This is a genomic window from Rhodococcus koreensis, assembly GCF_017068375.1.
GTDB lineage: Bacteria > Actinomycetota > Actinomycetes > Mycobacteriales > Mycobacteriaceae > Rhodococcus_F > Rhodococcus_F koreensis.
The window spans coordinates 7,973,289-8,088,198 of sequence record NZ_CP070609.1 but is presented as its reverse complement, the minus strand read 5'-3'; the positions used below and the strand labels follow the sequence as shown (position 1 = coordinate 8,088,198).

At 68.2% G+C, this 114,910-nt stretch carries 110 protein-coding genes and 1 pseudogene (1 of these 111 running past the window's edge); 41 read left to right on the top strand and 70 right to left on the bottom strand.

Annotation, left to right across the window (positions count from 1 at the left end; translation table 11 throughout):
* Positions 1–224 precede the first annotated feature (224 nt).
* A complete protein-coding gene (locus tag JWS14_RS36755; protein WP_206015379.1) occupies positions 225–1,397 on the top strand; it encodes a YihY/virulence factor BrkB family protein in 1,173 nt (390 codons plus the stop codon).
* On the opposite strand, the gene JWS14_RS36750 is transcribed toward JWS14_RS36755, so the two are convergent.
* A complete protein-coding gene (locus JWS14_RS36750; protein ID WP_005240826.1) occupies positions 1,370–1,606 on the bottom strand; it encodes a DUF3039 domain-containing protein in 237 nt (78 codons plus the stop codon). The two genes, JWS14_RS36755 and JWS14_RS36750, sit on opposite strands and share 28 nt — an antisense overlap.
* A gap of 77 nt (positions 1,607–1,683) precedes the next feature.
* Between JWS14_RS36750 and JWS14_RS36745 the strand changes: the two genes are divergently transcribed.
* From JWS14_RS36745 to JWS14_RS36735, 3 genes are all read left to right on the top strand, one after another.
* On the top strand, positions 1,684–2,043 hold the full coding sequence (locus JWS14_RS36745; protein ID WP_072942357.1) for a DUF3099 domain-containing protein: 360 nt from the start codon (positions 1,684–1,686) through the stop codon (positions 2,041–2,043).
* Positions 2,044–2,073: 30 nt separating this feature from the next.
* Positions 2,074–3,552: a DUF7782 domain-containing protein gene (locus tag JWS14_RS36740; RefSeq protein WP_206015378.1), complete on the top strand. Its 1,479-nt coding sequence runs from the start codon at positions 2,074–2,076 to the stop codon at positions 3,550–3,552.
* A 166-nt stretch (positions 3,553–3,718) separates the two neighbouring features.
* Complete coding sequence (locus JWS14_RS36735; RefSeq protein ID WP_206015377.1) at positions 3,719–4,690, top strand: sigma-70 family RNA polymerase sigma factor; 972 nt, start codon at positions 3,719–3,721, stop codon at positions 4,688–4,690.
* A 101-nt stretch (positions 4,691–4,791) separates the two neighbouring features.
* Here JWS14_RS36735 and JWS14_RS36730 read toward each other — a convergent pair whose 3' ends face one another.
* Positions 4,792–7,551, bottom strand: a complete 2,760-nt coding sequence (locus JWS14_RS36730; protein ID WP_206015376.1) for a bifunctional acetate--CoA ligase family protein/GNAT family N-acetyltransferase — start codon at positions 7,549–7,551, stop codon at positions 4,792–4,794.
* Complete coding sequence (locus JWS14_RS36725; RefSeq protein ID WP_072942360.1) at positions 7,544–8,815, bottom strand: acetoin utilization protein AcuC; 1,272 nt, start codon at positions 8,813–8,815, stop codon at positions 7,544–7,546. The genes JWS14_RS36730 and JWS14_RS36725 overlap by 8 nt, the downstream gene beginning before the upstream one ends.
* Positions 8,816–8,948: 133 nt before the next feature.
* On the opposite strand from JWS14_RS36725, the gene JWS14_RS36720 reads away from it, so the two are divergent.
* Both JWS14_RS36720 and galE read left to right on the top strand, forming a co-directional pair.
* A complete protein-coding gene (locus JWS14_RS36720) occupies positions 8,949–9,641 on the top strand; it encodes an iron-dependent transcriptional repressor DtxR (RefSeq protein WP_015890477.1) in 693 nt (230 codons plus the stop codon).
* A 3-nt stretch (positions 9,642–9,644) separates the two neighbouring features.
* The gene (gene galE / locus JWS14_RS36715) at positions 9,645–10,637 is read left to right on the top strand and encodes a UDP-glucose 4-epimerase GalE (protein ID WP_072942361.1); all 993 of its coding nucleotides are present in this window, start codon (positions 9,645–9,647) and stop codon (positions 10,635–10,637) included.
* Between the two features lie 7 nt (positions 10,638–10,644).
* Here the strand turns inward: galE and JWS14_RS36710 are convergent, their stop codons facing one another.
* From JWS14_RS36710 to JWS14_RS36700, 3 genes are all read right to left on the bottom strand, one after another.
* Entirely contained in the window at positions 10,645–11,793 is a 1,149-nt protein-coding gene (locus JWS14_RS36710) for a DUF4192 domain-containing protein (protein WP_206015375.1), read from the bottom strand.
* A gap of 160 nt (positions 11,794–11,953) precedes the next feature.
* Positions 11,954–12,619, bottom strand: coding sequence for a DUF5642 family protein (locus tag JWS14_RS36705; protein WP_206016257.1), 666 nt, complete (start codon positions 12,617–12,619; stop codon positions 11,954–11,956).
* Positions 12,620–12,737: 118 nt separating this feature from the next.
* Positions 12,738–13,364 carry an MBL fold metallo-hydrolase gene (locus JWS14_RS36700; protein WP_095860678.1) on the bottom strand — a complete coding sequence of 209 codons (627 nt, stop codon included), beginning with the start codon at positions 13,362–13,364 and terminating at the stop codon, positions 12,738–12,740.
* 286 nt (positions 13,365–13,650) lie between these two features.
* On the opposite strand from JWS14_RS36700, the gene JWS14_RS36695 reads away from it, so the two are divergent.
* The 3 genes from JWS14_RS36695 to JWS14_RS36685 all read left to right on the top strand — a co-directional run bounded on the left by JWS14_RS36695 (position 13,651) and on the right by JWS14_RS36685 (position 18,348).
* A complete protein-coding gene (locus JWS14_RS36695) occupies positions 13,651–14,619 on the top strand; it encodes a proteasome assembly chaperone family protein (RefSeq protein WP_095860679.1) in 969 nt (322 codons plus the stop codon).
* Between the two features lie 146 nt (positions 14,620–14,765).
* The gene (locus tag JWS14_RS36690; protein WP_206015374.1) at positions 14,766–15,803 is read left to right on the top strand and encodes an alpha/beta fold hydrolase; all 1,038 of its coding nucleotides are present in this window, start codon (positions 14,766–14,768) and stop codon (positions 15,801–15,803) included.
* A 40-nt stretch (positions 15,804–15,843) separates the two neighbouring features.
* Positions 15,844–18,348 carry a DEAD/DEAH box helicase gene (locus tag JWS14_RS36685; protein WP_072942366.1) on the top strand — a complete coding sequence of 835 codons (2,505 nt, stop codon included), beginning with the start codon at positions 15,844–15,846 and terminating at the stop codon, positions 18,346–18,348.
* A gap of 3 nt (positions 18,349–18,351) precedes the next feature.
* Here the strand turns inward: JWS14_RS36685 and JWS14_RS36680 are convergent, their stop codons facing one another.
* Positions 18,352–18,756, bottom strand: coding sequence for a DUF5997 family protein (locus JWS14_RS36680; protein ID WP_072942367.1), 405 nt, complete (start codon positions 18,754–18,756; stop codon positions 18,352–18,354).
* Positions 18,757–18,814: 58 nt separating this feature from the next.
* Between JWS14_RS36680 and JWS14_RS36675 the strand changes: the two genes are divergently transcribed.
* The gene (locus tag JWS14_RS36675) at positions 18,815–19,579 is read left to right on the top strand and encodes a LysR family substrate-binding domain-containing protein (RefSeq protein ID WP_206015373.1); all 765 of its coding nucleotides are present in this window, start codon (positions 18,815–18,817) and stop codon (positions 19,577–19,579) included.
* A gap of 13 nt (positions 19,580–19,592) precedes the next feature.
* Here JWS14_RS36675 and JWS14_RS36670 read toward each other — a convergent pair whose 3' ends face one another.
* A complete protein-coding gene (locus JWS14_RS36670) occupies positions 19,593–20,516 on the bottom strand; it encodes a hydrogen peroxide-inducible genes activator (RefSeq protein ID WP_072942370.1) in 924 nt (307 codons plus the stop codon).
* 88 nt (positions 20,517–20,604) lie between these two features.
* Between JWS14_RS36670 and JWS14_RS36665 the strand changes: the two genes are divergently transcribed.
* On the top strand, positions 20,605–21,285 hold the full coding sequence (locus tag JWS14_RS36665) for a PhzF family phenazine biosynthesis protein (RefSeq protein ID WP_072942372.1): 681 nt from the start codon (positions 20,605–20,607) through the stop codon (positions 21,283–21,285).
* On the opposite strand, the gene JWS14_RS36660 is transcribed toward JWS14_RS36665, so the two are convergent.
* Complete coding sequence (locus JWS14_RS36660; protein ID WP_095860683.1) at positions 21,271–21,987, bottom strand: C40 family peptidase; 717 nt, start codon at positions 21,985–21,987, stop codon at positions 21,271–21,273. The two genes, JWS14_RS36665 and JWS14_RS36660, sit on opposite strands and share 15 nt — an antisense overlap.
* An 18-nt stretch (positions 21,988–22,005) precedes the next feature.
* Between JWS14_RS36660 and JWS14_RS36655 the strand changes: the two genes are divergently transcribed.
* Positions 22,006–22,308 (top strand): hypothetical protein, encoded by a 303-nt coding sequence (locus tag JWS14_RS36655; RefSeq protein WP_072942376.1) that lies wholly within the window; start codon positions 22,006–22,008, stop codon positions 22,306–22,308.
* Here JWS14_RS36655 and JWS14_RS36650 read toward each other — a convergent pair.
* Complete coding sequence (locus JWS14_RS36650) at positions 22,272–23,504, bottom strand: aminotransferase family protein (protein WP_206016256.1); 1,233 nt, start codon at positions 23,502–23,504, stop codon at positions 22,272–22,274. The genes JWS14_RS36655 and JWS14_RS36650 overlap by 37 nt on opposite strands.
* Before the next feature lie 62 nt (positions 23,505–23,566).
* The gene (locus JWS14_RS36645; protein ID WP_072942379.1) at positions 23,567–24,931 is read right to left on the bottom strand and encodes an MFS transporter; all 1,365 of its coding nucleotides are present in this window, start codon (positions 24,929–24,931) and stop codon (positions 23,567–23,569) included.
* Positions 24,932–25,074: 143 nt separating this feature from the next.
* On the opposite strand from JWS14_RS36645, the gene JWS14_RS36640 reads away from it, so the two are divergent.
* Positions 25,075–25,458, top strand: a complete 384-nt coding sequence (locus JWS14_RS36640) for a VOC family protein (protein ID WP_072942381.1) — start codon at positions 25,075–25,077, stop codon at positions 25,456–25,458.
* Here JWS14_RS36640 and JWS14_RS36635 read toward each other — a convergent pair.
* Positions 25,420–26,499, bottom strand: a complete 1,080-nt coding sequence (locus JWS14_RS36635; protein ID WP_072942461.1) for an alpha/beta fold hydrolase — start codon at positions 26,497–26,499, stop codon at positions 25,420–25,422. The genes JWS14_RS36640 and JWS14_RS36635 overlap by 39 nt on opposite strands.
* 97 nt (positions 26,500–26,596) lie before the next feature.
* The gene (locus JWS14_RS36630) at positions 26,597–27,241 is read right to left on the bottom strand and encodes a Pr6Pr family membrane protein (RefSeq protein WP_072942382.1); all 645 of its coding nucleotides are present in this window, start codon (positions 27,239–27,241) and stop codon (positions 26,597–26,599) included.
* A 70-nt stretch (positions 27,242–27,311) separates the two neighbouring features.
* On the opposite strand from JWS14_RS36630, the gene hrpA reads away from it, so the two are divergent.
* Positions 27,312–31,199, top strand: coding sequence for an ATP-dependent RNA helicase HrpA (gene hrpA / locus JWS14_RS36625; protein WP_206015372.1), 3,888 nt, complete (start codon positions 27,312–27,314; stop codon positions 31,197–31,199).
* Positions 31,200–31,237: 38 nt separating this feature from the next.
* Here the strand turns inward: hrpA and nrdR are convergent, their stop codons facing one another.
* Complete coding sequence (nrdR, locus tag JWS14_RS36620; protein WP_015890458.1) at positions 31,238–31,702, bottom strand: transcriptional regulator NrdR; 465 nt, start codon at positions 31,700–31,702, stop codon at positions 31,238–31,240.
* A 180-nt stretch (positions 31,703–31,882) separates the two neighbouring features.
* Positions 31,883–32,380 (bottom strand): LysM peptidoglycan-binding domain-containing protein, encoded by a 498-nt coding sequence (locus tag JWS14_RS36615; RefSeq protein WP_206015371.1) that lies wholly within the window; start codon positions 32,378–32,380, stop codon positions 31,883–31,885.
* A gap of 344 nt (positions 32,381–32,724) precedes the next feature.
* Between JWS14_RS36615 and lexA the strand changes: the two genes are divergently transcribed.
* A complete protein-coding gene (gene lexA / locus JWS14_RS36610; RefSeq protein WP_072942388.1) occupies positions 32,725–33,456 on the top strand; it encodes a transcriptional repressor LexA in 732 nt (243 codons plus the stop codon).
* Positions 33,457–33,574: 118 nt separating this feature from the next.
* Here lexA and JWS14_RS36605 read toward each other — a convergent pair whose 3' ends face one another.
* Together JWS14_RS36605 and JWS14_RS36600 are read right to left on the bottom strand one after the other, a co-directional pair.
* The gene (locus JWS14_RS36605; protein ID WP_206015370.1) at positions 33,575–34,717 is read right to left on the bottom strand and encodes an acyl-CoA dehydrogenase family protein; all 1,143 of its coding nucleotides are present in this window, start codon (positions 34,715–34,717) and stop codon (positions 33,575–33,577) included.
* Positions 34,718–34,844: 127 nt separating this feature from the next.
* Positions 34,845–36,173 (bottom strand): uracil-xanthine permease family protein, encoded by a 1,329-nt coding sequence (locus tag JWS14_RS36600; RefSeq protein ID WP_241031563.1) that lies wholly within the window; start codon positions 36,171–36,173, stop codon positions 34,845–34,847.
* A gap of 273 nt (positions 36,174–36,446) precedes the next feature.
* On the opposite strand from JWS14_RS36600, the gene JWS14_RS36595 reads away from it, so the two are divergent.
* A complete protein-coding gene (locus tag JWS14_RS36595; protein WP_206015369.1) occupies positions 36,447–37,703 on the top strand; it encodes an acyl-CoA dehydrogenase family protein in 1,257 nt (418 codons plus the stop codon).
* 67 nt (positions 37,704–37,770) lie between these two features.
* On the opposite strand, the gene ptsP is transcribed toward JWS14_RS36595, so the two are convergent.
* The gene (gene ptsP / locus JWS14_RS36590; protein WP_206015368.1) at positions 37,771–39,441 is read right to left on the bottom strand and encodes a phosphoenolpyruvate--protein phosphotransferase; all 1,671 of its coding nucleotides are present in this window, start codon (positions 39,439–39,441) and stop codon (positions 37,771–37,773) included.
* A gap of 197 nt (positions 39,442–39,638) precedes the next feature.
* On the opposite strand from ptsP, the gene JWS14_RS36585 reads away from it, so the two are divergent.
* The 4 genes from JWS14_RS36585 to JWS14_RS36570 are packed head-to-tail and all read left to right on the top strand — an operon-like array spanning position 39,639 to position 43,820.
* Positions 39,639–40,406: a DeoR/GlpR family DNA-binding transcription regulator gene (locus JWS14_RS36585; RefSeq protein ID WP_072942464.1), complete on the top strand. Its 768-nt coding sequence runs from the start codon at positions 39,639–39,641 to the stop codon at positions 40,404–40,406.
* The gene (gene pfkB / locus JWS14_RS36580) at positions 40,403–41,383 is read left to right on the top strand and encodes a 1-phosphofructokinase (RefSeq protein WP_072942393.1); all 981 of its coding nucleotides are present in this window, start codon (positions 40,403–40,405) and stop codon (positions 41,381–41,383) included. The genes JWS14_RS36585 and pfkB overlap by 4 nt, the downstream gene beginning before the upstream one ends.
* Before the next feature lie 16 nt (positions 41,384–41,399).
* Entirely contained in the window at positions 41,400–43,505 is a 2,106-nt protein-coding gene (locus JWS14_RS36575; RefSeq protein ID WP_072942395.1) for a PTS fructose transporter subunit IIABC, read from the top strand.
* Positions 43,506–43,562: 57 nt separating this feature from the next.
* A complete protein-coding gene (locus JWS14_RS36570; protein ID WP_005240765.1) occupies positions 43,563–43,820 on the top strand; it encodes an HPr family phosphocarrier protein in 258 nt (85 codons plus the stop codon).
* Between the two features lie 15 nt (positions 43,821–43,835).
* On the opposite strand, the gene JWS14_RS36565 is transcribed toward JWS14_RS36570, so the two are convergent.
* The 7 genes from JWS14_RS36565 to JWS14_RS36535 form a co-directional block, all read right to left on the bottom strand.
* Positions 43,836–45,158 carry an alpha/beta hydrolase gene (locus JWS14_RS36565; protein WP_095860690.1) on the bottom strand — a complete coding sequence of 441 codons (1,323 nt, stop codon included), beginning with the start codon at positions 45,156–45,158 and terminating at the stop codon, positions 43,836–43,838.
* Positions 45,159–45,227: 69 nt separating this feature from the next.
* The gene (locus JWS14_RS36560) at positions 45,228–46,343 is read right to left on the bottom strand and encodes a hypothetical protein (protein ID WP_206015367.1); all 1,116 of its coding nucleotides are present in this window, start codon (positions 46,341–46,343) and stop codon (positions 45,228–45,230) included.
* The gene (gene hflX / locus JWS14_RS36555) at positions 46,336–47,790 is read right to left on the bottom strand and encodes a GTPase HflX (protein ID WP_072942400.1); all 1,455 of its coding nucleotides are present in this window, start codon (positions 47,788–47,790) and stop codon (positions 46,336–46,338) included. Before hflX ends, JWS14_RS36560 begins: the two co-directional genes overlap by 8 nt.
* 58 nt (positions 47,791–47,848) lie before the next feature.
* On the bottom strand, positions 47,849–48,718 hold the full coding sequence (gene dapF / locus JWS14_RS36550; RefSeq protein WP_206015366.1) for a diaminopimelate epimerase: 870 nt from the start codon (positions 48,716–48,718) through the stop codon (positions 47,849–47,851).
* A 108-nt stretch (positions 48,719–48,826) separates the two neighbouring features.
* Entirely contained in the window at positions 48,827–49,675 is an 849-nt protein-coding gene (locus tag JWS14_RS36545) for a TrmH family RNA methyltransferase (RefSeq protein WP_206015365.1), read from the bottom strand.
* The gene (gene miaA / locus JWS14_RS36540; RefSeq protein WP_206015364.1) at positions 49,672–50,601 is read right to left on the bottom strand and encodes a tRNA (adenosine(37)-N6)-dimethylallyltransferase MiaA; all 930 of its coding nucleotides are present in this window, start codon (positions 50,599–50,601) and stop codon (positions 49,672–49,674) included. Before miaA ends, JWS14_RS36545 begins: the two co-directional genes overlap by 4 nt.
* Positions 50,598–51,314, bottom strand: a complete 717-nt coding sequence (locus tag JWS14_RS36535; RefSeq protein WP_095860691.1) for a class III extradiol dioxygenase subunit B-like domain-containing protein — start codon at positions 51,312–51,314, stop codon at positions 50,598–50,600. Before JWS14_RS36535 ends, miaA begins: the two co-directional genes overlap by 4 nt.
* Positions 51,315–51,517: 203 nt before the next feature.
* On the opposite strand from JWS14_RS36535, the gene JWS14_RS36530 reads away from it, so the two are divergent.
* Entirely contained in the window at positions 51,518–52,903 is a 1,386-nt protein-coding gene (locus JWS14_RS36530) for a DUF349 domain-containing protein (RefSeq protein WP_206015363.1), read from the top strand.
* Between the two features lie 6 nt (positions 52,904–52,909).
* On the opposite strand, the gene JWS14_RS36525 is transcribed toward JWS14_RS36530, so the two are convergent.
* Both JWS14_RS36525 and miaB read right to left on the bottom strand, forming a co-directional pair.
* Positions 52,910–53,509, bottom strand: coding sequence for an Rv2732c family membrane protein (locus tag JWS14_RS36525; RefSeq protein ID WP_072942409.1), 600 nt, complete (start codon positions 53,507–53,509; stop codon positions 52,910–52,912).
* The gene (miaB, locus tag JWS14_RS36520; protein ID WP_072942411.1) at positions 53,506–55,023 is read right to left on the bottom strand and encodes a tRNA (N6-isopentenyl adenosine(37)-C2)-methylthiotransferase MiaB; all 1,518 of its coding nucleotides are present in this window, start codon (positions 55,021–55,023) and stop codon (positions 53,506–53,508) included. Before miaB ends, JWS14_RS36525 begins: the two co-directional genes overlap by 4 nt.
* 209 nt (positions 55,024–55,232) lie before the next feature.
* Between miaB and gluA the strand changes: the two genes are divergently transcribed.
* The 4 genes from gluA (at position 55,233) to JWS14_RS36500 (ending at position 58,545) form a co-directional block, all read left to right on the top strand.
* Positions 55,233–55,961 (top strand): glutamate ABC transporter ATP-binding protein GluA, encoded by a 729-nt coding sequence (gene gluA / locus JWS14_RS36515; RefSeq protein ID WP_083395905.1) that lies wholly within the window; start codon positions 55,233–55,235, stop codon positions 55,959–55,961.
* Positions 55,962–56,042: 81 nt separating this feature from the next.
* Complete coding sequence (locus JWS14_RS36510; RefSeq protein ID WP_072942415.1) at positions 56,043–56,876, top strand: glutamate ABC transporter substrate-binding protein; 834 nt, start codon at positions 56,043–56,045, stop codon at positions 56,874–56,876.
* A 92-nt stretch (positions 56,877–56,968) separates the two neighbouring features.
* Positions 56,969–57,649, top strand: a complete 681-nt coding sequence (locus tag JWS14_RS36505) for an amino acid ABC transporter permease (RefSeq protein WP_072942416.1) — start codon at positions 56,969–56,971, stop codon at positions 57,647–57,649.
* Positions 57,646–58,545 carry an amino acid ABC transporter permease gene (locus tag JWS14_RS36500; RefSeq protein WP_072942418.1) on the top strand — a complete coding sequence of 300 codons (900 nt, stop codon included), beginning with the start codon at positions 57,646–57,648 and terminating at the stop codon, positions 58,543–58,545. The genes JWS14_RS36505 and JWS14_RS36500 overlap by 4 nt, the downstream gene beginning before the upstream one ends.
* Before the next feature lie 115 nt (positions 58,546–58,660).
* On the opposite strand, the gene recX is transcribed toward JWS14_RS36500, so the two are convergent.
* The 13 genes from recX to pgsA all read right to left on the bottom strand — a co-directional run bounded on the left by recX (position 58,661) and on the right by pgsA (position 68,776).
* Entirely contained in the window at positions 58,661–59,176 is a 516-nt protein-coding gene (gene recX, locus JWS14_RS36495) for a recombination regulator RecX (RefSeq protein ID WP_206015362.1), read from the bottom strand.
* Between the two features lie 9 nt (positions 59,177–59,185).
* Positions 59,186–60,229: a recombinase RecA gene (recA, locus tag JWS14_RS36490; protein WP_005240749.1), complete on the bottom strand. Its 1,044-nt coding sequence runs from the start codon at positions 60,227–60,229 to the stop codon at positions 59,186–59,188.
* A gap of 144 nt (positions 60,230–60,373) precedes the next feature.
* Entirely contained in the window at positions 60,374–60,568 is a 195-nt protein-coding gene (locus tag JWS14_RS36485) for a DUF3046 domain-containing protein (protein WP_015890433.1), read from the bottom strand.
* A gap of 33 nt (positions 60,569–60,601) precedes the next feature.
* Positions 60,602–61,750 (bottom strand): glycosyltransferase, encoded by a 1,149-nt coding sequence (locus tag JWS14_RS36480; protein ID WP_206015361.1) that lies wholly within the window; start codon positions 61,748–61,750, stop codon positions 60,602–60,604.
* Positions 61,751–61,777: 27 nt separating this feature from the next.
* The gene (locus tag JWS14_RS36475) at positions 61,778–63,322 is read right to left on the bottom strand and encodes a glycerol-3-phosphate dehydrogenase/oxidase (protein ID WP_206015360.1); all 1,545 of its coding nucleotides are present in this window, start codon (positions 63,320–63,322) and stop codon (positions 61,778–61,780) included.
* On the bottom strand, positions 63,319–63,951 hold the full coding sequence (locus JWS14_RS36470; protein WP_206015359.1) for a TetR/AcrR family transcriptional regulator: 633 nt from the start codon (positions 63,949–63,951) through the stop codon (positions 63,319–63,321). The genes JWS14_RS36475 and JWS14_RS36470 overlap by 4 nt, the downstream gene beginning before the upstream one ends.
* A gap of 277 nt (positions 63,952–64,228) precedes the next feature.
* The gene (locus JWS14_RS36465; RefSeq protein WP_072942424.1) at positions 64,229–64,945 is read right to left on the bottom strand and encodes a PIG-L deacetylase family protein; all 717 of its coding nucleotides are present in this window, start codon (positions 64,943–64,945) and stop codon (positions 64,229–64,231) included.
* A gap of 16 nt (positions 64,946–64,961) precedes the next feature.
* Positions 64,962–65,138, bottom strand: coding sequence for a hypothetical protein (locus tag JWS14_RS36460; RefSeq protein ID WP_007296377.1), 177 nt, complete (start codon positions 65,136–65,138; stop codon positions 64,962–64,964).
* 187 nt (positions 65,139–65,325) lie between these two features.
* A complete protein-coding gene (gene pspM / locus JWS14_RS36455; RefSeq protein ID WP_241031562.1) occupies positions 65,326–66,156 on the bottom strand; it encodes a phage shock envelope stress response protein PspM in 831 nt (276 codons plus the stop codon).
* Positions 66,157–66,173: 17 nt separating this feature from the next.
* Positions 66,174–67,004 carry a PspA/IM30 family protein gene (locus JWS14_RS36450; protein ID WP_072942426.1) on the bottom strand — a complete coding sequence of 277 codons (831 nt, stop codon included), beginning with the start codon at positions 67,002–67,004 and terminating at the stop codon, positions 66,174–66,176.
* A gap of 154 nt (positions 67,005–67,158) precedes the next feature.
* Positions 67,159–67,545, bottom strand: a complete 387-nt coding sequence (locus JWS14_RS36445; RefSeq protein ID WP_072942427.1) for a helix-turn-helix domain-containing protein — start codon at positions 67,543–67,545, stop codon at positions 67,159–67,161.
* Between the two features lie 71 nt (positions 67,546–67,616).
* Positions 67,617–68,117 (bottom strand): CinA family protein, encoded by a 501-nt coding sequence (locus JWS14_RS36440; protein WP_072942428.1) that lies wholly within the window; start codon positions 68,115–68,117, stop codon positions 67,617–67,619.
* Complete coding sequence (pgsA, locus tag JWS14_RS36435; RefSeq protein WP_072942429.1) at positions 68,114–68,776, bottom strand: CDP-diacylglycerol--glycerol-3-phosphate 3-phosphatidyltransferase; 663 nt, start codon at positions 68,774–68,776, stop codon at positions 68,114–68,116. Before pgsA ends, JWS14_RS36440 begins: the two co-directional genes overlap by 4 nt.
* A 117-nt stretch (positions 68,777–68,893) precedes the next feature.
* Between pgsA and JWS14_RS36430 the strand changes: the two genes are divergently transcribed.
* Positions 68,894–69,418, top strand: coding sequence for an amino-acid N-acetyltransferase (locus JWS14_RS36430; RefSeq protein WP_072942430.1), 525 nt, complete (start codon positions 68,894–68,896; stop codon positions 69,416–69,418).
* A gap of 73 nt (positions 69,419–69,491) precedes the next feature.
* Complete coding sequence (locus JWS14_RS36425) at positions 69,492–69,776, top strand: YciI family protein (protein ID WP_206015358.1); 285 nt, start codon at positions 69,492–69,494, stop codon at positions 69,774–69,776.
* A 42-nt stretch (positions 69,777–69,818) separates the two neighbouring features.
* Here the strand turns inward: JWS14_RS36425 and JWS14_RS36420 are convergent, their stop codons facing one another.
* The 6 genes from JWS14_RS36420 to thyX form a co-directional block, all read right to left on the bottom strand.
* On the bottom strand, positions 69,819–70,802 hold the full coding sequence (locus JWS14_RS36420; protein ID WP_072942466.1) for a TerC family protein: 984 nt from the start codon (positions 70,800–70,802) through the stop codon (positions 69,819–69,821).
* Positions 70,803–71,011: 209 nt separating this feature from the next.
* Entirely contained in the window at positions 71,012–73,585 is a 2,574-nt protein-coding gene (locus tag JWS14_RS36415) for a DNA translocase FtsK (RefSeq protein WP_206015357.1), read from the bottom strand.
* Positions 73,586–73,665: 80 nt separating this feature from the next.
* Complete coding sequence (locus JWS14_RS36410) at positions 73,666–74,289, bottom strand: TIGR03085 family metal-binding protein (protein WP_072942433.1); 624 nt, start codon at positions 74,287–74,289, stop codon at positions 73,666–73,668.
* A gap of 25 nt (positions 74,290–74,314) precedes the next feature.
* Positions 74,315–76,312: a ribonuclease J gene (locus tag JWS14_RS36405; RefSeq protein ID WP_275957900.1), complete on the bottom strand. Its 1,998-nt coding sequence runs from the start codon at positions 76,310–76,312 to the stop codon at positions 74,315–74,317.
* Entirely contained in the window at positions 76,309–77,217 is a 909-nt protein-coding gene (gene dapA / locus JWS14_RS36400) for a 4-hydroxy-tetrahydrodipicolinate synthase (protein ID WP_015890417.1), read from the bottom strand. Before dapA (JWS14_RS36400) ends, JWS14_RS36405 begins: the two co-directional genes overlap by 4 nt.
* 43 nt (positions 77,218–77,260) lie before the next feature.
* Positions 77,261–78,013, bottom strand: a complete 753-nt coding sequence (gene thyX / locus JWS14_RS36395) for an FAD-dependent thymidylate synthase (RefSeq protein ID WP_072937969.1) — start codon at positions 78,011–78,013, stop codon at positions 77,261–77,263.
* Between the two features lie 155 nt (positions 78,014–78,168).
* Here thyX and JWS14_RS36390 point away from each other — a divergent pair, with 155 nt between their 5' ends.
* Together JWS14_RS36390 and JWS14_RS36385 are read left to right on the top strand one after the other, a co-directional pair.
* Positions 78,169–78,645, top strand: coding sequence for a toxin-antitoxin system HicB family antitoxin (locus JWS14_RS36390; protein WP_206015356.1), 477 nt, complete (start codon positions 78,169–78,171; stop codon positions 78,643–78,645).
* 102 nt (positions 78,646–78,747) lie between these two features.
* Positions 78,748–79,182: an SRPBCC family protein gene (locus JWS14_RS36385; RefSeq protein WP_015890414.1), complete on the top strand. Its 435-nt coding sequence runs from the start codon at positions 78,748–78,750 to the stop codon at positions 79,180–79,182.
* A 22-nt stretch (positions 79,183–79,204) separates the two neighbouring features.
* On the opposite strand, the gene JWS14_RS36380 is transcribed toward JWS14_RS36385, so the two are convergent.
* The 5 genes from JWS14_RS36380 to JWS14_RS36360 all read right to left on the bottom strand — a co-directional run bounded on the left by JWS14_RS36380 (position 79,205) and on the right by JWS14_RS36360 (position 82,927).
* Positions 79,205–80,437 carry a winged helix-turn-helix domain-containing protein gene (locus tag JWS14_RS36380; RefSeq protein ID WP_072937966.1) on the bottom strand — a complete coding sequence of 411 codons (1,233 nt, stop codon included), beginning with the start codon at positions 80,435–80,437 and terminating at the stop codon, positions 79,205–79,207.
* A 46-nt stretch (positions 80,438–80,483) separates the two neighbouring features.
* Positions 80,484–80,942: a flavodoxin family protein gene (locus tag JWS14_RS36375; protein WP_072937964.1), complete on the bottom strand. Its 459-nt coding sequence runs from the start codon at positions 80,940–80,942 to the stop codon at positions 80,484–80,486.
* Positions 80,943–80,971: 29 nt separating this feature from the next.
* On the bottom strand, positions 80,972–81,451 hold the full coding sequence (locus JWS14_RS36370; RefSeq protein ID WP_072937963.1) for a hypothetical protein: 480 nt from the start codon (positions 81,449–81,451) through the stop codon (positions 80,972–80,974).
* Positions 81,448–82,206: a 4-hydroxy-tetrahydrodipicolinate reductase gene (gene dapB / locus JWS14_RS36365; RefSeq protein WP_072937961.1), complete on the bottom strand. Its 759-nt coding sequence runs from the start codon at positions 82,204–82,206 to the stop codon at positions 81,448–81,450. Before dapB ends, JWS14_RS36370 begins: the two co-directional genes overlap by 4 nt.
* A 103-nt stretch (positions 82,207–82,309) precedes the next feature.
* Entirely contained in the window at positions 82,310–82,927 is a 618-nt protein-coding gene (locus JWS14_RS36360) for a TIGR03086 family metal-binding protein (RefSeq protein ID WP_206015355.1), read from the bottom strand.
* A gap of 90 nt (positions 82,928–83,017) precedes the next feature.
* Between JWS14_RS36360 and JWS14_RS36355 the strand changes: the two genes are divergently transcribed.
* Complete coding sequence (locus JWS14_RS36355) at positions 83,018–83,503, top strand: MarR family winged helix-turn-helix transcriptional regulator (protein WP_206015354.1); 486 nt, start codon at positions 83,018–83,020, stop codon at positions 83,501–83,503.
* A 15-nt stretch (positions 83,504–83,518) separates the two neighbouring features.
* Here the strand turns inward: JWS14_RS36355 and JWS14_RS36350 are convergent, their stop codons facing one another.
* From JWS14_RS36350 to JWS14_RS36320, 7 genes are all read right to left on the bottom strand, one after another.
* Positions 83,519–84,625, bottom strand: coding sequence for an alcohol dehydrogenase catalytic domain-containing protein (locus JWS14_RS36350; protein ID WP_206015353.1), 1,107 nt, complete (start codon positions 84,623–84,625; stop codon positions 83,519–83,521).
* Positions 84,626–84,661: 36 nt separating this feature from the next.
* Positions 84,662–86,008 (bottom strand): M16 family metallopeptidase, encoded by a 1,347-nt coding sequence (locus JWS14_RS36345; protein WP_206015352.1) that lies wholly within the window; start codon positions 86,006–86,008, stop codon positions 84,662–84,664.
* A gap of 73 nt (positions 86,009–86,081) precedes the next feature.
* Positions 86,082–86,813 (bottom strand): respiratory nitrate reductase subunit gamma, encoded by a 732-nt coding sequence (gene narI, locus JWS14_RS36340; protein ID WP_206015351.1) that lies wholly within the window; start codon positions 86,811–86,813, stop codon positions 86,082–86,084.
* 1 nt (position 86,814) lies between these two features.
* A complete protein-coding gene (gene narJ / locus JWS14_RS36335; RefSeq protein ID WP_072937950.1) occupies positions 86,815–87,468 on the bottom strand; it encodes a nitrate reductase molybdenum cofactor assembly chaperone in 654 nt (217 codons plus the stop codon).
* Positions 87,465–89,123, bottom strand: coding sequence for a nitrate reductase subunit beta (gene narH, locus JWS14_RS36330; protein WP_206015350.1), 1,659 nt, complete (start codon positions 89,121–89,123; stop codon positions 87,465–87,467). Before narH ends, narJ begins: the two co-directional genes overlap by 4 nt.
* The gene (locus JWS14_RS36325) at positions 89,123–92,809 is read right to left on the bottom strand and encodes a nitrate reductase subunit alpha (RefSeq protein ID WP_206015349.1); all 3,687 of its coding nucleotides are present in this window, start codon (positions 92,807–92,809) and stop codon (positions 89,123–89,125) included. Before JWS14_RS36325 ends, narH begins: the two co-directional genes overlap by 1 nt.
* 162 nt (positions 92,810–92,971) lie before the next feature.
* Positions 92,972–93,643: a HemK2/MTQ2 family protein methyltransferase gene (locus JWS14_RS36320; protein ID WP_206015348.1), complete on the bottom strand. Its 672-nt coding sequence runs from the start codon at positions 93,641–93,643 to the stop codon at positions 92,972–92,974.
* A 142-nt stretch (positions 93,644–93,785) separates the two neighbouring features.
* On the opposite strand from JWS14_RS36320, the gene JWS14_RS36315 reads away from it, so the two are divergent.
* On the top strand, positions 93,786–94,181 hold the full coding sequence (locus tag JWS14_RS36315) for an SRPBCC family protein (RefSeq protein ID WP_206015347.1): 396 nt from the start codon (positions 93,786–93,788) through the stop codon (positions 94,179–94,181).
* On the opposite strand, the gene JWS14_RS36310 is transcribed toward JWS14_RS36315, so the two are convergent.
* From JWS14_RS36310 to JWS14_RS36290, 5 genes are read right to left on the bottom strand one after another with little or no spacing between them, the layout of a single operon-like run.
* Positions 94,178–94,732: a DinB family protein gene (locus JWS14_RS36310; RefSeq protein ID WP_206015346.1), complete on the bottom strand. Its 555-nt coding sequence runs from the start codon at positions 94,730–94,732 to the stop codon at positions 94,178–94,180. The two genes, JWS14_RS36315 and JWS14_RS36310, sit on opposite strands and share 4 nt — an antisense overlap.
* 53 nt (positions 94,733–94,785) lie before the next feature.
* The gene (locus JWS14_RS36305; protein ID WP_167372116.1) at positions 94,786–94,932 is read right to left on the bottom strand and encodes a hypothetical protein; all 147 of its coding nucleotides are present in this window, start codon (positions 94,930–94,932) and stop codon (positions 94,786–94,788) included.
* 35 nt (positions 94,933–94,967) lie between these two features.
* The gene (locus JWS14_RS36300) at positions 94,968–95,264 is read right to left on the bottom strand and encodes an MTH1187 family thiamine-binding protein (protein WP_072937944.1); all 297 of its coding nucleotides are present in this window, start codon (positions 95,262–95,264) and stop codon (positions 94,968–94,970) included.
* Positions 95,265–95,321: 57 nt separating this feature from the next.
* A complete protein-coding gene (locus JWS14_RS36295; RefSeq protein ID WP_072937943.1) occupies positions 95,322–96,512 on the bottom strand; it encodes a hemerythrin domain-containing protein in 1,191 nt (396 codons plus the stop codon).
* Positions 96,513–96,541: 29 nt separating this feature from the next.
* Entirely contained in the window at positions 96,542–97,201 is a 660-nt protein-coding gene (locus tag JWS14_RS36290) for a TetR/AcrR family transcriptional regulator (RefSeq protein WP_095860708.1), read from the bottom strand.
* 109 nt (positions 97,202–97,310) lie between these two features.
* On the opposite strand from JWS14_RS36290, the gene JWS14_RS36285 reads away from it, so the two are divergent.
* From JWS14_RS36285 to JWS14_RS36260, 6 genes are all read left to right on the top strand, one after another.
* Positions 97,311–97,991, top strand: a complete 681-nt coding sequence (locus JWS14_RS36285) for an FAD-dependent oxidoreductase (RefSeq protein WP_206015345.1) — start codon at positions 97,311–97,313, stop codon at positions 97,989–97,991.
* Positions 97,992–98,121: 130 nt separating this feature from the next.
* Positions 98,122–98,319, top strand: coding sequence for an FAD-dependent monooxygenase (locus JWS14_RS36280; RefSeq protein ID WP_206015344.1), 198 nt, complete (start codon positions 98,122–98,124; stop codon positions 98,317–98,319).
* A 308-nt stretch (positions 98,320–98,627) separates the two neighbouring features.
* Entirely contained in the window at positions 98,628–98,822 is a 195-nt protein-coding gene (locus tag JWS14_RS36275; protein ID WP_206015343.1) for a hypothetical protein, read from the top strand.
* Positions 98,823–99,300: 478 nt separating this feature from the next.
* The gene (locus JWS14_RS36270) at positions 99,301–100,713 is read left to right on the top strand and encodes a WS/DGAT/MGAT family O-acyltransferase (RefSeq protein ID WP_072937939.1); all 1,413 of its coding nucleotides are present in this window, start codon (positions 99,301–99,303) and stop codon (positions 100,711–100,713) included.
* Positions 100,714–101,250: 537 nt separating this feature from the next.
* Positions 101,251–101,619, top strand: coding sequence for a histone-like nucleoid-structuring protein Lsr2 (locus JWS14_RS36265; protein WP_072937937.1), 369 nt, complete (start codon positions 101,251–101,253; stop codon positions 101,617–101,619).
* 1,310 nt (positions 101,620–102,929) lie between these two features.
* Positions 102,930–105,098: an RNA degradosome polyphosphate kinase gene (locus JWS14_RS36260; protein WP_420855152.1), complete on the top strand. Its 2,169-nt coding sequence runs from the start codon at positions 102,930–102,932 to the stop codon at positions 105,096–105,098.
* Positions 105,099–105,119: 21 nt separating this feature from the next.
* Here JWS14_RS36260 and JWS14_RS36255 read toward each other — a convergent pair whose 3' ends face one another.
* The 4 genes from JWS14_RS36255 to JWS14_RS36240 form a co-directional block, all read right to left on the bottom strand.
* Positions 105,120–105,296: a hypothetical protein gene (locus tag JWS14_RS36255; protein WP_206015341.1), complete on the bottom strand. Its 177-nt coding sequence runs from the start codon at positions 105,294–105,296 to the stop codon at positions 105,120–105,122.
* A 61-nt stretch (positions 105,297–105,357) separates the two neighbouring features.
* Positions 105,358–105,636, bottom strand: coding sequence for a hypothetical protein (locus JWS14_RS36250; RefSeq protein WP_072938009.1), 279 nt, complete (start codon positions 105,634–105,636; stop codon positions 105,358–105,360).
* 329 nt (positions 105,637–105,965) lie between these two features.
* Complete coding sequence (dapA, locus tag JWS14_RS36245) at positions 105,966–106,871, bottom strand: 4-hydroxy-tetrahydrodipicolinate synthase (RefSeq protein WP_206015340.1); 906 nt, start codon at positions 106,869–106,871, stop codon at positions 105,966–105,968.
* Between the two features lie 153 nt (positions 106,872–107,024).
* Positions 107,025–108,965, bottom strand: a complete 1,941-nt coding sequence (locus tag JWS14_RS36240) for a potassium transporter Kup (protein ID WP_420855127.1) — start codon at positions 108,963–108,965, stop codon at positions 107,025–107,027.
* A 255-nt stretch (positions 108,966–109,220) separates the two neighbouring features.
* Between JWS14_RS36240 and JWS14_RS36235 the strand changes: the two genes are divergently transcribed.
* Together JWS14_RS36235 and JWS14_RS36230 are read left to right on the top strand one after the other, a co-directional pair.
* Positions 109,221–110,408, top strand: coding sequence for a type III PLP-dependent enzyme domain-containing protein (locus tag JWS14_RS36235; RefSeq protein ID WP_206015338.1), 1,188 nt, complete (start codon positions 109,221–109,223; stop codon positions 110,406–110,408).
* Between the two features lie 197 nt (positions 110,409–110,605).
* Positions 110,606–111,949 carry an NAD-dependent succinate-semialdehyde dehydrogenase gene (locus JWS14_RS36230; RefSeq protein ID WP_206015337.1) on the top strand — a complete coding sequence of 448 codons (1,344 nt, stop codon included), beginning with the start codon at positions 110,606–110,608 and terminating at the stop codon, positions 111,947–111,949.
* Positions 111,950–112,043: 94 nt separating this feature from the next.
* On the opposite strand, the gene JWS14_RS51855 is transcribed toward JWS14_RS36230, so the two are convergent.
* Both JWS14_RS51855 and JWS14_RS36220 read right to left on the bottom strand, forming a co-directional pair.
* A complete protein-coding gene (locus tag JWS14_RS51855) occupies positions 112,044–112,244 on the bottom strand; it encodes a helix-turn-helix domain-containing protein (RefSeq protein WP_420855151.1) in 201 nt (66 codons plus the stop codon).
* Between the two features lie 183 nt (positions 112,245–112,427).
* The gene (locus tag JWS14_RS36220; protein ID WP_206015335.1) at positions 112,428–113,324 is read right to left on the bottom strand and encodes an alpha/beta fold hydrolase; all 897 of its coding nucleotides are present in this window, start codon (positions 113,322–113,324) and stop codon (positions 112,428–112,430) included.
* 309 nt (positions 113,325–113,633) lie between these two features.
* Between JWS14_RS36220 and JWS14_RS36215 the strand changes: the two genes are divergently transcribed.
* Together JWS14_RS36215 and JWS14_RS51530 are read left to right on the top strand one after the other, a co-directional pair.
* Positions 113,634–114,047, top strand: a complete 414-nt coding sequence (locus JWS14_RS36215; protein ID WP_206015334.1) for a (R)-mandelonitrile lyase — start codon at positions 113,634–113,636, stop codon at positions 114,045–114,047.
* 104 nt (positions 114,048–114,151) lie between these two features.
* Positions 114,152–114,841 (top strand): annotated as a pseudogene (locus JWS14_RS51530) (class I SAM-dependent methyltransferase); the annotation flags it as partial.
* Positions 114,842–114,880: 39 nt separating this feature from the next.
* Here JWS14_RS51530 and JWS14_RS36205 read toward each other — a convergent pair.
* Positions 114,881–114,910, bottom strand: partial view of a hypothetical protein gene (locus JWS14_RS36205; protein ID WP_206015333.1) — the 3' portion only. It continues 177 nt past the right edge of the window; only the last 30 of its 207 coding nucleotides appear in the window; its start codon lies off the right edge, out of view — the gene reads right to left on this strand; the stop codon is at positions 114,881–114,883.

Below are 114,910 nucleotides of genomic sequence, written 5' to 3'. Positions count from 1 at the left end.
CAGCACTCACGGGCTGCCCTCCGCTGGCATGGCACTGTTTGCTCGCACTCCTCGGTATCGATCGACACATCCGGTCCAGACCCGAAGGCGCTGTCCGTCAAGGAGCCTAGCGCCCGGATCCGACGCGAACCGCATTCGCGAGTTCCGATACTGACAGATTTGTCGCGACACGAGGACAGCAGCGGTGGGCAACCGGGCGTGTCGTCAGGGATGCTGGAAACATCATGACCGAAACACCCTCGACAACACCGCAGAGTGGCGGTGATCCACCCCGGTCCGGGTGGCATCCGCTACGTCGCGCACTGAGCGTGATCGGTCGCACAGCGAGCAAGGCGTGGGACGATTCGATCTTCGGGAAGGCGGCCACGGCGGCCTTCTGGCAGACACTGTCGCTGCCCCCGCTCCTGCTCGGACTCCTCGGCATGCTCGGCTACGTCGGCGGGTGGTTCGGACCCGACACGGTCGACATCATCCAGTCGAAGATCATCAACTTCAGCGGGACCGTGTTCAGCGACAGCGTCGTCGAACAGATCATCCGCCCGACGGTCGGGGACGTCCTCCAACGGGGACGTCCCGAGATCGTGTCCCTGAGTTTCCTGCTGTCCCTCTGGGCGGGCTCGTCGGCCATCTCCACGTTCGTGGACTCGATCGTCGAGGCCCACGGCCAGCAGGAGGCGCGGCACCCCGTGTGGCAGCGCCTGTTCGCGCTGCTGCTCTACGTGATGTTCCTGATTCTCGCCGTGTTCACCCTGCCGCTGGTCGCGCTGGGGCCCACACTCGTCGGGAGGGTGCTCCCGGAGGCGTGGCGCACGATCGGGACGGAGATCGTCGACACGTTCTACTACCCCGGCGTGGGACTGCTGCTCATCGTCGGCCTGACGACGCTGTACAAGGTGGCGCTCCCCCGGTCGCTGCCCTGGCACCGGCTGCTCGGCGGCGCGCTCGTCGCGGGAGTGTTCTTCCTCGGCGCGAGCACCTGCCTGCGCCGCTACCTCTCGTGGGTGGCGGGAACCGGGTACACGTACGGGGCGCTGGCCACGCCGATCGCGTTCCTTCTGTTCACGTTCTTCCTGGGTTTCGCGGTGGTGCTCGGCGCCGAGTTCAACGCCACCGTGCAGGAGTTCTGGCCTGCCAGGGCGACCCGCATCGACCAGATGCGGGACTGGATCGCCGCGCAGGCCGAGAGTTCACCGTCGGCGGGTCCGGTGACCAGCCTCACACGCCGCATCGCCACCGGGCCGATCAAGGTCGTCGGCGACCGCAACCGTCCCGATCCGGCCGGGCAAGGGTCCGGGAACGACGAAAAGCCCGACGGCCCGGTACGAGAATCTCCCGAGCCACCGGGTGTGCGGCGAGCGCCGGCGAAGCCTCAGTCGCCCTTGCGCAATCCTTCGTAGATCTTCTTGCAGTCGGGGCAGACCGGCGATCCCGGCTTCGCGGATTTCGTCACCGGAAACACCTCGCCGCACAACGCGACGACGTGAGTGCCCATGACGGCGCTCTCCGCGATCTTGTTCTTCTTCACGTAATGGAAGAACTTGGGAGTGTCGTCATCGGTCGACTCGTCGGTGGTGACGTCGGGCCGTTCCTTGGTTTGAGTGCTCACCCCTCAATAATGCCGCAACCGGCCAGTGATCCCACCCCCCGTGTGCATTTGCCGCCCGACAGTGGAACAGTGGAGACATGGCACGAAGTGCAGGGTTCGGTGGGTCCCACGACGCCGGCTCACCGAGTAATCCGGTTCTCATCACCGAGGCAGCGCGATCCATCGAGGATCAACACCGTGCCCGTGTCCGCAAGTACCTGCTCATCATGTCGTTCCGGTTCCCGGCGCTGATCTTCGCGGCGGTGGCGTACGGCATCTGGGAGAACCCGTGGATCTCGATGGCGATCATCGGCGTGTCGATCCCGCTGCCGTGGATCGCGGTCCTCATCGCGAACGACCGGCCGCCGCGCACCAAGGACGAGCCCAGCCGGTACGACCACCGCGACTCGCCGTCCACGGCCCTTCCCGCGCCGCCGCACCACACGATCGAGGGCTGACGCCGTCGGGCGTCCTGCAACAATGCACGGGTGAACCGTGACGAACTGCTGTCGATCTGCCCATCTCTGCGTGCGGCCCTCCTCCGCAATCGGTACGACACGGACACCCTGCTCGATGCGCTCGGCCCCGAGGTCCACGCGGCGTTGAGCCGCAACGAACCGGTCCCGGTGCGCCGGGCCAGCGCGTCCTGCGGCGAACTCGGCACCCTGATCCGCCTGTTCCTGCTCACCGACGACTGTCCCGCCGGCGAGGTGGCCGAAGCGCTGGCCCCCCTCGCGGTCGACGACGCCCTCGCCGCAGGCCTGCTCGAATCCGAGGGCGACGTCGTCCGGGCCGCCCTCGACCTGCGGCCGCTGGACATCGGCGGCGGCAACCGCTGGGTGCTCTCCGACCTCGACGGCTCCCTCCGCCCCCGCGAGACGCCCGTCGACCACGTCATCGGCGTCGGGCACGCGTCGCTGTCGCTGCTGCAGGCCACCCCGACCGCACCGGTCGGGACGTTGCTCGACATCGGGACCGGGTGCGGCATCCAGGCCCTGCACGGCGCGTCCTACGCCGACGCGATCACGGCGACGGATCTGAACGTCCGGGCGGTGGACCTGGCGGCCGTCACGGCGGCGCTCAACGAGCAGGAGGTGGAACTGCTCGCCGGGTCGTGGTTCGAGCCGGTCGAGGGCCGCACGTTCGATCAGGTCGTGGCCAATCCGCCGTTCGTCGTGAGCCGCGCCACGGTGGGCCACACCTACCGCGACTCCGGCCTCGACCTCGACGGCGCGAGTGAACTGATGATCTCCCGCGTGGCCGACTACCTCGCGCCCGGCGGCACGGCGGCGCTGCTGGCGTCGTGGATCCACGTCGAGGGCGAGGACTGGCGTGCCCGGGTGGCGTCCTGGCTGCCGGCCCACGGGATCGACGCGTGGGTGGTGCAGCGGGACGTCGCGGACCCGGCCCTGTACGTCGGCACCTGGATGCGGGACGGCGGCCTCGACACCCGCGACCCGGCCACTGCCACGATCGCCGGGGACTGGCTGGACCACCTCGCGAGCGCGGACGTGGAGGGGGTCGGTTTCGGGTTCGTCTACCTGCGCCGGACCGACGCACCCACCGATCTGATGGCGGAAGACCTCACCCACGGCTTCACCGATCCGCTCGGCGCGGAGGCGCTCGCGTACTTCGATCGGGTGGCGTGGCTGCGCGACCACGACGTGCTCACCGCCCGGTTCCGCGTCGAGGAGAGCACCGCCCTGGAGCGGGTGTTCCTGCCCGGCGACGAGGGATGGACGCAGGTGGTCGCCCGGTTGCACCGGGGAAACGGCCCGGCGTGGCAGCACGAGGTCGACGATCTCGTCGCCTCGCTCGTCGCGGGCATGCGCGGCGACGGCCTCGTACTGGGCGAACTGATCGAACTCCTCGCCGCCGCGCACGGGGTCGACGCGGAAGAACTCGCGCAGTCGGCGGTGCCGCTCGTGCACGCCCTCGTCCGGCACGGACTGGTGCTCCCCGCGTAGCCGCCGGGTTCCCGATCCGTCCCCCTTATACGTGTTCTCAGCAACTTCTCAGGACCGAATCGAGGAACCCGCAGGTCACAGCCTCTTCGTAAATTACCGGCCGGGAACTTTCCCGGGCCGTCGGTGCGTTGATCCATATGAGACACCACCGATGAGGAGGCAAGTCATGACAAGCCCCAGCACCACTACTCGCATTCGCCCCAGCGCTGCCGATCTGGACGCCCAGAGCCCCGCTGCCGACCTGGTCCGCGTCTACCTGAACGGCATCGGCCGCACAGCGCTGCTGACGGCCGCAGACGAGGTGGAACTGTCCAAGCGAATCGAGGCTGGGCTGTACGCAGCGCACATCATGGAGACCGGGAAGCGCCTCTCCCCCGCCAAGAAGCGCGACCTCGCGACGGTCGTCCGGGAAGGACAGTCTGCCCGCGCGCACCTCCTCGAGGCCAACCTGCGGCTCGTCGTGTCGCTCGCGAAGCGGTACACCGGTCGCGGCATGCCCCTGCTGGACCTCATCCAGGAGGGCAACCTCGGCCTGATCCGCGCGATGGAGAAGTTCGACTACGCGAAGGGGTTCAAGTTCTCGACGTACGCCACCTGGTGGATTCGTCAGGCGATCACCCGCGGCATGGCCGACCAGAGCCGCACGATCCGGCTCCCAGTGCACCTCGTGGAGCAGGTCAACAAACTGGCCCGCATCAAGCGTGAACTGCATCAGCAACTCGGGCGTGAGGCGACCGACGACGAACTGGCCGAGGAATCGGGAATCCCGGCGCACAAGATCGCGGATCTCCTCGACCACAGCCGCGACCCGGTGAGCCTCGACATGCCGGTCGGCAACGACGAGGAAGCCCCGCTGGGCGACTTCATCGAGGATTCCGAGGCCACGTCCGCGGAGAACGCCGTGATCGCCGGCCTCCTGCACAGCGACGTGCGCACCGTGCTCGCCACCCTTGACGAACGTGAGCAGCAGGTCATCCGCCTGCGTTACGGACTCGACGACGGTCAGCCGCGCACCCTCGACCAGATCGGCAAGCTCTTCGGGCTCTCCCGCGAGCGTGTCCGTCAGATCGAGCGCGAGGTGATGGGCAAGCTGCGCCAGGGCGACCGCGCCGAGCGGCTGCGCTCCTACGCCAGCTGACCCCCAGTCCACCACCGATTCAGCGCCGGTGCCGGTCGTACGCGACCGGCACCGGCGCTGTGCCGTGCGGGGAGCTTCTGTCTGCGGGACCGTGTGTCGGGTCAGCGCAGCCGGCGGGGTCCGAGGTCGGCGACGCTGGGCTCAGGGCCGATCCGCACGCGCGAATCGGTGACCAGCGCGCCCTCGGCGGACGCGAGCACCGGTTCGCAGGCCAGTTCCCGCACCTCCGGCAGGTCGTCGGCGAGAGCGGAGATCCGCTGTACGAGGTCGACGAGGGCCGATTTGTTCACCGGCACCGCGCTGCGGTAGCCGGACAGCAGCGGCGCGGCCTTCGGTGCGTCGATCAGCTCCGCCGCGGCGTCCTCGGTGAGGGGCAGCACCCGGTAGGCGCGGTCACCGAGCAGGTCGGAGATCACGCCGGCGAGCCCGAACGAGATGAGCGAGCCGAACGACGGGTCGTCCTGCACGCCGACGACGCAGCCGATTCCCTTGGTGGCCATCCGCTGCACGTGGAGCAGGGGTTCACCGGATGCGGCGGCGAGGTCGCGGTAGGCCCAGCGGACCGAGTCCGGTCCGACGAGGTCGAGGCGGACGCCGCCGAGGTCGGGCCGGTGCCGCCACTGTTCCCCCGTCGCCTTCACCGCCACCGGGTATCCCAGTTCCTCGGCGGCCTGCACGGCCTCCTCCTCGGTGGTGGCGGACCGGAATTCCACGACGTCCACGCCGTAGCACGCGAGGAGTTGCGACGCCTCGAAGTCCGACAGCCAGCGTCCGGACGACGCCCCGAGCCAGCCGTCGACCAGCGCTTTCGCCCGCTCCGGATCGATTCCGTTGGGGCGCAAGACTTTCGAGGACGGCTTACTCTTCCAGGCCGAGTACCGCCAGGCCCGCGCCAGCGCCAGCGCCGCGCGTTCCGGACCCGGATAGGACGGCACCGAACCGCGCGTCGGATGCCCGTCCTCACCCCGGACCGCCAGGACGTCGGGCACACCCTCCGCCGCGAGGAACGTCGTGAGGACGGGTTTGTCGGCGTCCCGCACCGCTTCCCGCAGCGCCTGGGCATACGGTTCGGCGGGCACGGCGACCGGGGGAACGAACACGGCGATCACCGAATCGACGTCGAAGGACGCGAGCGCCGTCCGCACCGCCGTCGCGAATTCCTCGGGACCGGCCTGCGGGCCGAGGTCGACGGGGTCGCCGACCTGCAGACCCTCGCTGCGGGCCGCGTCGGCCGCCAGGACACCGAGCGCGGTGGAGTTCCCGACCACGGCGAGCCGGGGGCCTGCGGGCAGCGGCTGGTACCCGAACAGCAGCGCACAGTCGAACAGCTGCGAGATCGACCCGACCTGCACCACCCCGGCCTGCTCGAAGAGTGCACGCACGATCGAATCGTCCATCTCGCCGCCGCTGGCCGCCAGCGCGGGCGGGACGGCGTGCCGCCCACTCTTGACCGCGACGATCGGCTTGTTTCTCGCCACCCTCCGCGCGATGCGCGAGAACTTGCGGGGATTGCCGAAGCTCTCCAGATACAGCAGCACGACCTCGGTGGCCGGGTCCGAATCCCAGTACTGCAGCAGGTCGTTGCCGGAGACGTCGGCGCGGTTGCCTGCAGAGACGAACGCGGACAACCCGATTCGGCTCCGCGCGGCCTCGTCGAGGATGGCGATGCCGAGGGCGCCGGATTGGCAGAAGAATCCGACGTTGCCGGGGCTCGGCAGCACCGGCGCGAGGGTGGCGTTCAACGACACCTCTCGGTCGTTGTTGGCCACGCCGAGCGCGTTCGGACCGATCAGCCGCATCCCGTGTGCGCGGGCGGCGTGGACGAGGCGGCGCTCGGACTGCCGTCCGTCCATTCCGGTTTCACTGAATCCCGAGGACACGACGACGAGGGCCTTGACCCCCTTGTCCAGGCAGTCGTCGAGAACGGCGTTGATCGATTCGGCGGGGACGGCGACGACCGCGAGGTCCACCTCGTCGGGGATGTCCCGGACCGTCGGGTACGCCCGCACCCCGTGGACCGAACGGTGCTCGGCGTTGACCGGATACACCGGGCCGGTGAATCCGGCCCGCAGCAGGTTGGTCAGGACGGCGTTGCCGACCTTCGCCCGGTCGGTGGACGCGCCGATCACCGCGACCGAACGCGGACTGAGCACGTTGCGCATACTCCGCGCCTCGGCGGCCCGCTCGCGGGAATTGCGCACGGACACCATCGCTTCCGTGGGGTCGATCGCGAACTCGAGCCTGAGCACGCCGCCCTCGAAGCTGCGACTCACCTGATATCCCGCCTCACGGAAGACGGTCACCATGTTCCGGTTCTCCGCGAGGACCTCGGCGACGAACATCGTCAGACCGCTCTCCGCGGCCGCCGCGGCCAGGTGCTCGAGCAGGATCGGCCCGAGTCCGCGGCCCTGGTGCGCGTCGGCGACGACGAATGCCACCTCCGCGGATTTGCCGTCCCCCTCGCCGGTGAGCCGCTCGTACCGGCCGACGGCGATGATCTCGTCCCCCAGCAGCACCACGAACGCGACCCGGTCGTGGTGGTCGACCGTGGTGAAATGAACGACGTCCCGTTGCGACATGGTCGGGTAGGGACCGAAATACCGTAGATAGCGGGTGCGTTCGGACAGCTTGGAGTGGAACGCAACGAGTTTGTCGGCGTCCTCGGGCACGATCGGCCGCAGCGCGACCGCCCCGCCGTCCGCCGCGAGCACGTCGGCGACCCAGTGCCGCGGGTAGTTGTGCGCGGGGTCGGGTTTCCCCGTCGCCCCGGCACTACCCGACGACTCAGTGCTGCCCGTCTCCGCGCCGCCCGACGACTCCGTGGCGCCGGTCGTTTCGCTGTCGTCCGCCTGCTCAGTCACGGGGATCCTCCGGGTCGAGTCCGAGTAGCGGGAAGCAGGCGCGGCGGGTGGCGATGACGGCGGAGTCGATCCGCGTCAGTGCGCGGTCGACCGACGGAATCCCGGTTTCCGGTGTGCCACCGGGACCGTCCCACGGCAGGTAGTCGACCTCCCCGCCGTCGCCCATGGTGTCCGGCAGGTCGACGCTGGGCGCGAGGGCGTGAGCCCGCTCCTGCCAGGCCTCGGGCACGGCACGGGCCGTGTCGATCTCCCGGTCGAGCGCCGCGGCGATCAGGTGGGTCCACGCACGCGGAACGACCCGGACGAGGCCGTAACCGCCGCCGCCGACGGCGAGCCAGCGCCCCTCGGCGTAGCGGTCGGCGAGGTCGCGCATCGCGAGGAACGCGGCCCGCTGGCCGTCTACGGTCAGCGCGAGGTCGGCCAGCGGGTCCTCCCGGTGGCTGTCGACACCGCACTGACTGATCACGATCTGCGGCCGGAACGCGGCGAGGGCACCCGGCACGACGGCGTGGAAACCACGCAGCCACAACGCGTCGACGGTGCCGGGCAGCACGGGCAGGTTGATCGCCGTGCCCTCCCCCGATCCCTCGCCGACTTCGCTCGACCACCCCGTGTTGGGCCAGAGGGTTGCCGGGTGCTGGTGCAGCGAGATCGTCAGGACCCGCGGGTCGTTCGCGAACGCGTGCTGGACGCCGTCACCGTGGTGTGCGTCGACGTCGATGTAGGCGATCCGGTCGAAACCGTTGTCCAGCAGCCAGGAAACGGCTATGGCGACATCGTTGTACACACAGAAGCCGGAGGCCCAGTCGGGCATGGCGTGATGCATGCCGCCGCCGATGCTGACGGCGCGGCGGGTGCGGCCCGCGGCGATCTCCTGCGCCGCGGCGAGGGATCCGCCGGCGAGGATCGCGCTCGCCTCGTGCATCTGGGGGAAAACGGGATTGTCCTCCGTGCCGAGCCCGTGCGGTGCCTCCGCGCCGAGCACACCGGACGTCGCGGAGTGACCGGCCTGTTTGACCGCTTCGATGTACGCGGGAGTGTGGATCCTCAACAGATCTGCGTCCGAGGCGGCGGCGGGCCGCAACAGTTCGACTCCCTCCAGAGTCCCGAGGCTGCGCGCGAGCGACATGGTCAGCTCGAGCCGCGTGGGATTCATCGGATGGTCCGCACTCCACCGATAACTGAGATAGTCCGGACTCCACACGACTGCACGGTTCGATACCAGTGCAGCCGAATCCTCCCCGGAACTGAACGACGCGGTCATGGACTCACGCTACTGGTCCCCCGTGGAGGGTGTCAGCAGACCCCGCCGGACCGGCACCGACGCGCGGCGGGGACGGACGGCGCCGGTGCCGGGCAATCACCGGTAGAATCAACCGAGACGAAGGGGTGTGAGTGTGAAGGATCTGGTCGACACCACGGAGATGTACCTCCGGACGATCTATGACTTGGAAGAAGAGGGCGTCGTCCCACTTCGAGCACGTATTGCCGAACGACTCGAGCAGAGCGGTCCGACGGTCAGCCAGACCGTCGCCCGGATGGAACGTGACGGCCTTCTCCTGGTCGCCGGTGACCGCCACCTGGAACTGACGGAGAAGGGCCGCGAGCTTGCGGTGTCCGTGATGCGGAAGCACCGCCTGGCCGAACGACTCCTCGTGGACGTCATCGGTCTCCGGTGGGAAGAGGTTCACGCGGAGGCGTGCCGGTGGGAGCACGTCATGAGCGAGGAAGTGGAGCGGCGCCTGGTGGAGGTGCTCAACAACCCCACCACCTCGCCGTACGGCAACCCGATTCCGGGACTGGCTCTGCTTGGGCTGGACCGCCCGGTCGACCCCCCGGAGACGCTCATCCGCCTCACGGACGTGCCGCCCGGCAAGCCGACCGCGGTCGTCGTCCGCCGTCTCGCCGAGCACGTCCAGTCGGATCCGGACGTCATCGGACAGTTGCGTGAGGCGGGCGTCGTTCCGGACGCGCGCGTCACCGTCGAGACCAAGCCCGGGTCGGTCACGATCACGGTGCCCGGCCACAGCGGGTTCGATCTGTCCGAGGAGATGGCGCACGCCGTCCAGGTGAAGCAGGTTCAGGGATAGTCGATGAAACTTCTGGTCACCGGCGGCGCCGGCTATGTCGGCAGCGTCTGCAGCACGGTCCTGCTCGAACGAGGACACGAGGTCGTCGTCATCGACGACCTGTCGACGGGTAATGCCGACGCGGTGCCGCTCGGTGCCGAGTTCATCGAGGGCGACGTCGCGGACGTGGCGGCGGAGGTGCTGGGCACGAGCGGCACTCCCCGGTTCGACGGGGTGCTGCACTTCGCCGCGCAGTCGCTCGTCGGCGAGTCGGTCCAGTACCCGGAAAAGTACTGGCGCGGCAACGTCGTCACCACGCTCGAACTCCTCGAGGCCATGCGGCACTCGGGGACGCAGAAACTCGTGTTCTCGTCGACGGCCGCGACGTACGGCGAACCGGAGCACTCGCCGATCACGGAGGCCGATCCGACGCGTCCCACCAACCCGTACGGGGCGACGAAGCTCGCGATCGACCATGCCATCACCTCGTACTCGGTGGCGCATTCGCTCGCGGCGACCAGCCTGCGGTATTTCAACGTCGCGGGAGCGTACAAGTCGGCCGGCGAGAACCGGGTCGTCGAAACGCATTTGATTCCTCTCGTGCTCCAGGTGGCGCTCGGCCAGCGGGAGAAGATCTCGATCTTCGGAACCGACTGGCCCACCCCGGACGGAACGGCGATCCGCGACTACATCCATGTGCTCGACCTCGCCGAGGCGCACGTGCTGGCCTTGGAGTCGTCGATCGAGGGCAGGCACCGCATCTACAATCTCGGTAGCGGCGCGGGTTTCAGTGTGCGCGAAGTCATCTCGGCGTGCGCGCGGGTCACCGGGCTCCCCATCGCGGTCGAGGACGCGCCGCGCCGGGCAGGCGATCCCGCCGTGCTCGTCGCGTCGAGTGATCGTGCGATCGCGGAACTCGGGTGGCGGCCGGAGCACACGGACCTCGACGAGATCGTCGCCGACGCCTGGACCTACCTGCAGGAGCTGGGCGACCGGTCGCACGCGGCACGTCGTTGACGCGGGCTCAGCCGGCGAGCGGCGGGGGCAGCACGACACCGACCGCGCTCGCGCGTTCGTAACCGACGTCGGCCAGTCCCCGCACCTCGGCCGGCCGCATTCCGCTGTGCAGTGCACCGTCCAGCAGGGTGGCCAGCCTGTGCCCCGGCTCCGAGTCCAGCGCGGCGGCCAATGCGATGCCGGCGAACGGCCCGTCCCCCCGCAGGTAGGCGCTGTAGCCGAGCAGCGCCGCCGGGTTCGCGCGTTCCGGGTCGGGAAGGTTGCGGGCCAGGAGAATCCACAGTTGCTCGGCATCGTCGGCGTACGGGCCCACGGCGAGTGCGAGCACGCTGTCCCGGACGGTGACGTTGTCCAGTGCGAGCGCGAGTTCCGCGTACTCCGGCGCGAGGAGCCTCTCACCGGACGACACCCGCGCCACGTGTGTCAGCACCAGTTCGAGCTCGAGTCGGTGGCAGCGATCCGGCATGGGCGACCGCTCGGCCAGTTGCCTTCGCAGAAGCGACGACGGGCGGCCACGTTCGATGAGGGCGGCAATCTGCATCCGTTCGAGCACCGGCCCCACCTCGATCGTGGCCTCCATCTCCTCGCGCGAGGCGCGGATGGGCTTGCCCTCGAGGACCCGCGCGAGCGCGACGCGGGACGACGCCGGATCGGACTGGACACCGTAATTGCCGCCGAAGAAGCTGAACCATGCACCGCCCGAAGCGATCTCCGCCGTGAGGAAGACGTCGAGAAGGTCGGTCGGCGTGAATTCGAGGAGCTCCTCGAATTCGTCGACGATCGCGGACAATTCGTCGAGGCAGAGCGCGGACGGGCCGGTGACACGGTCGTCGACGAGAACCAGGATCACCCCGCCGGCGCGGTCGCGCTCACAGACGGTGGCGAACTGGCCCAGCGCCGCGCACATCGTCGGGCTCGGCCCTCCGGCACCTCCGAGGACCAGGTCATGTCTCATGACGGCGCCGACCGACGAGTTGCGCTTCCCGGTCAGGCACACCGCCACGATCGACCGGGCCGGCCGGAATCCGAGCAGTGCGGGAATCGAGGCGAGGAGGTCGTCCGGAGCGGACAGCGTGACCGTGTGCTGCTGCGGGGGCGGTTCCCCGCCGGGATCGTCGGAGAAGCCGGAACCGTGGGGCAATGCGGGTGTCGTCATGCCCCAGACTCTGTCGGGTCGACCCCGCGGGGGCCGGCGGGCGAGCTGGGCAAACACAGAGGGCTGTGGATGGGCGACGGGTTGTGGACAACCCGGCCGCCGCGCCGGGCGGACGCGCCGTTCGTCCGAGAAGTCGTCGGAGCCCTGTGCTAGGGCCCGCTCAGCTGTTCTGCACCTTCTGCACGGCGGCGGTGAACACTTCGTCGAGCGCGACGGTGTCGGCCTTCGCATCGCCGAACGACATGAAGGTCGCGGACACCCGCACGTCGCCCACCTGCGCGATCAGCGTCACCATCGACTGGGTGACCTGTTCGCTCCCGGTGCCGGATTTGACGGTCCGCCGCAGCGCGAGGGTGTCGTCCGCCCGGACGGGAGGGGCCGGAGTGATCTCGGTGGTGACGGTGGACTCGGCCCCGTTGTCCGTCACGGTGACCTCACCGCACCTCTTCGTCTGTTCCGCCAGGTCGTCGAGGGGTGTATCGGTCCTGGCGAGCTCGACCGAGATCGTCGAGCGGCTCGCATTGTCGGTACCGACCGCCATGACCGTGCCGGTCGGTCCGTAGTCCTGTGCAGGCGGCGCACAGTCCGCGGGGTCGACCACCGCGCCCTGCGGAACCCCCGTCAGGTCGGGCGCCGCCATCGACACGGCCTGAGCGGGCAGGACGATCGCCTCGTAACGGGCGGGGAAGTCGGCCGGATCGACCAGCAGCTTCGACAGTCCCTTTCCGGACGGCGAACCCGCCACGATGGTGGTGCTCGGCTGCGGTTCACCGGAGACGGTCGAGGCACACCCGGCGAGAATCGCTGCCGCGGCCAGCGCGACCACCGGGGCGACGGCCGTCCGTACCGCTGTGCGCCGAGATGTCACCGTCGTCCTCCCGTGTCGGATGTACCCTCTCCGCCACTCTGCCACGCCGGCACACCGACAGCGGGGAGGCTGCGGCTCAGCTGCCGCGGGCGATCCATTCCTCCAGATGCGGGGCCTCGGTGCCGATGGTGGTGCCGTCGCCGTGCCCGGTGCGGACCGTCGTCGACGCCGGCAGCGCGAACAGGCGATCGCGAATGGATCCGATGATCGTCGGGAAGTCCGAGTAGGAGCGCCCGGTGGCTCCCGGACCGCCCGAGAACAGGGTGTCGCCGCTGAACAACTCCCCCACCTCCGGCAGATACAGGCAGCAGGAACCGGGAGAATGCCCGGGCGTGTGGAGCACGCGGAGGTCGGTCCCGGCCACCGCGATCTCCTGCCCGTCCTCGATCGGCGTGTAGGCGACGGCGGGGTGCGTCTGCTGCCACAACACGTCGTCGGCCGCATGGAGGAAGAGCGGGGCGTCCAGTGCCGCGGACAGTTCGGGGGCCACGGTGACGTGGTCGTTGTGACCGTGGGTGCAGACGATCGCCCGGACGCGCCTGCCGCCGACGGCCGCGACGATCGGGGCGGCGGTATGAGCTGCGTCGATCACCACGACTTCGGCGTCGTCACCGACGATCCACACGTTGTTGTCGACGTCCCAGGTGCCACCGTCGAGGCTGAAGGTGCCGGAGGTGACCACTCGGTCGATGCGCACGCTCACGACTCGACCTTCGATCGCCGTATCGCTCGTACCCGTATCGCTCGTACCCGTGTCGACATCGCGCACCTCCAGGGTCGTCCGTCTCGGATCGTGCCGTTCCTCACATTGCCACAGACCGTGCGCGGGATCTCGCTGTGGGCGAACACCGGAGGCCGTCCGGCGGGAATTATCGGTCGCGCGTGGCGTGTTCCCCCAGAGCAGGGCCTCCGAGAGCAAAGTCCGACGTATCGATGCCGGAGACGATAGGGGACACTGGAGGCCAGGCACGAAGGAGAAGAGGTCTGTAATGGACGAACAGTCGAAGATGTACGAGCTGGAGTTCCCGGCACCGCAGCTGTCCTCCGCGGACGGGCAGGGACCCGTGCTGATCCATGGACTCGAGGGCTTCTCCGACGCAGGCCACGCCGTCAAACTCGCCACGACGCATCTCCGCGAGAGTCTCGAGAGCGAACTCGTCGCCTCCTTCGCGGTCGACGAGCTCGTGGACTACCGCTCCCGTCGGCCCACGATGACGTTCAAGGCCGATCACTTCTCGGACTACGACCAGCCCGAGCTGAACCTGTATGCGCTGAAGGACACGGCGGGTACCCCGTTCCTGCTGCTGGCCGGCATGGAGCCCGATCTGCGCTGGGAGCGGTTCACGACGGCGGTGCGCCTGCTGGCCGAGCAGCTCGGTGTGCGCCGGACCGTGGGCATCAACGCCATCCCGATGGCCATCCCGCACACCCGCCCGCTCGGTGTGACCGCACATTCCACCAACAAGGACCTGATCAAGGACCACCAGCGCTGGTCGGGTGAATTGCAGGTGCCGGGCAGCGCGTCCTCGCTGATCGAGTTGCGGATGGCGCAGCACGGGCACGAGTCGGTGGGATTCTCGGTTCACGTTCCCCACTACCTGGCTCAGACGGACTACCCGGGGGCGGCGGAAACCCTCCTCGAGAATGTGAGTGACGTCACCGACCTGGATCTGCCACTGGCCGCGCTCGGCGAGGCCGCCGCCCGCGTCCGCGAACAGGTCGACGAGCACATCGCAGGTAACGACGAGGTACAAACCGTCGTCCACGCCCTGGAACGTCAGTACGATGCCTACGTAACGGCTCAAGAACAGCAATCCACGCTCCTGGCCAGCGAGGAAGACCTGCCGAGTGGCGACGAACTCGGTGCGGAATTCGAGCGTTTCCTGGCCGAACAGGCGATGCAGGACGGCGAGAGCGGCAACTCCGAGGAGGAGGGCGGATCACAGGGCGGGGCCTGACCGGGTAGCGGTTTGTGCGGTCGCCCTCCCGGCACTGTGCGACCGCACGGTCCAGTTGTTCGGCCGGGACCCGTGCAATAGCGTCGAGACCAAGCCGATGATTGAGCTGTCAACATTCGGGAAGTGCACCTAGTTCAGGAGGCGACATGAGCGACAACCGCATTCGTAAGCTCAGGCCTGTTCCGGACGCCGAAACCCGCATGATGTTCCGCACCATCCACGGCTACCGTCGCGCGTTCCGCATGGCGGGCGAGGGTCCCGCGCTGCTGCTGATCCACGGCATCGGCGACAACTCGTCCACGTGGACCGAGATCATCCCGCATCTCGCCAAGAACTACACCGTCATCGCCCCCGACCTGCTGGGTCACGGACGCTCCGACAAGCCGCGGGCCGACTACTCGGTGGCGGCGTACGCCAACGGCATGCGCGACCTGCTGTCCACCCTGGGCATCGACAAGGTCACCGTCGTCGGTCACTCGCTGGGCGGCGGTGTCGCCATGCAGTTCTCCTACCAGTTCCCGCAGATGGTCGACCGCCTCGTCCTGGTGTCGGCAGGCGGCGTCACCAAGGACGTCCACCCGCTGCTGCGGCTCGCGTCCGTCCCGGTGGTCAACGAGGCGCTGAAGCTGCTGCGCATTCCCGGCGCGATGCCCACCGTGCGGCTGGTGGGGAACGTGCTGAGTCAGCTGAACGGCACGCGCCTGCGCCCCGGTGCGATGCTCCACGACACACCCGACCTGGTGCGGGTACTCGCGGAGCTGTACGACCCCACCGCGTACGAGGCGTACCTGCGCACCCTCCGCGCGGTCGTCGACTGGCGCGGGCAGGTCGTCACGATGCTCGACCGATGTTATCTGACCGAGAACCTCCCGGTGCAGCTCATCTGGGGTGATCAGGACGCCGTCATTCCGGTGAGCCACGCCCACCTCGCGCACGCGGCGATGCCCGGCTCCCACCTCGAGATCTTCCGCGGCGCAGGACATTTCCCGTTCCGCGACGACCCGATGCGGTTCCTGCGCACCATCGAGAAGTTCCTGTCCGGAACCCATCCCCTGCAGTTCGACGAGGCGAAGTGGCGGCAGATGCTCGTCACCGGGGTCGGTGAGAGCACCATCACCGGCAGCGCGTCCACCCGCATGGCGGTTCTCGACGCGATGGGATCGGACGAACGCAGCGCGACATAGGCCCGGCAGCGGCGCACGGCCGTCCGGCTAGCCTGTAGCAGTGCTTCTCTCCGACCTGCTCCCCGAGAACGCGGATTCCGATTCCGTTTTCGACGCCTTCACCTCCTGGACCGAAGAACGAGGACTGACGCTCTATCCCGCCCAGGAAGAATCCGTCATGGAGCTGGTGTCCGGGGCCAATGTGATCCTGGCGACGCCCACCGGATCCGGTAAGTCGATGGTGGCGGTCGGCGCCCACTTCTACGCCATGGCCACCGGCAAGCGCACGTTCTACACGGCCCCGATCAAAGCCCTTGTCAGCGAGAAGTTCTTCGCTCTGTGCGAGGTGTTCGGCGCCGAGAACGTCGGCATGATGACCGGCGACGCCGCCGTCAACTCGCGGGCACCGATCATCTGCGCGACCGCCGAGATCGTCGCGAACCTCGCGCTGCGCGAGGGCCCCGACTCCGACATCGGCCAGGTCGTGATGGACGAGTTCCACTTCTACTCCGAACCCGACCGCGGCTGGGCGTGGCAGGTCCCCCTCGTCGAACTCCCCCACGCCCAGTTCCTGCTCATGTCGGCCACCCTCGGGGAGGTCGACTTCTTCTCGTCCGACCTCACCCGCCGGACCGGGCGGCCCACCACCGTCGTGGCGGGCACCGAGCGTCCCGTTCCGCTGATGTTCTCGTACGCGACGACACCCGTGAGCGAGACGATCGAGGAACTGGTGACCACCAATCAGGCCCCGGTGTACGTCGTCCACTTCACCCAGGCCGCCGCCCTGGAACGAGCGCAGGCCCTGACGAGCGTCAACTTCTGTTCGCGCGAGGAGAAGGACGCCATCGCCGACGCCCTCGGCGGGTTCCGGTTCACCACCGGATTCGGCAAGACGCTCTCACGTCTGGTCCGGCACGGCATCGGCGTCCACCACGCGGGCATGCTGCCGAAATACCGGCGCCTCATCGAGAAACTGGCGCAGGACGGTCTGCTGAAGGTCATCTGCGGCACCGACACGCTCGGCGTGGGGATCAACGTCCCCATCCGCACCGTGCTGCTGACCGGGCTGACCAAGTTCGACGGCACCCGCACGCGGCATCTGCGGGCCCGCGAGTTCCACCAGATCGCGGGACGTGCGGGACGCGCCGGCTACGACACCCTGGGCACCGTGGTGGTGCAGGCCCCCGAACACGAGGTCGAGAATCTGCGGGCGCTGGCCAAGGCGGGCGACGACCCGAAGAAACGCCGCAAGGTGCAGCGCAAGAAGGCGCCGGACGGATTCGTGTCGTGGGGCGAGGCCACGTTCGATCGCCTCGTCGCCGCATCGCCGGAACCGCTCGTGTCGAGGTTCTCCGTGTCGAACTCCATGCTGCTCAACGTCATCGCACGGCCGGGTAACTGCTTCGAGTCCATGCGGCACCTCCTCGAAGACAACCACGAGCCGCGGCCGGCGCAGCGCAAGCACATCCTCAAGGCGCTGTCGCTGTACCGGGGGCTGATCGACGCCGGTGTGGTGCAGCGACTCGACGAGCCCGACGCCGACGGCCGGATGGCCCGGCTCACGATGGAACTCCAGCGGGACTTCGCACTCAACCAACCGCTGTCGCCGTTCGCGCTGGCGGCCCTCGAACTCCTCGACGTCGAATCCGATTCCTATGCACTGGATGTGGTGTCGGTGATCGAGTCGACCCTCGACGACCCCCGGCAGGTGCTCATGGCGCAGCAGCACTTCGCCCGCGGCGAGGCGGTCTCGCAGATGAAGGCCGACGGGATCGAATACGAGGAACGCATGGAGTTGCTCGAGGAGGTCACCTGGCCCAAGCCTCTCGCGGACCTGTTGTTCCCGGCGTTCGAGATGTACCGGGGTGGGCATCCGTGGATCACGGAGTTCGCGCTGTCGCCCAAGTCGGTCGTGCGGGACATGGTCGAGCGGGCCATGACGTTCGCCGAAATGGTCAGCCACTACGGTCTGGCCCGTTCGGAAGGCCTCGTGCTGCGGTATCTCGCGGACGCGTATCGCGCACTGCGCCAGACCGTTCCGACCGAGGCCCGGACGGAGGAACTCGACGACCTCATCGAGTGGCTGGGTGAGCTGATCCGTCAGGTCGATTCGAGCCTGCTCGACGAGTGGGAATCACTCACCGACCCCGGTGCCGAGGGCGACGACCAGCAGGTCGCGTTCGGCGCCGACGTGCCGCGCCCGATCTCCGCGAACACGCGGGCATTCCGGGTGATGGTGCGCAATGCCATGTTCCGGCGCATCGACCTCGCCTCGCGGCGGCGGTGGGCCGAGTTGGAGGGGCTGGACGACGGCATCGACGCCGAGGAGTGGGAGGACCAGCTCCAGCCGTACTTCGACGAATACGACTCGCTCGGCACCGGACCCTCGGCGCGCGGCCCCCAGCTGTTCCAGGTGGAGACCGCGCCCGAGCTGTGGCGGGTCCGGCAGGTCCTCGAGGACCCGCAGGGTGATCACGGGTGGGCGCTGACGGCGGTCGTGGACCTCCCCGAGTCCGACGCGGCCGGTGAAGTGATCTTCGACGAGCTCAGCATCGTCGAGGGATAGCGGTCACGAACGCGGCCGGCGGGGCTGATCACGCCGTGCCGCGTTCTTCTCCTTGATGCGGACGGTCTCCTTGCGGACCTCGGCCTGGGTGGCGCGCTCCTGCTGCAGCCATTCGGGGCGATCCGCCATGAGGGCGTCGATCTGCTCGGTGGTGAGCGCCTCGGTGATGCCGCCGCGCGCGAGGCCCGCGATGGACACCCCCAGCTTCGCCGCGACCACCGGACGCGGGTGCGGGCCGTTGCGGCGCAGCTCGAGCAGCCACTCCGGCGGATCGCTCTGCAGTGCGCCGAGCTCGTCGCGGGAGACGACACCCTCCTGGAACTCCGCGGGGGTGGCCTCGAGGTACACACCCAGCTTCTTCGCCGCGGTGGCGGGCTTCATAGTCTGAGGGCTCTTGTGCGACGTCATGGTGTCAAGAGTAACGAGCGTGTGCGGTGCCGTTGACCACGCCCGGTAGCCTGACGGAGTGACAGACGCGGATGCATCCCCTCCCTTCCGGCTCGCGTATGTCCCGGGCGTGACCCCCACCAAGTGGGTACGGATCTGGGCCGAACGGCTGCCCGACGTCCCCCTCACCCTCGTCCCCGTGTCCGCCTCGGACGCACCCGATCAGTTGCGTGGCCGGAGTGCGGACGTGGGCCTGGTGCGGCTGCCGATCGACCGGACCGGTCTCAGCGCCATCCCGCTGTACACCGAGATCCCGGTGGTCGTGGCACCGAAGGACCACGTCGTGGCGGCGGTGGACGAGGTGTCGATCGCGGATCTGGCCGACGAGATCATCCAGCACCCCCTCGACGACGTCCTCGTGTGGGACCGGCTGCCGGGACTGCCTGCCGCGGACCGTCCGGCCACGACGGCCGACGCGATCGAACTGGTCGCCGCGGGGGTCGGGCTGCTGGTCGTCCCGCAGTCGCTCGCCCGGCTCCACCACCGCAAGGACCTCGTCTACCGGACGGTGTCGGACGGCCCGGAGTCGCGGATCGCGTTGTCGTGGCCCGAGGACGAGACCACCGAACTGGTGGAGGAGTTCATCGGCATCGTCCGGGGTCGCACCGTCAACAGCTCCCGGGGTCGCACCCCGGCGGCGGCCGAGCCGAGGAAGAAGCGTCCCGCCGCGGCGGCCGCACGACAGAAACCGGCCACGGGGACGCGGACGCCGCGCTCCGGCACCGGAGCCAAGGGCGGCAAGCCCAAAGGTGGCAAGAAGGGCAAACCGCGTCGGCGGTCCTGACACTCCCCGGCCGTCAGGCGGGGGTGCCCACCGGCGCCGTCTTCGTGAACAGGCGCGCGAGTTGCCCGTAGTCGTCCGCGCGGGCACTGGACGACCGGAACACGAGGCCGATCGTGCGACCGGGCGCGGGAGCGGCGAAGCGGGCCGTCGCGAGCGGACCCCGTCCGGTCTCCACCTGGACGGCGGATTCCGGCACCAGGGTCACGCCGAGTCCGCCGGCGACGCACTGCACCACCGTCGACAGCGACGTGGCGCGGGTGTCGCCCGCCACCGGATGCGCATCCACCGAACGGCACAGATCGAGGGTCTGGTCGCGCAGGCAGTGCCCCTCGTCGAGCAGCAGGAGAGGAAGCTCGTCCAGCATCGGCGGCGAGATGTCGGTGCGACCGGCCAGCGGGTGCCCCTTCGGGACGACCATCACGAAATCTTCTGTGTACAAGGGGATGTCGACGAGACCGCTGACACCGCTCGGCAGGGCCAGCACTGCGACGTCGAGTGAACCCACACGCAGCGCCTCGAGAAGTCGCGCCGTCTGGTCCTCGATGACCTGCGGCTCCAGTGCGGGCATCTCCTCGCGCAGCGCCGGCAGCAGCGCCGGCAGCACGTAGGGGGCGACGGTGGGAATGAGCCCGATCCGCAGGGGCCCGGCCAACCGGTCGCCGACACCCGCGGCCGTCGCGACGAAACCGTCCGCGGCCTCGAGGATCACCTTGGCCTGACCGAGGAGCCGCTCCCCCGCCGCGGTGACGAGGACGCGCCGGGTGCTGCGCTCGATGAGCTGCACACCGAGCCCGTTCTCCAGGGCGGCCAGCGACTGCGACAGTGTGGGTTGGCTCACACTCAATCGTGCTGCCGCCGTGCCGAAATGGCGGTACTCCGCGACTGCCACGAACGCACGCAGCTGCGACAGTGTGGGTTGATAACTCTGATCGGCCATGCCTATCAGCCTAATGCTTTCCATCGCCTCGGCCTTTTGGACGGGTTCCTGCACAATGCAGGAACGCCCGGAGCGATAGGGTGCGTCAATGCCCATCCACGTAGACGTCGTCCGGGTGTTCACCGACGACAAAGGACGCCACGGCAATCCGCTCGGCATCGTCGACTCCTCGGCCGTCCCGCCCGAGGACCGGCAGTCCGTCGCTCGCACACTCGGATACAGCGAGACGATCTTCGTCGACATCCCCGGGCCCGACGACGAGCACGCGCGCGCCCAGATCTTCACCCCCACCACCGAACTGCCCTTCGCCGGACATCCCACCGTCGGACTGTCCTGGTGGTTGCACGAGCGCGGTGCCGCGGTCACCACACTCGACGTCCCTGCGGGCCCCGTCACCACCCGGCGTTCCGGCGCGATCACCTGGGTGCGGGCCCGGCCCGAGTGGGCGCCGGAGTTCTCGCTGTACCCCATGGACAGCGTCCGCGAGGTCCAGGCCGCCGACCCGAAGAAGTTCGGGGCCGGGCACCACTACCTGTGGGCGTGGACCGACAAGGTCGAGCATTCGATCCGGTCGCGAATGTTCGCCCCCGACATGGGCATCACCGAGGACGAGGCCACCGGAGCCGCCGCCGTCCGGATCACCGCGCACCTGCGGCACGCCCTCCTGATCACCCAGGGCAAAGGGTCCGAACTGCGCACAACGTACGACCCCGCCGGCTGGATCGAGGTCGGCGGACGGGTACACCCCGAGAAGTCACGCACCCTCTGACGTCGGCCGCCTTCCCCGCCCCGCGGCGAGGTCGGCCTCGCTCAGGCTGACCTCGATCTCCCGGCCCAGCGTCACACCGGGAGCGAGCGGAAGCCGGTCGCCGCTCCAGAACTTGCCGGGGTCGTACCAGTTGGTGCGCCTGCGACCGCTGATCAGACCCATCTCCTCGTACGTCTGCGCGACCACCTCGGCGCAATAGGCGCTTTCGAGGCTCGCCGACTGCTCCCGGCGACGGCGCGACCCGGGCAGGCGCCCGCCGAACCACCGCGACGCGAGTCTCGCGGTGGACGGGAACGGCGTTCCGTCGAGCCGCGCGATCGCCCGCATCAACGCGTCCTCCTGCTGCGGCGTCGCGGGTTCGGCGAGCTGACGCAGCCATCCCCGCTGCCCGTACCGCGCACCCCACACCTGGACCGCGGCGCGCAGGTCGTGGAGTTGCACACCACGCTGGAAGCGGCCCGTCCACATGTCCTGCAACGAATGCCCGAGCTCGGCGTGCCACATCAGCGGCGGAAGGTCCTCGAGCACCACCGACATGCCGACGTGGTTGACCGGACTGTTCGTCAGCGTCTGGATGGCCCTGTCGGCCGGGGACTCTCCGCGGAAGATCCAGATGTCGCCGGTGCGGGTGACCTCGACCGCGGTGTCGAGGTCGATGGTGGAACGGTGTCGTCGTGCGTCCGTGTGCCGTGGCGCGTCCATGGGCCCTAGCCTAGAAGGATGCGACTGCATGGCAGGCAATGGTGGAAACTTCTCGGACTCGCCGGTGTGGTGGGTGTCGCCGCGACCGGGGTCGTCGCGGTCCGCGCGGATCGGCACCGCAAGGCGTACACGCCCGACGAGGTGCGGGCCCGTCTGCACGAGCGCTACACCCGCGCGTACGCCGCGCACGACGGGCAGCAGGAGATCGCGCTGGCGTCGCCGACGTGGCGGGACCGGGTCACCGGCGCCCTGCACCGCATCCGCAGGCGGGGCGCCGGCCAAGATCAGCCCAGCGCCCGGCGGAACCCGTCCGCGAGCTGAGCGACCTGATCGTCCGTCATCACGAACGACGGCGAGATCTGCATGGCGCCCTGACCGGCGGCGCGGCCCGAGATGCCGAACTCACGCAACGTGTTCACGAACGGGAGTGCCTCCGCAGGATCGGCCAACTGCACGGCCGCGACCGCACCGAGACCGCTGCGCACTTCTTCGACCCGCGGGTGGTCGGCGAGGGGCGCGAGGTGCACGTGCAACGAGGACTCGAGCCGCTTCGACTCCGCCAGCAGGTTTTCGCGCTCGATGATGTCGAGGTTGGCGAGTGCGGCCGCGGCGGCACCCGCGTGCCCACCGTAGGTGTAGCCGTGCCGCCACCACACCCCGCCGGCGAAGAACGGCTCGGCCACCCGCGGGGCGATGAACACCGCACCCATCGGGACGTACCCGGACGTGAGACCCTTCGCCGTCGTCATCATGTCGGGCTGCAGATCGAATCGCGTCGACGCGAACCACTCGCCGCCGATGCGGCCGAATCCCGTCACCACTTCGTCGACCACGAACAGGATGTCGTGCTCGCGGCAGATGTCGCGGACCTCCGCGAGGTACCCCTCCGGCGGCAGGTACACGCCGCCCGCGCCGATGACGGGTTCGCAGAAGAACGCGGCGATCGTGTCGGCACCCACCTTCTCGATCAGCTCGAGCAGGCTCTTGGCGTCGTTCCAGGCGACTGTCGCGGCGTCGGCCATCAGCTCGCCGTAGCCCTCGCGGTTGACGGGAATACCCGCCAGCGCAGTGCCCGCGACGTGCATCCCGTGGTAGGCCTTCTGACGGCCGACCACGATCGTCTTGGCCGGCTTGCCCATTTCGTGCCAGTAGCGGCGGGCGAGTTTGGCCGCCGTGTCCACCGAATCCGAGCCACCCGAGGTGAGGAAGATCTTGCTGCCCGGCACCGGCGCGATGGTGGCGAGCCGATCGGCCAGGGTCGCGGTGGTCTCGGGAACGAAGTCACCGAAGTTCGAGAAGTGCGCCATCGTCCGCAACTGCTCCGCGACGGCGTCCGCGATCTCCGCACGCCCGTGCCCGACGTTGGTGAACCACAGACCCGCAGTCGCATCGAGGTAGCGGTTGCCACGGTTGTCCCAGATGTACGCGCCCTCGCCGCGAGACACCACGAAGGCGCCCTTCCGTTCCACCGCGCCCATATCCGCGAATCCGTGCCACAGTGCCGACGCCATGCTCATCCCTTCGTGAAACCCCACCCCAGGCGACTATGCCACGGCGCCCCGGCTCGGATCCGGCCGCGTCACTTCTGCACGAGTGCGGTGGGGTGCGCTTCCGTGTCGACACCCGGTATCCCACGACCGCGGATGGACGCGCCGGCCGTCTCGGCCACGAAGTACAGCGCGACGAGACCGATCCCGCACGCGGCCATCATGTAGAACGCCGGCATCAGCGAGTTGCCCGTCCATTCGATGAGCAGTTCGTTGACCGCCGGGGCAGTGCCACCGAACAACGACGTCGACACGTTGTACGCGATGGCGAAACCCGCAAACCGCACGTGTGTCGGGAACATCGCCGGGAAGGTCGCCGAGATCGTGGACAGCTGCAGCACGTACAGCAACCCGAGAACCGCGAACGCCAGGATCGCCCATCCGAAACCCTGACGCATCAGCAGATACATCGGGACGGCGAACACGATCAATCCCACGAGTGAGCCGTACCATAACGGTTTTCGGCCCACCCGGTCCGACAACCCGCCCGCGAACGGAATGACGGCCATCATCACGAGTTGCCCCACGATGAACAACGTCAGCGATGCGGTGGACGACAGGCCGATCTGCGTTTCCAGATAGGTCGGCATGTAGCTCAGCAGGGTGTAGTTGGTGACGTTCAACGCGATGACGAGTCCGCCGAGCAGCAGCAACGGCTTCCAGTACTCGGTGATCAGGTCCTTGAACTCGTGGGTCGTCCCCGACTCCACCGCGCCTTCCGCGTCCAGTTCCCGGAAGACGGGTGTCTCCTCGAGCTTGGTCCGCAGGTAGAGGCCGATCAGGCCCATCGGCCCGGCGATCAGGAACGGGATACGCCAGCCCCAGGTGGACATGAACGGATCGCTGGAGAACAACTCCACCGCCAGAACCACGATCGCGCCGAGCGCGTACCCGCCGAGGGTGCCGAACTCGAGGAAACTTCCGCAGAAGCCGCGCTTGCGGTCCGGCGAGTACTCGGCCATGAACGTTGCCGCGCCGCCGTATTCGCCGCCGGTCGAGAAGCCCTGGATCATGCGCAGCAGCACCAGCAGCAGCGGCGCCCAGAAACCGATGACGTCGTAGCTCGGCACGAGGCCGACGCAGAACGTCGCACCCGCCATCAGGATGATCGTCAGAGCGAGGACCTGGCGACGGCCGAGCCGGTCACCCAGCGGACCCCACACGAGACCGCCGAGCGGTCGCACGACGAACGACACCGCGAACACGAGCAGCGCGTAGAGGGTGGCCGAACCGGTGTCGCCGGGGAAGAACGCGGCCGAGATGTACGACACCGTGAACGCGTACACACCGTAGTCGAACCATTCGGTGGCGTTTCCCATCGCCGACGCCGCGATCGCGCGTCGGAGAACACCTGGTGGGAGCGTTTCCTGCTCGGCTGACGCATCCGCAGATGCCATAGATCCCGCCTCCTGAGGCCGGTGTTCGCGTGCCCTCATTGTGTCCCGAGTGACACGTGTTGTCGTCGCTTTGCTGTTTACACGGACACCGAGTACCCGCCCGGGACGGTGATCAGTCGCCGATGCGCGGGTAACCGCAACCCATGACCAGCCGAATCATCGCCATTACCGTCGACTGCCGGGACTCGGAATCACTGGCACGATTCTGGTGCGAGGCCCTGGGCTACCCGTCGACCCGCCGGTGGATGGACGCATACGGCCGCGAGTACGTCGAAGCGAGCGCACCGGGGTCGACGTCACTGCTCTTCCAGCCCGTCGACGACCGGAAGTCCGGGAAGAACCGCCTGCACCTCGACATCGCACCGTCGTCCGGATCCCGCGACGACGAGGTGCGGCGGCTGCTCTCCCTCGGCGCCCACCGCCTGAGCGACGACCCGAACGTTCCCTGGGTGGTCCTCGCCGACCCGGAGGGCAACGAATTCTGCGTGTTACCGGAACGTGGGGCCGACGACGGGACGACCGCGTAGCCCCCGCCACCAGGCGGCAGGCCCGCCGTGGGCGAGCCAGTGCCGCACGTGGTCCACGTAGTCCGTGGCCACCCGCACCCACTCGCTCCAGGCACTCGGTGTGGGCAGGGTTTCGACGGAACGGATCAGGAGACGATCGATCGCGTCCGTGACCAGCTGCGCCCGCTCCAGCTGCACCATGTGTCCCGCACCGGGCACCTTCACCAGTTCCGCGTCCGGCAGATGCCCGGCGATGGCCTTCGAATACCGGAACGGGGTCAGCAGGTCGCGGTCGCCGCACACGACGAGCGTCTCGATCGGTGCCAGCAACGGCACCGCCGCCGTCTCGTCGTGGTTCTTGAACGACGGCAGGAAGTCGACGAGCGTCTTGAGCGAGGTGTCGTTGATCATCTGCTCGGAGTGCCACATGATCGCCGGGCTGATGCTGCGGTCACCGAACGACGCCGACCTCAGGATCGGCGCCAGCACCCGCTTGCTCGCGCCGCGACCGCTCTGGACCACCCGGGGCAGGTGACGGGCCGCGGTGCTGAAACCGGCGACGACGGGCGTGTTGAGGGTGCGCGCGAGCCCCACGTCACCCAGCTTCTCCGCCGCGGTGGCGATCAGCCCCACCCCGACGATGCGAGATCCGATCAGATCGGGATTCCGGCCGACGTACGAGAGGACGGCCATGCCGCCCATCGAGTGGCCGACCAGCACGATCGGCCCCTCCGGCACCAGCGCCCGGATCACGGCGTCGACGTCCTGCGCGAGATGCGGGATCGTGCACGTGTCCCGCCGCGGCACCCCGGAGTTGCCGTGGCCGCGCAGATCGAAGAACACCATGCGGATCGTCGAGCCCCACGTCTCCTCGAGCTGAACCCGCTGGAAGTGCCAGCCGGTCATCCGGTTGCAGAACCCATGGACGAACACCACGGTCAGCGGGGCGAACGCTGGACCCACCTCGCGCACCGCGAGGGGGACCCCGTCGTCGGCGGCGACGACACTGCCGCGGTCGCGGGTGAGCAGGTCGAAGGTCTCCCCTGCGAACTCGTCGAACATAGTCTCCCAGCCGTTGCCGAAGTCACGGATGATCGCGTGGACGCCTGTCGTGTGGAGGATAGCGCGGCCCGCGAATCGGCTGCGCGAGGCTTCGCCGCTACCGGTCCTCGCCGTACCGGCGGCGCGCACCGAGACGGCCCACCGCGTTCACGGCGAGCGCCATCAACGCCATGGCCAGCAGCAACACGACCGCGGTGACGGCCAGCTGGACGTACCCCTGGTTCCGGGGGTCCAGGAACGGATACGGGTACCAGTCGACGATCGGGCCGCGGATCAGGGAGTACGCGCCGTACACGGCCGGGAAGATCAGCCAGCCGAGGCTCTGGGCGTCGGAGATCCGCACCCGGGACGGGGCGAGCACCCAGTCGAGCAGCAGGACGAGCGGCAGCAGCCGGTGCAGGGCCGTGTTGATCCAGCCGTCCTGCAGCATGACGTCGATGTTCGCCAGCAGCACCGCATACACGATTCCGGTGATGACCATGTACAGCGTCGTCGCACCGCGGAACAGCTGCCAGCGCCGCGACTGCGGATCCCGGATCGCGCCGATCAGCAGGACGACGACAGCGAGGATGTTGCTCTCGATGGTGAAATAGCTGAGGTAGTCGGCCGTCGAGAAGTCGTCGCTGCCGACGTTGCGGAGCGGAATCCACAGCAACGCGACCAGCCCGTAGGCGGCGAACCCCGCCCGCAGAACCCGAACGATCCCCTGACCTCGCAGCTCCGTGACGACGGCGGCGTCCATCCGCCGATATTCGCACACGGGCGGGCGCGGCACAGGGCGATCCACCGGGTTGGCTAGGCTGGGGTCCAGCATGTCCACCACAGCACCCAGCCGGCAGGAACTGAAGAACAGCCTCGGCGAACTCACTCTGCGCGACGAACACCGGCTCCGCCGGCGACTCGACCGTGCCCGCACGCCCGACGCCCTCGCCTCCCTGTCCGACGAGATCGACGCCGCGCGCGGCCGCGTCACCCGAAGACTCGACAGCGTCCCCGCCATCGAGTACCCTGACGCACTGCCGGTGAGCCGGCGCCGCGACGACATCGCGAAGGCGATCGCCGAGAATCAGGTCGTCATCGTGGCCGGTGAGACGGGATCCGGCAAGACGACGCAGATCCCGAAGATCTGCCTCGAACTCGGCCGCGGCGTCCGCGGTCTCATCGGACACACCCAGCCCCGCCGTCTGGCGGCGCGGACGGTCGCCGAGCGCATCGCCGAGGAACTCCACAGCGAACTCGGTGAGACCGTCGGCTACACCGTGCGATTCACCGACCAGGTGTCGGACGGCACGCTGGTGAAGCTGATGACCGACGGAATCCTGCTCGCCGAGATCCAGCGCGACCGGATGCTTCGCCGGTACGACACCCTCATCATCGACGAGGCGCACGAACGCAGCCTCAACATCGACTTCATCCTCGGATACCTGCGCCAGCTCCTCCCCCGCAGGCCCGATCTGAAAGTGATCATCACGTCGGCGACGATCGACCCGGAACGCTTCGCGGAACACTTCGCCGCCGACGGCGTGCCCGCGCCGATCGTCGAGGTGTCCGGGCGCACGTTCCCCGTCGAGATGCGGTACCGCCCGCTCACGGTGGAAGTCGGCGAGCAGACATTCGACCGCGACCCCGTCGACGCGGTGTGCGAGGCCGTCGAAGAGCTCTCCGGCGAGGGCGACGGCGACATCCTCGTCTTCCTCTCCGGCGAACGGGAGATCCGCGACACCGCCGACGCCCTCCGCGACCGCAGACTGCGCGGCACCGAGATCGTGCCTCTGTACGCGCGACTGTCGGCAGCGGAGCAGCACAAGGTGTTCACCCCCCACACCGGGCGGCGGGTCGTGCTGTCGACGAACGTCGCCGAAACGTCGCTCACCGTGCCCGGCATCCGGTACGTCGTCGACCCGGGCACCGCCCGCATCTCCCGCTACTCGGTGCGCACCAAGGTGCAACGCCTGCCGATCGAACCTATCTCGCAGGCCTCCGCCCGCCAGCGTTCCGGTCGTTGCGGCCGTGTCGCCGAAGGCATCTGCATCCGCCTCTACTCCGAGGAGGACTTCGAGTCGAGGCCCGCGTTCACCGAGCCGGAGATCCTGCGCACCAACCTCGCGTCCGTCATCCTGCAGATGACGGCGCTCGGACTCGGCGACGTCGCCGCGTTCCCGTTCGTGCAGCCGCCGGACCCGCGGGCCGTCCGCGACGGCATCGGCCTGCTCGAGGAACTCGGCGCGATCGAACGGAAAGCCCAGAACGAGCAGCCCGTCCTCACCCCGGTCGGACGGGAACTCGCGCAGATCCCCGTCGATCCGCGCATGGCCCGGATGCTCGTCGAGGCGCACCGCAACGGCTGCCTGTCCGAGGTGCTCGTCATCGTCGCCGCACTCTCCATCCAGGACGTGCGCGAACGTCCCGCCGAGTTCCAGCAGGCGGCCGACGAGAAGCACGCCCGGTTCGCCGTGGAGAATTCCGACTTCCTCGCCTTCCTCGAACTGTGGAAGTACCTGCGCGAGCAGCGGAACGAGTTGTCGTCCAACCAGTTCCGCAAGATGTGCCGAAACGAGTTCCTGCACTGGCTGCGCATCCGCGAATGGCAGGACCTGCACGGTCAACTCCGCCAGATCACCCGGGGACTCGGCTGGGAGACCACCGGCGCCCCGGCAGGCGAGGCGGCCATCCACCAGTCGCTCCTCGCCGGTCTGCTGTCACACATCGGGCTGCGCGAGGGTGACAAACGGGACTTCCTCGGGGCACGCGGAAGCCGATTCGCGGTCTTCCCCGGCTCGAGCCTGTTCAAGAAGCCACCGCGATGGGTGATGGCCGCCGAACTGGTCGAGACGTCCCGGCTGTGGGCGCGGATGTCGGCCAGGATCGAACCCGAATGGGCCGAGAAGCTGGCGCCGCACCTCGTGAAACGCACCTACTCCGAACCGCACTGGTCGTCGAAACGCGGCGCCGCCATGGCCTACGAACGCGTGACGCTGTACGGGATCCCCCTCGTCGCCGGCCGTGCGGTCACCTACAGCACCATCGACCCCGAGACGTCCCGGGACCTGTTCATCCGCCATGCCCTGGTGCAGGGCGAATGGCAGACCCAGCACAAGTTCTTCCACGCCAACCGCGCACTCCTGGAAGACGTCGAGGAACTCGAGCACCGCGCCCGCAGGCGCGACATCCTCGTCGACGACGACACGCTCTACGACTTCTACGACCAGCGCGTCGGCCCGGAGGCGGTCTCCGCCCGGCATTTCGACTCCTGGTGGAAAGTCGCCCGCCGCAAGAATCCGGACCTGCTCACGTTCACCCAGTCGACGGTCGTCAACGCCGATTCGGCCGCGGTACTCGGCGGCGAATACCCCGACGCCTGGCGTCAGGGCGACATGCAGGTCCCGCTCACCTACCAGTTCGAACCCGGCAACGAAGACGACGGCGTCACCGCCCGCATCCCGATCGCCCTGCTCGCGGGGCTGCGCGCCGTCGGCTTCGACTGGCTGGTCCCCGGCATGCGTGTCGAACTCGTCACCGCACTGATCAAGACGCTCCCGAAGACCCTTCGCCGACAGGTGGTTCCGGCACCCGACTTCGCTGCCGCCGCACTGGCCGCGGTGAAACCGCGCTCCGAACCGCTCACCGCGGCGATGGCACGCGAACTGTCGCGGCTCGGTGCCTGCCGCATCGACCCCAAGGATTTCGACGTCACCGCCCTCCCCGACCACCTGCGCATGACGTTCGTCGCCGTGGACGAGAAAGGTGCCGTCCTCGGGCGGCACAAGGACCTCGTGTCGCTGCGCAAGTCGCTCGCACCCCGCGTCCAGGTGGAAGTGGCGAAGGCGGCGTCGAACTCGGAGCGGCCCCCCGCACTCACGTGGACCCCCGCGACCCTCGGTTCCCTCGAGGCCACCGTCACGCGCGAACTCGGCGGTCAGAAGGTCACCGGCTACCCCGCGCTGGTCCCGGAGGGTGACGGTGTCGCCGTCCGCGTCCTCAGCACCGCCGCCGCCCAGCGAGCCGCGATGCGCGACGGAACGCGACGACTGCTACTGGCCGCCGTTCCCACCCAGGCGAAGACGGTGACATCCGGTCTGGGCAACGCGCAGCGGCTGGCGCTCGGGCAGAACCCCGACGGCAGCCTCGACGCCCTGATCGACGACTGCCGCACCGCCGCCGCGAATCAGTTGATCGCCGCACACGGCACCCCGGTACGCACGCCGCAGGAATTCGACGCCCTCGTCGCGAAGGCACGCGCGGAGATGGCCCGGAACGTGGCGGTACTCGTGCGACTCGTGTCGCCGGTGCTCGAAGCGGACCACCGGCTCGCCGTCGTGCTGGAACGCGCCACCGGCGAGGCCGCCGACGACGTGCGGGAACAACGGCAGTCGCTGCTGTTTCCCGGATTCGTCGCCGACATCGGCGCCACCCGCCTCCGCGAACTGCCCCGCTACCTCGCTGCCGCGGTCGCACGACTGGAAGCCCTGCCCGGGAGCGCACCGCGCGACCAGAAGGGGATGGATGCCCTCGACCGGGTGTACGCCGGATACGAACGGATGCTCGCCGGCCTGCCGGAAGAACGGCAGCACTCACCCGAGGTCGACGCGATTCACTGGATGATCGAGGAACTGCGCGTCAGCCTGTTCGCTCAAACACTCGGAACCCCGGTCCCGGTCTCCGAGAAGCGGGTACTGAGCGCCATGCAGAAGGTGCGCTGACGCGCAGGGCAATGCAAGAAATGCGCGGACGCGCAGGCTCAGGCGTCGTCGCGGGATTCGCGGTGTTCGCGTAGCTCTTTGATCTCGCGCGCGAAGTCCTCTGCTGAGCTGAACGACCGGTACACGGACGCGAACCGCAGGTACGCAACCTCGTCGAGGTCACGAAGGGGACCGAGGATGGCGAGGCCCACCTCGTTGCTCGGGATCTCCGCGGAACCCGATGCGCGGACCGCGTCCTCGACCTGCTGGGCAAGGAGATTCAGTGCGTCATTGTCGACCTGCCGGCCCTGGCAGGCACGGCGGACACCCCGCACCACCTTCTCCCGGCTGAACGGTTCGGTGACCCCACTGCGCTTGACCACCGACAGGACGGCGGTCTCGACGGTGGTGAACCGTCGACCACACTCCGGGCACGAACGGCGGCGGCGGATGGCCTGTCCCTCGTCGGCTTCGCGCGAATCGACCACACGTGAATCGGGGTGCCGGCAGAACGGGCAGTGCATGGCGATTCCTTCGTCGTAGCCGTCGTGGCCGCAACTGTTCGCCTCCCCCGATGGCGAACCGACGAAAACGGATTCACGCAGCGGATGCACGATCTCGACGCGACCACACGCGGTGGTGGGACTGACAGCCTCCGAGACTACTCGGCCGCCCGGCGGGACAGTCATGCAGAGCCACCCCCGTCACCGGGTCGCGGAAGACGGGACGATCAGACTCTGGCCCGGATGCAACGCCGAATTGGACATGGCATTGAGCTCCATGATCCGCTCGACCACCTGTGCTACCGGCATTTCCGGCGCGATCCGCGCAGCGACCGCGGCCAGGCTCTCGCCCTGCTGCACCTGCACGACCTCCGTGGCCGCCGAATTGCTCACACTGCCGCCGGTGGCCAGCTGCGCCACCCCGGCGAGCCCGCACAACACACCGGCGGTGATCACGACACCGGCGAGCACCGTCCGCCAGCCGACATCGTTCGCCCCGCGTTCGTGGTCGGCGCGGGAGACGCCGGTGTGGGTGGGCCGGTACGCGACGGCGCCGGACGACGGACGTCGCAACTCCCCGTCGGTGCGCCGGCGACACGGTTCGGTGCGGTACGACCGTGCGGCGCCGGAACGGACGACACCCCGCTCGAGTGCCTGCCGGTTCAGCACTGCCTGCCGATGGAGAACTGCGTTGCTCATCGGTACCTCCGCTGCTCGTATCCATGTCGGACTCTTGATGCCGGACTCTTGATGCCGGGCTCTTGATGTCGAGAACTGCTGTCGAAAACTGAGGTCGAGAACCGTTGCCGTACCCGCTGCCGAACCGGTGGGTACCAGATCCGGACCGGTGTTCGATCACGCGTTCGAAAGAACACATGTTCGATTTCTACCACGGCCCTCCGACAAAGTCTCTACTTCTCGCGACACATGTCGAACAGATGTTTGAAACTCCGAGGAAAGCGGGATAGATTCGTGTCACGCGGCACAGCAGTCACATGCGACCCATACCGAGAAGATCGACACACAGACGGAGGCACCTCGCCATGAAGGACGACAGCTCGACCGACGGTTCGACTCCACGTGTGAGCGGTGGCTCCGCCGCCGGGTTGACCGACCGGCAGCGCCGCGTCCTCGAGGTGATCCGCACGTCCGTCAACGAGCGCGGTTACCCGCCGAGCATCCGCGAGATCGGCGACGCCGTGGGGCTCACCTCCACGTCGTCCGTCGCCCATCAGCTGCGGACGCTGGAGCGGAAGGGTTTCCTCCGCCGGGATCCGAACCGTCCGCGCGCCGTCGACGTGCGCGGTCTCGACGAGGTCGCGGCGGGCGTCGCCGCGAACGCCGGGACCACTGTCGAGTTGGCAGCGGTCAAGTCCGGTACCGACGGCACACCCCTGCCGGAGCCCACGTTCGTCCCGGTCCTCGGCCGGATCGCCGCCGGTGGCCCGATTCTCGCCGAGGAAGCCGTCGAAGACGTCTTCCCGCTCCCCCGTGAACTCGTGGGCCAGGGTTCGCTGTTCCTGCTCAAGGTCGTCGGCGAATCGATGATCGACGCCGCGATCTGCGACGGCGACTGGGTGGTGGTCCGGCAGCAGAACGTGGCGGACAACGGGGACATCGTGGCAGCGATGATCGACGGCGAAGCCACCGTCAAGACGTTCAAGCGCACCGACAACGAGGTGTGGCTGATGCCGCACAACCCGCTGTTCGATCCGATCCCCGGCAACGATGCGGCCATTCTGGGCAAGGTCGTCACCGTCATGCGCAAGATCTAGTCACTGCCGGCGGCAGACACGAGTGGGGCCCCACGGCGATCGCCGTGGAGCCCCACTCGCATCCACCCCGGTACGGCCGGAGGCCGGAGTTCGTTGCAGATACGCAGGTCGTGCCTCGTCAGAGATTGAGTCCGCGACCGATGATTTCCTTCATGATCTCGGTGGTCCCGCCATAGATGGTCTGGACACGAGAATCCATGTACGCCTTCGCGATCGGATACTCCTTCATGTACCCGTAGCCGCCGTGCAGCTGCAGACACCGGTCGATCAGCCGGACCTGCGCCTCGGTGGTCCACCACTTGGCCATCGCCGCTTCCTGCACCGACAGCTTCTCGTCGTTGAGCAGTTCGATGAACTTGTCGACGAGGACCCGGACGGCCGTCGTCTCCGTGGCGAGTTCGGCGAGTACGAAGCGCGTGTTCTGGAAGCTGCCGATCGACTTTCCGAAGGCCTTCCGGTCGCGGCAGTACTGGATCGTCATGTCCAGCGCCGATTCCATTGCGGCGGCGGCCACCACGGCGATCGACAACCGCTCCTGCGGGAGGTTCTTCATCAGGTAGAGGAAGCCCATGCCTTCCTCACCGAGGAGGTTGGTGGCGGGGACGCGTACGTCGGTGAAGCTCAACTCCGCGGTGTCCTGTGCCTTCATCCCGATCTTGTCGAGGTTGCGGCCGCGTTCGAAGCCCGGCATGTCCCGTTCGACCACCAGGAGGCTGAATCCCTGCGCTCCCTTGTCGGGATCGGTACATGCGACGACGATCACGAGGTCGGCGTTGATGCCGTTGGTGATGAAGGTCTTGGAACCGTTGAGAACCCAGTCGTTGCCGTCGCGTACGGCGCGCGTCTTGATGCCCTGCAGGTCGCTGCCGGTCCCCGGTTCGGTCATCGCGATCGCCGTGATCAGCTCACCCGACGCGAAGCCGGGCAGCCACCGCCGCTTCTGCTCGTCGTTGCTCAGTTCGAGCAGGTACGGTGCGACGACGTCGTTGTGCAGGGTGAAGCCGATGCCGCTGTACCCGCCACGTGTCGTCTCCTCGGTGATGATCGCGTTGTACCGGAAGTCGCGCACGCCGCCGCCGCCGAATTCCTCCGGCACGGCCATGCCGAGGAAGCCCTGCTTTCCGGCCTCCACCCACAGGCTGCGGTCGACGATGTTCTGCTCTTCCCACTTGGCGTGGTTCGGCTCGGCGTGCTGTGCGAGAAACTTGCGGTACGACTCCCGGAACAGTTCGTGCTCCGGTTCGAACAGGGTGCGCTCCACGCCGACTCCTCGTATCAACTGTCTGTTACGTCTCGTTCGAGATACGTCTGGTTCGACGGTAGAGGCGGGGAACTACGGGGTGAATGACCCAGGTGATCGGGATTCGTGACCCATCCGGTCACCGGTGTCAGCGCTTGCGGAACCCCGCGAGCCAGCGCATCACCGGGTAGGCGACGAGGATGCCCACCGAACCCCACGCAATGCCGCCGAGTTCCACCGATCCGATCGTCAAAGTCAGGTCGCCGATGCCGGCGACGAGCGCGGCGGCGACCACAGTGAGATTCACGGGGTCGGTGAAGTCGACCTCGGCGTCCATCCAGATGCGCACACCGAGGACGCCGATCAGTCCGTACAGCACGAGAGTGGCGCCGCCGATGACACCGTTAGGCACGGTGAACACGAGGGCTCCGAACTTCGGTGAGAACGCGAGAACCACGGCCGTGGCGGCCGCGACCCAGTAGGCAGCGGTGGAGTACACCCGCGTCGCGGCCATCACGCCGATGTTCTCGGCGTAGGTGGTGGTGCCGGACCCGCCACCGAACCCGGCGAGGGTGGTGGCCAGTCCGTCCGCGACGAGCGCATTGCCGGCGACGTCGTCGAGGGACCGACCCGTCATGGCCGACACCGCCTTGACGTGGCCGACGTTCTCGGCGATCAGGACGATCACCACCGGCAGGGTCAGCGCGATCACGGACCATTCGAACGTCGGTCCCCGCAGTTCGGGCACACCGAACCAGGCCGCGTCCCGCAGTGCCGTCACCCGCTCCTCCGCGAGACCGCCGATCACGGCGGCGAACACCCAGCCGACGACGACGCCGACGAGGATGCCGAGGCGGCCCAGCAACCCCGGGCCGAGGACGGTCACGAGCAGGATCGCGAGCAGGGTGACCCCGGCGATCAGTGGTTGTGACTCGAACGAATCCACCGCGGTGGGTGCGAGATTGAGCCCGATCAGCGCCACCACGGCGCCGGTGACGACCGGCGGCATCACCGCGTCGATGACCCGCGACCCGGCCAGTTTCACCGCGACACCGATGACGAGCAGCAGCAGACCTGCGGCCGCGACACCGCCGAGTTGCGCTGCGGGACCGGAACTCTGCGACGCCGTCAGCGGCGCGATGAATGCGAACGACGACCCCAGGTAGCTGGGGATGCGTCCGCGTGTGATGAGCAGGAACAGGGCCGTCCCGATACCCGAGAACAGCAGGGTCGTGGTGACCGGGAACCCGGTGATCGTCGGCACCAGGAGGGTGGCGCCGAACATCGCGATGACGTGCTGCATCCCGATTCCGACTGTGCGCGGCCAGGTGAGGCGCTCGCCGGGAGCGACCACCTCGCCCTCGCTGATCCGCCTGCCGTCGCCGTGCAGCGTCCACCCGAACGCGCGCGTGGTAGCGGACGGGCCGTCAGAGCCGCCGACCGGACCGTCGGGGGCGTCTGTTTCTCTTTTCGTCACAGTTCGCCAATAGTAGGCACGATCTGGGAGTTTCGCGCCGCCGGGACCGGATCCACCGATTCGGCGACATTCACCCCGCGCGCTCGATTGCCTACTCGTTCGCTCCACGGCAACAGTCGTGCGTAAACCGACAAGACACCGACGTTCCGATCGACGCATGATGAGTGACGTCGCTCACACAGCGGTGGCCGATTCGAGTGGCCGCCCGCCGGATCCCAGCGATACTGCGCGATGCCGCGCTGCTGCGTACTCGACCCACAGGAGACGAACATCATGGCCATTGACTTCACGTTGACCCCACAGCAGCGTGAGCTCCAACTCTCGGCCCGCGATTTCGCCGGTAAGGCATTGGCAGACGTCGGCAAGACGATTCGCCATCTGCCCACGGCCGAAGAGAGATTCCTCGCCACCCGCCCTGCCTACGAAGACGTTGTCGCACAGGGGTGGCTTCGCAAGGTCATCCCCGCGCCCGCGGGCGGAGAGGGTAACGGGATGGTCGACCTGGCGTTGATCGCCGAGGAGTTCTACGCAGTCGATGCGAACGTGTCGCTGACGCTGTTCGCCTCACTACTCGGGCTGCTCCCCGTCCTCAACGCCGGCAGCCCCGACCAAGTCCAGCAGACATTGCGCCCCTTCCTGTCCGGCACCGGCGCCCCGCTCGCCGCCTTCTGCCACAGCGAGCCGGGCGGGATCGCCAACTTCGACGAACCTGTGCCGGCTGAAGGGACCCGCACCACCGCGGTACTCGACGGCGATCAGTGGGTGATCAACGGCGCGAAGCAATGGATCAGCAGCGCAACCGGCTGGGACTCGAAGGGCGCGGACATTCTCACGGTGGTGTGCCGCACCGATCCAAATCCCCAGACCCGAGCGGCCGCCGACCACTCGCTGTCCGTCCTTCTCGTGCCTACACCCGACCATGGCTTCGTATCCGACGAGAACTTCGAGACGATGGGCCACCGAGGGCATCTCACCCCGCGCTTCCACTTCGAAAATGTTCGGGTTCCGCGCGAGAACGTCCTCGGCGAGGTCGGCGGCGGCAAGGCCTTGGTCGAGGCGAGTTTCGCCGGCACCGCTGCCCTCGTCGGAATCTTCGGCGTGGGACTCATGCGTTCAGCCTTCGACTTCACCCTCGCGTTCGCCAAGCGTGAGCGGCGCGCCGGCCGGGTGCCGATAATCGAACATCAGGCGGTCGGGTATGCGCTCGCCGACGCGAAGATCGCGATCGAGACCGCCCGGTACCTGAGCTGGAAGGCCTGCAATGCTCTCGACCACGAACTGCCCAGTGCCCTCGAACTGGCTGTGCAGGCGAAGATCTACGGCTCCGAGACCGCGGTGAAGGTCATCACCGACCTCATGCGCGTCGTCGGTATCGACAGTTACAACCACAACCTGCCTCTCGCAGGGCTCCTGCAAGACGCGATCGTGCTGCCGCTGTTCGACGGCGGAAATATGGGAGTTCGCCGGCGCCAGCTCCACAGCCTGCTCGCGTCACCGGACTACGACTCACTCGACACAGTGACGACCTGAGAGCTGGGCTCGAGGACGGAATTCCTCGAGCCCATCGGGCGGTGAGTGGCCGGAATCCGGCGGTCGACTACGCGCCCAACACTCGTACCGCCGCGGCCCGCGCCTCCGCGGGATCGCTCGTGGCGAGCACGTCCTCGGCGGCCCGGCGGCAGTCGTCCAGCGTGACCGATCCCACCTTCGCCCCCACACCGGACACGGCGGCGCCCGCGCAGGACAGCGACGTGACACCGAGTCCGATCAGGACGCAGGCGAGCAGCGGGTCGGCGGCAGCCTCGCCGCAGACGCCGACCGGTTTGCCCGCCGCGACGCCGGCCTCGGCCGTGCGCGCGACGAGCGCGAGAACGGCCGGCTGCCAGGGGTCGGTGAGCGACGCCAGATCGGACGACATCCGGTCGGCGGCCATCGTGTACTGCGCGAGGTCGTTCGTGCCGATGGACAGGAAGTCGACGTGACGCAGGAGGCGGTCAGCTAGTAGCGCCGCGGCAGGCACCTCGACCATGACCCCGGGCACGAGACCGCGGGCGCGGACCTCGGCCGCGAACGATTCAGCCTCGGCGGGAGTCGAAATCATCGGCGCCATCACCCACGGCTGCGACTGCGTCTGCTTCGCCGCGGCGGCGACGGCGTCGAGTTGCCTGCTGAGGATGCCCGGGTTCTGTTCGGCGATGCGGATGCCGCGGACCCCGAGCGCGGGGTTCGCCTCGTCGGCGTGGTTGGCGAAGCGCAGCGGCTTGTCCGATCCCGCGTCGAGGGTCCGGATCACCACTTTCCGGCCCGCGAACGCGTCGAGCACCTCGCCGTAGATCTCGGCCTGCTCATCGACGCCGGGCTCGGAATCGCGGTCCAGGAAGCACAACTCGGTGCGGAACAGTCCGACGCCCTCGGCGGCGGTCCCGGACGCCGACCGCGCCCCGGCCCCGTCCTGCACGTTGGCCAGAATCGAGACGGCGTGCCCGTCGCTGGTGCGGCCCGGCCCTTCCCAGGACTGGATGCGAAGCCGTTCGGCGCGCCCGTGCTCCACGGCTGCGCGGGCCTCGACGGGGTCCGGTTCCATCACGAGTTCGCCCGCCGAGCCGTCGAGGAGGACGGGGGTGCCCGAGACGACGGATTCGAGATCACGCACCGCGACGACACACGGGATGCCCAGCTGCCGCGAGATGATCGCGGTGTGGCTCGTCGGGCCGCCGAGAACCGTCACGAGTCCGACGATCAGCTCGGGATCGAGACCGGCGGTGTCGGCGGGCGCGAGGTCCTGGGCGCAGAGGATCGACGGGGTCGTGGGCACGGGGATGCCCGGCTCGGGCAGGCCGAGGAGTTCGGAGACGACGCGGTCGCGGATGTCGCGCAGGTCGGTCACGCGTTCGGCCATCAGCCCACCCATCTTGGTGAACAGGGTGACGAACTGCTCGGTGGCCTCCGCTGCCGCCTCCCCGGCCGGGGTTCCGCCGGCGATCAGCTTCTGCGCCGCACCGAGCCAGCCGCGGTCTGCGGCCATCGCCGCGTTCGCCTGCAGCACCTCTGCCGCGGCGCCGGAGACGCTCGCCGCGCGGTCGCGGAGTCGCTGCGACACCACGGCGGCCGCTTCCTCGAAGCGGACCTTCTCCGCGTCGCGCGACGCCTCGTCGATCCGGGCGGATCCGGGTGCGACCTCCGGCCGCGGGGCCGGCCAGATCACCGGCGCGTAGGCAATGCCCGGTACCACCGGCGTACCTCGCACGATTTCACGGTCTTCGGTCATCGGGTCCTCCTGGCCGGCTCGTTCTGTCGTCACACAATCGGAAATGCGAATCGACTATGTGACGGAGATTACTCTCAACTCTTGACATGTCAACACACTCGGGCGTAAAACAACATGACACAACATTTCGTGTGATGCAGACCATAACGGATCTCGTCACCGAACACTTCATCGACGAGAACAGGAACGGGGTCACGGTGTATCCGGAAGAACGCCAGCAAGCGGTCACCACGCTGATCTCGCAGCGGGGGCGCATGTCGGTCGCCGACCTCTCCGACACCTTCGGCGTCACCACCGAGACCGTGCGCCGCGACCTCGCGCTGCTCGAACGCCTCGGCCACATCCGTCGCGTGCACGGCGGCGCGGTCCCTGCCGGTTCCCTCACCGTCACCGAACCCGGCATGACGGAGCGCGATCACACCCGCGCCGAGCAGAAGGATCGGATCGCCAAGCGCGCCGCCGCCTACCTGCCGCCGTCCGGTGGCAGCGTGCTGTTCGACGCGGGAACCACCACCGGGCGCATCATCCCGGAACTGCCGTCCGATCTGGACCTCACCGTGATCACCAACTCGGTGCCGATCGCGGCCCGGCTCGCCGGACTCAATTCCGTGACCCTCCACATGCTCGGCGGCCGGGTCCGCGGGATCACGCAGGCCGCCGTCGGCGAGGAGGCGCTGCGCATCCTCGACGTCCTCCGCGTCGACGTCGCGTTCATCGGCACCAATGCGCTCAGCGTCGGCCACGGCCTGTCCACACCGGACACCGAGGAGGCCGCCGTGAAGCGTGCGATGGTCCGCTGCGCCAATCACGTCGTAGTGGTCGCCGACTCGTCGAAGGTCGGCCGTGAGCACCTCGTGAGCTTCGCCCCCATCCACAGCGTCGACATCCTCGTCACCGACGCCGACATCACGCCCGCAGACCGAGCCCACTTCCACGACCAGGGAATCGAGGTGGTGATCGCATGATCGTCACGCTGACCGCCAATCCGAGCATCGACCGCACCGTCAACCTGCTCGGGCGCCTCGAACGGGGAACCGTCCTGCGCGCAGCCGCGACCCACAGCGACCCGGGAGGCAAGGGCGTCAACGTCGCCCGCGCGCTCACGTCCGCCGGCGTCAACGCAGTTGCGGTGCTGCCCGGCAACGCGGGCGACCCCCTGCTCACCGCCCTGTCCGAGCACGGGATCGAGCACGTGACCGTGGCGACGTCCGGTTCGGCACGCACGAACATCACCATCACCGAACCCGACGGCACCACCACCAAGATCAACGAACCCGGTGTCACGATGTCGGCCGGATCCCTCGCCGATCTGCAGTCGGAGATCATCGAACGCGGGTCCCGGGCCGAATGGGTGGTGCTGTCCGGTTCCCTACCCCCGGGCATCCCCACCGACTGGTACGCCACGCTCGTCGAGGCGCTGCGTTCGGCCTCGTGCCGGGTCGCCGTCGACACCTCGGACGCCCCGCTGCTCGCACTCGCGGACCGGTTCCCGGCGGCCTGCCCCGACCTCGTGAAACCGAACAGCGAGGAACTCGCGCAACTCACCGGCGCCGACGGGCACCTGCTCGAGGAGTCCGCGCTGCGGGGAGACCCGACGGCCACCGCCCACGCGGGCAGGCAACTCGTGGACCGTGGGGTCGAAGCCGTCCTCGCCACGCTCGGCGCCGCGGGCGCCGTTCTCGTGACGGAGGCCGGCGCCTGGTGGGCCACGCCACCACCGATCGTCGCCCGCAGCACCGTCGGCGCCGGCGACTCCTCGCTGGCGGGCTACCTGGCAGCGCAGATCTCCGGCGCGTCGCCCGCGGACTGCCTCCGATCCGCCGTTGCCTACGGCAGCGCGGCGGCCGCCCTCCCGGGCACCACCCTGCCGACCCCCGAACACGTCGACATCGACGCCGTCACCGTCACCGCCCTCAGCTCCCCCGCCCCCGATCCGGCCTGAACCAGAAGGAAACACCATGTCTCACTCGACACCCGACCGCGATTCGGGGCCGCAGATCATCAGCGAAGATCTGATCTCCCTGGACACCGACCTCGGAGCCTCCAAGGAGGACGTGATCTCCGCGCTCTCCCAGCGTCTCGCGGACGCCGGTCGCGCCACCGAAGCGGACGCTCTCCGCGATGCCGCGCTGGCGCGTGAATCACAATCGGCGACAGGACTTCCCGGCGGGATCGCGATCCCGCACTGCCGCTCGGAGGCCGTCGTGGCGGCGTCTCTCGGATTCGCCCGGCTCGCCCCGAAGGTCGACTTCGGCGCCCCCGACGGACCCGCCGATCTGGTGTTCCTCATCGCCGCACCCGAGGGTGCGGGCGCGGAGCACATGAAGCTGCTGTCCTCGCTCGCCCGGGCGCTGGTACGCCCGGCCTTCGTCGGCGCCCTGCGTGATGCGAAGACCCCCGCCGAGATCGTCACCCTGGTCAACGACGTCCTGGCCCCCGCGCCCGCCGCCGCACCTGCTGCCGCGACGGCCACTGCAGCACCCGCCGCCGCTGCGGCCGCGGCTGCTGCCCCGGCTCCGGCAACGACGCCCGAACCGGTCGCCCCGGAGAAGGAACCGGAGCCCGAGGCGGGGCCGAAGCACATCGTCGCGGTCACGGCCTGCCCGACCGGCATCGCCCACACGTACATGGCGGCCGACTCGCTCGTCGCCGCCGGCGAACGCGCGGGCGTCGTCGTTCACGTGGAGACGCAGGGTTCGAGCGGAAGTACACCGCTGGCACCCGGAGTGATCGCGGGCGCGTCCGCCGTCATCTTCGCCACCGACGTCGGGGTGAAGGGCAAGGAACGCTTCGCAGGCAAGCCGGTGGTGGCGTCGGGCGTCAAGCGCGCGATCAACGAACCCGACACCATGATCACCGAGGCGCTGCGCGCGGGCATGAACCCGTCCGCGGCGACCGTGGACGCGGGGAGCGCGGGCAGTGCCGCGGACGAGCCGGCCGGGTCGGTCGGCTGGGGCACCCACCTGCGTCAGGTGCTGCTCACCGGTGTCAGTTACATGATCCCGTTCGTCGCCGCGGGTGGTCTGCTGATCGCCCTCGGGTTCCTGCTCGGCGGCTACGAGATCTCCGGTCCCGCGGAGGACATCGTCCTCAACAACTCCCTCGGCCAACTCCCCGACGGTGGCCTGACGACGTACCTGGGCGCCGTGCTGTTCCAGCTGGGTTCGCTGGCGTTCAGCTTCCTCGTCCCCGCGCTGGCCGGTTACATCGCCTTCGCGATCGCCGACCGGCCCGGTCTGGCGCCGGGCTTCACCGCGGGTGCGGTGGCGGTCTTCGTCGGCGGCGGATTCATCGGAGGCCTCGTCGGCGGTCTGATCGCCGGTATCGTCGCGCTGTGGATCAGCCGGATCCCGGTGCCGCAGTGGTTGCGCGGCCTGATGCCCGTGGTGATCATCCCGCTGTTCGCGACGCTGATCGTCGGCGCACTCATGTTCCTGGTCCTCGGCCGACCGCTCGCCGCGATCACGAACGGCCTGACGGACTGGCTCAACGGACTGTCCGGCAGCTCCGTCATCTTCCTCGGCATCATCCTCGGACTGATGATGTGCTTCGACCTCGGAGGCCCGGTCAACAAGGCCGCATACGCGTTCGCGGTGGCCGGCCTCAACGTCAACGACCCCGCCTCGCTGCGGATCATGGCGGCCGTGATGGCTGCGGGCATGGTCCCGCCGCTGGCGATGGCCCTCGCATCGACCGTCCTGCGTCCCAGCCTGTTCAGCGAGGCGGAACGGGAGAACGGCAAGGCGGCCTGGCTCCTCGGCTCGGCGTTCATCTCGGAAGGCGCCATTCCGTTCGCCGCCGCAGACCCGCTGCGCGTCATCCCCTCGATGATGGCCGGCGGCGCCGTCACCGGCGCCCTGATCATGGCGTTCGACGTCACCCTCAGCGCACCGCACGGCGGAATCTTCGTCTTCTTCGCCATCGGCAACCTGCTGTGGTTCCTGGTGTCGCTGGCCGCCGGTGTCGTCGTCGCCGCCCTGTGCGTCGTCGGTGCGAAGGAATTCATCAAGCCCGGCGCGTCCGACGCCGAACTCGACCCCGACGTTGCGACAGTCGCAGCGTAAGAGAAACAGATCGACCCGCTCGACCCGCACCAACCCCACCGACAGAGGAGAGAGTCCATGCCCAGCACCACAGTCGCCGTCGGTTCGTCCATCGGCCTGCACGCCCGTCCCGCCGCCGTCATCGCCGAAGCGGTTGCCGCCGCCGGTGTGCCCGTCACGCTGGCCGTGGCGGACAGTGAACCCGTGGACGCCGGTTCCGCACTGCTCATCATGACGCTCGGCGCCACCAAGGGCACCGACGTCACCGTGACCAGCGACGACGCCGACGCCGTCGAGAAGGTCGCGCAGCTCGTGGCGGCCGATCTCGACGCCTGACCGGTACCCGGCCCGTCAGCTGGTGAGCCCCAGCTGACGGCCGGTCCAGTCCATCTCGCGTTCGAGTGCCGCACTCCAGGTGGCGCCCTCGTGGCCACCGGGAAGCTCGTAGTACCGCACGTTCAGACCGGCCGCCCGCGCGGCAGCGAACATCCGCTGCTGCTGCGGGCGGTATTCGTCGTCGGCGGCCCCGGCCACGAACACCCCGGTCAACTCCGGGAACTGTCGTGTCTTCAGCACGTCAGCCGGATTGACCGCCGCGAACGCGTGCTCGTCGCCGCCGAATGTCGCCGCGACCGTCCCCGCGTGATCGCCGAGCGAGGGCTCGTCCTGACCGAGGAAATCGAGGAAGGTCGGGAAGATCCGCGGATAGTTCACCGCCAGCTGGATCGAGCAGGTCCCGCCGTAGGAGAATCCGCCGATCGCCCACTGTGCCGGATCGTGCGACACCTGCAGGGACGTCTCGATCCAGGCGGGCACGTCGCGGGCCACGTAGGTGGCGGCGTTGCCGAGCGCCGAATCGAGGCACAGCGGATTCGCGTCCTGCGAGCCCAGCGCGTCGATCACCACGACGACCGGTGCGAGTCCGTCGTGCCGTGCGGCATACGCGTCCACGGTGGATCCCAGTCGTCCGCTGCTGAACCAGTCCTGGGGCCGCCCCGGCTGTCCCGCGATCATCACCAGGACGGGGAGCACCGCCCGGGGCGACGTCAGGTACGCCGGCGGCAGGTACAGCACGGCCGGCCGGGCCGCGAATCCGGATTCGGTGCCCGGGATCTCCACTTCCGTCACCACACCGGAGCCGGGTGTGCGCACCGGACGTGTCCACGCCGAGTCCAGCGGGGTCCCCGACTGCACCGCGTCCTCGAACCCGGGGACGTCACCGAACGACACCGGCTGCACGCTCGTCGGTGGACGGTGCCCCACCAGCGAGCCGACGGTCGGGAAGACGCCGACCTCCGCGTTGACCTGGCCCACCGCCGCGGCCGCGGCTGCGGCAGCCGCGACAGCGATCACCCCGGCCCGCCGGACTCCGGGTTTCCGGAGCAGGAGCGCCGCGGCGAAGACGAGGATTCCGACGGCGAGCCAGATCCAGATGTACCCGGTGAGGGGTATCTGGTTGGGCAGCGGACGGTACGCCGCCCACACGGCGCCTCCGATCACGGCGGTCACGGGCACCGCGACCGCCGCTGCGCCGACGACCGGACGTCTGGCGGAACGAGTCACTGCGAGCAACACGACGAGGCCCACCATCACGGCCGCCGTCGACGCGGCCCGGGCGCGACCGTGCTCGAGCGACAGGTGGGCGATACGCGACAACAACTCGTGGGCCTGCACAGCGCACAGTATTCACACCGCGTCACCCACCGAAAGAATCAGGCTCGCAACATTTCTCGCAAATCAGACCTATCGGGCACGACGGCGGACGAGAGAGCCGGCGACCACGGCGAGCACGACCACGCCGCCGGCGACGCCGATCCCCCACGCCGTTCCCGGCGACTGCGTCGACGCCTCGTCCGAAACGGCCTGGGCACGGGCCTGATCCTGCACCCTCGACACCGCCCCGAGCAGCACCCGAATCGGTGGAACGGGTCCCTCCCGGGCCTCGGAGGCGATCAACAGGTCGCCGTTCTCTGTGAACGCGACCGACTCCCCCTGCGGCTGCTCCGGCACGTGGGCGCGCACGGCGGGTCCGGCCGCGAACGCCGCCGCCAGGTCGCCGTCCGGGGCGGAGAACAGGAACACATCGGAGTAGCTGCGCACGGCGGCGACGGTCCCGTCGGCGGACACGGCCCCGCCGGTGAACATCGTCGAATGCACGGCCGGGGCCGTGGTGCCGCTGCCGGTGGTCGCGTCGTCGACGCCGTTCGTCGCCGAGACGTCCAGCGTTCCGACCTTCTCCAGCGGGGTCGGGCCGGGGCTCGCGAGATCGCCCACGGCGACACCCCCGACGGGCCGGTACACGTTGCCCGCCCCGAACACTTCCTTCGTGACGATCAGCGGGGTGCCGTCGCGCTGGACGAGGACGGTCTCGGCATCGTGGGGGCCGTCCGGATACGTCAGCCGATGCAGTTCTCCCGCGCCCGTATCACGGTCCATCGCGATCAACGCCACCGTCTCGCGCCGGCGTCCGTTGTCGCCGGTGTCGGCCAGCCACAGCCGGCCGTCGGAGCCGGAGGCCATGTCCTCGACGTCGTACGGATCGACCGGCAGCGGAAGCCAGCGCTGTACGGCGCAGTTCCCGTCCATCACCGCGACCGCGCGGTCGGACCCGCTGTCGCCGACCGCGTAGAGCAGCCCGCCGGCCGACACGAGCCCCGACAGCTCCTCGAGCGAGGCCTCGTCCGGGGTGCCGACCGCGGAATCGTCGGGAGTGCACAGCGGACCGAACTCCGACGCGTCGACGGCGGTCTGGTCGCGGAAGAACGGCTCGGCGAATCCGGTTCCCGCCGCGGCGAGCGGTGCGCACGTCGCGAGCACGGCGACCGCCACGCGGGCGGACCACCGTGAGCGGTCAGGCACTGCCGCTGTACTCGACCAGTGCCGACGCCAGCGCTTCGGGCACCCGCGCGTGGACGCGTGTGCCGTCCTCCTCGTGGGAGGAGTCGAGGATCTGACCGTCCGAGTGGATCCGGGCCATCAGATCGCCCCGGTTGTACGGGAGGAGAACGCTGACCTCGATCTCCGGGCGGACCAGGACGTCGCTCAGATGTGCACGCAACTCGGCGATGCCCTCCCCGGTCCGGGCGGAGACGAACGACGCACCGGGCAGCAGGCCACGCAGCTGGGTCAAGGTGACCGGGTCGGCGGCGTCGATCTTGTTCACCACGATGAGCTCGGGCGGTGCCGCGGCGTCGTTCTCCCGGATCACCTCGGTGATCACCTCGTGGACGGCCTTGATCTGATCCGTGGGCAGCGGATCGGAACCGTCGACGACGTGCAGCAGCAGATCCGCGTCCGTCACTTCCTCGAGCGTCGAGCGGAACGCCTCGATCAGCTGCGTCGGCAGATGCCGCACGAACCCGACGGTGTCGGTGAGGACGTATTCGCGGCCGTCGTCCAGCGCCGCCCGGCGGGTGGTGGGATCGAGGGTGGCGAACAGCGCGTTCTGCACCAGCACCCCGGACCCGGTCAACGCGTTGAGCAGGCTCGACTTGCCGGCGTTCGTGTAGCCGACGATCGCGATGGACGGGGTCTCGCTGCGCAGTCGCCTGGTGCGTTTGGTGTCGCGGGCGGCCTTCATGCCCTTGATCTCGCGACGCAGCTTGGCCATCCGCTCACGGATACGACGGCGGTCCGTCTCGATCTTGGTCTCACCGGGACCACGCAGACCCACGCCGCCGTTGCTTCCGGCGCGACCACCCGCCTGCCGGGACATCGATTCACCCCAGCCACGCAGTCGGGGCAGCATGTATTCCATCTGGGCCAGCGCCACCTGCGCCTTGCCCTCCCTGGACGTGGCGTGCTGGGCGAAGATGTCGAGGATGAGGGCGGTCCGGTCGATGACCTTGACCTTGACGACCTTCTCCAGCGCGGTGAGCTGCGCGGGGGTGAGTTCACCGTCGCAGATGACGGTGTCGGCGCCGGTCGAGAGGACGACCTCGCGGAGTTCCTCGGCCTTGCCGGAACCGATGTAGGTGGCCGCGTCGGGTTTGTCCCGCCGCTGGACGAGGCCCTCGAGGACTTCCGATCCGGCGGTCTCGGCCAGTGCGGCGAGCTCGGCCATGCTGGATTCGGCCTGCGCCGCGGTTCCCTGGGTCCAGACACCGACGAGCACCACGCGTTCGAGGCGCAACTGCCGGTATTCGACTTCGGTGACGTCTGTGAGCTCGGTGGAGAGCCCGGCAACCCGGCGCAGCGCGCTGCGGTCCTCGAGTTGCATCTCGCCGACCGAAGGGCGCCCGTCGTCGTAGGCGAACTCAGTGGAGTCGGAGATCGGCGATTCTTCTGTGCGATGTGTTTTCGTCATACACCCTCATGATCCCACGGAATGTCGAGGGCGTGCACGTGCATTTCGCGCAGGGCGATCAGGCAAGGCCGTTCCACCAGTTGTCGTCGAGGTTCCCGGACGCCACCAGGACGGACGGTCCGCGCAACGTCGCCCGGCCGCCGGACAGCGCGACCGTGACCTGACCTCCGGGAATGCGGACATTCACCTCACCGGAATCGGCGCCGTCGAAGCGCAGCGCGGCGGTGGCCGCGGCCACCGTGCCGGTGCCGCACGACCGGGTCTCGCCGACCCCGCGCTCGTGCACCCGCATGTCCACGGCGCCGGAATCGATGCGGGTGAGGATCTCCACGTTGACGCCGTGCGGGAAGAAACCGGGATCGAAGCCGGGTGCGGCCGTCAGGTCGAGGGCCGACAGGGAGGCCGCCGTGAGATGCGCGTCGACACACGCCAGGTGCGGATTGCCGACGTCGATGCCGATGCCGTTGAACACTTTGCCGTCGATGGTCGCGGCGCTCGTTCCCAGATCCCGCACCACCCCCATGTCGACGGTGACCTCGCCGACGGAGCCGTCGGCCGAGTGCACGATCACCGGTTTGCCGCCGGCCCGGCTGCCGACCACGAACTCGTCGCGCGTCTCGAGGCCGGTCGACCGGAGGTAGTGGGCGAAGACGCGGACACCGTTGCCGCACATTTCCGCGATCGACCCGTCGGCGTTGCGGTAGTCCATGAACCAGTCGTCCTCGGACGTGCCGTCCGGGAGTTCGGCGAGCACGCCGGCAGCGGCCAGCGCACCGGCCTTGGCGACGCGCAGGATTCCGTCGGCGCCGAGTCCACGCCTGCGATCGCACAGCGCTGCCACACGCGGGGCGGACAGATCGATGCGGACGTCGGGATCCGGGAGGACCACGAAGTCGTTCTCGGTGCCGTGTCCCTTGCTGAAATCCATGCGCACCACTCTAACCAACCGCCGAGGGGGTGCAGTTCATCTGCGCTACCGCGGTGCGGTTCATCTGCGCTACCGCGGTGCGGTTCATCTGCGCTGCCGCGGTGCGGTTCATCTGCGCTGCCGGGCGATTTCGTAGAGGGCGACGGCGCCGGCGGAGGGGGCACCGAGGGAACTGGCTGCGCCCCCGATCGGGATGTTGACGACCGTGTCGCAGGCGCCTCGCCACGCGGCGCTCATCCCGCGGGTCTCGTTGCCGATCACGAGCACGGTGCCGCCACCGAAGTCGTGGGCGTCGATGGTGACGGAACCGGTCTCGTCCGTCCCGACGATGTGCAGTTCGGTTCCGGACGCTCGCCGGGCGTCGCGGAACGCGAGGATCTCGTCGACGGAGGACACGGTGACGACGGGCATCGCGAAGAGCGATCCGGTGGAGGCGCGGACGCTCCGGGGGTCGAACGGGTCGGCGCCGTGGCCGGCCACGACGACCGCGTCGGCGCCGAACGCGTTGGCGGAGCGGACGAGGGTGCCCAGATTTCCGGGTGAGGTGGGCCGGTCGAACACGACGATCAGGGGGACGGACTGCAGCCGCAGGTCCTTCAGTCGCGGGGCGCGGGTCTTCGCGACCGCGATCAGTTCCGGCGCGGTGTCGGTCTTCTCGCCGAGTTCGGCCATCAGTTCGGCGCTGACACCGATCTGTTCGACGGATCGGGTCGCGAGTAGCTCTCGCGCCCAGTCGGACAGCGGTGGGCCGTCGATGCGGTGCAGCAGCGATTCGATCGGCCAGTCGTGTTCCAGGGCGAGGTTGAGGGGGCGCACACCCTGGATCAGGAAGCGTCCCGCCTTCGTCCGTTTGGCACGGTTGGTGAGGTACGACTGCCATTGCTGGAAGCGGGCGTTGCGGGTGGTCACCAGCACGGACGAGGCCGGACGGTGCCGTGCGGACGGTGTTCGGCTCATCGTTCTCCCAGTGTTCGCGTCTCGTCGAGGGTGTGGATCGTGGTGTCCGCGAGGTCGGGGGTGTTTCCGTCGACCCAGTGGATGCGGGGGTCGCGGCGGAACCAGGACCGTTGCCTGCGCACGTAGCGCCGGGTGCCGATGAACGTGCGTTCCTCCGCCTCGGCCAGGTCGTATTCGCCGTCGAGCCAGGCGAGGACCTGTGCGTAGCCGATGGCCCGGGGCGCGGTGACGCCCTCCCGCAGTCCCACGTCGATCAGCCCGCGCACCTCGTCGACGAGTCCCTGTTCGAACATCAGCCGGGTGCGGAGCCGGATCCGGTCGTCGAGTGCGGCGGTGTCGCGGTCGACGCCGACGATGTGTGTGCCCCAGCGCGGTTCGCCGATGCGCGGGGCGGACGCCGCGAACGGCCTGCCCGTGATCTCGACGACTTCGAGGGCCCGGACCAGGCGCCTGCCGTCGGTGGGGAGGATCGACGCGGCGGCGTCGGGATCCACCCGGCTCAGCTCGGCGTGGACGGCCGCGACGCCCTTCTCGGCGAGGACGGCTTCCCACCGCGCCCGTACCGACGCGTCGGTGGCGGGGAAGCTCCACTCGTCGAGCAGCGACTGCACATACATCATCGATCCGCCGACGATGACCGGCACGGCGCCGCGGGCGGCGATCGCCTCCACGTCGCGGACCGCGGCCTGCTGATAGTTCGCGACGGTGGCCGTCTGCGTCACGTCGAGCACGTCGAGTTGGTGATGCGGAATTCCGCGGCGTTCGGCCGGGGCGAGTTTGGCGGTGCCGATGTCCATGCCCCGGTACAGCTGCATGGCGTCGATGTTGACGATTTCGCCGCCGAGGCGTTCCGCCAGGTCCAGCGCGAGATCCGACTTTCCGGTGGCGGTCGGTCCGACGACGGCGATCGGCACGGGTGAGGTCACGGACGCCACTCCCCCACGTGGTAGCCCACTCCGTAGGGCGCCGCGCTGTACAGCGTCCGGCAGGAGGCGGGCGCAGCGTCGAACACGCCGGCGAGGACCTGCCACGGGACGCGCCCGCCGATGCCGAGGGCGGCGCATTCGGCGGGGTCGAGGGCGAGCAGCGCCTCCCGGTCGCCGGTGTCGAGGGCCGCGTCGACACGGGCCTGCACGCCTTCCGCGCGGGGGTCGAACGCGCCCGGTGCCTTCGCGGTGAGGGTGTTCGCCCCGTCCGCGACGATCACCAGCCCGCGCGGCTCGGGGTCCCGGTCCAGAAACGCGCGCAATTCTGCGCCGTACGCGGCGCACTGCTGCGGCGACAGGTCGGCGGCGAGGATCCGCGCGTCGACGACGGCGTCCGGCGCGCACGCTCCCCGGATCCACCCGGCCGTCAGCGCCGCGAGCGGCAGGTCCGGGTCGGGTTCGCCGGCGGGACCGGGCCGCAGTGTGACCCGCACGTCGACGCCGTAGCCGCGGTAGGTGCCCTGAGCGTCGGCCGGCACCTCCACCGCGGTGGGCGCCGCGCCGATCGCCACCCATTCGGTGGCGATCGCGGACAATGCCTTCGCGGCCGCCTGGACCGCGTCCCGCAGCGGCGCCGTCTCCGCAGCGGCCGCCCCGGTCAGTTCGGGTACCAGCAGCGGTGGGGACGGCACGAGGATGGCGGCGGTGAACACACAGTCACGCTAGTCGACCGCGGGCACGGACCCGACATCCGATTCGGGCACTGCCGTCAATCGGTACCAACACGGACCGTCCGACCTGATTCAATAGTCCACAGGGCCCGTACCGGGTTGAATGGAGCCAGCACCCGTCCCGGGTCGTATGGAGCCAGTATTGCGTTCAGGCAGCCGTGACGCGCGGCAGAGATGAGGAACCGATGACCGACAGCAGCGACGCGAAGCCCGCCGTGGAGCCTGCCGCTCAGCAGCACGACACACCGAAGCCCAGCGTCCCGAAGCCGGGCGCGGCCGCGAAACCGGGTGCACCCAAGCCCCACCCCACACCGACGCATGCCCTCTCCGCCCCCGCCGTCGCCGCCCCCGCCCACAGTGATCCGAGCGAGTTCGGCCGCGTCGACGACGACGGCACCGCCTGGGTGAAGACCGCGGACGGTGAACGGCAGATCGGGTCGTGGCAGGCCGGAGACGCGGCGGAAGGCCTGGCGCATTTCGGTCGGCGCTTCGACGATCTCGCCACCGAAGTGGCCCTCCTCGAGGCCCGGCTCAATTCCGGTGCGGGCGACGCGAAGAAGACGAAGGCCGCCGCGACCGCACTCGCCGAATCGCTCCCGACCGCCGCGGTGATCGGTGACGTCGACTCGCTCTCCGCGCGACTCGACGTGATCATCGCCGGATCCGACGAGGCGGCCGCCCACGCCAAGCACGAGAAGGAACTGTCGCGGCAGGCGCACACCGAACGCAAGGAAGAACTGGCCGCCGAGGCGGAACAGATCGGTGCCGAGTCCACGCAGTGGAAGGCCGCCGGCGACCGGTTGCGCGAGATCCTGGACGAGTGGAAGACGATCCGCGGGATCGACCGGAAGGTCGACGACGCCCTGTGGAAGCGGTATTCCAAGGCTCGGGAGGCGTTCAACCGGCGCCGCGGCGCGCATTTCGCCGAACTCGACCGTGAGCGCGCCGCCGCCAAGACCAAGAAGGAAGAACTCGTCGAGCAGGCGGAGGCACTGTCCGACTCCACCGACTGGGGTCCCACAGCCGGAGCCTTCCGCGATCTGCTCGCCGAGTGGAAGGCCGCCGGACGCGCGCCGCGGGAAGCCGACGACAACCTGTGGAGGCGGTTCAAGGGCGCTCAGGACGTGTTCTTCGCCGCCCGCAACGCCGCGTCCTCCGAACGCGACGCCGAGTTCGAGGAGAACGCGGTCGCCAAGGAGGAGTTGCTGAAGAACGCCGGCCACATCGATCCGTCCAAGGACATCGACGGGGCGAGGGCCGCCCTCCGCGACCTGCAGGAGAAGTGGGACGCCATCGGGAAGGTGCCCCGCGAGCGGATGCACGACCTCGAGGGCAAGCTGCGGGCCATCGAGAAGCGGGTCCGCGACGCCGCCGACGAGGAATGGCGCCGCACCGACCCGGAGGCGCTCGCCCGGGCCGCGCAGTTCCGGGAGCGGGTCACGCAGTTCGAGGAGCAGGCCGCCAAGGCCTCTGCGGCGGGCAAGACGAAGGACGCCGAGAGCGCACTCGCCCAGGCCAAGCAGTGGCGCGAATGGGCCGAGGCGGCAGAGGGCGCCGTCAGCGGCCAGTAGGCACGATCAGCCGACGTTCCAGTCGCCGCGTCGCTCCGCTTCGGCGGCAGCGGCGCGGCGTTCCTCTTCCGCGGCCAGCTGCAGCGCGGTCCGGCTCCAGACCACCTTCAGCCAGTGGAACGTGAGCACGATGACGGTGAGCCAGCCGATGATCAGGCCGATGCCCGGTCCGGCCGCCTCGACGCCCGGCGCCGGGGTCTGCCGCGACCAGATGGCGAGCATGCCGAACACGATGGACACGGCGGTTCCGGCGAGGGCCACCCACGCGAGCGCCCAGCGACGGGTGACGAGCGCCAGCATCGACACGACGACCCCGAACACCACCTCGAACCACACGAACAGCCGCGACGGCAGCGCGATCGTCTCCGCGCGGGCGTCGTCCCCGTACACCAGCACCTCCCAGCCGTTGGCGATGCCGGAATGCGGCAACGTCAGCGAGCCGAGGAGCACGACCACCGCGACCGCGACGACGAGCGCACGCGCCCCGGGGTCGATCTCACCGGCCACCTTCTTCTCGGCGGCGTCGAAATCCTTCAGGTAGCTCTCGATCGGCTCGTTCGCGTCACTCGGGTCGTCGTGGCGCTGGTCGTCGAACTGCGGGGTCATGCGTTGCATCCCATCTGAGCGGGTAGTGGTGCGGGCACACCGATCTGCGGCAGTCCGAGTCCCACGCCGATCGGCGGGGTCTTCGGGGTGACGCCCTTCTCGAAGGAGTCGCCTGCGCGGGTGCGGCGGTGGGTCAGGACCGGGGTGTCCGCGACGAGGTGGTGCGGAGCGGCGGCGCTGATCACGATGGTGACGACGTCGCCGGGCCGGACGTTTCCGTCGAGGTTTCCCTCCGGCCGGAAGTGGACGAGCCGCCCGTCGCGGGCGCGCCCGCTCATCCGTGCGGTCTCCGCGTTCTTGCGGCCCTCCCCGGCGGCGACGAGCAGTTCCACCTCGGCGCCGACGAGCTTCTGGTTCTCCTCGAGCGTGATCTGTTCCTGCAACGCGATGAGACGTTCGTACCGTTCCTGCACGACGGCCTTGGGCAGCTGGTCGTCCATGTCCGCTGCCGGGGTGCCGGGACGCTTGGAGTACTGGAAGGTGAACGCGCTGGTGAAGCGCGCCTGCCGGACGACGTCGAGCGTGTCCTGGAAGTCTTCCTCGGTCTCACCGGGGAAGCCCACGATGATGTCGGTGGTGATCGCCGCGTGCGGCATCGCGGTGCGGACCTTCTCGATGATCCCCAGGAACCGCGACTTCCGGTAGGAGCGGCGCATCGCCTTCAGGACGCGGTCCGAACCGGACTGCAGCGGCATGTGCAGCTGCGGGCACACGTTGGGGGTCTCGGCCATCGCCTCGATGACGTCGTCGGTGAACTCGGCCGGGTGCGGGGACGTGAAGCGGACGCGCTCGAGCCCGTCGATCTCGCCGCACGCGCGCAGCAGCGCGGCGAACGCGCCGCGGTCGCGGGGCTGGTCGGGGTCGGCGAAGGAGACGCCGTATGCGTTGACGTTCTGCCCGAGCAGCGTGACCTCGACGACGCCCTCGTTCACCAGGGCCTGCACCTCGGCCAGGATGTCGCCGGGCCGCCGGTCGACCTCCTTGCCGCGCAGCGCGGGGACGATGCAGAACGTGCACGTGTTGTTGCATCCCACCGAGATGGACACCCAGCCGGCGTACGCCGACTCCCGCTTGGCGGGCAGCGTCGACGGAAACGCCTCGAGCGCGTCGAGGATCTCGACCTCGGCCCGCTGATTGTGGCGCGCCCGGTCCAGCAGCGCCGGGAGCGAACCGATGTTGTGGGTGCCGAACACGACGTCCACCCACGGCGCCTTCTTCACGACGACGTCGCGGTCCTTCTGCGCCAGGCACCCGCCGACCGCGATCTGCATGTCGGGGTTCTGTTCCTTCGCCGGCGCCAGATGGCTCAGGTTGCCGTACAACTTGTTGTCGGCGTTCTCCCGCACCGCGCAGGTGTTGAAGACGACGAGGTCGGGCGACTGCCCGGTGGCCGCCTTCGTGTAGCCGGCGTCCTCGAGGAGCCCCGACAGCCGCTCGGAGTCGTGCACGTTCATCTGGCAGCCGTACGTGCGCACCTCATAGCTGCGGTGAGGGGTCTGGTCGATCGTGTCCACGTATGCCAGGGTACGGCCCGCGCCAAATCGCCTCGTCGCGGCCGGTGTGCGTCAGGACACACGACCGACGCCGGACAGTAAAGTTTCCGTGACATCCCGAGGATTCTCGGAGCAAATGACCGGTGCTCCCGCTCCCAGCACATAGGGTCTCGACTATGACGCAAGCCGACGACGCGACGCCGACGCCCTCCACGGGCGCGGCCCCGTCCATGATCTCGATGAAATCGGTGAACAAACACTTCGGCGCCCTCCACGTCCTCCAGGAGATCGACCTCGAAGTTCCTCGGGGGCAGGTCGTGATCGTCCTGGGACCGTCCGGGTCCGGGAAGTCGACGCTGTGCCGGACCATCAACCGCCTCGAGCCCATCGACTCCGGTGAGATCGCCGTGGACGGGAAGGTGCTGCCGGCCGAGGGCAAGGCCCTGGCCGCGCTGCGCGCCGACGTGGGGATGGTGTTCCAGTCGTTCAACCTGTTCGCCCACAAGACGATCCTCGAGAACGTGATGCTGGCACCGGTCAAGGTGCGGAAGAAGAGCAGCGCCGACGCGAAGAAGAAGGCCTACGAGCTTCTCGAGCGGGTCGGCATCGCCAACCAGGCGGACAAGTACCCGGCGCAGTTGTCGGGCGGTCAGCAGCAGCGTGTCGCGATCGCCCGCGCACTCGCCATGAACCCCAAGGTCATGCTGTTCGACGAGCCGACGTCCGCGCTCGACCCGGAAATGGTCAACGAAGTCCTCGACGTCATGACCTCGCTCGCCAAGGAAGGCATGACCATGCTCGTGGTGACCCACGAGATGGGCTTCGCCCGCAAGGCCGGCGACCGTGTTCTCTTCATGGCCGACGGCCAGATCGTCGAGGACTCTGAGCCCGCCACGTTCTTCACCGCTCCCAAATCCGAGCGCGCGAAGGACTTTCTCGGCAAGATTCTCAGCCACTGATCGGAGAGGGCGCCGCCGCGGTGCCCTCTCGGTCGACCGTGCTCCACAGGCAACACCCGTCATTTCAATTGGAGGAACTCGATGAGGATCAACCGCTCGATTCGTGTGGGAATCGGCGTCATGGCGCTCGCCGTCGTCGCATCGGCCTGTGGCGGAGGTGAAGAGAAGAGCGCCTCCCAGAGCGCGTCGGAGGGCAAGCTCACGGTCGGAATCAAGTACGACCAGCCCGGCCTCGGACTGCGCAACCCCGATGGTTCCTTCAGCGGTTTCGACGTCGAGGTGGCCGAGTACATCGCGGGCAAGCTGGGTGTCGCGCCCGAGAACATCGTGTTCAAGGAGTCCCCGTCGGCTCAGCGCGAGACGCTGATCCAGAACGGTGAGGTCGACTACATCGTCGCCACCTACTCGATCACCGACGCCCGCAAGGAGAAGGTCGACTTCGCCGGGCCGTACTTCATCGCCGGACAGTCGCTCCTGGTGAAGTCCGACAACACCGACATCACCGGCCCCGAGTCGCTCAACGGCGGCAAGAAGCTGTGCTCCGTCACCGGGTCCACCCCGGCGCAGAAGGTGAAGGACCAGTACGCGAAGGACGTGCAACTGCAGGAGTTCGACACGTACTCCGCCTGCGTCGAGGCGCTGCGGAACGGCGCAGTCGACGCCGTCACCACCGACGACATCATCCTCGCCGGCTACGCGGCGCAGTATCCGGGCGAGCTGAAGGTGGTCGGCGCGCCGTTCACCGAGGAGCGCTACGGCGTCGGCCTGGCCAAGGGTGACGACGAGACCCGGGCCAAGATCAACGACGCCATCGAGGCGATGATCGCGGACGGTTCGTGGGCGCGTGCGTTCAACGAGACCGTCGGCGCGTCGGGCTACCCGATCCCCGCACCGCCGACCGTCGATCGGTACTGAGCAACTCACTCATCCGGGTCGGACGACTCCCCTTTCGTGGAGTCGTCCGGCCCGGTTCGACACCAACCACCGGTGACCTGGGGAGACGGTAAGTGGACCTACTGAGCAAATACAGCGATCAGCTGATCGACGCGTTCTGGACGACGGTGCAGCTGACCGCGTTCTCGGCTGTCGGTGCTCTGATACTCGGCACCATCCTCGCGGCGATGCGGGTGTCACCGATCCCGGTCGCGCGCGGCGTCGGCGCGGCATACGTGACGATCTTCCGCAACACTCCCCTGACCCTCATCATCATCTTCTGCTCGTTCGGGCTCTTCCAGACGATGGGCGTCAAGCTCGCCCCCGAGCAGTCGCCGACGTTCTTCGAGCAGAACAACTTCCGGCTCGCCGTGCTCGGCCTCAGCATCTACACGGCGGCCTTCGTCTGCGAGTCGCTGCGGTCCGGTATCAACACCGTGCACGTCGGCCAGGCGGAGGCGGGCCGGTCACTCGGTCTCACGTTCTCCCAGAATCTGCGGCTCATCGTGCTGCCGCAGGCATTCCGCGCGGTCACCGCACCCCTCGGCAGCGTGCTGATCGCCCTGACGAAGAACACGACGATCGCCTCGGTGATCGGTGTGGCGGAGGCATCGCTCCTGATGAAGGAAATGATCGAGAACGAGGCCGCCATCTTCGTCGTCGGTGGCATCTTCGCGCTCGGATTCGTGATCCTGACCCTGCCGATGGGGCTTCTCTTCGGATACCTGAGCAAGCGATTCGAGGTTGCACGATGAGCAATTCCGCCACCGTCCTCTACGACGCGCCGGGCCCGAAGGCGAAGAACCTCTACCGCCTGATCTCCGTCGCCGTCGCCCTCGCACTGCTGGGAATCGGCTACCTCGTCTACGCCGCGCTCGACGACAAGGGCCAGCTGACAGCGGCGAAATGGGAACCGTTCACCGAATCGACCTCGTGGACCACATATCTCATTCCCGGTATCCGCGGCACCCTCGTCGCGGCGGCCGTGTCGATCGTGTTCGCGTTGATCCTCGGCGCGATCCTCGGCATCGGACGCTTGTCGGACCACCGACCGGTGCGATGGGTGGCGGGCGGGATCGTCGAACTGTTCCGCGCCATCCCGGTGCTGATCCTGATGATCTTCTCGTACCAGCTGTTCGCCGAGTACGAGGTGTTCAAGTCGAAATATCTTGCGCTTGCCGCGGTCATCGTGGGCCTCACGCTGTACAACGGCTCGGTGATCGCCGAAATCGTCAGGGCCGGCATCAATTCGCTCCCCCGGGGACAGAGCGAGGCCGCCAAGGCGCTGGGCATGCGCAAGGGCCAGGTCATGCGGACCATCCTGCTTCCGCAGGCCGTCACGGCGATGCTCCCCGCGATCATCTCGCAGATGGTGGTCGCCCTGAAGGACTCCGCGCTCGGTTACCTCATCGGCTACGTCGAAGTGGTGCGGTCCGGCCAGCAACTCGGCGCGTTCTACGGCAACTACCTGCCCGCGCTGATCGTGGTGGCGATCATCATGATCATCCTCAACTACACGCTCACCGTGGTGGCGACCAGGGTGGAGAAGCGGCTGCGGGCCGCCCGGAAGGGCGGAGGTCCCCAGGGTGCTGCTCCCGAGCTTCCGGCGGTGTCGGTTCCGGGTATGGACATCACCGACAAGCGGTTGTGACCCGGCACTGCTTCTGACACGAACGACACTGCGGTCGGATGGGAACTCGGTTCCCGTCCGACCGCAGTGTCGTTCATCGTGGTCAGGTCATGATCATGGTCAGGCTGAGTCCGATTCAGGTCTCGTCGAACAGGCCTTCGGTTTCCGCGCCGGCACGATCGAGTTGCTCCTTGACGACCTCGAACGCCATGCCCTGGGGGAACCCGCGACGCGCCAGCATGGACACCAGCCGGCGGACCGCCCGGTCACGGTCGTCCGTTGACATGGTGCGCAGTTTCTTCGCGACCAGTTCGGTGGCTCGCGCTCGTTCGTCTTCGCTGTCGATCTGAGCGAGCGCCTCGGTGGCGTCTTCCTGACCGATGCCCTTGCGGCGCAGTTCCAGTGCGAGCGCACGTTTTCCCTTACCGGCGTACGTGTGCCGCGAATGCACCCACTGCTGGGCGAAGTCGGCGTCGTTGACGAGCCCGACCTCGGTGAGTCGATCCAGTACGCGCTCGGCGATGTCGGCCGAGTACCCCTTCTTCGCCAGACGGTCGGACAACTCCGCTCGACTCCGGGCACGGTCCGTCAGGAGACGCAGGCACAAATCCTTGGCCTGCGTCTCCGTTCCACCCTCGCCCGTCGGACGCACGGCGGCGCCTTAGAATTCGACCGGGGCGGCGTCGTCCGTAGCGGCAGTGACGTCGGCGCCGATTCCGAGCTTTTCCTTGATCTTCTTCTCGATCTCGTCCCGGATGTCGGTGTTCTCCAACAGGAACTTGCGGGCGTTCTCCTTGCCCTGTCCCAGCTGGTCGCCTTCGTAGGTGTACCAGGAGCCCGACTTGCGAATGAACCCGTGTTCGACACCCATGTCGATCAGCGAGCCTTCCTTGCTGATTCCCAGGCCGTAGAGGATGTCGAACTCGGCCTGCTTGAACGGCGGCGCGACCTTGTTCTTGACCACCTTGACGCGGGTACGGTTACCCACCGCGTCGGTGCCGTCCTTCAGGGTCTCGATCCGCCGCACGTCGAGGCGCACCGACGAGTAGAACTTCAATGCCTTACCACCGGTGGTGGTTTCGGGGGAACCGAACATGACGCCGATCTTCTCGCGCAGCTGGTTGATGAAGATCGCGGTGGTGCCGGAGTTGCTGAGCGCACCGGTCATCTTACGGAGCGCCTGGCTCATCAGACGGGCCTGCAGACCCACGTGACTGTCGCCCATCTCGCCCTCGATCTCGGCGCGCGGGACCAGAGCGGCCACGGAGTCGACCACGAGGATGTCGAGGGCGCCGGAGCGGATCAGCATGTCTGCGATCTCCAGCGCCTGCTCGCCGGTATCGGGCTGCGACACCAGCAGCGCGTCGGTGTCGACGCCGAGTTTCTGGGCGTAGTCGGGGTCGAGCGCGTGTTCGGCGTCGATGAACGCGGCGATGCCGCCGGCCGCCTGGGCGTTGGCGACCGCGTGCAGAGCGACGGTGGTCTTACCCGAGGACTCCGGGCCGTAGATCTCGACGACACGGCCGCGGGGCAGCCCGCCGATGCCGAGGGCGACGTCCAGCGCGATGGAGCCGGTCGGGATGACGGCGATCGGCTGACGGACACCTTCGCCCAGGCGCATCACCGAGCCCTTGCCGAAGTTCTTGTCGATCTGCGCCAGCGCGAGGTCGAGCGCCTTGTCTCGATCGTGTGCCTGTGGTGCCATCGTCGTCCCCATTCTCGAGTCTCATCAGTGATCTGCGGTCAGGTTAGATCCAGGTACCGACAAGAACCGTGACCACCGAACATCTCCAGCATAGGGGAACGTGTGTTCGATTGGTGCGACCGGCCCGTTCGACACGCCGGATTTCTACCGGCGCTGCGGTGGAACGTCGAACTCGGCGCAGAGTTCACGCCACACCTCGCGGGGTTCCCGGCCGTCCTCGATGGCCTCGGCGGCGGTCTTGCCCCCGAGACTGAGCAGCACGTGGTCGACGAGTAGTGCGTCGCCGCGCATCTGCCCGAACTCTTCGCGGACGAGTTCGTGAAATTCAGTCAGTCGCACGCTTCCACGCTAGCCGAACCCCGGGCGAGGCTCTCACCGCAGCGCGTCGCGGCACACCTCCACCGGATCCGCCACGTCCGCGACGCTCCACGCGGCCCGCTGCGCGGCCTCCGCGTGCGCGCCGTGCGAGAGCACCTGTTCGACCGCCGAACGGAGCGCCTCGGCGCTCGGGGGACGCACCACGACGGCACTCCCCTGCCGCGCGGCGCGATTCGCGAGTTCCCACTGATCGCCGCCCCCGGGGACCACCACCGCCGGGACCCCTGCGAGCAGGGCCTTCGCCAGCATCCCGTGACCACCGCCGCAGACGACGGCGGCGGCCTCGCGGAGCATCGCGTCCTGACGGCCGAGACCCGCACGTACCCAGGGCGGAACCGCGGCCGGCGATCCGTCCAGTATCGACGCGATCACGCGGACGCCGGCCCCGTCGAGACCGGCGAGCGTCGTCTCGAGCATGCCCTCGGCACCGGTGAACGCGGTCGACGGAGCCACCATGACCAGCGGATCGGTACCGTCCGGCGGCTCGAGCACCTCGTTCGTCGGTTCCCACAGCAGTGGCCCGACCACGTGCGCCTCCGCGGGCCAGTCCGGTCTCGGCACCTCGAGCGCGGGGAGCGTCGCGATCAGCCGGCGCACCGGTCCCGGATCCTTCGCCGGCAACCCGACGCCGACGCGGGCTTCGGAACGCTGCCGCTCGCCCTGCCGGATCGACCGCGCCGTCGCCGCCCGCATGAGCGTGTCGCGGGCCCGGCCCCGGATTCCCGCCCCCGGAGCCAACCCGCTTCCGATGGGCGGCAATCCCCGGGACGCCGCGTACAGCGGGTGCGGGGACAACTCGACCCAGGGGATCCCCAGCCGCTCCGCCGCCATGCCGCCACCTGCGGTGAGGATGTCCGAGACCACGAGGTCGGGTCCCATCGCGCGCAGGTCGGGGAGCAACTCGGTGGAGATGTGCGCGGCGCGGGCGTGGATGCGCGCGCCCGCATCGAGGTCGTCGTCCGTCGGGCGGGGCGCGAGACCTTTCAGCAACTCGGCGGGCACACCGGCCGCCCGCGCGGGCTCGACCCACCGGGTGCCGGTGAACAGGACCGGTTCGTCCCCGGCCTCGATGAGGGCGAGGCACAACGCCAGAGCGGGAAAGGCATGTCCGGGATCAGGCCCGGCGACCACGGCGACTCGCACGAAGCACAGGGTGTCACACCGTCGCCGTCACCGTTTCTCGAACACGGCTTCCGCGGCGGCGAGAGACCGTGCACGGTCGGCGGGGACGAGGCCGATCCGGGTGCGCCGGTCGAGGAGGTCGTCGACGTCGAGTGCTCCCTCGTGGGTCACGGCGAACTCGAACTCGGCTCGACTCACGTCCACGCCCTCGGCGATCGGGGTCAGCAGTTCGGGGTCGGCGGCGGCGATCAGTGCCGCCTCCGTTCCGTAGCGGGCGAGCAGCGCCGGCGGGGCCGAAACCTGGCGCAGCGCTTCGGGAGTCGCGGCGCCGACGAGCGGGAGGGCGCGGGTCCGGCACGGGAGCGCGTCCAGTCCCGCCGCTGCCACCGCGGCGTCGACGGCGTCCTCCGCCATCTTCCGGTACGTGGTCAGCTTGCCGCCCACCACACTGACCAGACCGGTGTCCGAGCGGAGGACGGCGTGGTTGCGCGAGAGGTCGGCGGTCGATCCGTCGCCGGTGTCGAGCAGCGGTCGCAGTCCGGCGAACGTGCCGAGGACGTCCGAACGCCGCAACGGCACTTCGAGTGCGGTGTTGACCGTGTCGAGCAGGAAGTCGATCTCCTGCTCCGACGCTTCCGGAACGTCGGGGACGGGTCCCGGCGCCGCCTCGTCGGTCAGGCCGAGGTACACGCGGCCGAGCTGTGCGGGCAGCGCGAAGACGAAACGATTGGTCTCACCGGGGACCGGAACCGTGAGCGCCGCGGTCGGGTTCCCGAGCCGTTCCGCCGGCAGGACCAGATGTGTTCCGCGACTGGGCCGGAGCGTGATCGACGGATCGATCTCACCCGACCACACGCCTGCGGCGTTGACCACGGCGCGCGCGGTGATCGACAGTTCCGAGCCGGTCAGTTCGTCGCGCAGGGTCGCGGATGTCCCGGTCACGTCGTAGGCGCCCGTCCGGGTGAGCACCTTCGCGCCGTGGAGCGCCGCGGTGCGCGCGAGGGACACCACGAGCCTGGCGTCGTCGACGAGCTGGCCGTCGAAGGCCATCAGGCCGCCCCGAAGTCCGTCCCGGCGCACAGCGGGGGCCAGTTCGACGACCCGGTCCGCCCGGACCGTCCGCGATCGCGGCAGGACCGTCGACGGCGTGCGAGCACTCGCACGGAGCAGGTCACCGGCCAGGAATCCCGTGCGGACGAGAGACTTTCCGAACAGCGTCGTGGAATCGAGGACGGGGACGAGCTGTGGCAGCGCCCGGACGAGGTGGGGCGCGGTGCGGGTCATCAGGATTCCGCGTTCGACCGCACTCTCGCGGGCGATGCCGACATTGCCCGACGCCAGGTACCGCAGCCCACCGTGGGCGAGTTTCGAACTCCACCGGCTGGTCCCGAACGCGAGGTCCCGCTTCTCCACGAGCACGACGTCGAGGCCGCGTGATGCCGCGTCGAGCGCGACACCGACGCCGGTCACTCCGCCGCCGATCACCAGGACGTCGACGCGCGCGCCGTCCGACAGCTGGTCGAGCTCGCGTGTCCGTCGTGCGGCGTTCAGCGCCGACGAGCGGCTCACGGGCGGCGTGCTGGGGTGGGTCACCGGTCTCCTCGATCTGTCGGGTGGGTGTCGGCTGATGCGGGTGCCAGATAGGCGCCGACGGCGTGCCGGAGTTGTTCGGTCAGGGCGTCTCCGGGAAGTTCCTCGGCGACCATCACGGCCGACTGGACCGCGGACTGTGCGATCAGCAGCACCATGGTGGCGATCTGACGACTGTCCCCCGCGCGGATCGAGCCCTGGCGCTGCCCCGCCGACACCGCGACCGAGACCTGGTCGATGATCGCCCGCTGGCTGGTCCCCAGCCGCTCGAGGATGTAGGTGGTGAACAGTTCCTGATCCGAGCGCAGGATCTTCACGAACAGCGGATGGCCACGCACCTCGGTGGACACGTGGACCACGGCGTCGACCAGTTGGCGGTGAACCGATTCCTCGGTGGAGAATTCGGGCATCACGGCAGCGATCTCGCGGGTCATGAGGTCGGCGACCACTGCCCTGGTGTCCGACCAGCGCCGGTAGACGGTCGGCCTGCTGACCCCGGCCCTCCGCGCGACCTCCGCCAGGGTGGTACGGCGCAGTCCGAAATCGAGGATGCACGAGCGTGCGGCGTCGAGAATGGAGTCTTCGACGCTCGCTGAGGTGTCGTCACGCGACGGTGGATTACGAATAGACATTGTATGTAACACCGTAACGCATGAATCCCCCGCCGGCACCTCACCGGCATTCGAATCACCTCGCGTACGGCCGACGGCGGGCGCCTCGAGCCGTCCGTGGTCGGAGATTCGGGCTGCGTGAGCAGTGCGGGAAGGTGTGACGACAGGATTGGTGCGCACGTCGGATGACGGCACGGCGTGACTCCTACGAAATTCGGTAAATCATACCGTTCCGTCCAGGTCGGACTCACAATCGGCATGACCCACGCATGACCACGATCGCGAGCGCTTCACGAACTCAGCCGAAGTAGTAGAGCTCGAACCCCACCGCGCGTTCGGCGTCGAATCCCGGTTGCGGCCCGGTCACCATCTCGACCTGAGCCCGCGCCTGCTGCCCCACCGGCACGTCGCTGAGCGCCTCCAGGTAGTGGACGTGCTCAGCCAGAGAGAGCACCGCCCGATCCACCGTGTGGGTGACATCCACGGCGTGGGTGGGGGTCATCGTGTGGACCGCCACCCACCGGACTCCGCGCCACGGCGGCAACCCCGACTCCCCCAGTTCGGGGAAGATCCATTCGTTCGCGGCGTCCGCGGTGGCGTCGAGGACGGCTCGCCCGAGAGCGCGGTGGTCCGCACTGTTCGGCTGGCCCGGCCCCCAGGTGTCCCCAAAGTTCGCCGTCACCACGAGATCTGGACGATGACGACGGATCGCCGTGGCGAGGTCGCGGCGGAGTGCGAGACTCTCGACGAGGGTGCCGTCGGGATAACCGAGAAACTCGACGTCGGTCACCCCCACCACGGCCGCGGAGCGCCGCTCCTCCGCCTCCCGCAGCGGGCCCGACTCCGTCGGGTGCAGGCCCGCGATCCCTGCCTCTCCGCTGGTGGCGAGCACGTATCGAATGTCCTTGCCCTGCCCGGTCCAGCGCGCCACAGCCGCCGCTGCGCCGTATTCGATGTCGTCGGGGTGCGCGACCACGACGAGCCCACGATGCCAGCCCTCCGGTACCGGTTCCATGGGTAGAGCATGCCCGTCAGCTACGCGTGATGTCCGATTTCTCGCCGGATCCCGACATCGCCTTGATCAACAGGTACACACCGAATACGACGGCGCTGACGACGAGAATCCAGAACAGGCCCTTGACGAGGGCACCGACCACTGCGAGGGCGATCCAGATCGCCGCGACAGCCAGAACAATCTTCCAGAACATGGTTTCCTCCACTCACGTCTCCCCGATCGATTTCTGCGCCCGACGTCCGGTCGACCCCATTTATCGGGTACGCACACCAGCCTGGCACGCCGGCTCGGGTAAATCACCAGGTCAACGTAAAGATCAGGGAAAGATCAGGGTTCTCCCCCACACGAGGTCCCGAGGGGCCGTGTGTCGACCGACGAGGTCAGCGGTAGCGGCGAACGATGTCGTCGATCTCGCCGAGGGCCGCCGCGAGGCCGGCGAGTTTCTCGGTCGCCGACACGAGTTCCGCGCGTTCGTAGGCGAGTTCGCCGACGGCACTCGCCGTTCCGGGCACCGCGACCTCGGCGGCAGCGGCCACCAGTTCTTCGAACTGTTCGACGCCGACGCCGAGTTGCGCGGCAGCCGAGGCGATCGCCCGGTGGAGCGGCGCCGCTGCGGCCCGGCTCCCCCGGGCGGCGTCCTCCATGGACGTGATGTCGAGGGCCACCGCCTGCAACGCGGCTGCCGCGGAGCGGGCCGTGGCATGGGTGTCCTCGATGTCCTCGCCGCTGATGGTCCCGGACCGGGACAGCACGCCGAGGATGCCGTGCAGTGCTCGTTCGCTGTGCACGAGTCGCTCCATCGGCTCCCGGGCGACCGAGGACGGCGCCGGAAGCACCCGGCGGGCAGGCAGACCCGGCGGCAAAGTCACGGCGTCGAGCTTGCGGTACCGGCTGACGGCCAGCACCGCGGGGACCGCGAACACGACCGCGCCCCCACCGGCCATCAGCATCGACCACTCCGGCGCAGCCATCAGAGCGAGACCGGCGGCGCCGGTGGCCGACGTTCCGGACACGATGCCGTAGCGCTTCGCACGACGCCGGGCCCGCCGCTTCTTCCGCAGGAGACGTTCACGAGGGTCGCGCCACCGCTGCGCCGCGTCCGCGACGGACTCACCGGCCTCGCGCAGTGCGCCCTGGATCCCGGCGAGCCCGGACACGACAGTGGCCGACCGGACTGAACGTCCAGGTCGGCCACGTCGGGTGGAACTCATGCTCACAGGCGATTCGGTTACTGCGCCGTGCCGGTCTGGCCTGCTGCCGGCGGCTGCTTGTCGAGGCTCGGGTTGGCGGCGGGCGTCGCCGGCGCGCCGGCCGCACCGCCGGAGGGCAGTGCATCGCCCTTCATGGAGGCCCGGATCTGCTCGAGGCGGCTGTGTCCGGCCATCTGGATGCTCGCCTGCTGCACTTCCATCATGCGGCCCGACACCGAGTTCTGTGCCAGCTCCGCAGAACCGAGGGCATCGGCGTAGCGCCGCTCGATCTTGTCGCGCACGGCATCGAGGCTGGGCGTGTTGCCGGGAGCGGAGAGGGTGCTGTCCATCGAGCGCAGCGACTCGCTGACCCGTTCCTGCATCTTGGCCTGCTCCAGCTGGCTGAGCAGCTTGGTGCGTTCCGCGACCTTGGCCTGCAGAGCCATCGCGTTCTGCTCCACGGCCTTCTTCGCCTGGGCAGCTGCCTGCAGAGACTGGTCGTGCAGTGCCTTCAGGTCTTCGACGCCCTGCTCGGCGGTGACGAGCTGTGCGGCGAACGCCTCGGCGGCATTGGTGTACTGGATGGCCTTCTCGGTGTCGCCGGCGGCCTGCGCCTGGTCGGCCAGGTTGACGGCCTGACGGGCGTTGGCGTTGAGCTTCTCCACCTCGTCGAGCTGGCGGCTGAGCTTCATCTCGAGCTGGCGCTGGTTGCCGATGACAGACGCGGCCTGCTGCGACAGGGCCTGGTGCTGACGCTGCGCATCCTCGATCGCCTGCTGAATCTGAACCTTGGGGTCAGCCTTCTCATCGATCTTGGAATTGAAGAGCGCCATCAGGTACTTCCATCCCTTGACGAAAGGATTAGCCATGGGTTTGATCCTGCCTCCATCTGTTGCGCCGCGCGATGCGCGACCCGATACGCGACCGTCACGCACCGGAACAAGGGCTGCGCCCCGACTACCTGGCTCACCCGCCGACGAGATCGGCGGTTGACTGAAATCTATCGGTTCGGCACGGGTGTTGCTATGCGGCAGCCAGCGCCTGCGCGGGTGCAGGGATGACCACCCGGGTGTCGCGGGCGATGGTCGTCGAACCCGGTCGTGCGCTCGCGGCGGGGGCCTCTGCGGGCGCGGATTCGACCGCGTGCCGCTCGGTGTCCGCACGCTTGGCCGAAGACCCGTCGGACAGCGATTCGCTGACGTCGACGAGCACGTCGGACAGTGGGACGTCCAGCGCGTCGCAGATCGCCGCCAGGAGCTCACTCGAGGCTTCCTTGCGCCCTCGTTCGACCTCGGACAAGTACCCGAGGCTCACACGAGCACTGTTGGAGACCTCACGCAGGGTCCGGCTCTGCGAAACGCGCGTACGCCGAAGACTGTCACCGATTGCCTCACGCAATAGCAGCGCCATCTCGCTCCTCCTTCATCCGTCACCTGTCTCGCCTATCTCAACGCACGAACAGGACCGATTGGTTCCCGACCTTAGCCTGCGGACGTTTCCTGCACACGATCGAGGAGTCCCGACACGGCGGCGGAAACCGCAGATTTACGGATCTGCCACCGGCCGCCGGTCAATCCGAGCTCGAGGACCGACGTTCCGGCCGCCCCGGAAATGCTCAGGAACACCGTGCCCACGGGATGTCCGTCCTGCGTGTCGGGGCCGGCGACGCCGGTCAGACCGACGCCCCAGTCGGCGCCGCAGCGGGCGCGGGCACCGTCCGCGAGCGCCTGTGCCGTGGACGCCGCCACCGGCCCGTCCTCCGCCAGCCGGGCCGGATCGACACCGGCGAGAGTTGCCTTCAGGTCGGTGGCGTAGACGACGAGTCCGCCGCGCAGCACGTTGCTCGCGCCGGGCACACCGGCGATGGTGGCGGTGAGCAGTCCCGCGGTGAGCGATTCCGCGGTGGCGACGGTCTCGCCGCGGGCGGTGAGCACGGCAACCAGGTCGGCGGCCCGCGTGCCGTCCACCAACGGGTCGGTCACGCCCCGGTGCTCGCGTTCGCCTCGACCTTGTGCACCCCGGCTCGCAGCCGGACGGCCTGCACGACGTAGTCCAGCCCGGTCACCACTGTCAGCAGCACGGCCGCCCCCATCAGGACCCATCCGAGGACGTCGAATCCGTCCGGCAGCGGCAGCAGGTAGAACCCGATCGCGATCGTCTGGACGAGAGTCTTGAGCTTGCCGCCCCTGCCCGCGGGAATGACCGCGTGCCGCAAGACCGCGAACCGGAGCAGCGTGATGCCCAGTTCCCGCACCGCGATCACCGCGGTCACCCACCAGGGCAGGTCGCCGAGAATCGACAGACCCACGAGGGCGGCACCGATCAGCGCTTTGTCCGCGATGGGGTCTGCGAGCTTGCCGAAATCGGTGACGAGGCCGTACTTGCGGGCGAGTTGACCGTCGATCCGGTCGGTGATGGCGGCGACCGCGAACACGCCGGTGGCGATCAGGCGCCACGTCGTCGAGTGTCCGTCGCCGACGAACAGCACGACCAGGAAGACGGGGACCAGCAGGATCCGGAGGATTGTCAGGATGTTCGCGATGTTCAGCAGTGGTACGGCCGTCTCACTCGCGGGCTCGACCGACGGATCCGGGACCGCCGGGTTGTCGGCGGCCGTCCAATCCTCGCGCTGCGCGCTCATCGGAGCACCGCAGCGTCGAACTGCACCCCGGGACGCGGCGGGGAGTGGGAGGGATTCGTAGGTCGTACCGGCACGTGCCTAAGAATATCGGTACGGCCGTTGGCTAATGTTCACGACATGACTTCTCGGACGCCGGACACCGCCGACAATCAGCTGATCGTGCGGCGAGCACGAACCTCCGACGTTCCCGAGATCAAGCGTCTGATCGACATCTACTCCGGCAAGATCCTGCTCGAGAAGAACCTCGTGACCCTGTACGAATCCGTTCAGGAGTTCTGGGTGGCCGAGCGCGGCGGCAACGTGATCGGTTGTGGCGCAATGCACGTCCTGTGGGCGGACCTGGGCGAGGTGCGCACGATCGCAGTCGATCCGTCGGCCAAGGGCCAGGGTGCGGGCCATCACGTGGTGGCCAAATTGATCGAGGTCGCGCGGGAACTCGAACTCGAGCGCCTGTTCGTTCTCACGTTCGAGGTCGACTTCTTCGGCAAGCACGGATTCGTGGAGATCGACGGCACACCCGTGACCGCCGAGGTGTACGCGGAGATGTGCCGTTCGTACGACACCGGTGTCGCCGAGTTCCTCGACCTGAGCTACGTCAAGCCGAACACCCTCGGCAACACCCGAATGCTTCTCACTCTCTGAAATCCCAGTGCGTGAGACAGATGGGCCCTGATCCCATTTTTGTTCGATGAACCCGTCCCGAGAGAGCGAGAACATGTCCCTGTTCGTAGTGGAGTACACGTATTCGGCCGATACCGTCGCCGAACGCGACGAGCATCGCCCCGCCCACCGGGAGTGGCTCGGCGAACTGGCCGAGCAGAAGACGGTGGTGTCGTCCGGCCCGTTCGCGGACGGTAGCGGCGCGTTCATCATCGTCGACGCCGCCAACGCGGCGACCGTGGAACAGCTTTTCACCCACGACCCGTTCGCCCGCAACGGCCTGGTGACGGCCACCCGGATCGTCGAATGGGTTCCGGTACTCGGCGAATTCAGCTCCTGAACCGCCGAGCACCGGACCCCTCGAGCACGACGCCCGGCGGAGTTACTTCGCCGGCGTCGCGTTCCGCGTCTTGAGGAGGCTGGCGACGGTCGTCACTGCCAGCACACCGATGATGACGGCGAGCGAGAACACCGTCGACACCTCCGGGACGGCCACGTGCTCCCCACCGTTGATGAAGCCCAGCGTGTTCTCGTGCAGAGCGTGCAGAACCAGCTTGACGCCGATGAACGCCAGGATGATCGACAGGCCGTACGACAGATACACCAGGCGATCCAGCAGACCGCCGATCAGGAAGTACAGCTGACGCAGACCCATCAGCGCGAACGCGTTGGCCGTGAACACCAGGTACGGCTCCTGGGTGAGCCCGTAGATCGCGGGGATCGAGTCGAGCGCGAACAGCACGTCGGTGAATCCGATGGCGACCAGCGCGAGCAGCAGCGGCGTCACGACGCGCTTGCCGTTGATCCGCGTGACGAGCTTGTCGCCGTCGTAGGTGTCCGTGGTGGGGAGGATCTTCTTCGCGATGGCGACGATCTTGCTGTCGCGTTCCTCCTCTACCTCCTTCTCGTGCCCGTGATCACGCACCAGTGTGTACGCGGTGTAGATGAGGAACGCGCCGAACAGGTAGAACACCCAGCTGTAGGCGTTGATCGCCGCGGCGCCGACGCCGATGAAGATTCCGCGCATCACCAGCGCCATCACGATGCCGATCAGCAGCACCTTCTGCTGGTACTCCCGTGGCACCGCGAACGTTCCCATGATGATGACGAACACGAAGAGGTTGTCGACCGACAACGCCTTCTCGGTGACGTATCCGGCGAAATATTCGCCGCCGTACTGGCTTCCCCACAGCCACATCACGATCAGGCCGAACAGGATCGCGACGCCGATGTAGACCGACGACCAGAACGCCGACTCACGGAACGTGGGGGCGTGCGGGGTGCGTACGTGAGCGAAGAAGTCGAAGACGAACAGTCCGAGAATCACCACACAGGTGATGACCCAGACCAGCGGTGACACATGCATGAACACAGACCTCCGGTAGACCTAGCGGGTACCGGAGGTCTCTCCCGCCGCGCCGGAACCTTCTGTCCGAGCGACTGACAGCCCCGGATCGGCAATGGTGCCGATCGTGTTGACGATGCTGTCACAGAGGTGGGGATACTCCCCTCCAATTCGGTGACCATTCAACCACACTGCGCGAGAATCGCCCATTTCGGACACGCGCACGCGGGCTACTCCTGGTCGGACGGGGCCTCGTCCGGGTCGCCGCCGCGGATCGACCACAGCAGACCGTCGAGTTCGTCGGGCTTGATGAGCACCTCGCGGGCTTTCGAACCCTCGCTGGGGCCCACCACTCCCCTGGTCTCCATCAGGTCCATCAGGCGGCCTGCCTTTGCGAAACCGACACGCAGTTTCCGCTGCAGCATCGACGTGGAGCCGAACTGGCTGGAGACGACGAGTTCCACCGCCTGCAACAGCACGTCCATGTCGTCGCCGATGTCGGGATCGACGTCCTTCTTCTCCCCGACCTTGGCGGCGGTGACGCCGTCGGTGTACTCCGGCTCCGCCTGGTTCTTGCTGAAATCGACGACCGCGGAGATCTCCTCGTCGGTGATGAACGCGCCCTGCAGGCGTGTCGGCTTGCCTGCGCCCATCGGCAGGAACAGCCCGTCACCCATACCGATCAGCTTCTCGGCGCCGGGCTGGTCCAGGATGACCCGTGAGTCGGTCAGGGAGGACGTCGCGAAGGCGAGCCGTGACGGCACGTTGGTCTTGATCAGACCCGTCACGACGTCCACCGACGGCCGCTGTGTGGCGAGCACGAGGTGGATACCGGCGGCGCGCGCCTTCTGGGTGATCCGCACGATCGCGTCCTCGACGTCGCGCGGCGCGGTCATCATGAGGTCCGCGAGTTCGTCGACGATGGCGAGGATGTACGGATACGGCCGGTAGACCCGTTCGCTACCGAGCGGCGCGGTGATCTCTCCCGACTTCACCTTGGCGTTGAAGTCGTCGATGTGGCGCACCCGGTTGGCCTGCATGTCCTGGTAGCGCTGCTCCATCTCCTCCACCAGCCAGGCCAGCGCGGCCGCCGCCTTCTTCGGCTGGGTGATGATGGGCGTGATGAGGTGCGGAATGCCTTCGTACGGCGTCAACTCCACCATCTTGGGGTCGATGAGGATCATCCGGACCTCGTCGGGTGTCGCGCGGGACAGCAGCGACACCAGCATCGAGTTCACGAAGCTGGACTTACCGGAACCGGTGGAACCGGCCACGAGCAGGTGCGGCATCTTCGCGAGGTTGGCACTGACGAAGTCGCCCTCGATGTCCTTGCCGAGACCGATCACCAGCGGGTGGTGGTCCTTGCGGGTGCTTGGGGCGGTGAGCACGTCGGCGAGGCGCACCATCTCACGGTCGGAGTTGGGGACCTCGATACCGACCGCGGACTTGCCCGGGATCGGCGCGAGCAGGCGCACGTTGTCGGTGGCGACGGCGTACGCGATGTTGCGGGCGAGCGCGGTAATCTTCTCGACCTTCACACCCGGGCCGAGTTCCACCTCGTAGCGGGTGACGGTCGGGCCGCGGGTGAATCCGGTGACGGCGGCGTCGATCTTGAACTGTTCGAGGACCTCGGTGATGGCCTCGATCATCGCGTCGTTGGCCGAACTGCGCTTCTTCGGCGCATCGCCCTCGATGAGCAGGGACGTCGGTGGCAGTGTGTAGTCGCCCTCGACCACCCGGTCGGTGACGAACTTGTCGACGTCGGGTAGCGGTTCCGGTTCGGATTCCGGCTTCGGGGCGACGACGGGCTTGGCCTTGGCGGGCGGCCGTTTCGGGGCCGGTGCCGGAGCGGGCACGGGTTCCGTGGCGGGTTCGGTCTCCCACAGCCCGAGCACCTCCGTCTTCGCGGTGTCGCTGACGTCGTACTCGTCGGTGGGATAGTTGTCGGCCGGGGCACCCCGGACCCCGGTCTTGTAGTCGTCGACGGGGTAGCCGTCGGCATCGAAGAGGGTGGGGTCGTATTCGCCGTCCTCGTAGTACTCGCTGTCGTAGTCGCCGTAGTGATCGCGGCCGAACGATGTTCCGAAGTACGACTGCAGCTTGCCGGGCACCTCGCGGACCGTGGTCCCGGTCAGGAGCAGGACACCGAACAGTGCCGCCATCAGCAGCAGCGGCGCGGCCAGCCACACGGTGAGACCGTCGGTCAGGGGACCGCCCGCCGCGTACCCGACGAAGCCGGCGCCGCGTGCCCTGCCGTCGGCGTCGGCGGGCGACCCCGTCGCGATGTGCCACAGGCCGAGAACCGGCAGACCGACCAGCAGCGACCCCAGCACCAGCCGGGGCCGGATCTCGGGTTTCGGTTCGGTCCGCATCAGGATCACCGCGACGGCGACACCGATCAGCGGCAGGACAGCGGACGCCCCGCCGAACACGGCGCGGACTCCGGTCTCGATCCACTCGCCCACCGGACCGCCGGCGGAGAACCAGATTCCGCCGGCGACCACTACGCTGATCGCAATCAGTCCGAGGGCGATGCCGTCGCGCCGGTGTCCCTGCTCGATCTCGGCCGCCCTGCCGACGGTGCGGGTGGTGGCTCCGACGCCCTTCGCCACGAGCGACCAGCCGCCGCCGATTCCCCGGCCCACCGACTTCAGGGGACCGGATGCGGACGCCTTCTTCGCGGCGGGCCTCCGGGCGCCGCCGCGCGGCGACGTGGACTTACGCGGAGTGCTGACCGTCCGGGTCGTGCGGGACTTCGGCTTGGACGTCGTGCTCGAACCGCGGGCGCTCGCCTTACCTGCCATGGCTCTCAGATTAGTCGCTACGGCACCTTCCGGACCATCCGCAACACCCGTAACACGGCCAGAGCTGCGTCGAAATGGCCTCAGAACCCTCGGTCGAGGGAGGTCACGGCCTCGATGTCGGCGGCCTCGCCCTCGGTCTCGATCCGCACCTGATTCCGGCCGAACGCGTGCAGGGCGAGTTCCGACGGTTCCCCTCGCAGGATCACCCGGCCGGCGCCGGCCGTGCGGACGGTGGCCTGCTCCCCGGACGGCCGCTCGAGTACCACCGTCACCGGGGCATGCCGGTAGCCGAGCTTGCCGACCTTGCGCGCCAGACCCCACAGCGCGTCCTGACGGTCGGCGGGCAGCACGCGCGGCTCCCACCCGTCGTGGGCGCGGCGCACGTCCTCGTGGTGGACGAACATCTCCCCCAGGTTCACCTGCGCGTCCACCCAGTACATCGGCGACCACATCGGCGGACCCGACCGGACCTCGTCCAGCAGCCGGCTCCACGGACGCGTCGCCGTCTCGTTCTGGACGCGTTCGGTGTACCCGGCGAGCAGGCCCACGACGATGCCCGGGGCAGCGTCGAGGCGTCGTTCGCGCACGATCAGGTGGGCGGCCAGGTCCCGGTTGGTCCACGTCCCGCAGAGGGTCGGGGCGTCGGGACCGAATTCGGCCATCGAGTCGACGAGGGAGAGGCGTTCATCGCGGGCAAAGGTCACCCGACCGAATCTACCTGTCGGAGAACTACTTGCCCTCCGCCGACGGCACCGCGATGACGGTCGGAACGATCATCGGCCGGCGACGGTACTTGTCGGCCACCCATCTGCCGACGACACGCCGGATCGCCTGGGCGATGCGGTGAGCGTCGTTGATGCCTTCGGTGGCCAGGCGCAGCAGCTCCGCCTCGACCAACTGCGCCGCGTCCTTGAGGGCCGTCGGGTCGTCGGAGAATCCGCGTCCGGACACCTCGGGGGTGCTGACCGCGCGGCCCGTGTGGTCGTCGATGACGACGTTGATGGCGATGAACCCGCCCTCACCGAGGACCAACCGGTCCGACAGTGTGGAGTCGCCGACGTCGCCGACGGACAGTCCGTCGACGTAGACGTGCCCGACGGGAACCTGCCCGACGATCTCGGCGAGACCGTCGACCATGTCGACCACCACACCGTCCTCGGCGAGCACGATCCGCTCCTCCGGCACACCGGTCGCCTTCGCGAGGGCGGCGTTGGCCCGCAGGTGGCGCCATTCGCCGTGGACCGGCATCGCGTTGGTGGGCCGGACCGCGTTGTACAGGTACAGGAGCTCACCCGCCGAGGCGTGACCGGAGACGTGCACCTTCGCGCTCTGCTGGGTGACGACGGTGGCGCCGCGCTTGGCGAGGCCGTTGACGACGGCGAACACGGAGTTCTCGTTGCCGGGGATCAGCGACGAGGCCAGCACGACGAGGTCGTTGGCCCGGATGTTGATCTGCCGGTGCTCGCCGCGGGCCATCCGCGACAACGCCGACAGCGGTTCGCCCTGCGAGCCGGTGGAGATGAGGACGAGCCGGTCGTCGGGCAGGTTGGCCGCGGTGTCGATGTCGACGACCAGACCGTCCGGGACGCTCAGGTAGCCGAGATCCTGCGCGATCTGCATGTTGCGGACCATCGACCGGCCCACGAACGCGACCCGCCGGTTGTACCGGTGCGCGACGTCGACGACCTGCTGGATGCGGTGCACGTGGCTGGCGAAGGAGGCCACGATCACACGCTGCCGGGCCTTGCCGATGACGTTGTCGAGCACTCCCCCGATCTCACGTTCGGGGGTGACGAATCCCGGCACCTCGGCGTTGGTGGAGTCGACGAGGAACAGGTCGACGCCCTCGTCGCCGAGACGGGAGAAGCCGGCGAGGTCGGTGAGCCTGCCGTCGAGCGGCAACTGGTCGAGCTTGATGTCGCCGGTGTGCAGCACGACGCCGGCGTCGGTCCGGATCGCGACGGCAATGGCGTCGGGGATCGAGTGGTTGACGGCGAAGTACTCGCACTCGAATGGGCCGTGTTCGGTGCGCTGACCCTCGACGACCTCGACGAGGTTGGGGCGCTGGCGGTGCTCACGGCACTTGGCCGCGACGAGCGCGAGCGTGAACCGCGAACCGACGACCGGCAGATCCGGACGCAGGCGCAGCAGGAACGGGATGGCGCCGATGTGGTCCTCGTGGCCGTGCGTGAGGACGACTGCCTCGACGTCGTCCATGCGGTCCTCGATGTGCCGGAAGTCCGGGAGGATCAGGTCGACACCAGGCTGCTGGTCTTCCGGGAACAGCACACCGCAGTCGACGATGAGCAGTTTGCCCTGGTGCTCGAAGACGGTCATGTTGCGACCGATCTCGCCGATGCCGCCGAGAGCCACCACCCGCAGCCCCTTGAACGGGGCCTTCGGCGGGGCGCCGAGCCGGGCCGTCGGATCGACCGCGGCCGGCCGCGAGTCCTGACGCTTGTTGCCGGCGCGCCGTCCGGAGCGCGACGACGACTTGTTGGCGGCGCCCCCCTTCGTGGAGGAGGCCTTCACGGGCGCGGACTTGGCCTGCTCCGACTTCGGGGCACTCGGCTCGTCGGCGACGACGGGCGCCGACTTCGCCGGCTCGGCGGCGGGGGCCGGCGTCGCCAGCTCGGCGGCGGGGGCCGGCGTCGTCGGCTCGCTCGCTGTGGGGGAAGGGGGGCCTGCCTGGCGGCTGGCGCTGCGACGACGAGGCGGTCGGGTCACGCGAGCACCCCCGCTGCGTGCAGATCGGCGGCCAGGAGATCGATCTGATCGTGCGTGGGCGCCACCTGCGGCAACCGGGGTTCACCGACGTCGAGGCCGATCAGGCGCAGACCCGCCTTCGACGCGCTCACGCCGCCGAGACGCGCCACCGAGCGGATGACCGGGATGAGGCTGAGGTTGATGGCGCGGGCGCGGGCGATGTCCCCCGCCGCGAAGGCGGTGTGCAGTTCACGCAGCCGGCCGGGCACGAGGTGCCCGATGACGCTGACGAATCCCGTCGCGCCCACCGACAGCCACGGCAGGTTGAGCGGATCGTCACCCGAGTAGAACTGGAGGTCGGTGGTGCCGATCAGCTCGGCGCCCGCGTTGAGGTCGCCCTTGGCGTCCTTGACCGCGACGATGCGCGGGTGCTCGGCGAGGCGCCGGATGGTCTCCGTCTCGATGGGGACCACGGAGCGGGGTGGAATGTCGTAGAGCATGACCGGAAGGTCGGTGGCGTTGGCGACAGCGGTGAAGTGCGCGAACAGTCCGGCCTGCGGCGGACGCGAGTAGTAGGGGGTGACGACGAGGAGGCCCTGCGCGCCGGCGCGGGCGGCGTCACGGGCGAGTTCGACGCTGTGCGCGGTGTCGTTGCTGCCCGCGCCGGCGATGATCTTCGCGCGGTTGCCCACCGCGTCGATGACCGCCCGGAGCAGCTCGAGCTTCTCGTTTTCGGTGGTCGTCGGCGACTCACCGGTCGTGCCGGCGAGCACGAGGGAGTCGCACCCGTTGTCGACGAGGTACGCCGCGAGGCGGACACCGGCGTCGACGTCCAGCTTTCCGTCCGAGGTGAACGGCGTCACCATCGCTGTGGACACGGTGCCGAACGGACGCTCGACTGGAGAAGCGGAATCACCGTAGGTCATGGTCAGAAGGCTACCCGGTGACCCAGGTACTTTTGCACACCAGTCACGCGTCGGCGGAAAACGTGCTCCGCGCCACCTCGGTGCCGTCGCCCCAGTCCAGTACCTCGAAGTCGCCGAAGACATTCGGTGCGGCCGCCTGCAGCTGCCTCAGGCACTCGACCGCGACACGGCGAATCTCCACGTCGGCGTGCTCGGTGGCCCGCATCGAGACGAAGTGCCGCCAGGCGCGGTAGTTGCCGGTGACCACCACGCGGGTCTCCGTCGCGTTGGGCAGGACGGCCCTCGCGGCCTGCCTCGCCTGCTTGTTGCGCAGCGGCACGTTGGAGGTGTCGGCCAGTTTCGATTCGAGGGCCTCGAGGAGTTCGCCGTACGCCGCCCTGCTGGCGTCGGTGGCCTTCGCGAACAGCTCCTCGAGTTCGGGGTCGCCGGCGATCGCGGGCGGGACGACGACGTTCCCCTCGTTCTCCCGCACGAAGCGCTGCGACAGCTGCGAGTAGGAGAAGTGGCGGTGCCGGATCAACTCGTGGGTGCAGGACCGGGAGATGCCGGTGATGTAGAAGCTGACGGTGCCGTGTTCGAGGACCGACTCGTGCCCGACCTCGAGCAGATGACGCAGGTATCCGGCGTTGGTGGCGGTGCGGGGGTTGGGTTTGGACCAGCTCTGGTAGCACGCCCGGCCCGCGAATTCCGCCAGCGCTTCGCCGCCGTCGGCGTCGGTCTCCCACGGGATGTCCGCCGGTGGAAAGAACTCCGTCTTCGCGACGAGTTGCACCCTGAGCGGCACGGTCTGCGGCACTGCGCTGATCCTCCTACCGAACTCCCTGGTCGGGAGTCCCTCCTGAATGCATCGACCCTAGTCGCAGCATCGGCCTGACACTGTCCGAGGGTGACATCACCAAGCTGAGGTCACGACTGCTTGACTGGCGTCACGGTTGACGTCATGCTGGCGTCATGGACCTCGGCATCTATGTCTCCCGGCTGCGAGACGACCTGAACGCAGCAGCCGCACTCGGCGACGAGCAGACGCGGGCGACCGCTGCGGCGCTCGCCGCCGCAGTCGAACCCGCCGCGCGCCTGCTCCTCCTGTCGGCGCTCACCGACTTTGCGGGAGAGGTGTCTTCCGAACTCGGCAATCGCACCGTCGGCGTGCGCCTGGACGGCAGCGAGGTGGCGGTCGACGTGCACCGCACTCCCGCCCAGCCCGGGCCGGACGGGGAACGCACCGCCACCGCCGAGGACATCGGTGCCGCGTTCGATGACGTCACCGGTGACATCAGCCGCGTCACCCTCCGCCTGATGGATCAGATCAAGTCGAAGGCCGAGGAGGCCGCCTCCCAGAACGGGGTGTCGCTCAATTCCTGGGTGTCGCAAGCGGTCCAGGGCGCGCTCAAGGACCAGATGCGCCGGAACGGGAGAGGCGATTTCTGAGCGCCGGTGCACTCACTCCACGCGCCCGTCGGCGGCGGTGATGTAATTACGTCGCATCAGCCACACGGTGAGAGTCGCCACGGGCTCGAAGGAGCGAAGAACATGGCCGTTTCCGGCGTCAAGGAATTCGAGATCAAGGCCGATCCGGCCACGGTGATGGCCGCGATCGCTGCGGTGGATCGCCTGCCCGAGTGGTCCTCGGCCCACAAGTCGGTCACCATCGAGAGCACACACGACGACGGCCGCCCCCACCGAGTCCGGATGAGCGTCTCCATCCTCGGGATCAGCGACGAGCAGGTCGTCGACTACACGTTCGAGGGCGACAACACGGTGTCGTGGCACCTCGTCGAGAGCGGCCAGCAGAACGCCCAGGACGGGTCGTACGTCCTCACCGAGTCCGGCGCCGGCACCAAGGTGACGTTCGAATTGACGGTCGACCCGAAGATTCCGCTGCCGGGGTTCCTCGTGAAGAAGGCGCAGAAGACGGCGCTCGAGACCGCGAGCAAGGGCCTGACGAAGTTCGTCGAGAGCCTGTAGGCAGTCGAGAGCCTCCAGTTCTTCACTCTCCTCGCGGCCGCGACGCCTCGGCCGCGAGGAGGGCACCGAGGTTGCCGCGATCGTCCACTCGGACGTCGTCCAGGCCCAACCACGTTGCCATTCTTCGCAATTCCGGAACCAGCGCCTCCACCACGTGCCCCGGACTCCGGTCGGGTTCGACGAACGCGGATCGCACTTCGAGCGTCCCCGACGCGCGGTCGGCCTTGAGATCGACCCTCGCCACCAGTTCACCGTTCAGCAGGAACGGGAAGACGTAGTACCCGTGGACACGTTTGTGCGCGGGGGTGTAGATCTCGAGGCGGTACCGGAAGTCGAATACCCGCTCGGTACGGGGCCGGCAGAAAACCAGCGGATCGAACGGGCAGAGCAGCGCCGCCCCCTCCACCTTCCGGGGAACCCGGACGTCGCGGTGGACGAATGCCGATGCCTCCCAGCCCCGGACGCCGACCCGTTCGAGCACACCGTCCTCGACGAGGTCCTCGACGGCCGCGGCGGTCTGCGCCGGCGACAGCCGGTAGTAGTCGCGCAGATCGGGTTCGGTGGCCACCCCGAGGGCCCGCGCGGACCGCTGCACCAGGCCACGGACGGCGTCCTCCTCCGAAACGTTCTCGGCGAGGACCGCTTCCGGCAGCACCCGTTCGGTGAGGTCGTAGTGACGGGTGAAGGCGACGCGCTTGTCGACCGCCAGCGCACCGGACGCGAACAGCTGCTCGCACACCACTTTGGTGTCGCTGCGATCCCACCAAGGACCCTTGCGGTCGGGCCGGTCGACCTCGAGGTGTTTCTCCACGTCGCCCGCGCTGCACGCACCGACGGCGCCGATCACGTCGAGCACGTCGGCGGCGAGCGTGGGATTGCGGTCGAGTACGCGGGATTCGCCGGACCAGCGTCCGTGCCGGTACCGGTGCATCCGCCAGCGCAGCAGCGGCCAGTCCTCGACCGGGATGAACGCCGCCTCGTGCGCCCAGTACTCCGCCAGCATCCGGGGTGCACGGGCGGAGTGCGACCACGCCGCCGAGTCGACCAGACCGCGGTCGTACACCCCGAGACGGCTGAACAGCGGGACGTAGTGGGCGCGCACGGCCACCGACACGGAGTCGATCTGGAACAACCGCACGCGGTCGAGAACCGAACGGACGTGCCTGCGCGTCGGTGTACCGGCCGGCTTCCGGTCGGCGAAACCCTGCGCCCAGAGCGCCGTTCTCCGGGCCGCGGCGGCGGTCATCTCACGCATGACCGAAGCTTGCCATCGGCCACCGACACGGTCGACGGCGACGTCGTCAGGCGTCCTCCGCCAGCGTGACCGCCACCGTCGCGCCGAGTTCGTACAACCGCTCCCGCGCACTCGCGTCGACAGATCCGGTCAGTTCCAGGATCTCGGCGACCTGGGTGAGCGCCAGCCCGGTCACGATCTTCTGCACCGACTTCACGGCCCCGGCGGTGTCGTTGTTGCCGTGCACCCAGAGTCCGTAGGGGCGCCCGGCGACCGCGTCGAGGCACGGGTAGTAGACGGTGTCGAAGAAGTGCTTCAGCGCACCGGACATGTAGCCGAAGTTGGCGGAGGTCCCGAACAGGAACCCGTCGGCCGCGAGGACGTCGGGGACGGTCGCGCCGAGTGCGGGGATCGACTTCACCTCGACGCCGTCGATGTCGGGGTCCCGCGCGCCTTTCAGTACGGCTTCGAGGCACTCACGGGTCACCGGCGACGGCGTGTGGTGGACGACGAGTAGTGACTTCACAGTCGTCAGCGTACGACCGGGTCCGTCTACTACCGGCCGGGCTCGCCTTCCCGTTCGACACGTTCGAGTTCCACAGCCCGTTTCATCGTCTCCCTGGCCCGGCCGCGGTCGCCGGCGTAGTCGTAGGCGCGCGCGAGCCGGTAGGAGTTCCGCCAGTTGTCCGGGTCTGCTTCCCATTCGGACTTGACCTGCTGGAACAGTGCGTCGGCGGCGTCCCGGTCGATGCGGCCCGAGGGGCGCTTCGGCAGATCGCTGACATCCAGTTCGAGTCTCTCGTCGGCGATGCGGCGGGACAGATGCTGGTGCTGGAATCCGGCACGCAGCGTGGCGTAGACGATCCAGGCGCCCAGGAACGGCAGGATCAGGACGCCGATCCCCAGGCCGATCGCGGCTGCTCCGCCGTCCTGGATCAGCTCGATCCCACGCCGGCCGAGAAGGACGAAGTAGAACGCCAGCGCTGCGACCAGCAGTCCGATCGTGACGACGGTCTTGGTCGAGCCGTCCTTCACAGGTCGAGAAGGGGGTCGATACCGACGGTGAGACCGGGGCGGTTGCCGATCTCCCGCACACCGAGCAGGACGCCGGGGGCGAAGGAGTTGCGGTCGATCGAATCGTGGCGGATGGTCAGCGTCTCGCCCTGCGTGCCGAGGATGATCTCCTGATGGGCGACCAGACCTGCGAGCCGCACGGAATGGACCCGCACGCCGTCCACGTCGGCGCCGCGCGCACCGTCCAGTTCGGTGGTCGTCGCGTCGGGGCTCGGTCCCACGCCGGCCTTGCGGCGTGCCTCGGAGATGAGGGCGGCGGTCCGGTAGGCGGTGCCGGACGGCGCATCCGCCTTGTTGGGGTGGTGCAACTCGATGACCTCGACGGAATCGAAGAATCGTGCTGCCGCTTCGGCGAAGCGCATGGAGAGGACGGCGCCGATTGCGAAGTTGGGGGCAATCAGGACCCCGACGTCGGGGCGCTCGATCAGCCACGACCGCACCGTGTCGAGCCTCGTGTCGTCGAACCCGGTGGTGCCCACCACGGCATGAATGCCGTTGGAGACGAGGAACTTCAGGTTGTCCATCACCACGTCGGGGTGGGTGAAGTCGACGACGACCTGCGTGCCGGCCTCGCCGAACGACTCGAGCCGGTCGCCGTGATCGACCTCCGCGACGAGTTCGAGGTCCGGTGCCTGCTCCACCGCCTCGCAGATCGCCCGTCCGACCTTGCCCTTGGCCCCGAGAACCCCGACCCTGATGGGTGCTGCTGCGCTCACTTCTCCACGCTCCGTCCAGTCACAACGATTCGCCCGAAAGCCTACGCAATCGCCGGGTGCCGACCGCTGCGCAGGGGCGGGGTGGGAGACCTGCGTCTCGTCCTCACACGCGGCGGGGCTCGTATTCCGGGTGCCAGTGCGGTGATCGGCCGAGCAGCGACAGCACCGCGCCGAAATCCGCAGAGTCGGCGCCGGCGGTCAATCCCGGGGCGAACGCGGCGCCCTCGCGCAGCCGGTCCGCACCGTCCGGCACGCGACGGGCGATGGGGAGAACCGCGGCCACCATGCCGGTTTCGGGTGCGAAGTCGAGTTCGAGTGCTCGCGCGACGTCCCACGAATGGACCGCGTAGTCGAGGAAGTGGAACCCGACGGCGGTGGCCGCGGGGAACGGGAACTCGGTGCTGATCTCCGGTAGCCAGAACTGCCGCTCCCCGACACCGTCGCGGGCGAAGGCCTCGACGACGGTGTCCGCCGCCGCACGATAGGCGGCAACCGGGTTCGCCGACGCATGCGGCCGCCAGCGCGACAGGTCGGGCCCGTCGCCCGCGGCCGCCGCGGCGAACCCCAGGTGCTGCACGGTCATGTGGGCCAGCAGTTCGCCGAGGGTCCACTGCGCGCACGGTGTCGCGCGCTGCAGGTCGCGACTCGTCACGTGCGACACGATCTCCACACTCGTCTCCACGGCGCGGGCATCCCAGCGCCGGATCTCGTCGACATCCATCGTCGGTACCTCGCCCTTCGAATCGGATTAGTAAGCTATCGCTTATCATCTACTCGAGTAGATGATCGGTCAAGGTGTATTTTCTGCGGTATGCCGAGCCCCGACCCGAAGAACGGACAGCACGAGCGCACCCGCCCCGACCTCGCCGCGATGACGACCACCCTGAACCGCTCACTGGTGGCGGCGGAACTTCCCGTGCTCGCCGAGCACGGGCTGACCATGTGGGGCTACGTCGTACTCCTCGCACTCGACGAGCACCCGCTGCGCACCCAGGCCGCGCTCGCGGAGGCGATCGGCGCCGACAAGACCCGGATCATCGGCGTGCTCGACGAACTGCAGGACCGCGGCCTGATCGACCGGCAGCGAGATCCCGCGGACCGCCGGGCCCGGCTGCTGTCGCTGACCCCGGACGGGCATCGGGTGCGCGATTCGGCACAGGCGGCGATCCGGCGGGGCGAGGAGCGGCTCCTCGCCCGGTTGCCGGAGCGAGACCGGGCCGGTTTTCTGGCCGGCCTGATCGCCTTGTCGGCACTGTCCGCCGAAGACGTCACGGGGCACCCGGGCGACTCCGACTGACGCAATCCGCGCGAATCAGTCGAACACGATGATCTGCCGGATCGCCCTGCCGTCGGCGAGTTCGTCCATGCCGCGGTTGATGTCGTCGAGCGTGATGCGGGAGGAGATGAGCTTCTCGACGGGAAGCTTCCCGGAGCGCCAGAGGTCCTCGTAGATCGGGATGTCCCGGGACGGCACCGCCGAGCCGAGGTAGCTGCCGATGATCGTGCGGGCCTCGGCCACCAGGGTGAGCGGGGAGATCGACGACCGCGCGTCCGGGGACGGCAGTCCGACGGTGATCGTCTTGCCCCCGGGAGAGGTTGCGCGAACAGCCGATTCGAACGCGCGGGCGTTCCCGGCGGCCTCGATGACGATGGGCGCCCGGACGCCGGCTTCTTCGAGTTCCGCCGGGGTGTAGACCGCGGTCGCTCCGAGTTCGCGGGCGGTCTGCAGTTTCGCGGGCACGGCGTCGACGCCGATGACCTCGCCGGCACCCCGGGACACGGCCGTCAGGATCGCGGCCATTCCCACCCCGCCGAGCCCGACGACCATCACGGCCTGGCCGGGTTGCGGGTCGCCCGCGTTGAGGACGGCGCCGCCGCCGGTGAGGACGGCGCATCCGAGCACGGCCGCCACGTCGGCGGGGACGTCGTCGCCGACGGGAACGACCGAGCGCCGGTTGACGACCGCGTGCGTCGCGAATCCGGACACCCCGAGGTGGTGGTGCACGGTGGCGCCGCCGCGGTGCAGTCGCGCTCCCCCGTCGAGTAGGGTTCCGTCATTGTTGGCGCTGGTGCCGGGCCCGCACGGCATGCGACCGCCGGTGGCGCAGCCGGCACACTCTCCGCAGCGCGGGAGGAACGTCATGACCACGCGCTGTCCGACCGTGACGTCGTCGACGCCGGCGCCGAGTTGCATGATCCGCCCCGCTGCCTCGTGCCCGAGCAGCATCGGGACCGGGCGCACCCGGTTGCCGTCGACGACGGACAGGTCGGAGTGGCACAGACCCGCCGCCTCGATCCGGACCAGGATCTCGCCCGCACCGGGTTCGTCGAGGTCGAGTTCGGAGATCGAGATCGGCGCCGACTCGGCGAACGGGCGCGTTCTCCCGATCTCCTCGAGTACCGCTCCACGGATCTTCATCTCAGGCTGCTCCTGTCGGTGTTCGGCGAATCCTCGTTACCGGACGATGCCGCGCACCGAGGCCGGCAGGTCGCGCTTGCGACGATACGGTCCGACGACGGCGGCGGCGAACGGGCGCTGCAGCAAGACCCTCGCGACGTCGCGGACCTCGTCGGTGGTGACCGCGTCGATCTTGCTCAGGGTTTCGGTGATGCTGCGGTGATTGCCGTAGTTGAGCTCACTGCGACCGATGCGGTGCATCCGGGAACCCGAATCCTCCAGTCCCAGAACCAGTCCGCCCCGCAGCGAACCCTTGGCGCGGGCGCACTCGGCGTCGGTGATGCCCTCGGCCGCCACGTTCGACAGCACCTCGCGGATCACCGTGGTGACCTCGCCGAGGTTCTCGGGCTGGCACCCGGCGTAGATCGAGAACGCACCCGTGTCGGAGAACGTGTCGATGCCCGAGTACACGGAATATGCCAGGCCACGGATCTCCCGCACTTCCTGGAAGAGCCGGGAACTGAGCCCGCCGCCGACGGCGGCGTTGAGGACCGACAGCGCCCAGCGATGGGCCTCGTGCCGCCCGAACGCGCGCACCCCGAGCGAGAGGTGGACCTGTTCGCTGTCCCGGTTGGTCAGGCTGAGCGCCGGCTCCGTGCGCAGGCGCAGGGTGCCTGCGCGTCGGGGAGCTGGTTCGGACGCCGATTCGAGGTGCCCGGCGAACGCGCGCCGCACCAGCTCGACCGTATGTTCGTGCTCCACGTTGCCGGCGACGGCGACCACCATGCGCTGCGGCGTGTAGCGCCGCACGTGGAACGAGTGGAGTTGGGTGCGGGTCATCGATTCGATGGATTCGACACTGCCGATCACCGGCCTGCCGACGGGATGGTCGCCGTACAGGGCGGTCAGGAACGCGTCGCCGAGGAGGTCCTCCGGGTCGTCGTCGCGCATCGAGATCTCTTCGAGGACCACCTGGCGTTCGACGTCGACGTCGGAGGACCGGCAGCGGCCGCGCAGGACGACGTCACTGACGAGGTCGATGGCGAGCGGCAGGTCGTCGTCGAGCACGTGCGCGTAGAAGCAGGTGTGCTCCTTGGACGTGAAGGCATTGAGCTCGCCGCCGACGCCGTCCATCACCTGCGCGATGTCGAGAGCGCTGCGCGACGGCGTGGCCTTGAACAGCAGGTGCTCGAGGAAGTGCGCGGCCCCGGCGACGGTGGGCTGCTCGTCACGTGATCCGACACCCACCCAGACGCCCACGGACGCGGATCGGACACCGGGAACGTATTCGGTGACCACCCGGAGCCCGCCGGGGAGCACGGTGCGCCGGACGCCGACATCCGGCTCGTGCAGGGTCGGCGCTTGGGTGAGTGCGGCAGTGCGGCTGCGATCGATCTTGGCCATGTAGTGGTTCAGCGGTCCTCGAAAGCTGGGCGTCGTCGAACGGCAAACTTTACACGCGGCCCCCGACAGCGGGTCACCAGCCTCGACGACGGGGTTGCGAGCCGATGAGCTCGCCGTTTCGGGCGACGTCGCGGCTGCGGTACACGATGTAGGGGCGGAACAGATAGCCCACGGGAGCGCTGAAGGCGTGCACGAGCCGGGTGAACGGCCAGAGGGCGAACAACACCAGCGCGATCGCGACGTGGATGTGGAAGGCGAGTGACGCCTGGGCCATGAGGTCGCCGCGGGGCTGCAGAATCCAGATCGACCGGAACCACGGCGACACCGTCTCGCGGTAGTTGCTCTCCTCGCCGACGACGCCGGATCCGAGCAGGGTGGTCGCCAGCCCGGCGACGATCGCGGCGAGCAGCACCGCGTACATCAGCTTGTCGTTCCAGGTGGTCGCCGTGAACACCGGACCCCGGGTACGGCGGCGATACACCAGAACGAGCGCACCGGCCAGGGTCGCGACACCCGCGATCGCACCGAGCACGAGGGCCTGGACGTGATAGGCGTGCTCGCTCATCCCGATCGCATCGGTCCACGACTGCGGGACGACCAGGCCGATCACGTGTCCGGCGATCACGACGAGGATGCCGAAGTGGAACAGCGGGCTGCCGATCCGCAGCAATCGGCTCTCGTAGAGCTGCGACGAGCGGGTGGTCCAGCCGAATTTGTCATAGCGGTACCGCCACCACGTGCCGACCACGAAGATCGCCAGCGTGACGTACGGCACGATGTCCCAGAAGAGTTCACCGGCGGACATGTCAGGTCGCTCCTTCTCGGCGCGGTGGAACGGTCAGGGTGAAGGGCTCGAGCCCGACGGCCTCGGCGGGCGGCCCGGCCGCGGCGAGTTGCCGCGCCCGCACCACGTCCCGGTCGGAGGCGGGCGGCAGGGTTCCGCACACGCCCGCGACGACGGCGGCGTACGGCGAGCCCGTCTCGCCGAGCGCCGCGTGCAGCATGTCGAGTGGAACCCGGTGCGCCGACAGGAGTCCCGCACCCGCGGCGGCGTCGACGAGCGCGGCGAACTCGAGCACCACCGTCAGGTGATCGGCCGATTCGTCCTTCGGCGGTTCGACGCCGGCGCGGCGGTAGGTGTCGGCGAAGGCCAGGATCTCGCGGCCGCGGTTGCGGGTGTCGCCCGCCGTCCAGTACGTCAGATACAGCGTCGTGCGGCGGCGGAGATCGAACGTCTCGACGTACTGCGCCGCCGCCACGTACGGGTCCGTCTCGCACAGGAAGCGATGCGCCTCCGCGAGGAGCCGCCCCGAATCGGGCGGTAGGTGTCCGAGGATGTCCGCGACGACGTGGAGACGCTCGTCTCGGCCGTCGTCCGGATACGCGAGCAGCAGTGCCGCCGCGTGCCACACGAGCCGGTCCCGGACGCGGTCGCGCCGACGCCGCAACAGAGGGGTCACCGCCGATCACTCCGCTCGGGAAACATTCCGGCCGGGGCGCCTTTGCCGTCCCAGTTCAGCAGGTTCACCCGGGACGGATGGCTCGCGTTGGCGGACATCTCGTCGGTGGTCTGCCGCTCGCGCAGCGCGTGGAACGTCTCGACCGCCACGGGTACCGGGCCGCCGCTGGCTTCGCCGAAGGGGCCGGACTCGTGCATGCCGGGGCCGCCCTCGAAGTCGAGTGCACATTCCGTCGCCGTCTCCTCGAGGCGGTGTCCGTCGGCGGCGTAGGCGGTGGGGATCACGTACCGTTCTTCGTATTTCGCGAGTGCCAGGAGCCGGTACATCTGGTAGATCTCTTCCTCCGTCATCCCCACCGCCTCCGGGATATGGGCCTGCGGTTCGCGACCGAGGTTGATGTCACGCATGTACGACCGCATGGCCGCGAGACGCCGCAGGACGCCGCCCACCACCTCGGTGTCGCCCGCGGTGAACAGTCCCGCCAGGTATTCGACCGGGATCCGCAACGAGTCGAGCGCACCGAACAGGTTGCCGACATCCTCGCCGTCGTGACCGTCGCGGCTGACGGCGTCGACGACGGGCGACAGCGGCGGCACGTACCAGACCATCGGCATCGTCCGGAATTCCGGATGCAGCGGCAGCGCAACCCGGCAGTCCTTGATCAGGGCGTGCACGGGCGAGTTCTGGGCCGCCTCGATCCACTCGTCCGAGATCCCTTCCGCCCGGGCGCCCTCCACGACCGCGGGGTCGCGAGGGTCGAGCAGGAGATCGAGTTGCGCCTCGTACAGGTCCGTGTCGTTCTCCACCGAGGCCGCGGCGAGGACCTTGTCGACGTCGTAGAACAGCAGGCCGATGTAGCGCAGCCGGCCGACGCACGTCTCCGCGCACACCGTCGGCAGTCCCACCTCGACGCGCGGATAGCAGAACGTGCACTTCTCGGCCTTGCCGGTCTTGTGGTTGAAATACACCTTCTTGTACGGGCATCCGGACACGCACATCCGCCATCCGCGGCACTTGTCCTGGTCGACGAGCACGATGCCGTCCTCGGACCGCTTGTACATCGCCCCCGACGGGCAGGAGGCGACGCACGACGGGTTGAGGCAGTGCTCGCAGATACGCGGCAGGTAGAACATGAACGTCTCTTCGAGTTCGAGCTTGACCTTGTCACTCACCTTCTTCAGGACCGGATCGTCCGGGAGGATCTCGGGTGAACCCGCGAGGTCGTCGTCCCAGTTCGCCGACCACTCCACCTTCATCGGCCGACCGCTGATCAGGCTGCGCGGCGCCGCGACGGGCATGTGCTCGCCGAGCGGGGCCTGGGTGAGGTTCTCGTAGTCGTAGGTCCAGGGTTCGTAGTAGTCGTCGATGGACGGCATCTTCGGGTTCGAGAAGATCCGCGAGAGCTTCTTCCACCGGCCGCCGTCACGCAGGCGCAGCCGCCCCTTGCCGTCCCGTACCCATCCGCCGCGCCACTTCTCCTGGTCCTCGTACGTGCGCGGATAGCCTTGACCGGGGCGGGTTTCCACGTTGTTGAACCACACGTACTCGGTGCCCGAGCGATTGGTCCACGCCTGCTTGCACGTCACCGAACAGGTGTGGCAGCCGATGCACTTGTCGAGATTCATCACCATCGCGAGCTGAGCCATGACACGCATCAGTACGTCACCTCCTGCGAGCGACGACGCACCACCGTCACCTCGTCGCGTTGGTTTCCGGTGGGCCCGAGGTAATTGAACGCGAACGACGTCTGGGCGTAGCCACCGGCCAGGTGGGATGGTTTGATCAGCAGCCTGGTCAGCGAGTTGTGGATGCCCCCACGCTTTCCGGTGGTCTCGGTGAGCGGCACGTCGATGGTGCGTTCCTGCGCGTGGTACACGTAGACGACACCGTCCGGCATCCGATGCGAGACGATCGCCCGGCACACCACCACGCCGTTGCGGTTGACCGCCTCCACCCAGTCGTTGTCGCGCACCTCGATCTTCGCGGCGTCGTTCGGGCTCATCCACATGGTGGGCCCACCCCGGGACAGCGACAGCATGAACAGGTTGTCCTGGTACTCGGAGTGGATCGACCACTTCGAGTGCGGGGTCAGATAGCGCACGCTCAGCCCGATCCCGCCCTGCCGATCGCCCACGGCGGGTTCGCCGAACAACCGGGCCATGTCGAGCGGCGGGCGGTAGATGGGCAATTGCTCCCCCAGTTCCTCGATCCAGTCGTGGTCGAGGAAGAAGTGCATGCGCCCGGTCAGCGTGTGAAATGGCTTCAGTTCCTCGATATTCACTGTGAACGGTGCGTACCGGCGGCCGCCGGTCTCGCTGCCCGACCATTCGGGGCTGGTGATCACCGGAACAGGCCGGGCCTGGGTGTCGGCGAACGTGATCCGGCGCTCCTCGCTCCCCTCGGCGAGGTGCGCGAGCGGCGTGCCCGTCCGCTTCTCCAGTTCGCGGAATCCCTGGACGGCGAGTCTGCCGTTCGACGTCCCCGACAACGCGAGGATGGTCTCGGCCATCTTCTCTGCGGTGTCGAGCGCCGGACGACCCGCGGCGACGCCGGAGTCGAGGACGCCGTGCTCGGCGGCGAGTTCTCGTACCTCCCGGTCCGGATGCGTGGTGACGCCTTTGGTGGTGAGCCCCGCCGACTCGACGAGCGGCCCCAGCGCCGCCCACTTCTCGGCGACGGCGGGATAGTCCCGTTCGACCACCACCAGCGGCCCCATCGTCTTGCCCGGGACGGGCGTCTGACCGTGTGCGCGCCAATCCTGTTCGGTGCCGCCCCGGTATGCCATCGCTCCCGGGGTGTCGTGCTGCAACGTGCCCATCACGACGTCGCGGCGCACACCGAGGTGCCGCCGCGCCAGCACGCTGAACGCCTGCGCCACCGCACCGAAAGCGTCGAAATCGGAACGGGTTTCCCACGGCGGGTCGATCGCCGCGGTGAAGGCATGCAGGTACGGGTGCATGTCGGTGCTGGACAGGTCGGACTTCTCGTACCAGGTCGCGGCGGGGAGGACGACGTCCGACAGCAACGTGGTGGACGTCATCCGGAAGTCGATCGACATCAGCAGGTCGAGTTTGCCCTCCGGGATGTCGTCGCGCCAGGTGACGTCGTTCGGACGAAGGTTCTCGGGGGTGGGCTCCGCCTGCAGATTCGACGTCGTGCCCAGGAGATGCCGGAGAAAGTACTCGTTGCCCTTGCTCGACGAACCGAGCAGGTTCGCGCGCCACACACTCAGCACGCGCGGCCAGTTCCGCGGATCGTCCGGGTCGGTGAGCGCGAATTTCAGCTCCCCCGAAGCCAATCGGCTCGTGACGTGCTCCACGACGTCACGCCCCTCGGCCTCGGCCTCGTCCGCCAGGACGAGGCTGGAGCGGTCGAACTGCGGGTAGAACGGCGTCCACCCCATCGAGACGGCCGACGTCATCACGTCCATCGTGTGCCTGCCCCGGAAGTTTCCCCGGCCGGTGGGGCTCGCGAGGGCGTCGGCGCGGTACCCGTCGTACCGCCACTGGTCGGTGTGGACGTACCAATACGACGTGCCCGCCATCTGGCGCGGCGGGCGACTCCAGTCGGTGCCCATCGCGACCGTCGCCCATCCCGTGACGGGACGGCACTTCTCCTGCCCGACGTAGTGGGCCCACCCGCCGCCGTTGCGGCCCATCGACCCGGTGAGCAACAGCAGGCTCAGCACCGCCCGGTACGTCGCGTCGCCGTGGAACCACTGGCAGATCCCGGCGCCCATGATGATCATCGAACGCCCGCCCGAGTCGACGGCGTTGGTCGCGAACTCGCGGGCGATCCGGATCACCTGCGCCGCCGCGACCCCGGTGATCGGTTCCTGCCACGCCGGTGTGTATGGGACGGCCGCGTCGTCGAAGCCGCCGGGCCACTCGCCGGGAAGCCCGGGTCGAGCAACGCCGTACTGGGCGAGCAGGAGGTCGAAGACAGTGCACACCCGGAGGTCGCCGACCCGGCGAACCGGCACACCGCGCACCAGCGTCTCGCCGTGGCCGTCCGGGGTGTCGAACCGCGGCAGGTGCACGGCGGCGGTCTCGCCCTCGCCGTCGGGCGCGGCGACCGTCAGCGCGGGAACGACGTCACCGAGGTCCAGATTCCATTTCCCCACGCCCTCGTCGCCGTAGCGGAATCCGAGGGAGCCGTGCGGCACCACCACCTCGCCCGTCGCGCCGTCCACCAGGACGGGTTTGAACGCGGCGTTCTCGCTCGTGTCCCCGAGATCCGCGGCGGTGAGATTCTTTCCCGAAACGAGGCGGCCGTCGCGTTCCTCGAGCGCGATCAGGAACGGCAGGTCCGTGTACTGCCGCACGTAGTCGACGAAGAACGGTTCGCGCCGCGTCACGAAGAACTCCGACAGGATCACGTGTCCCATCGCCATCGCCATCGCGCCGTCCGTGCCCGCCGCGCACGGCATCCACTCGTCGGCGAATTTCGTGTTGTCGGCGTAATCGGGGCTGATCGACACGACTTTCGTGCCGCGATACCGCACCTCGGCCATCCAGTGGGCGTCGGGAGTCCGGGTGACCGGGACGTTGGACCCCCACATCATCAGATACGCCGCGTCCCACCAGTCTCCGGACTCGGGAACGTCGGTCTGATCCCCGAACACCTGCGGCGACGCGACCGGAAGATCGGCGTACCAATCGTAGAACGAGGTCATGACGCCACCGAGAAGTTCGACGAACCGCGATCCCGCGGCGAACGACACCATCGACATCGCGGGAATCGGCGAGAACCCGGCGATCCGGTCGGGGCCGTATTCCCTGATCGTGTGCACGTGCGCCGCGGCGATCATCTCGGTGGCCTCGGCCCAGGTGACCCGCACGAGCCCGCCCTTGCCCCTGGCCTGCTGATACTTCCGGCGACGCGCGGGGTCGGCCTGGATGTCGGCCCACGCGTCCACCGGATCACCGAGACGCTCACGCGCCTCCCGGTACATTTCGACGAGAACACCGCGCGCGTAGGGATACCGCACGCGTGTCGGCGAGTACGTGTACCAGGAGAACGCCGCACCGCGGGGGCAGCCGCGGGGTTCGTACTCGGGGCGGTCCGGACCCACCGACGGGTAGTCGGTTTCCTGGGTCTCCCACGTGATGATCCCGTCCTTGACGTAGATCTTCCACGAACACGATCCGGTGCAGTTCACCCCGTGGGTGGACCGCACCACCTTGTCGTGGCTCCAGCGGTCCCGGTAGAAGACGTCGCCCTGCCGCCCGCCTTCCCGGGTGACGGTGCGCAGGTCGTCCGAGAACACACCCGGGGTGAAGAACCGCCCTCCCCTGAGCAGGGCTTCCTCCGCGGGACCACCGGTGTGCGGGATGACCACGTCTGCTCTCCTTCAGGTCGAGTGGGCCGACGCCGGACTCGGGGTCCGCGTCGAATTCGATACCTCACGAAGTCCTGAACGCACCCGTCCATGGAACCGCAGTTGCCGCGGGATCGTGGCGAATCGGACAAACACCGGAATCGGATCGACGCGCTCGCCGGGTCAGTGCCGCGTATCGCCGGACCGCAGGTCGGTCGCCGCCAGCACCGCGATGCGCTCGATGCGCTGGCCCGGCCGGATCATGTCCCGCGCCTCCAGCATCCTCGTGCGGGACGCGAGCGCGGGACCGAACGGCACGTCCTCCGACGCCACCACGTCCACCCGCAGTCCCCGTTCCTCGAGCATCGCCCGCGTCTTGCCCACTCCGTTGAGCGTCGACTGGACGAGGAGCAGGGTGCCACCGGGAGCGAGGAGGTCCGGGGTTTCGCTGCAGATCCGGTCCAGCACGGCGCGCCCGTCGACGCCCCCGTCCCAAGCCCGCGCGAGGACCCGGCCCGGCCTGCCGTCGTCGGTCGCCGGCGCGTACGGCGGGTTGGCCACCACCACGTCGAAGCGAAGGGTCCGGACGGACTCCACCAGATCGCCCCGCACCACACGGATCGTCCGCCGGTTCAGTGTGGCATTGAGCCACGTACTGATCGCGGCGCGGCGGGACACGTCGACCGCGGTCACCCAGCCGGCCCCCGCCGCACACGCCTGGACACTCAACACGCCTGTGCCGCAGCAGAGATCGAGCACACGGGTGCCCGGCCCGAGTTCTCGGGCGGCCAGCACCTCAGCGAGCAGCCACGTGTCGCGCTGGGGGCGATACACCCCGGGTAGACGAACGAGCATGATCGGCTCCCTCCCTCGCCGTTCCCTACAAGCGTGGCCAGTACCGCGAGTTACACGCAACTCGACACGGCCCAATTCACCCGTTGTTCACGTCCACCCCCCTTCGCCGTCGGCCGGGGCCGAAAACGGGTACTCCTCCTCCGTGCCACATTCCTTCTCAGCCGATTCCGACGCCCCGGTGGGGACCGTGTGGGCGCTCGTCGCTCGGCCCTCGCGCTGGCCCGAGTGGGCGCCGCACATGCGCGGCGCGTGGGGTCTCGGTTCCCCCGAGGTCGAGGCCGGCCGGTGCGGCGCGGCCCGATTGCTCTGGATCGTGCCGGTTCCCGTATCCATCTCGGCCACGACACCCGGCCGCTCCTGGACCTGGCGGGTGGGACCGATGACGCTCGATCACCTCGTCGAGCCCCGCGGCACCGGTTCGCGGATCACGATGACGATGTCCGCGCCCGGGCCACTCGATGCGATGCTCGGCATCACCTACGGCCCGGTCGTGCGGACCCTCGTCCGCCGGCTCGCCCGCGTCGCGGGCGAACGCTAGGCCGGTCGTCGCAGGTACAGATCGCGCAGCAGCGCCACTTCGGCACCGTGGTGGATGACCTCGCGATTGATGTGCAACACCAGCGCCGCCATCGGGTAGTCCGCGAACGGTCCTTCGCTGGGCCCACACGGCTCGGCGAGGCCGCTGGTTCCCAGGCCCCGCACGCCTTCGCACCAGGCGTCGTACTGCTCGTCGAGTTGGATGAGCGCCCGCGCGGCGGTGCCAGCGTAGTCGAACGTCTCATAGTCCATGAGCGGGCCGCCGAAGTGATTTCCGATCCGCATGCCCAAGACACCGACGATGATGTGCCCGAGCCGCCAGGCGATGGTCGTGATCGGCGGCGAGTCCGGCGCGGGAAAGGCGAAGTCGATGGTGAACTCGCCGCTGCCGGCCTGAACGGGAGCCTGCGAGCGGCCTCTCGGTCTCACACTCCAGCAGTCCGGGGCAGGCTCCCAGACGTACTCCTCATCGGTCAGCCCCGCCAGCCGTGGGCGCAATTGATGGTCCCAGTGCCAGCTGAGCTGATCGGCAAGTTCGTGCGGCCAGTCCATTCGTGCTCCCCTCTCCCGGTCGCCAACCGGACGTCGGAATATCTCGTGACGTGCTACCGCGCAGCGTCCCGGATCCGGACACCCGGATGGTTGGCCCGCAGATTCATTGCGGCCAGCGTGACCGTCCGTTCGATCCGCCGCTCCCTGGTGTCCGCCTTCTTGGTCCGCACCGAACTCGCCCGGATCGGCACGGAACTCACCCACCAATACTCCGGCAATACTCCGGCGAGAACGGTCACTCGGCCAGGTAACGCTCCACGGTCTCGACCTTCGCCCGAAGCTGACCGCTGCGCGCCGGCCGGATATCCGCCTTCAGCACCAGACTGACCCGCGGAAACTGTTCCAGCAGAACGTCCGTCGCGCGCTTCACGACTGCCATCACCTCGTCCCACTCACCCTCGACGGTGGTGAACATCGACGTGGTCTCGTTGGGCAGCCCGGATTCGCGGACAACACGCACGGCCGCGGCGACCGCGGCACCGACACTGTCGGAGTCCCCGCCCATCGGGCTGACGCTGAATGCCACCAGCATGCGCTCTCCTTGCCGTGGGGATCGATGACCACCATTGAATCACCTCGTCCGCTCCCGCTAGGCCGTTCGGGGCAGGGACCCGGTAGCCGTGTCGGCGTGCGCCTGCCGCCGCAACGCCTCCAGGTTCTGCCGCATCTGCGGCCGCATGTCGCGGTGCTGCGGCTGGAGGTGTGAGTAGAGCGAGAGCAGCGGGCGGTACGGCAGTACGTCGATCCGATAGGAGTGCGTCACCCGGGTCCCGTCGCCGTCCGCCCTGAACGTGTACGACCAGGTGGTCGAGTCGTGGTACAGCGGGTTGCGCCGATCCGACACCGTGTGGAATGCGAATTTCCTGCCCGGATCGGCGGCGGTCACCTCGCAGACGCGGGACCACCGCATGTGATGTGCGCGGTTGTGTCCCCGGAATCGGGCGCCCACGGCCCCCGGCGACCGTCCCGGTAGCCACGCGCAGCTGCGGCACTCGGGGCTGCGTTCGGTGATGCGGGTGACGTCGGCGACCACGTCGTACAGCGGCCGGGCCGGGACGTCGATCCACAATTCTGCCGAGCCCTCGGTAAGGGCCGGCCGGTGGTGCCGCGGACTCACGTCGAGGTCGGCGCCCCACCGGGCGGCGCACGCCCGCCGATACGGTCGTTTGAACGCATGGAGCAGCATGAACCGGGTGGCGGGACCGACCTTGCGAACGGTGACGTCGTAGTCCTCCCGATCGACACCGTCGACAAGCCAGTGAGCTTCGATCCCCAGCTCCCGCTTGGTCTTCGAGGCAATGAACACCTCCTGCTCCACGTCGTCCCACTGACCACGGGTCAGGGTTCGGGCGACGACCGGCATCATCTCGTCCTCCTCCCGCTGCAGATGCGGCAGCAGAACCTGCCCGAGAGCGGCGAGGGAACGCGAAAGTTCCTCTCGGGCAGCCGGATGCGCACGATATTCGGTTGCCGCGGCGGCGACCCGCTCCATCTCGGGGACGATTCGCGCATGATCGGCGTCCATCACGTCGAGCAGCGGCCCGGCGTCCGGGTTCAACTCGCGGACCAGCGGCCACAGCCCACGGTCCTCGCCGCTGTGGTGCAGGTGCAGGAAATGCATCATCCACACGAGATGATCGGCGAGGGCGACCCGTTGGGTCTGCGCGGGCGGAGGTGCCATGTGCAGCGCCTCCGCGGCGCGAGCGATATCGCGGCGCAGCGCGTTGTGGACGATGCGCATGATGCGAGTGTCGGCAGAATGCCGAGTGTCGGTAGTCATGACCTACTCCAGACAAAGGCGCCGGTGTGTCACACCGGGCGGTCGAGGATTTCTTCGATGCGGTCGATCAACCATGACTCGTAACGGACACGGCTCCAACCGCATTCGTCCACGAGCAGGGCGTAGACCTGGTCGTGGGCCTGGACCCACAGTTCGTCGACCTGACCGGGATCGGCGTGACGACCCACGATCAGGTCTGCGACGTCGGCGACCGAGCGCCTGCGCTGCCCTTCCAGGTCGGCGGCCACCGCTGCGAGCGTGGCATCCGTCGTCGCACCCTGGCGGATTGCGACGGCCAGGCGGTAGATGCGCTCGTTGATCGTGGCGATCATGCGCGCACCCGACTCGATGCGGTCACTGGTCGTGCGCCCCGTTCGGATCGCCGTGTAGACGGGCCGGTCGGCCAACGGCACCTCAGCGTCGTCTCCGACGATGGCAACCTCCAGTGCCGACTTCAACAGGTCGGCCTTGGATCCGAATGTCGCGTAGACGGTTTCGACGGAAACCTCCGCGGCCCGCGCGACATCCCGCACTCCTGTCGCGACCCAGCCGCGCTCGGCGAACAACCGGGTGGCGGCCTCGAGCACGACCGCCCGCGTCTTCGCCGCCTGCATGCGGCGTAGCGGAGATCGGTACCGGCGGGTCCCGGATCCGCCCGGCACCGCCGAGTCGTGCTCGACCGTTGCCATACCCAATCTTAGAACGCATGAGTTTTCAATACAACCCTGTTCAAGTCATTTCGGCGACGCGCCCGTCCGTACCCGAACACGGTCGAGGAGCGCCCCTTCCAGGCACAGTGTGGCCGGTCCGAGAACCGCGACCGACCGGGTGGTGCCGGCGACCGTGTACGAGCGGCGGGAACCGGACTCCGCGGGCGAGGACGGCGCCTACCTGACGGTGTCCGGTCAGGCACTCGCCGACCTCGACACCCTCGGCGTCGGCGTCACACTCCGCGCCACGGGGCTTCCGGTCCACACGATCTCGGTGACCACCGACGGCCGGAGTCGACGCGCACCCCTGACACCTGTCGACGGGATCGGCCACCACAACTTCTGGCGTCGCGACCTCATCGGCGCACTGCATCGGCAGTGCCGAGAACTCGGCGCCACCATCGTCCACGGCGCGACCGCCACCGCGGTGGACACCTCCCCCGACGGTGCGCGACTGCACACGGCCGACGGCCGGGTTGTCGACTCGGACGTGCTCGTCGGGTGCGACGGAATGTCCTCGATCGTGCGCGGAGAGATCATCGTCGGCCCGACCGGAGCGGTCTACGACGACCAGGTCGTGCTCTACGCCCACCACACCGGCATCCCCGGCCACACCGACCCCGAACCCGGGCTGCTGTCGTTCTTCCGCCACGCAGAACACACCTTCGGCATTCTCGACGGTGGCGGCACGGGGACCTTCTGGTTCGCCCGGCTGACCCGCCCGGCGCTCCCCCCGGCCGGCGTCGGCCTGCACCCCTCGCAGGATTAGACGCGCGAGCTGACCGCCGCATTCCCCGCCCCGGTCGCCGGCGTCCGCCCCATCTCGAGGCGACCCCGACGATCTTCGCCTGCAACGCCGATCGCGTACCCGACCTACCTTCCTGGGTGATCAACGGGCCATGATCATCGGTGACGCCGCCCACGGCATGTCACCGGCAGCGGGCCAGGGCGCCTCCCCCGCCATCGACGACGCCCTCACCACCGCAGCCGTCCTCGACCCGCGCACCCCCGCATCGAAGTACTCCTCCGCGATAAGCCGACGCCGCACCGTCGCCGACGAGGCCCGCAGCGCGCCCGCCCGCCGGCCGCAGAACTGAAGCTGGCATTCCTGCGACGCCTCGGCGTCGCGCCCGACCAATACAGGCGACACTTCGCCGCCACCGCACCCTGATCCCACAGTGCAAGGACAAGGCCGTGAGCACCGTCGATTCGGAACGCCCCACCCGGCGCGCCGCCCTGACCCACCGCACGTTCGTGGTCCACTACCTGCAGATTTGCTCGCGATGCTGGCGGGGATGGCAGCATTCGCGCCCCTGTCGGCGCTCGTCGGCGACGATGCACGAATCGAAGTGCACGCGTTGCTGATGGCTACCTCGATGACCGCGGGAATGGCCGCATGGATGGCATGGCGGCGCCATTCGTGGCCGCGATCGCCGAAATGGGGCTGGCGATGCACCTCGCGTTCGTCGTGCTGTTCCCACTGCTGTGGCTCGATCTGCTCTCGGGCGACGGTCTGATGCTCGCCGGCCACGTGCTGATGCTCCCCGCAATGGTAGTGGCCATGCTGCATCGCAGGGAGGAATACGTCGGGGCGTGTTGACTCTCCCGCCGACTTCGCTACATCGCCTCTGTCTACGGATCCGGAGAGTCGCACCTGACACCGAACAATCTCACTGCCGGCCTTCCTCGATCGAATTACCTACTTTCCAACGGTTTTCACTGTTGCCGACCCGGCGGAATGATATCGGCGCGGGTGTCTGCAGCGATCCAAATATCGTCGAGGATCTCGTCAGAGCGGTCGGATAAATGTGCGCCTGGAGACCACTACCACCAGGCGCCGAGTCCGCCCGCCCCGTCTGGCCGACCTGATCGCTTGCCCGACTTGTCCTATCCGGGACTTTCGGCCTCGCGCGGATGTCCGCGCGTCCTGTACAACTGAATGGGAGATGCCAGATTGTGACATGAACCACACCTGACCGTTATCTTACGACTCGATTACCTAGAGCTGAATACAAGGTTCCCGGGAACCCCGCAGTGGCAGTGCGGGTGTGCGAGCGGGGCCGGAAGGGACACCCGACATGCTGCTGCCGATGTCGCCGACCGATTCACTGTTCCTCCTCGGCGAGTCGCGGGAACATCCGATGCACGTCGGCGGCCTGGCAGTATTCACTCCACCGGACGGCACCGACGCAGCCGACATCGGAGCGATGTTCGAGACGGCTGCAACCTCCGACGAGGTGGCACCGCTCTTCCGCAAGCAGGCCCGACGATCGGTAACCACCCTGGGACAGTGGGGTTGGGACACCGCGACCGACGTCGACGTCGATTACCACGTGCACCGCAACGCCCTCCCCCAACCGGGTGGCATGCCCGAACTGATGACCCTGGTGGCCCGACTGCACGGGACCTCACTCGACCGCACCCGCCCACTGTGGGAGATGCACCTGATCGAAGGCCTCGCCGACGGCCGCTACGCGGTATACACCAAGATCCACCACGCCCTCGCCGACGGCGCATCCGCGATGAACCTGTTGCGCCGCAGCATGAGCGAGGACCCCACCCGCACTGGCATGCCCGCCCCCTGGCAACCCGCCGCACCCGCGACCGCGACCGACGCAGCCCCGCCAGAACCTGGATCATCGACGCCGCCGAACCTGCGTGACCTTCCGGGCCAGGTCCTGCGCGGCGCCCGCAACGCGTCGAGCGAGGTCGCCGGCCTGGCACCGGTGCTGGCCGGCACCGTGGAACGCGCCCTACGCGCCAAAGGCGGCCCCCTGTCGACGCAGGCACCGCACACCATGTTCAACGTCGCGATCGGGGGCGCCCGCCACTTCGCCGCCCGCACCTGGCCACTCGAACGGATACGGCTGCTCGCCAAGCACGCCGACGCCACCGTCAACGACATCATCCTCGCGATGTCCGCAGGGGCACTGCGCGGCTACCTGCACGACCTCGGTGCGCTGCCCGCCGAACCGCTGATCGCCATGGTCCCGGTGTCCCTGCGCCCCAACACCGATACGGAATCCGCAAACGGGAACCGGATCGGGGTCCTGATGTGCAACCTCGCCACCCACCTACCGGACCCCGCCCACCGCCTCGACACCGTGCGCACCTGCATGCGCGAAGGCAAACACGCCCTCCGCGCGATGAGCCCCGCCCAAGTGCTGGCGATGAGCGCCGTCGGCGCCGCCCCCCTCGGTATCGAAATGCTCCTCGGCCGCCGAGGACCACAGCGGCCGCCGTTCAACCTGGTGATCTCCAACGTCGCCGGACCCGACACCCCGCTGTACTGGAACGGCGCCCACCTCGACTCCCTCTACCCCCTGTCGATCCCGGTCACCGGACAAGCCCTGAACATCACCTGCACCAGCAGCGACGACCAACTCGTGTTCGGGTTGACCGGCTGCAGGCGCACCGTCCCGAACCTGCACCCGATGCTCGACCACCTCGACACCGAACTCGGAGCCCTCGAACGCGTCGTCGGCCTATGACTCCACCGGCGCCACCGACACAACACCGGCGTCCGCCCAGTAGAAGGAATTCCATCAACATCCACAAGGCACTGCTCATACTGCTACTCGGCGGCACCGCCGCCGTCCACGCGATCCTCCGCCGCCCTACCCCGCGCCGCCGCGGACACGGCGTCCCCTTCCACGCCAACGGCTGACACCCACCACCTCCATCATCTCCCCCGAACCTCGACAGTCAGGAACGGCCGTCCGACCGCCTTCGTTCGCGCTGCGAGGCCATTTCGGGGGAAGGACAGCTCGTCCCGGGTGGTCGGCGGCCGGGAAACAATCGAACGCTGGTGACCGTTCCCATTCGACAGGACCCTTTCGCTGCCCGCAGCCGACCTGCGGGCATCGAGTATCGCCGTCCCTCGACCGCGAACACTTCGGCTATGGATTCGACTGCTGACCTGTCTCGGGCATGAGGTCTTTTTCTGCCAAGAATGTCCTTGTGTCGACCGAGGCGCGCATTGTGCACTGGACGTAGAGTGGGTTTGCAAAAGCGACTGAGGAGTTGGAATGGCGCGCCAAATAGTTGTCGAACACGTTGACGATATCGACGGAACTTCCATAGCGGAGGGAAAGGGAGAGACAATCGCCTTCTCCGTGAATGGAATCGACTACCAGATCGACTTGTCGGCGAAGAATGCGAAGGAGTTCCACAACAAACTCGACCACTACATCGATCACGCCACAAAGGTGGGTGGTCGCACGAGTCGATCCGCGGGCACACTGACGTCGGGTGGTGGCGTCACGCAGAAACCTGTGCGGCGGGACCGTGACCAGGTGAGGGCAGTGCGGGAATGGGCACAGAAACAGGGCTATGACATCGGGGGCCGAGGGCGCATTCCCATCGAGATCACAGAAGCGTACGACGCTGCTCATTGACGACCGCCACGAGAGCGCCGTTGCTGGAATGGGAGGGCTGAGGAGCGAGCGGAATTCGCACATGGAGCGTCGGCGGGAGCCGCGCACTAATTTGCCGAACACATTCACCCCCTCGTCAGAATCTCACCCATTCTGGAGAACACAGAAAAAGCCATCATTGTGCTAATCGGCGGTGTTGCTCCAGCGCGCACACGATCACGCCAACCCCGACATGAGACGCCCAATCGGATGCGGCTGAATATCAGAAGTCACGGCGCCACCCGGTCGACGGCGTCGATAGAAGACGGCGATCGACCGGGGCAGCCGGGGGTTTCGCGTTGTCCACTATTCGGCAGGGCAACCCGTTGCGAAGTCATACGTCAGCCATGAACGCCGTCTGCGTCCGTGGGATACCCGAAGGCGACGGCGCTGACCGAATAGTCCTCTGTCGCGCATCATTCGGGTCGACGAGAACGAGCACGAGCAACCAGCACCACGCCCGAGACGAGAAACCCGGCGGTGGTCACCGCGACCACAACCTTCGCCGGCGCGGTCATCACACCGGTCCCGAGCACGAACGCGACACCTGACACCCCACCCATCGCCAGGCAAACCCCTCCCGCCAACGCCGTCACAACCCGGACCACCGGCACCGTCCCCAGTACTCTTCGCGGACCCATCACGTCACGCCGCCCAACCGCACCATGCCGATGCCGCGGCGTCGATTCGGTGGTCGAAACGTTGCCGCCGACCGCGAAGGTGCGGGGCCGCTGGGTTCCTCCGCGCATCGGCGGGCCCGTCACGGTGTGCGGGGATCGTCTTCGGCGGCGAGACATGGAAGTTGCCGTTCGGCGGTGAGGACCGCGACGACCACTGCGATGTCGGTCAAGGGCAGATATTTGGTCAACCGCCTCGGCCGCGACTCAGAACTCGCCGACATCGGGATGCGATCGGGGCGTGGGTTGCGGGATTCCTGATTCGTCATGAGTGCGGTGCCTCGTCCAGTTGATGTACTTGACGGTACGGGGAGCGAATTACCATCATTGCGGCCTGGAGCAACCAGTGCGTTTCGCGAAGGTGAGGTCGACATGACTTCTGCTCCAGCTCGCCGCCACACTCCCCGATATTGACCTGCTCAAGCTCTTCTTCGAACGGCTTGGACGAACAGTGCGGGCCCGATTGCCGTATACCGCGGCGATCGTGCGCTCGAGGCAGCGGCACGGCAGACATTGCGGCACTGGCGTGGACGCCGCCGTCGACTGTCCAGAGCCGAATTCTCGAGGGATGATCGTGGGGTGAGCAACGGCGAAGCAGTCCATCCGAACACCGACGTGCACGTGGAGGACGGTTCGCGCGACGGTCGCGTCCTCGCGCCCCCGCCGACCATTCCCGGGGCGCCACCTGCCGCGACCAGCACAGTGCCGAGTGCGCTCGCCGACGGGCTCCCCGAAAATCGCTATCTGAACCGTGAACTCAGTTGGCTCGATTTCAATTCACGAGTACTTGCACTCGCCGAGGACACGTCGCTGCCGCTGCTCGAGCGCGCCAAATTCCTCGCCATCTTCGCCTCCAACCTGGACGAGTTCTTCATGGTCCGGGTCGCGGGACTCAAGCGCCGCGACGAGACCGGCCTGTCCGTGCGGTCAGCCGACGGCCTCTCCCCTCGCGAGCAACTCTCGCTGATCGCGACCCGCACCCAGGAGATCTCGGAGAAGGCCGCGCGGGTGTTCCTCGACTCCGTGCGTCCTGCGCTTGCCGCCGAAGGGATCTCCATCATCAAATGGGACGAACTCACCGACGACGACCGCGACCGCCTGTCGGTGCACTTCCAGGACCAGATCTTCCCCGTCCTCACCCCGCTCGCCGTCGACCATGCCCACCCGTTCCCCTACATCAGCGGCCTGAGTCTCAACCTCGCCGTGACAGTGAAAGATGCACTCACCGGTGGCGAACACTTTGCGAGGGTCAAGGTTCCGGACAACGTAGGCAGGTTCGTCCGCGTCCGCCGCGACGAGACACCGTCCTCCATCGACGCATTCCTGCCCCTGGAAGATCTGATCTCCGCCCACCTCGACATGCTGTTCCCGGGCATGGAGATCGTCGAGCACCACGCGTTCCGCATTACCCGCAACGCCGACTTCGAGGTCGAGGAAGACCGCGACGAAGATCTTCTGCAGGCCCTCGAGCGGGAACTCGCACGGCGACGATTCGGCTCCCCCGTCCGGCTCGAGGTCGCCGACGACATGACCGAACACATGCTCGACCTCCTGCTGCGCGAACTCGACGTCGACCCCGGCGACGTCATCCAGGTGCCCGGACTGCTGGATCTGTCGTGCCTCTGGCAGGTGTACGCCGTCGACCGGCCCGCACTCAAGGACGCACCGTTCGTGCCCGCAACGCATCCGGCATTCGGCGAGCGGGAAACACCCAAGAGCGTCTTCTCCACCCTCCGCGACGGCGACGTCCTGGTCCACCACCCGTACGACTCGTTCTCCACCAGCGTGCAACGCTTCATCGAACAGGCCGCCGCCGACCCCCAGGTTCTGGCCATCAAGCAGACGCTCTACCGCACTTCCGGCGACTCCCCCATCGTCGACGCCCTGATCACCGCCGCCGAGGCCGGCAAACAGGTCGTCGCACTGGTCGAGATCAAGGCGCGATTCGACGAGCAGGCGAACATCAAATGGGCCCGCAAACTCGAAAAAGCCGGCGTACACGTGGCGTACGGACTGGTCGGGCTCAAGACCCACTGCAAGACCTGCCTCGTCGTCCGCCGCGAGGGGTCCACCATCCGCCGTTACTGCCACATCGGCACCGGAAACTACCACCCCAAGACCGCCCGGCTGTACGAAGACATCGGTCTGCTCACCGCGGCACCGGAGATCGGCGCCGACCTCACCGACCTGTTCAACTCCCTCACCGGCTACTCACGGAAAACCCAGTATCGCAATCTCCTCGTCGCGCCCTACGGCATACGGCGGGGCATCATCGAGCGGATCGACGGCGAAGTGGCGCGCGCACTTCGCGGCGAGGACGCGGGTATTCGCTTGAAGGCGAACGCGTTAGTGGACGAACAGGTGATCGACTCGCTCTATCGCGCATCGCAGGCCGGTGTGCCCGTGCAGATCGTCGTCCGCGGCATTTGCACGCTGAAACCCGGGGTGCCAGGACTGAGCGAGAACATCCACGTCCGGTCGATCCTCGGGCGCTTTCTCGAACATTCGCGAATCCTGCACTTCCGTGGGGCGGGCGAGTTCTGGATCGCCAGCGCAGACATGATGCACCGCAACCTCGACCGTAGGGTGGAGGCCGGGGTTCAGGTGAAAGATCCCCGGCTCACCGCGCAGTTGGGCGACCTCTTCGATTCGGCGCTGGATCCGAAGACCCGGTGCTGGGTGCTGCACCTCGACGGCAGCTGGGTGGCGTCCCCCGCGCACGGCGAGGACGTCCGCGAACATCAGGAGGCCCTCATGCGAACTCGAGCCGGCAGCGGGTCCTGACCACGGGACGGCACCGGTGGCTCACCGGTCCACCCGCCGCCGCGTGATCGCCAGCAGTTGGTCACCGGCACTGAGGGAGATGCGCTGGTCCGCTGCGGGCGCCGGCTGACGCACGACCGCCGCTGTCGTTTCTCCGCGACGTGCCACAGGTAGGCGAACAGTCGCCGTGGTTCCGTCGCCGAAGCGTGTGTTCACCATGGTGAACGCTCCAGATTTCGATCCGCCCTCGCCCTGCTTTTCGCCGCCTGCCGACTACCCCTCAGTGCTCTCGGCGCCGGTGGGTCCCATCCCGGTGAGGGCTGGGATCGACGGTCACCTCGTCGGTGTCGGCGAAGACCAGGCGTCCGTCGTCGAGGGCGATCGCCCACCGATGCGCCGGCGCCCACTCGTGCCCGGTGCCGCCCGACTCGGTCAGGGCCGCGTAGTCCTCGACGATCTCGCCGGTGACGTCGGCCTCGGACTTTCTGCGGACAAGTACCCGAGTGCCGACCGTCAATTCGGGGTCGGGCCCCGGCCCGTCGTCGCCTGTGTCGCCCATCATGCACCTCTTCGTTCAGCGAACCTCGTCAGAGCATATGCACGCAAACGTCTCCGGGCGACCCGGTCTGCGAAGTGCGCATGCAGCTGTTACTCACGCGTACAGTCATTTTGACTCTTCCACGCCGGTTGCCACGGGCGGGGTGCTGGTGCACGATCGGCGGCGGGCGGACAACACACCATGTTCCACATTCTGGCGGTCGAGGGCCTATAACCCCTGTCTCCAACCTCAGAATCAACCCACGCCGTGGTCGGCGGCAGTGCCGCATAGAAGCAGCACGTGCGGCGGGAAGGTCGTGTCGACAGATCTGAGTACACACTCAGGCCTGGTCAGCGCAGCAACTCTGAAGCCAACAGCCCCGTCCGAAGCGCTTCATACTCGCCGTCGTCGAGAGCAAGTAGCGGGGACCTCACGGTTCTGTTCTGCAGGACAGCGAGCAACTGCAGCGCCCCTTTGACCGTCGTCGCACCGTAATTGGGGACACCCATTACCGCACGCAGAGCCGGCTGCAGGCGGGCATTGATCGCCCGCGCGGTTTCGACGTCCCCCGAGAAGAAGGCCTCGATCATGGCGCGGATCTCGTCGCCCGCCACGTGACCGAGAACAGAGACGACCCCGCATGCCCCGTACGCGAGGAAACCCAGGGTGAGGCTGTCGTCTCCCGAGTACACCGCGTAGCCCAATTCGCGCAGCATGATCGCTTGTGTGGGGTCTCCAGCTGCATCTTTCACCGCGACCACGGACGGCCAGTCCGCCATCGCCTCGAATGTCGAGGGTGCCAGCTTGGTGCCGGCCCGGCTCGGGATGTCGTAGAGCATGAGAGGGGCATCGACGGCATCCACTACGTAGCGAAAATGTTGCAGTATCCCGCCTTGACTCGGCTTGTTGTAGTACGGCGTTACCAGCAGCAGCCCGTCGGCACCCTGCTTGACAGCCTGGCGCGCCAATTCCAGCGTGTGGCGGGTGTCGTTTGTGCCCACCCCGGCAATGATCTTGGCGCGGTCGCCTACCGCGTCCTTGACCGCTCGCAGTATCCGACCATCTTCGACAGTGGTAGTCGTGGCGGCCTCACCGGTTGTCCCGGAGACGACGAGTCCATCGTGTCCGTGGTCGACCAAGTGTCGGGCGATCCGAGCAGTCGCCTCCTCATCGATCTCGCCATCGACGGTGAATGCTGTAGCCATCGCGGTGAGTACGCGCCCGAACGGGGCGACAGGCGCTGACGGGGGTGTCATTGCCCCAGTGTATGCGCCCTCAACCGGCGACAGCGTTGACGGAACCGGTTATTCACTGACTGGCAACCGACCAGGGTCGCGCGGCCGACGACACCTGCCCCGCACGCACGATTGGATCGCGACGACGAAGCCCCGCGCGACGCTGCCGCGCCGTCATACCTCGATCCGGGAACCTACCGTCACGGTCCGGTCACCCGGGAGACCGAAGTACTCGGCGGCGTCGGCCGTGATGTACGACGTCGCGATGAACAGATGCTTGCGCCACGGCGCCATCGTCGGTGCCGAACCTTTCTTCAGTTCGATCTTCGACAGGAAGTAGGACGCGTCCTCGATCGCGATCGGCCCCTCGGTTTGCGTGGGGTCGAGCAGGCGCAATGCGGCCGGGACGTTGGGGGTTTCCATGTACCCGAAGTTCGCGGTCATGTGGAGGATCCCGTCCTCGGCATAGCCGAGAGTGTCGACCTCCGTCCGCTCGGTCTCCGGTACGCGGGGCACCGGCAGCGTGCCGATCGACATGATCACCACGTGTTGGTGCAGCACGTGATTGTGTTCGACATTCGCTCGCATCGCCAATGGCGCAGTCTGTTTGCCGCGGTTGAGGAACACCGCAGTGCCGGGGACCCGCTGCAACGGCGGCCGGTGGTCGTGCAACTCGTCGATGAACTGGCGCAGCGGCCCCTCCGCGTGCTCCCTCGCACGGGTGACGATCACCCGACCACGCTGCCACGTGGTCATCACGGTGAACGCCGTGATGCCGATCAGCAGCGGAAGCCACGCCCCGTGCACCAGTTTGGTCAGATTGGCCGCCAGGAACAGCACATCGACCAGCAGCAACAGCCCAGCACCGGGCACGACCAGCCACAGCGGAGTACGCCATCTGGTGCGCGCGATGTAGAAGAACAGCAGCGTGGTGATCGTGATGGTCCCGGTCACCGCCATGCCGAACGCGTACGCCAGCGCTGCCGAGCTGCGGAAGGCGAATACCAGCGTCAGCACCGACACCATCAGCACCCAGTTGATCCACGGCACATAGATCTGGCCGATCGTCGCCTCCGAGGTGTGCGCCACGCGCAATCTCGGCAGATAGCCGAGCTGGGCGGCCTGCGCGGCTACCGAGTAGGCGCCGGTGATCACCGCCTGGGAGGCGATCACCGTGGCCGCGGTAGCCAGCAGCACCATCGGCACCCGCGCCCATTCGGGAGGGAGCAGGAAAAAGGGGCTGTGCACCGCGGTCTCGTCACCGAGAACCAGCGCACCTTGCCCGAAGTAGCTCAGGACGCACGCCGGCAGCACGAGCAGCAACCAGCCGCGGGTAATCGCCCGCCGTCCGAAGTGACCCATGTCCGCGTACAGCGCCTCCGCGCCGGTGACCGCCAGCACCACCGCGGCCAACGCGAAGAAGGCGATTTCGAAGTGCCCGATCATGAAGCCCAACGCATAGGTCGGTGACAACGCTTTGAGGATTTCCGGGTGCTGGGCGATCCCTCCCACGCCGCAGGCGCCGATGGAGGCGAACCAGAGGATCATCACCGGCCCGAAGTACCGGCCGACCGTGGCCGTGCCTCGGCGCTGGACCGAGAAGAGCAGCACGATGATGACCGCCGTGATCGGCACGATCAACTCTTCCAATTTCGGCTCGACGACCTTGACCCCTTCCACCGCGGACAGCACCGAGATCGCGGGGGTGATCATGCTGTCGCCGAAGAACAGAGCGGCACCGAAGATCCCGAGGCCGGCCAGCAGCGCGGCAACCCGGCGCCCCTGCGTTCCACCCCAGCGCAGCAGCAGCGTGATCAGCGCCATGACTCCGCCCTCGCCGTCGTTGTCGGCGCGCATCACCAGCGTGACGTAGGTCAGCGTGACGACGATCATTACCGACCAGAAGATCAGCGACACGACGCCGTAGACGTTGTTCGTGCTGATCGGCACGGGATGCGGGTCGTCCGGGTTAAACACTGTCTGAATGGTGTAGATCGGGCTGGTGCCGATGTCTCCGAAGACGACGCCGAGTGCGCCGACGACAACGGCCGCTCGAACGGTGTCGCGGCCGCCGACCGCGCGAATCGGCGACGGAGCTTCGGACTCTGTGGGCACGGCGGGCTCCTTGGTTCGGTCCGCACCCCATGGTCCTCCGTCTCGGCCCATTTGTGGCAGTAACAGCGTCGCGGTGCCCGACAAACGGTTCACGGCGTGTGCACAGCCCCGGCGTCCCGATGTCAGGGCAGCGTTAGTGGTTCTCACCGGGCTGTCAGCATCGCGTCAACGAGACCCCTGGTCGATCGGGAAGGTCTGACACTGGTTCCGGTAGGGCGAACGACCGCGTTCGCCCACCGTGCGTAGGAGTCCACAGTGACGCTTCTCGACATCCTTCCTTCACTTCGTGGAACGACCACCCCGCGACTGGATCCACTGGTGTGGCCGGTGACGACGCACTATCACCATGGGCGCATCACGGTCGGCGGGGTTGGCCTGGACGAGATCGCGGACCTGTTCGGCGTGCCGACGTATGTGCTCGACGAAGAGAGTGTGGGCGGCGGTGGTAAGACGTTCGTGCAGGGGCTACGCGATGCCGAGATGCTCTACCGCACGGCACCTCTGTTGCCCTGCGGCGTGGCACGGTCGGTCGCAGAGCGGCGCCTGACGGTGGTGGTGCACTCTCGCCGCGACGTGGCGGTCGCGCGGCAGGGTGGGCTCGACCCGGACAGTACCGTGCTTGTGGTCGATGCCGCCGATTCGCGCTCCCACTCGGAAGTGTCGCCCTGGAAGGGGGGAGTCGGTCGCATCGTCGTCGGCGCCGGTGTCCGGATCGACTCGGTCGCCGCGCCCGGGCCCGAGTCGGGGCGGCAGAAGACGATCGTCGGTGTCCGGGACACCTGCTGTGCGGGGGCGACCATCCGGCGGGTGGTCGACGCGCCCGGTCTCGATCTCATCGGCATACGCTGCGACTGCGTGCCGACTGTCGGCGACATCCGTGAGCAGGTCCTGACCGCAGTGGCGGTGATGTGTGATGCATATCGAGAGCACCGCGTTCTGTGTACCGAATTGCATCTCGGTATCGCGGGCGGCGCCACCGACATCGTCGGCTCATCCGATCTCGGCGATGCCATCGCCGATGCCGTCGAGGACGCGTGTATCCGGAACCGCTTTCCGCGGCCACGTCTTTCGGTGGATGCCGGACGATCGGTCACTGCACGGGCTGCGGTGAATGTGTGCCGGGTGAACCACGTGGAGCGCACGCCCGGCGGCCCGGTTGTCGTCCTGGACAGTGGCGCCGGCTCGGTCGTAGCCGTGACGACCGGTGAGCTGGTCGCGGCGGCCGTCGCGAATCGCCACCCTTTCGGACCGGCGGAAGAGTTCTCGATCATGCGGTGCGGCAGCATGATCGGGGCACCGCGCCGTTCCGGAGTGGTTCTGGCACAGGATGTCAGGCCCGGAGACGTGGTGGCATTGGTCAGTCGCGACGGCAGCGATCTGGTCGGCTCGGCCGCTGCCGTCTCCGTCGCCCACGGCCGCATGCACGAGCTCACAACCGGATAGTCCCGGTGATGTCGAGGGCAAGTGGCCCGGTCGGTTGGATGCCTCCCGTGCCTGCAGGCTCCGGATCTCGTCGGGAGGTTCAGGCTTTCGACAGGGGTACCGCCGAGACCCGTGATCGAGTATTGGCCGTGACTACCAACCGCAGCACCTCATCACGCGTAATACTGGGGTATCCGACCCTTCCGAGGAGACGCGACATGAGCCTGTACGCAGTAGTGGACCCGGCCACCGGGAAGACGGTGCGCGAATACCCGACCGCCACCGACGAGGAGATGCAGGCGGCGCTGTCCGCTGCGGAGAAGGCACACCGTGAGTGGTCGCGGCGCTCGACGACGCTCGAGCGCGCCGGACTGCTCACGAGAGTCGCCGAGTTACACACCGAACGCCGCGACGAACTGGCCAAGATCATCCAGCGGGAGATGGGCAAGCCACTCGAGCAGTCGCTGGGGGAGGTGGACTTCAGCGCCGCGATCTACCAGTACTACGCCGACAACGCCGAGAAGTTCCTCGCCGATGAGCCCATCGACCTGGTCGACGGCTCGGGTACCGCGCTGATCCGTCGACGCTCGATCGGTGTGCTGATCGGCATCATGCCGTGGAACTACCCCTATTACCAGGTGGCCCGGTTCGCGGGTCCGAATCTGGCACTGGGCAACACGATCGTGCTCAAACACGCACCGCAGTGTCCGGAATCGGCGGCGGCGCTGCACCAGATCTTCAGCGACGCCGGATACCCGGAGGGCGCCTACGTCAACGTCTACGCCACCAACGAGCAGATCGCCGACGCGATCGCCGACCCGCGGGTCCAGGGCGTGTCGCTGACCGGGTCCGAGCGTGCGGGTGCGGCGGTCGCCGAGATCGCGGGACGCAACCTCAAGAAGGTGGTGCTGGAGCTCGGCGGTTCCGATCCGTTCATCGTGCTCAGTTCCGATGACCTCGACGCCACCGTGAAGGCAGCGGTGGAAGGTCGCTTCGAAAACACCGGGCAGGCCTGCAACGCAGCGAAGCGATTCATCATCGCCGAGGACCTGTACGACGACTTCGTCGGCAGATTCACTTCGGAGGTTCTCGCCACTGCCGATGGGCTCGCGCCACTGTCGTCGGTGGCCGCCGCCGACCGACTGGCCGAGCAGGTGCAGCAGGCGATCGCCGAGGGAGCCACCATTGTGTCCGAGGGTGAACGGCAGGGAGCCTTCTTCCCACCCGCCGTGCTGACAAACGTGTCACCGGATTCGCGAACCTACCGGGAGGAACTGTTCGGGCCGGTTGCAACCGTGTACAAGGCTGGCTCCGAGGCCGAGGCCGTCGAACTGGCCAACGACACCCCGTTCGGTCTCGGCTCGTATGTCTTCACCACCGACCCCGATCAGGCGTCCCGCGTCGCCGACTCGCTGGACGCGGGCATGGTGTTCGTCAATGCCGTTGGCGCCGAGGGAGTCGAGCTGCCGTTCGGCGGCGTCAAACGCTCCGGTTTCGGTCGTGAACTCGGTAAATACGGGATCGACGAATTCGTAAACAAGAAACTCATCCGCGTCAGCTGAACCATCGATTCCCGACTTTCGACACCTCTGGTCGGTGTGGGTATCGGCGGGTTCTCGCGGTGTGCGGGAACCCGCCCGACATCCAGACGAGTGCTCAGTCTGCGTCATCGCTGCGCGCCGTGCCCTGCGGTGGGACTGCGAATCCGATGCGAATTGTTGCAGCATCCCACGGAACGGCGGGATCGAGGCCGGTGAGTTCCTTGAATCGCGCAATTCTCTCGAGGATCGTAGTGCGATGACAGACGAAGGCATCCGCAGTACCCGCCAGTGACCCCGAACGCATGTAGGTGTCGATGGTGTGCCGCAGTTGGCTGCGAGCGGACGCCGACAGAACCTCGAGTCCGCGGAGTAACGAACCTGGATTCCTTGAAGAAGGTCACCAAGACGATGGCCCTGTTCATCGCCGAATGGTGCGGCGTGACCGGCGCAAGACGGCCCCTGAGGCAATGGTCGGTTACGTTCGAGGGGCTCGACGTCTTCAGCGACGGGCCGCGACAACGTCTTCGTCGAGAAATTCCTTCAACCCGCCACTGAAGACATCGTTGTCGTCGCCAGCAACCATGTGACCCGCACCGGTGACGTCGATCAGTTTCGCGGTCGGGATCAGCTCGAGCAGCTCTTTCGCGCCTTCCTCACTGACCACATTCGATTGCTTGCCACGAACGAGCATCGTGGGAACGGTGATCGCGGCCGCGGCGTCCCGAGCGCGTTCGTATCGCACGATCGAGTCGGACTGGCGAGTGGGTTCGTCGCCGACGCGCAGGAACTCCGGATCCCAATGCCAGTACCAACGGCCATCACGCAGCCGAAGGTTCTTACGCAGACCCTGTGGGTTGGGCTTGCGGACACGGTTCGGGGTATACGCCGCGATCGCCGCTGCCGCGTCGTCGAGGCTCGCGAAACCCTCGAGGCCACTGCGCATGAAGGCCATGATCTCCGCGGTACCGCTCGTTTCGACCTTCGGTGCGATATCGACCAAGACCAAGCCGCGAGCGAGATCGGGATTCTCACCCTGCCCGATCAACGACGTCATACCGCCCATCGAGGCACCGACGAGAACTGGCTTCTCCCCCAGCTCTTCGATGACCGAGGTCAAGTCGGCGACCAACGCATCGATGCCATAGTCCCCATCCGGCGCCCACTGACTGTCTCCATGCCCACGCGCATCCAGCGCAATGGCGGACCAGCCGTCCGCCGCGAGGCTGCGACCGGTGTTTCGCCAGGAATGCCGCGTCTGCCCGCCGCCGTGCAGCAACAGGACCAAGCCCTTTCTGTCGGCGCCTGATCCGTCACCCGGTGTCGGCGGGTCCCACCGGTCGGCGACAAGCGTGACGCCATCACCGGCGAATTCGGATTGTGGGACTACGGGATCCATGGGGTTCCTCACCAACAAGGTCGAGTCGAGCATTCTCCTCCATGGTGCACCACAGGGTGAACACTAATTCACCCGGTGCGAGCGTTGTCTGCCGCCATAGCTGTATACCGTGGCCACGGCGGGCGAGCCGCAGGGCCTCAGGACCGAGGGGGGTTCTGCGGTTACCTGGAAAAGCAGGCACTCCCGCGAGCGCGCTCGCCCACCTTAACTGGTTGGAACGAGAACCTGCCGGGCGCATCCCGCAGATCACCGCGCACGCCGAGGCCTCCCGCGAGCTCGGCTTCGATATCCACAACCGAGGAGTACCTCATGGAGTTCAGCGTCCCCGTCGCCACGGGCAAGGGACCGGCCCGACAATTCACCGGCGACGTCTGGTATGACGTCATCTACGCAGGCAAGGAACCCTCGCGGGCGCGGACGAACATGGTCCGTTTCTCCCCCGGCGCCCGCACGTTCTGGCATCACCATGTCCTCGGACAAACCCTGCACGTCGTCTCCGGTGTCGCGCTGGTCGGCACCCGCGACGGTGTCGTCTTCGCAGCCCACCCGGGCGAGACCGTGACCTGCCCTGCCGGTGAGGAGCACTGGCACGGCGCCGCCGAAGACCGGTTCATGGAACACCTCGCGATCTGGGAAGGCGACGGATCCGGCGCGCCGGAGACGACCTGGCTCGAGGAAGTCACCGACGAGCAGTACCGCGCACCGCGCACCCGCCGCTCCTGAACAATTCGACCGACACGACCAACGCGGCAGTCATGCCGCCGGTGACGAGTTCGGCTACGCCGCGCCTGGATCCGGCGACGGCTCCGATGCGACATGATCGGATCGTGGCCACATTCAACGACTACGACAAGTACGCGTCGGCGTACGACGCCGACATCGAGGACAACGTGTACAACGCGTTGTACGAGCGACCCGCAACGCTGGCGCTGGTCGGCGACGTCGCTGGGCGGAGGGTGCTGGATGCGGGCTGCGGCAGCGGTGTGCTGTCGCAGGCGCTCGTCTCCGCGGGCGCTGCGGTCACCGGCGTCGATGTCAGCACGAACCTGCTCGAGATCGCCCGAAACCGCCTGGGACCCGACGTCCCGTTGATCCGGGCAGATCTCGAGCAGCAGTTGCCCATCCGGTCATCGACCTTCGACGTCGTCGTTGCGTCGCTGGTGATGCACTACCTCCACGACTGGCCGGGACCGTTGTCCGAGTTTCGACGGGTTCTCGCGCCGGGCGGGCGCGTCGTCATCTCGACGCATCACCCGTTCGTGGACTTCAGGCCGTCCGGGCAGGGCGACTACCTCGAAACGTTCGAGTTCACCGAGGAATGGGTGAAGTCCGGCGAAACCTTCCTCATGAGGTTCTGGCACCGGCCGTTGCACGCGATGTTCGACGCCTTCACCGCGGCAGGATTCACCGTCGAACGCGTCTCGGAGCCGCGCCCCGGTACCGCTGTGCGCGATCGCTCCCCCGAACTCTTCGAGCAGCTCAGCGGTGAAGCCCCGTTCATCTTCTTCTCCCTGCGCAGCGACGACCACCAGCCCATGCCGGCCAGGGAGACGCTGTCAGGGAAGATGCATCAGCTTTCCGGCGAG

Bases quoted from the DNA above. Each gene is read 5' to 3' on its own strand.
- JWS14_RS36755 (WP_206015379.1), top strand. From the start codon at position 225: ATGACCGAAACACCCTCGACAACACCGCAGAGTGGCGGTGATCCACCC.
- JWS14_RS36745 (WP_072942357.1), top strand. From the start codon at position 1,684: ATGGCACGAAGTGCAGGGTTCGGTGGGTCCCACGACGCCGGCTCACCG.
- JWS14_RS36735 (WP_206015377.1), top strand. From the start codon at position 3,719: ATGACAAGCCCCAGCACCACTACTCGCATTCGCCCCAGCGCTGCCGAT.
- JWS14_RS36725 (WP_072942360.1), bottom strand. From the start codon at position 8,815: ATGACCGCGTCGTTCAGTTCCGGGGAGGATTCGGCTGCACTGGTATCG.
- galE (WP_072942361.1), top strand. From the start codon at position 9,645: ATGAAACTTCTGGTCACCGGCGGCGCCGGCTATGTCGGCAGCGTCTGC.
- JWS14_RS36710 (WP_206015375.1), bottom strand. From the start codon at position 11,793: ATGACGACACCCGCATTGCCCCACGGTTCCGGCTTCTCCGACGATCCC.
- JWS14_RS36695 (WP_095860679.1), top strand. From the start codon at position 13,651: ATGGACGAACAGTCGAAGATGTACGAGCTGGAGTTCCCGGCACCGCAG.
- JWS14_RS36690 (WP_206015374.1), top strand. From the start codon at position 14,766: ATGAGCGACAACCGCATTCGTAAGCTCAGGCCTGTTCCGGACGCCGAA.
- JWS14_RS36680 (WP_072942367.1), bottom strand. From the start codon at position 18,756: ATGACGTCGCACAAGAGCCCTCAGACTATGAAGCCCGCCACCGCGGCG.
- JWS14_RS36670 (WP_072942370.1), bottom strand. From the start codon at position 20,516: ATGGCCGATCAGAGTTATCAACCCACACTGTCGCAGCTGCGTGCGTTC.
- JWS14_RS36665 (WP_072942372.1), top strand. From the start codon at position 20,605: ATGCCCATCCACGTAGACGTCGTCCGGGTGTTCACCGACGACAAAGGA.
- JWS14_RS36660 (WP_095860683.1), bottom strand. From the start codon at position 21,987: ATGGACGCGCCACGGCACACGGACGCACGACGACACCGTTCCACCATC.
- JWS14_RS36655 (WP_072942376.1), top strand. From the start codon at position 22,006: ATGCGACTGCATGGCAGGCAATGGTGGAAACTTCTCGGACTCGCCGGT.
- JWS14_RS36650 (WP_206016256.1), bottom strand. From the start codon at position 23,504: ATGAGCATGGCGTCGGCACTGTGGCACGGATTCGCGGATATGGGCGCG.
- JWS14_RS36645 (WP_072942379.1), bottom strand. From the start codon at position 24,931: ATGGCATCTGCGGATGCGTCAGCCGAGCAGGAAACGCTCCCACCAGGT.
- JWS14_RS36640 (WP_072942381.1), top strand. From the start codon at position 25,075: ATGACCAGCCGAATCATCGCCATTACCGTCGACTGCCGGGACTCGGAA.
- JWS14_RS36635 (WP_072942461.1), bottom strand. From the start codon at position 26,499: ATGTTCGACGAGTTCGCAGGGGAGACCTTCGACCTGCTCACCCGCGAC.
- JWS14_RS36630 (WP_072942382.1), bottom strand. From the start codon at position 27,241: ATGGACGCCGCCGTCGTCACGGAGCTGCGAGGTCAGGGGATCGTTCGG.
- hrpA (WP_206015372.1), top strand. From the start codon at position 27,312: ATGTCCACCACAGCACCCAGCCGGCAGGAACTGAAGAACAGCCTCGGC.
- nrdR (WP_015890458.1), bottom strand. From the start codon at position 31,702: ATGCACTGCCCGTTCTGCCGGCACCCCGATTCACGTGTGGTCGATTCG.
- JWS14_RS36615 (WP_206015371.1), bottom strand. From the start codon at position 32,380: ATGAGCAACGCAGTTCTCCATCGGCAGGCAGTGCTGAACCGGCAGGCA.
- lexA (WP_072942388.1), top strand. From the start codon at position 32,725: ATGAAGGACGACAGCTCGACCGACGGTTCGACTCCACGTGTGAGCGGT.
- JWS14_RS36595 (WP_206015369.1), top strand. From the start codon at position 36,447: ATGGCCATTGACTTCACGTTGACCCCACAGCAGCGTGAGCTCCAACTC.
- ptsP (WP_206015368.1), bottom strand. From the start codon at position 39,441: ATGACCGAAGACCGTGAAATCGTGCGAGGTACGCCGGTGGTACCGGGC.
- pfkB (WP_072942393.1), top strand. From the start codon at position 40,403: ATGATCGTCACGCTGACCGCCAATCCGAGCATCGACCGCACCGTCAAC.
- JWS14_RS36575 (WP_072942395.1), top strand. From the start codon at position 41,400: ATGTCTCACTCGACACCCGACCGCGATTCGGGGCCGCAGATCATCAGC.
- JWS14_RS36570 (WP_005240765.1), top strand. From the start codon at position 43,563: ATGCCCAGCACCACAGTCGCCGTCGGTTCGTCCATCGGCCTGCACGCC.
- hflX (WP_072942400.1), bottom strand. From the start codon at position 47,790: ATGACGAAAACACATCGCACAGAAGAATCGCCGATCTCCGACTCCACT.
- dapF (WP_206015366.1), bottom strand. From the start codon at position 48,718: ATGGATTTCAGCAAGGGACACGGCACCGAGAACGACTTCGTGGTCCTC.
- JWS14_RS36545 (WP_206015365.1), bottom strand. From the start codon at position 49,675: ATGAGCCGAACACCGTCCGCACGGCACCGTCCGGCCTCGTCCGTGCTG.
- JWS14_RS36530 (WP_206015363.1), top strand. From the start codon at position 51,518: ATGACCGACAGCAGCGACGCGAAGCCCGCCGTGGAGCCTGCCGCTCAG.
- JWS14_RS36525 (WP_072942409.1), bottom strand. From the start codon at position 53,509: ATGACCCCGCAGTTCGACGACCAGCGCCACGACGACCCGAGTGACGCG.
- gluA (WP_083395905.1), top strand. From the start codon at position 55,233: ATGATCTCGATGAAATCGGTGAACAAACACTTCGGCGCCCTCCACGTC.
- JWS14_RS36510 (WP_072942415.1), top strand. From the start codon at position 56,043: ATGAGGATCAACCGCTCGATTCGTGTGGGAATCGGCGTCATGGCGCTC.
- JWS14_RS36500 (WP_072942418.1), top strand. From the start codon at position 57,646: ATGAGCAATTCCGCCACCGTCCTCTACGACGCGCCGGGCCCGAAGGCG.
- recA (WP_005240749.1), bottom strand. From the start codon at position 60,229: ATGGCACCACAGGCACACGATCGAGACAAGGCGCTCGACCTCGCGCTG.
- JWS14_RS36470 (WP_206015359.1), bottom strand. From the start codon at position 63,951: ATGTCTATTCGTAATCCACCGTCGCGTGACGACACCTCAGCGAGCGTC.
- JWS14_RS36465 (WP_072942424.1), bottom strand. From the start codon at position 64,945: ATGGAACCGGTACCGGAGGGCTGGCATCGTGGGCTCGTCGTGGTCGCG.
- JWS14_RS36460 (WP_007296377.1), bottom strand. From the start codon at position 65,138: ATGTTCTGGAAGATTGTTCTGGCTGTCGCGGCGATCTGGATCGCCCTC.
- pspM (WP_241031562.1), bottom strand. From the start codon at position 66,156: ATGAGTTCCACCCGACGTGGCCGACCTGGACGTTCAGTCCGGTCGGCC.
- JWS14_RS36450 (WP_072942426.1), bottom strand. From the start codon at position 67,004: ATGGCTAATCCTTTCGTCAAGGGATGGAAGTACCTGATGGCGCTCTTC.
- JWS14_RS36445 (WP_072942427.1), bottom strand. From the start codon at position 67,545: ATGGCGCTGCTATTGCGTGAGGCAATCGGTGACAGTCTTCGGCGTACG.
- pgsA (WP_072942429.1), bottom strand. From the start codon at position 68,776: ATGAGCGCGCAGCGCGAGGATTGGACGGCCGCCGACAACCCGGCGGTC.
- JWS14_RS36430 (WP_072942430.1), top strand. From the start codon at position 68,894: ATGACTTCTCGGACGCCGGACACCGCCGACAATCAGCTGATCGTGCGG.
- JWS14_RS36425 (WP_206015358.1), top strand. From the start codon at position 69,492: ATGTCCCTGTTCGTAGTGGAGTACACGTATTCGGCCGATACCGTCGCC.
- JWS14_RS36420 (WP_072942466.1), bottom strand. From the start codon at position 70,802: ATGCATGTGTCACCGCTGGTCTGGGTCATCACCTGTGTGGTGATTCTC.
- JWS14_RS36415 (WP_206015357.1), bottom strand. From the start codon at position 73,585: ATGGCAGGTAAGGCGAGCGCCCGCGGTTCGAGCACGACGTCCAAGCCG.
- dapA (WP_015890417.1), bottom strand. From the start codon at position 77,217: ATGACCTACGGTGATTCCGCTTCTCCAGTCGAGCGTCCGTTCGGCACC.
- JWS14_RS36390 (WP_206015356.1), top strand. From the start codon at position 78,169: ATGGACCTCGGCATCTATGTCTCCCGGCTGCGAGACGACCTGAACGCA.
- JWS14_RS36385 (WP_015890414.1), top strand. From the start codon at position 78,748: ATGGCCGTTTCCGGCGTCAAGGAATTCGAGATCAAGGCCGATCCGGCC.
- JWS14_RS36380 (WP_072937966.1), bottom strand. From the start codon at position 80,437: ATGCGTGAGATGACCGCCGCCGCGGCCCGGAGAACGGCGCTCTGGGCG.
- JWS14_RS36360 (WP_206015355.1), bottom strand. From the start codon at position 82,927: ATGGATGTCGACGAGATCCGGCGCTGGGATGCCCGCGCCGTGGAGACG.
- JWS14_RS36355 (WP_206015354.1), top strand. From the start codon at position 83,018: ATGCCGAGCCCCGACCCGAAGAACGGACAGCACGAGCGCACCCGCCCC.
- JWS14_RS36350 (WP_206015353.1), bottom strand. From the start codon at position 84,625: ATGAAGATCCGTGGAGCGGTACTCGAGGAGATCGGGAGAACGCGCCCG.
- JWS14_RS36345 (WP_206015352.1), bottom strand. From the start codon at position 86,008: ATGGCCAAGATCGATCGCAGCCGCACTGCCGCACTCACCCAAGCGCCG.
- narI (WP_206015351.1), bottom strand. From the start codon at position 86,813: ATGTCCGCCGGTGAACTCTTCTGGGACATCGTGCCGTACGTCACGCTG.
- narH (WP_206015350.1), bottom strand. From the start codon at position 89,123: ATGCGTGTCATGGCTCAGCTCGCGATGGTGATGAATCTCGACAAGTGC.
- JWS14_RS36320 (WP_206015348.1), bottom strand. From the start codon at position 93,643: ATGCTCGTTCGTCTACCCGGGGTGTATCGCCCCCAGCGCGACACGTGG.
- JWS14_RS36310 (WP_206015346.1), bottom strand. From the start codon at position 94,732: ATGGACTGGCCGCACGAACTTGCCGATCAGCTCAGCTGGCACTGGGAC.
- JWS14_RS36300 (WP_072937944.1), bottom strand. From the start codon at position 95,264: ATGCTGGTGGCATTCAGCGTCAGCCCGATGGGCGGGGACTCCGACAGT.
- JWS14_RS36295 (WP_072937943.1), bottom strand. From the start codon at position 96,512: ATGACTACCGACACTCGGCATTCTGCCGACACTCGCATCATGCGCATC.
- JWS14_RS36290 (WP_095860708.1), bottom strand. From the start codon at position 97,201: ATGGCAACGGTCGAGCACGACTCGGCGGTGCCGGGCGGATCCGGGACC.
- JWS14_RS36280 (WP_206015344.1), top strand. From the start codon at position 98,122: ATGATCATCGGTGACGCCGCCCACGGCATGTCACCGGCAGCGGGCCAG.
- JWS14_RS36275 (WP_206015343.1), top strand. From the start codon at position 98,628: ATGGCGGCGCCATTCGTGGCCGCGATCGCCGAAATGGGGCTGGCGATG.
- JWS14_RS36270 (WP_072937939.1), top strand. From the start codon at position 99,301: ATGCTGCTGCCGATGTCGCCGACCGATTCACTGTTCCTCCTCGGCGAG.
- JWS14_RS36265 (WP_072937937.1), top strand. From the start codon at position 101,251: ATGGCGCGCCAAATAGTTGTCGAACACGTTGACGATATCGACGGAACT.
- JWS14_RS36255 (WP_206015341.1), bottom strand. From the start codon at position 105,296: ATGGTGAACACACGCTTCGGCGACGGAACCACGGCGACTGTTCGCCTA.
- JWS14_RS36250 (WP_072938009.1), bottom strand. From the start codon at position 105,636: ATGGGCGACACAGGCGACGACGGGCCGGGGCCCGACCCCGAATTGACG.
- dapA (WP_206015340.1), bottom strand. From the start codon at position 106,871: ATGACACCCCCGTCAGCGCCTGTCGCCCCGTTCGGGCGCGTACTCACC.
- JWS14_RS36230 (WP_206015337.1), top strand. From the start codon at position 110,606: ATGAGCCTGTACGCAGTAGTGGACCCGGCCACCGGGAAGACGGTGCGC.
- JWS14_RS36220 (WP_206015335.1), bottom strand. From the start codon at position 113,324: ATGGATCCCGTAGTCCCACAATCCGAATTCGCCGGTGATGGCGTCACG.
- JWS14_RS36215 (WP_206015334.1), top strand. From the start codon at position 113,634: ATGGAGTTCAGCGTCCCCGTCGCCACGGGCAAGGGACCGGCCCGACAA.